The following is a 115,343-nucleotide window of genomic DNA, read 5'->3' as shown; positions in this document are numbered from 1 at the left end:
CAGCATAGCACCAAGGCAGCACATATGGAGGCAGCTTGGCCAATATGTGAGACGTATTCATTCCATACCGGTTCAAGGATATGGGGAGAATTTGATCGATACGGAACAAGGCGAGTGGAGCTCACCTCCTCATCCAGGATCAGACGGAAGTTGGCTAGGATATGTACAGCATAACATCAACAAACTAACGGAAGATGACCCGTTAATTGCCCTTAGTGTACTAACACCTGCTGAATCGCAGCAAGTACGTAATCTCTTTATACAAATAAAGAACGAAACGTTCCAATTCGGCTTAGTCCATGGCGATCTTTCCTTAAAAAATACGATGACTAACCAGGATGGCCAAGTGACACTCATTGATTGGGGCAACGCAGCAGTAAACGCTGTACCTCATTGGAATTTGATCCATTTGATGCAGCATCAATGGATTGAAAATGGCTTAAACAATGAGGAATTCAAAGCCTTCATAGACGGTTACGGCATAAGGGAAGAAGAGCTGGTTATTTCCAGACAATTATTGCTATTAAAAGCTTTCGATAACCTCAGATGGGCGATTGATAAACGTCCAGACTTGATAGATACCTTCGCCGCTTACGCGAAACAAGCTGTACAGTTGAATCGAGATCACGGGCTGTTTTCTTGAACTTATTCTTTTATAATAGGATCACTGGTTAATAAGTTTCTAGGAGCGTTGTAACGAAATGAATGCTAGAAGTCATAATAGAATCATCGAGTGGACCGAGCAGGAGCTGCTGCCGCAGCTAGCTATTCGAAGCGAACACCCGGGTGAGCCCATCCGAGTCGATCGTTATCCACAACATTCGAAGCTGCTCGGCGCCGGCAACTATGCCGCTGTATTCGTCCCATCTTCAGACGATATGGATCAATATGCTGTGAAGGTATATGCCCCAGGCCGGGAAGGCTGGGAGGAAGAGGTTGAAGTTTATCGCCGAATAGGCGATCATCCCGCTTACTCGTGCTGTTTCCACGCGGCAGAGACGAATGGGGTGAAGTATTTGGTGCTGCGCCGTCTCAGCGGCAAGACGCTGTACAATTGCATATTAGAGGGCGAGCTCATACCAGAGCGCGCGATAAGCGATATCGACGAGGCGCTGGATTACGCAAGATCACGCGGCCTGCATCCGCATGACGTTCATGGCAAAAACGTGATGGTGTCGGGCGGACGTGGACTCGTCGTGGATATATCCGATTTTCTGAAAGTAGAGCCGTGCATGATGTGGGATGACTTGAAGCGTGCGTATACCCGAATTTATAAGCCGTTTCTATCCAAACGTCCCGTCGCGATCCCGGAGTGGGTCATGAACAGCGTGCGCCGCGGCTATCGGTTTATTCGTAGTTCTTCCAAAAGCTAGTTGAAAGAAGTGAAGCAGGCTGCCGCTGGCAGGCTGCTTTTTTTCTTCAATTCCTATGGCCTGTTTATGCAGAAGCGCCGCTGGCAATAAAGGTATGAGAAAACCTCATCGGAGCTTTCGAAGAGGAGCGTCAGCTTCAGAGCAGGTATTAATGCCATATGGTAAGAAAAACGAGCATAGGGGAGTTATGCAGAAGATGGCCCTGACGAATACCCAGCAAGATCAAATACAAACGAAAGCCTCGCAAAATCTGTGGTCAGGCATTTTATTCGGAGTCGGCTTTGTGGGCTTTATCGACGAAGCCGTTTTTCATCAACTGCTTCATTGGCATCACTTTTACGACAAATCGACAACCGCTGCAGGGCTGGTCTCGGATGGCTTGTTCCATGCGCTCAGCTTCTTCGCCACGATCGCCTCATCCTTCATGATGGCCGCACTCAAACAAGCGCAAGCTTTCCGGTTCCGTCGTTGGCTCGGCGGCATATTCCTCGGCGCTGGTATTTTTCAACTTTACGATGGCATCGTTCAGCACAAAATGATGAGGCTGCACCAAATTCGTTACAACGTGGACATTATGCCTTACGATGTAGGTTGGAACGTTTTGGCAGCCCTTCTGATCATCATCGGCATTGGTCTCGCGCGCGTAAATCAAAAACAACGAAGCAGTAAAGCCAGGGCCTGAACCAATGGAGTTGTTGATTAATTCAATACTCGTCGTATGTTGTGCCGCCTTTACTTTTATCTATATCGCTGCTGCCGCTCGGTCCAATCGCCGCTACAGGAAGTGGCCGGTATCCCGTACATTATGTTGGTGTGGAGGCATATGGATTGTGGCATTGACGATTCAAGGGTCAGTGGTAGAAAGGGCCCATGCAAGCTTCACAACCCATATGGTACAGCACTTATTGTTCGGCATGCTTGCGCCGCTGCTCATTGTGATCGCATCACCGTTCACGCTGGCCTTAAGGGCAATGTCCGTACATCATGCACGGCGTTGTGTTCGTCTGACTAAACATCCGTATATGCATGTTGTCATGCATCCGTTGACAGCGGTAACGCTCAACATCGGAGGACTATGGGCATTGTACGCTACCCGTCTATATTCGATGATGCATGAAAGCGCTGCGATTTATGTCTTGGTTCATCTGCATCTATTTGCCGCCGGTTATTTATTTACAGCGTCAATCCTTTCACTCGATCTGGTTTATCGCCGGTTCGGCTTTGCATACAGGGCCATTATGCTAATTGTCGCGATAGCTGGCCATAGTATATTGTCCAAATATATATATGGTTCGCCTCCGGGACATGTACCGAGTCAGCAGGCGGAGGCAGGGGCGATGCTCATGTATTACGGAGGGGACGCCATTGAACTGATCGTCATCGTCCTCCTATGTTTTCAATGGTACAAAACGAGACTCATTAAAGATCAATCAAGCGTCTTATGATAATATAAATACGGAATCTAATAGAATCGAAGGGGCAGTTCATATGGAACAAAGACTTAACTGGGCTGGCAACTACCGCTACGGTTCGTCGGAGCTGCTGGAGCCTGCAAGCATGGAAGAGGTCAGAGACATGGTCGTTAGCAGCCAACGCATTCGCGTTCTTGGTTCGCGCCATTCTTTTAATGGCATTGCCGACACGCAAGGCAGCCAACTCTCGCTTCGAAAGCTGGATCGGGTAATCGAGCTCGACAGGGAGCAGGGAACAGTAACCGTTGAAGGCGGCATCCGGTACGGCGAACTGGGTCACTATCTGAATACGGAAGGCTTTGCGCTGCACAATCTGGCTTCACTGCCGCATATCAGCGTGGCCGGTGCCGTATCGACAGCTACCCATGGCTCGGGCGACAGGAACGAAGGTTTGGCATCTGCTGTTCGCTCCATCGAGCTGGTGAAAGCGGATGGAGAAGTTTCGGTGCTCAGACGGGGGAAGGATGCCGAATTTGAAGGAGCGGTCGTTGGCCTCGGCGGGCTAGGCGTCGTCACGAAACTTCAACTGGACGTGGTACCTGCGTTTCAGGTGAGTCAGACGATATATGACCAGCTTCCCTTAACGGCATTGGCAGAAGGCGGCTTTAACGAGATTATGTCTGCAGCGTACAGCGTCAGTCTGTTCACGAATTGGGAAGGACCTGCGTTCAATCAAGTGTGGGTGAAGCGGAAGTGGACAGGCGAAGACGAGACTGCTTCCGCGCAAGCTGATTCCAATTTCTTCGGGGCTGCGTCGGCGCCGGCTAAACGGCATCCCGTACCGGGACAATCCGAAGTGAACTGCAGCGAACAGTTAGGCGTTCCGGGGCCATGGCACGAGCGGCTTCCTCATTTCCGCATGGATTTTACGCCGAGTGCGGGTAACGAGCTGCAGAGCGAATATTTTGTTCCGAGAAAGCATGCGTTCGAGGCGCTGCGCTCCATTGAAGGGCTGCGTGAGCAAATTGCGCCGCTGCTCTATGTTTCCGAGGTTCGCACGATTGCGGCAGACAGGTTCTGGATGAGCCCTTGCTACCGACAGGACAGCGTAGGGCTGCATTTTACATGGAAACCGGAATGGGAGTCCGTCCGTCAGCTACTGCCGCTTATCGAACAGGCGCTTGCACCATTCGAAGCACGCCCGCATTGGGCGAAGCTGTTCACAATGGAACCGGACAAGGTACAGTCGCTGTATGGACAGCGGTTATCTGATTTCCGTCATTTGCTGCTTCAGTACGATCCGACAGGGAAGTTCCGAAATGCATTCTTAGATACTTATATTTTCGAATAACGAGAAGCAACGTTGCAAAAATATCGAGGCAGTCGACACAGTCCGTGTTGACTGTCTTTTTCTATACTCTTATTAGAAAATCAAAAAAGAACCTAGCAGGTCGGCCAGATTCTTCGGAATTGCATATAAGAAGACGCAATGATACAATCAATTTGCGACTCGCGAGTTAAAATTAATCATAGTTAGGCGATATTATAATTTAATTGTACCATGCAGTTGAAATCGTGTCAAATGCATTTTAAATGGTTAGGAGCGAGGTAGAATGAGTAGCTTGGTTCTCGATTTTCAGCAAATCGACCGCACGCAGCTGTCGCTCGTTGGCGGCAAAGGCTTCAATCTTGGGGATCTATCCCGGATTCAAGGCATTCACGTACCTAAGGGATTTTGTGTCACTACCGAAGCCTATCGACAAATCATTGGACACAACACATCGTATCACGTTCTATTGGACCGATTAACCACGCTAAGCGCAGAAGATCGAGATCAAATTGGAGAAGTCAGCAAACAGATTCGACAGCTCATTATAGAATCCGAAATCCCGTCCGATGTAGTGAAAGCGGTTGTTCGTGGCATCGCCAGGCTTGGGGAGGAGCATGCTTATGCCGTGCGTTCCAGCGCGACTGCCGAAGATCTGCCGCATGCATCATTCGCCGGTCAACAGGACAGTTATCTGAATATCATCGGAACAGAAGCCATTCTGCAGCATATCAGCAAGTGCTGGGCGTCCTTGTACACAGATCGTGCAGTCATCTATCGGATGCAAAATGGATTCGATCACCGTCAAGTCCATCTAGCCGTGATCGTCCAAAGGATGGTATTTCCGCAAGCATCGGGAATTATGTTCACCGCCGATCCCATTACGATGAACCGCAAGCTGCTGTCCATCGATGCCAGTTATGGACTTGGCGAAGCGCTGGTCTCCGGCTTAGTATCTGCCGACAATTATCAAGTGCGAGATGGACAAATCGTCAACAAGCGGATTGCGGTCAAACAATTGGCTATTCACGGACGAACAGAAGGCGGAACCGAAACTCGCCAGATCGATTCGGACGAGCAGCAGGCTCAAACCCTTACGGATGAACAAATCTTGGAATTAGCACACATCGGCCGGCGGATCGAAGCTCATTACGGCAGCCCTCAGGATATCGAATGGTGCTTGGCTGATGAGACCATCCATATCGTCCAGAGTCGGCCGATCACGACGTTATTCCCGATTCCCGAAGCGAATGACCAAGCGAATCGCGTGTATCTATCTGTCGGCCATCAACAAATGATGACCGATCCCATGAAACCGCTGGGATTGTCTTTCTACCTGCTAACGACTCCCGCTCCAATGCGCAGAGCAGGGGGAAGACTGTTCGTCGACGCTACGCCGATGCTCGCCTCGCCTGCAGGCAGAGATACGCTGCTCAATACGCTGGGACCATCCGATCCGCTCATCCTGGACGCGCTTTTGACCATAATAGAGCGAGATTTTATAACAATGTCACCTGATGTTGATCAAAAACCGGCACTCGTCAGCAGTCGTGAAGAGCTGCTGTCTGCAGACTTTCAAGCCCAAATCGAGAATGACCCGTCAATCGCTACTAATTTGATTGAAGAAAATCGGTCATCGATCGAAGCGATGAAACAAGTCATCCCGACGAAGTCAGGCCCCGCTTTGTTTGATTTTATCGTAGAAGACATGCAGCAGTTCAAGCAGATCTTATTCAACCCGCAAAGCTGGCGCGTCATTAGGACGGCTATGGATGCTTCAACATGGATCAACGTCAATATGAAGGAATGGCTGGGCGAAACAAACGCGGCAGATACGTTATCGCAATCCGTGCCAAACAATATTACTTCGGAGATGGGCTTGGCACTCATGGATGTTGCGGATGTCATCCGACCTTATCCGGAAGTCATTCATTATTTGCAGCGCGTGAAAGAGGATCGCTTCTTAGAGGATCTGGTGAAGCTCGATGGCGGGCAAGAGGCCCAAGAAGCGATTCAGGCTTATCTGGACCAGTACGGAATGCGCTGTACCGGCGAAATCGATATGACAAGAACGCGTTGGAGCGAGAAACCAAGCACGCTTGTCCCGTTGATCCTGAGTAATATCAAGAACTTCAAGCCTCATGAGAGCAGGCGTAAATTCGAACAGGGGCGGCAGGAAGCATGGGACAAAGAACAATCGATATTGGCTCGGTTGAGACAATTGCCGGATGGCGAACATAAAGCCGAGGAAACGAAGCGTGCAATCGACTTCATCCGGAATTTCATCGGTTATCGGGAATATCCCAAATACGGCATGGTCAGCCGGTATTTCGTCTACAAGCAGGCTTTGCTGCGAGAGGCCGAACAACTCGTACGCGCAGGCGTCATTCAAGAGAAAGAAGATATTTACTACCTTACATTTGAAGAACTTCGCGAAGTCGTTCATACGCAGACACTGGATTACCAGATCATCACTAAACGTAAAGACGAATATAAACGATATGACAAACTCACGCCGCCGCGCGTAATCACGTCCGATGGCGAAATCATTACAGGCAAATACAAACGAGACCATCTCCCAGCCGACGCGATTGCAGGGCTGCCTGTTTCGACTGGCGTTATAGAGGGACGGGCACGCGTCATCCTTCACATGGAGGACGCCGATCTGGAAGAAGGCGATATATTAGTCACTGTCTTTACAGATCCGAGCTGGACACCCTTGTTTGTCTCCATCAAAGGCTTGGTCACCGAAGTTGGCGGACTCATGACCCATGGGGCCGTAATCGCGCGTGAATACGGGCTGCCGGCCGTCGTCGGCGTGGAGAATGCGACCAAGCTGATCCAAGACGGGCAGCGAATTCGCGTGAACGGAACAGAAGGTTATATCGAAATTTTGAAAGTCGAGGCGTATAATTGAACAAGAGCATGACCGAAGAGCTGCCTGTTTGGCAGCTTTTTCTACATCGTATCTTTCCGAATTATACATTAGAAAATTTACTCTCCGTCATCTGATAGATCGAAGCTCCCATTGGCATCTACTAAATATGTGCGGAAGGAGGGTCAGGAATTGCTCAGTATGAATCTAGACCGGCAGGAAATAGAACGAGAACTTGTAGAACGCGCTCGGAGCGGCGATGAGGAGGCGTTCAGCGAATTGGTTCGCACGCATAGGGCGAAGGTCTATGGCTGGGCAAATACGATCGCTCGCGATGCATTCCTTGCAGAAGATATCGTGCAGGATGCGTTCATTCGAGCCTTTCTGCACCTTGGCACCTTATCGGATGCCAGCCGATTTGTCCCGTGGCTGCAAACCATCGTCCGCAATCAGGCGTATATGAAACTTCGCCGCGGAGGGCCATTTGCCAAGGAGCTGCCGTTTGCCGGTATCAACTCGGACAGTGGCTATTCCACAGCGGGATACGACGGGGATCATGATGCTATGGATTGGGGGAATATCGACCGGATCCTGTTCCGAATGTCGCATTCCGCTGCAGAGGAAGCGCAGCACGGCAATGACCCTGTCAAAGGCATGCTGCGCAAGGAGTTAATGGAACAGCTTCATTCCTTGCTGCATTGCCTCAGTAAGCGCGAACGGCAAATTTTCGAAGCCCATTTCTTTGGCGAACTCCCTCCGGAAGAGATTGCGCAGCTGTTCGATACCACACGGGCCAATGTTTATAATCTGCTTTCTCGTTCAAGGACGAAGGTGCAAAAGGAGCGAATCCGCGTCACGATCCGGCAATATGTTAGGCAGCGCGCTGAGATGGGGCAGAGACGGGTTCATATTTTGCAGAGCCCCCAGATTTAAGAAAGGAGCATTGGAATGAGCGAAATCAGCAGCCTATTGCAGAAAGATTGGACAAAGACGAAGACGAGCGCCGCAGCCGCGATTCATGCCGCAGTGGCCTATACCGACAAGAAGCATTATTCATTAGTGGATGTCATGGGGTTCACCGGCCATGCATTCCGGATCAACATCGATCCTGATCATATCGATGTCGCAGGTCCCACGATGTTTCCGGGCGGGTTTCTGATCAGACGGAACCTATGCAATTTAGGCTTTATCAGCAGCCTCTCGGACACGGAAAAGCCGTACTCGCCGGATAAGGTAGAGAAGGTTTTCGCGATGATTCAGCAGTCCATTGACAGAGGAAGGCCTGCCATTTGCTTCGACCTGTTCATTCCGGAATTCGGCCTTATTCACGGTTACGACGACGAACAGCATCTGTTCCATGCCAAGGACGTATCCAAAGAGGGGACCCTATCGTATTCCGATTTCGTAGAGAAACGAGATATGCTCTGGGTTACAACCATCAGTGAAAGTCTTCCGCATTCCAAATATGAAACGCTTCGAATGGCGCTTGATATGATCGTCGAGCATGCGCGAGGAAGAGAATGGCAGCACGTATTCGAAGGGAAATATGTGATTGGTCTCGCTGGCTATGATGCCTGGATCAACTGTATGCAGCTCAGAAAGGCTGACCCCTTCGGCAATGCGTACAATACCGCGGTTATTAGCGATGCCCGCGAGTTTGCGGCACAGTTTCTTCGTGAATTGGTCGTTCGTTGGAACGGCGAGAATGTCGTCGAGCGCACCGTGCGCAGATTGGCTGCAGAGGCAGCGGCGCATTACGCCAAGACGGCGGCCGCATGGGTTGAAATGCGTGAGTTGTTCCCTTTTCCAAATGGCGGACATCCTGAGGAGCCCGCGGTTGCAGACCGGACGATAGCACTTCTGCAGGCAGCCAAGGAAGCCGAGGTTCACGGTGTACAAGTATTGGAACAGCTGTTGGATTTCATGAAGGGCTATTGGTCCGAAACTTGGATTAATTAATCGCGTTAGAATGGGGAGAAGGTACAAGATGTTGAACCAGGGTGCAGACGTGATCGGTTACTGCAGCTTGAGACTTCCAGTCTCAAATTTGAGAATATCGGTTGAATTTTATTGCCATGCACTGGGCTATGAACTGATTTCGGCTGACTATTCATTCGGAGAGGCGCATGTTGGATTGAAGAATGGAAACGGCCCGGGAATTTTCTTGATGGAAACCAAACCGGAAGATGTCACGCCAATGAAATTTACATTCCCCCGATCATTTTTTATTACAAGTCGTACAGGACAAGTAACGGTGATCGAGCTATTAACGAATGATTTACTTGCATTGCGTGAACGGCTTCAACAAGCTGGAGCCCAAGTGGATAAAGAACCTGAATTTATGAATGATTTTGGTTATTTCACCTTCTACGATCCTGACGGGCACTATTTTCGAGCTGTCGAAATGAGGGCGGTGCAAGAAAGCTAGTTTGGATCAGCGGAAGCTTCTGATTTCCATCCTCTCGGAAAATCGTCAAACGTCTTGCATTTTCCCGGTCAAAGACGGGGATACAATAGATGTTCGGTTAAATATTTCCAGCTGATGGAAAGGGGACTTTCGCGATGAACCAACGATTGGATGACGAAGCGCGAAGAGATGCGCATTCAGAAGATCATCTATTAGCCGGTAAAACGGCGCTGGTAACGGGGGCCGGCTCGGGCATCGGCAGAGCTTCCGCTCTGAAGCTTGCACGCGCCGGGGCGAATGTATGCCTGCTCGACTTGATCGACGAGCGGACGGAGGACGTCGAGAAGGAGATTCGCGGCATGGGCAGGGAAGCCGAGTTCTATGACGTTAACGTGTCCGATCCTGTCCGAATGGAACGCGCCATCCGCGCCGCGGCAGAGCGTTTCGGCCGCCTTGATGTCGTATTCGCCAACGCGGGAATCAACGGCACGCTCGCCCCGATCGAAGACTTGACGCCGGAGTCATGGGACGAAACGCTTGGTATCAACCTGAGGGGAACGTTCCTAACCGTCAAATACGCCGTACCTCATATGAAAGGGAAGGGCGGCAGCATCGTCGTGACGAGCTCGATCAACGGCAACCGGAAATTCTCAGGTTTCGGCATGGCCGCATACAGCTCCTCTAAGGCCGCTCAAGTTGCTTTTACCAAGATGGCCGCATTGGAGCTGGCCCGTTACCGCATTCGCGTCAATGCCATCTGCCCGGGCGGAATCGAGACGAATATCGGAGACAGTACCAAGAGCACGAAAGAATTGGACAAAATTCGCATTCCGGTCAAGTACCCGGAAGGTTCGCAACCGCTTGAGCACGGTCCGGGGAAGCCGGAGCAGGTGGCCGATCTGGTGCTGTTCCTCGCTTCCGACCGGTCCAACCACATTACCGGCACGGAGGTTTACATTGACGGAGCCGAGACGCTCTTGTAAACCGGAATAGATAGGAGCTTGCGCTTAGATGCGCAAAGCTCCTTTTTAATTTTTCCAAATGAACCATTCCATGATCAACCATTTCTCACGCTGACAAAGCATTATTCCAATGTAGCCCTCCAAATATAAGGGTCATTATTGCTGGTGTATATGCCTTTGATCACGCGATATGCAAGTTTCGGTGTGCGGTATTCGTTACCCCATACGTATATCAAGATCGTTCCCTTCCGATGCAACGGCTATTCGCTATAATTTACATTAATTGTCTGTATTAGCGCGCCGTCGAAAAGCGAATCATGAAACGCAAAGACACTACTAAAAGGAGATGCGTATTCGGATGGACAAGCAATTAAATGCGGCTGAGCAAGGGAAGCTCTGGGCAACCTATATGGGGAATACGATGTCCATATGCGTGTTGAACTACTTTCTCCATCATGTCGAGGATCAAGATATCAAGAAAATCATTGAATACGCATTGGGCATGTCAAAACAATTCGTTCAAACGATAACCGATATCTTCAATCAAGAAGGCTATCCGATTCCGACCGGCTTTTCCGAAGACGATGTGAATCTTCAAGCGCCAAGGCTGTTTAACGACGACTTCTATCTCCATTACTTGAAATACACGGGTAAAGCAGGCATTAACCTTTATGGCATTGCGATCCCCTATATGGTAAGAGCGGACACACGGAATCTGATCACGCAATGCGTCGATTTGACTACGAAATTGTTGAATCAGGTGAATGAGACGTTAATCGCCAAAGGGCTGATTCTTGAGGCGCCGATTATTCCCTACCCGGAGCAGGTGGATTTCGTCAAGAAACAAAAATATTTGACTGGTTTCTTCGGGGATGTAAGACCGCTCAATGCTTTGGAAATTGCGCATCTGCATGATAACGCCTTAAATAATGCAACAAGTAAAGTCGTTCTTATCGGTTTCCATCAGACGTCTCAATCCGAACAAACCAAAGCTTATTTTGCCAGAGGAATCGCTCTCGCCGACAAACATTTGGATATATGCACCAAAATGCTGGAGGATGAAAATTTATCATCCGTTCCACTTCTAGATCCTCTGGTGACAACGTCGACGACGGCTCCTTTCTCGGACAAATTGATGATGTTTCATAAGGTAGACATGTTCATCATGCGATTAAGAACGTATGGCAATGCGTTAGCTTTCGCTAGTCGGCATGATATTGCAGCGAAATACGGAAAGTTTATGCTGGAAGTCGGAAATTACGTTGAAGATGGCGCTAATATTTTGATCGACAACGGTTGGCTGGAACAAATCCCGCAGGCTGCCGATCGAGAGGCATTAGCATCCATTCGCTAAGTCAAAATGATCTGGAATGAAAAGGGTTGGAGCGGGGGTACCCCCGCTCCAACCCTTTTCTCATACGGATGGCGACTGATTGGACCGTTCCTTATCGACTATCCTTACGGCTCAATACCCCATTGAAGGGAGCCGTTCACGTAACCGGTCATTTTCGTCCAATCTACATAGCTGGAGCCCGTTGAGCTGAACGAATAGTCGTTCGATTGCGTGTAGTTCGTCCAGTCCGTACGGGCAATGCGGATCTGGATCTCGGTCGACGCACCTGCTGCAAGCGAGCCCGCACCGCTCGTGAAACCAATCTCAAAATACGTATCAGCGCCTGTCTTCGCTGAAGCCATCGTCACGAACGTGCCTGTTACGTTCGAGCTGCCGATACCCGCCCAGTCGCACCAGAACGCTTGTGTTTTGTTCGTTGCGTCGACCGTATAGTAGTAACGCAGCTTGACTGTCGTAAGATCCAACGCGGTCGTACCCGTATTAACGAGTTTAATTCTCGGAGCAATCGTATTGCTGGAATCGGTCGTATTGCCGCTGTACATTTGGATTTTCAAGCTGCCTGTGGACGTCGTGCTTGCTGGTGTCAGCGAGATCACATTGGAGGTCGTCGATCCTCCTGAGTTAGAAGCAACGACACGGTAGTTGTACAACGTACCGTTAACAGCTGTCGAATCCGTATAGGTCAATGCAGTCAAGCCTGAAGCGATTGCTGCGTATGTGCCGCTTCCCGTTGCGCGCTCAACTTTATAAGACGTTGCGCCTGAGGAAGCCGTCCACGTCAGCGCTGCTTGCGCGTTGCCAGCCGTACCTGATAACGTAAGCGCACCCGGTAACGCGACGGTCGTGTCAACTACCGATACCGCGAGCACCGGATCGGTGCCAGCACTGAAGTCGAACGTCAAGTTCGTCGTGCCAACAGCCTGTGCCGCAAGATAGCTTTTCTTAATCGTGACCGCTGTGCCCGATACCGTGTAGTCCGTACCGGATACGAGGGAGGTAGAGCCGTTCTTAATGCCGCTGAGTGTGTTGCCGTTCAATGTCAGTGTAACCGCGATATCCGCTTGGTTGGCTGTATTCTTGTCGAACGAAGCACTTGTCGGCGTGATCGTCGAGCTTGGCGTCGTATCAACAACCGATACTGCGAGCACCGGATCCGTACCGGCGTTGAAGTCGAACGTTAAGTTCGTCGTGCCAACCGCTTGTGCCGCAAGATAGCTTTTCTTAATCGTAACCGTCGTGCCCGTTACCGTGTAGTCCGTACCGGATACGAGGGAGGTAGAGCCGTTCTTGATGCCGCTAAGCGTGTTGCCATTCAGCGTCATCGTAACTGTGATATCCGCTTGGTTTGCCGTTTTCTTGTCGAACGAAGCGCTCGTAGGTGTAATGGACGAGCTTGGGACGCTAACCTTTAAATTAGGCAATTCATCCAACGTAATGACATAATCACTTTGATACAGCGTTGTCAGAGTCGTTGGATTATTGTTGGCGGAACTCGTAATAAATTCGCCATACCAAGGGCAGAAGTAGAGCCATCCTGCTTTCTCCTCAGTCAAATTCTGTAGGCTTGGGATCGTATCGTTCTCCGTCATGGCAACCATTTTCTTGCCGCTAGTCAAATTAACCAGCTGATAGAAAATCGAGCTTATCGCATCCTCATTCGGTACACCGGACAAGCCGTCAGTACGGTTATAGACCGTATTGTATTTGTCGTAGCCGACAATATCTACCTTATCGTCGCCAGGGTACCATTGAGGAGAAGTGCTATAGGTGTAGCTGTTGTAGATCCAGATAATGTTGTGCAAGCCGTAAGTTTGCGTCAGCTCGGTGTAGAGCATATTCCACATCTGCTTGTACACAACTGCGCCTGCTTTTGCCCACCAGAACCATGCGCCTTCGCCATTCGCTCCTCCATTACCCTCAGCCTCATGGAAAGGACGGAGCATGATTGGTACGTCGTTATTTTGCAGAATCTGCAGCTGTTCCGCCAAATCCTGAATCGCCAGCTGCAGGTATTGATATTCTTTCGTACCAGGGACTACAGCGTTAGCTGTATTAAAATCGGTTTCCGTTGGCTTGTAGGTTGCGTCTTTCCAATCCACAGCTTGTCCAAGCGTGTAGGACGTGAAATTCTTCGGTACATTGATGTGCCAGCTAGCCGTTGCGATACCGCCACGGTTATTGACCCAATCGATTACCCGATTGGTCGTACCATCTTCCCAACCGTATAACGGGTTATAGTTCATGAAATCAAAGCCGCGAATAGCCGGATATTTGCCCGTCAAATTGTGGATCCAGTCGAACTCCAGCTCGTAATTGCCATTATTGCCACCGCCGTAGATTTCTTGCTGACCCGAGACAATATGGTCGCCGTACACGCCTGTCAAATAATTCATCAGAAGCTGTGTTTGCGGTGTTGCTTGCGAATCGGTGAGGGTAGCCGGTGGGTTTAGTGGATCAAGATTGGCATAATCAACCGTGAAAGAGTCAAAATACGCAAATCCCCAACCCGCCTGGAGTTGAATCGTGTTGGTTCCTGCAGTCAGCTTCTGATAGCCGAAATCGAAATTGGACCATGTCGTGGTGTAAGGCAGCATGAACGAACCCTTGCTAACGCCATTAATCGTCAAGTACTGCAATCTGCCGTCCGTGCTCAACTCCTGCATATAACGAGTCGTGATCGAGTACAAGCCGGTTGTCGGCACCGTCACTGTGAAGGAGATGGTACCGGAGCTTTGCATCCAGACGAATCCAGTTCCTGTGTAGCCAGGCTTAGCCGTCCCGTAAATCGAAGTCGCTACTTGAAGATCGGAGGTGAGTGTAGCGTTCTCGGCTTCAATCGTGAATAGAGGAGTGGTGGCCGCATGTGCGGGCACGGTTATCAAGCCAATCAGCAGCGAAAGCGTTAGAAGCATCGAGCTTGCTTTTTTGAACCAGTTTTTCATTACCACAATTCCTTTCCATTTGGAATATGTAATCGCTTACTAGATGAACATATCGTGAATCTCGTTACGGAGATATGCATTTTAATGACTTTATATTGGTAATTTCGGCACTAGTTTTAATGGTGAATTGGGATTATTGCATACGAAAAAGGAGCTCTTATGAGAACAGAGCTCCTCGGACGGTTGTTGCACAACTAGCTTAAAGCTTGTTCAAGATCTGCAATAATGTCCACGATATCTTCGATTCCGATCGATAGACGGATCAAATTCGGCTTGATCCCGCCAATTGTTCGATAGGGTTCTGGAACGCTGTAGTGCACGGCTGCAACAGGTTGAGTAATCAAAGATTCTACTGACCCTAAGCTAACTGCGCGAGTAAACAACGCGACGCGATTGAGAAAACGATTAACCTCCAGCTGTCCACCTTTCAGCTCCACACTTAGAACCCCACCAAAGCCCGTCATTTGATCAACTGCCAGCTTATGTTGAGGATGACTTGGCAATCCCGGGTAATGCACCGTCTCTATGCTTGGATGCTGCTGCAAGTACTCCGCGACTTGTTGTGCGTTCTCGTTATGACGCTGCATACGTAAACCTAATGTTTTCATTCCCCGAATAAGCAGCCACGCATCGAAACCATTGAGGTTGCCGCCTAACTTACGGTAAACCTCTGAGCACTCCTTAATGAATGCTTGTGTGCCCACAATGGCGCCAGCCATGACATCACTATGACCATTCATATATTTGGTACAGCTGTGAACAACAATATCAGCTCCGAGTTCCAACGGCTTCTGATTCAAAACCGAGAACGTATTATCTACTATCAGTTGAATATTATGTTCGTGAGCCAGATTCGCCACTTGACGAATATCATGGATACGCAGCGTTGGGTTACTCGGTGATTCTAACAAAATGATCTTGGTATTCGGACGGATAGCTTCTTTAATCACTTCGATGTTGGTAGCATCGATAAAGCTCGTTTCTATGCCGAAGTTAGGGAATAACGAATGCAGGAGGCCAAAGCTGCCACCATAAATATCTGCATGGCTAATCATATGATCGCCAGCCCGCGCAAGCGTCAATATCGAAGTAGAGGTTGCTGCCATCCCAGAGGCAAGCAGTAGCGCGGCTTCAGAGCCTTCTATTTGCGAGATTTTGGATTCTGCTATTCCAAAATTGGGATTACTAAACCGGGTATAGATATGACCGCTTGATCTACCCTCCATTAGATCAAGCATGCTCTCATTTGACGGAAATGCAAACGTAGTTGTTTGATAAATAGGTGGAACTACCGCTCCAGTAGCAGGGTCTGGTTGTTCTCCGGTATGGATCAGCCTTGAATTTATACCTTGATATATTTTGCTCAATCTGATCACCCTTTACCACAGTATTGAGGCCGTTTCAGTTAAAAAAGGGGCATACGTTATCTATACATTGGTGAGCTCAGATCTAGAAGGCTTTTAATTTGAATAGAGGTGGCATCCGAAGGAAACCGCGAAAAACCCGCGTTTTCTAATAAACGTCGGGTTTCTTTTGCGTCAAGCTTTGTCCAATTATACAGGACTTATCTTAGCAGCAATTCGATCCAATGCTTCTTGAACGGTTGTCGGAGGTGGCCCAGACCAATCAGCTGGATTTCCAGGTGTATACGCTAAACCGAATGCGTCATCCACTCTGATTAAAGTGGTGTTTGTTCCAACGAGCGTTACACGTGAACGGATCGGTATCGAATCCTCGGTTGCCCTAACCCTTGTAATTACATTATTAACACCGTTAATAATCAATCTCCCGGAGTTTGGGAATGGATTGAAAATATTTTCTGTAATAGCAAAACTGGTTAGATTCATTGGATCGATCGGAATATGACCGGATTGAACGTTGATGATCACATTGCCGTTGATTCCGCCGCCGACGAGATTCACCTGCGTATCGGTCGCGGCTTGCGAATTGATCGTAATGTTTCCGCTGGGAACGAATGATGCGAACATAAACATGTTAATCCCATTTTGCGTATATCCGCCTGATAGCATCGAGTCGCGAATGTTAACCTGATTGACAGAGGTTGTTAGCGCAGTAAAAACCGGGGTAGGCGTTAAATTGACGCTGACGAAAAATAATTTACCGCTGAAACTGCTGGCTGTCACAAAGTTAAAATCAAGCGGGCCCGTCAGCAACGTCAGATCAACGAATCCGGACCGATTGTCGTTAACAAATCCGGTTTCAAACCATGAGGGATCATTAATATCGAAAGGTATTGATAAGCGGGTTAGCAGGGTACTCGTTCCGACGAGTTGCACATTCGCCTTTAAATGGACTAATGGCTCTGTATAGTTACCGGGCCCGATTGAAATTGCATACCGCTTGGCTGGCGTTGCATCCATAATGGAGGACATTGCCGCGGTGATCGTCAGGAAAGGATGACACTCGCTGCCGTCAGCGGTCTCATCGTTTCCAGCTTTGTTGACAATGATGATCTGAGTGGCCACTGGCAAAGGCTCGATGCACCCAGGCCCAGGTGGTCCCGGTGGGCCGGCAGGCCCTTGCGTTCCGGGAAGTCCAGGAGGGCCGGGAGGACCAGGCATTCCGGGCGCGCCTGGCTGTAGCAAGATGGTAATGATCACATTAACAACATTCTGAATCTCATTCATGAGATTGTTTATAACCGTTTGATTGTTCTGTAGGACTTGAACTGTGACGGCGAGCTGCGTGAGTACTAATTCGATCTGCGTAAACACTTGGAGGGTGGCTATCGGAAACGTCTTTAATATCGTCACGAATTGGTTGATGATGGTCGTCATCTCTGTTTTGACATTGAAACAGAGTTTTGACTTGCGCAATAACCGAGACATGCGCTGCATCTGGATCCTTAGATCCTTAAGCATAGCTTCATCTTGATGAAGGATGGCTGGCGGTAAACATTCGGCTACTTCCTTCAAAATATGCTTCAGCCTTAGAACTTCCTGGTCTGTGAGCATATTGATGCAAGGTCTTTTCTTGCAGCATTTGCACAGCCGGATGCATTTCCTGAATCCTGACTTTTTCCGACCTACAGTCGAAGCGTTAATGCGCGAGAGCTTCTTAAGGCGCAACCTCATATCACCTTCCCCTTCGATATCCTTGGGAACATAGTATGTAGATTGGTCTATCTGGTATAAGCGAGTAACCCGATATAAGCGCAAAGATAGACATTAACCCCAGGGTAAACGAACAGTCTGTCCTAATAGACTAGAGCGCAACGTTCGCCGTAGTTATCGACTACTACCCAATAAGGTCCCAACTTGTTTAGCCATAAGCTTTATAGCGCTAAAAATAACGAATGACCGCAGCAGATTAATTCCTGCTCGGTCATTTTGGGGTTTATCACCAGAATAAAAAGGGGAGGGACCTGCCCCGAACTCGCAATGGTATGTTGTAATTAATAGTTGACAACCGGCCATTTGACCTTGCGAAGCGATTTCATCAGCTCCGGCGATGCGTTCAAGTTGGATTGCACAAGCTGGTGCGGCGTAAGCGCCATCCATTGGTTGAGCGATATATCCTCGAAGCGCGGCGCCTTGAACATCTCAAGAAACCAGACTGTATCTTTACCCGTGTTCTGCACGTAGTGTCCCATTGCAAACGGTACGTATCCGACGTCACCGGCACGATAATCGAACGTCCGAGCGACGCCGTTGCCGCCAAATACGGTCATGCGGGCTTGCCCGGATAGGTAATACTGCCATTCGTCATTGTTCGGGTGCCAGTGCAGCTCACGCATCGCGCCGGGTTTGATCTCAACAAGTGCTGCTGCGATGGTTCTGGCAATCGGGAAGTTGCTGGAATCCGCAATGCGGACAGTACCTCCGGGCGAGACAATCGGCTCCTGCGCCATTAAGGAGTGCTTGAACGAGAGCGGAATCGTGCCAAATGGGGATTGGATCTTCTCACTCTCAATCGAGCCCGGTACCTGATCTTGATAAATATACACCTGCTCTTGCGGGATGCCATTAAACGATTCGACCGGGATGCCGAAGTTAGCGGCGAGAACATCCTTCGGCGTATGAGCGAACCAATCGGAAATCGAGAGGGTATTCAGATCCGAGAAGCTGCCGTCATCGAAGACGAGCAGAAACTCGCAGCCTCCTTCCAGAGCTTGAATCGAGTGCGGCAGTCCCGCAGGAAAATACCATAGATCGCCCTGACCAACGTCTGCGATAAAATTACGTCCATGCCAATCCACTGCTGTAATGCGAGCACAGCCCCAAATCATAAAAGCCCATTCCGCCTGCTGGTGCCAATGCAGCTCACGCACGCCTCCTGGGCGAAGGCTCATGTTGACGCCGGCCAACGTCGTGGCGATGGGGAGGTCTCGTACCGTTATTTCACGTGACCATCCGCCTTTGTTCAGCTGCATATGCGTATCTGAAAACGACATTTTCAAATTCGGCAGCAACCCGTTATCTGTAGGAGGAGGGACGAGCATGTTCGGATTTTCCTTGTCTCGCATCATATCGCGCGGGCCAAGATCAAGCCCTCCGAAACCGTCACTAACACGGTAAGGCTGCGGGATGAACGCCTTTGGATTGTTATTGCTGATAGGCTGATCTTGGGACATGCTGATCCTCCTTAAGATCTCTTCTATTCGTATCATCTATATGACTTAGAGAAACGATGGATTCCCGCGTCATGAGCGGTTTTTTTGTGTTTGGGATGCACGTTTTATCCTCATCAGAGTATTATGTTTACGAAAGTACCTTGACTGTCATAGTAATATGCCTTATCATGCAGATATGGAGGTGATGGTATGAGTGAGAACAAGATCACATCCGACCTGCTGCGCGGACATACAGACACGATGATATTAAGGTTATTGTCTGAAGCTGATCGTTACGGATACGAGATCGTCAAGCTGATTGCCGAACGTTCGGAAGGCGAGTATGAGCTTAAGGAAGCAACGATGTACTCCAGCTTCCGGCGGCTTGAAGCGGACGGCGACATCGAGTGGTATTGGGGCGATGAATCACAGGGCGGACGGCGCAAATATTTTCGAATAACGAACAAAGGCAAAGAAACGTACGACCGCAACAAAAGCAACTGGGAGTATGCCAAGCGCGTACTCGAAAACCTATTATAAGGAGATGGCTATTATGAACCAAAAATTGACGGATTACTTGAACAGTGTTTTTATGCCATACGAAGGGGTGAAGAGCGTCACCGAATTAAAAGCGGACCTGCACGCCGACTTGCAGGAGCGATACCAAGAACTCGTAGCTGAGGGAAGGGACGAAGAGACTGCGTTCAAGATGACGGTTGAAAGCATCGGCGACATCGAGCAAACGATTCTGGAGGTTGCCAATCTCTCCCGTTCACTGGAACGGCAAGTGAAGATCAACCTCAAAGCAAAGGATCTGCAAGAGAGTGACTTCGCCGGCGTTACATTACGCAACGGTAAATTCAAAGCGAGCGCATTACGCGGAGCTGACTTTACTGGCGCAGACTTGACCGGCAGCACGTTTGCGACAAGCGATGCAACGAATGCTAATTTTGACCGCACCAATCTGACCGACTGCAGCCTTTCCGTCAGTACCCTGACAAATGCCAGCTTCAATCAATCAATCCTTGTTCGCACCCACTTCAACACGTCTGGCCTGGACGGCGCACAATTCAAAGACGTGAAATTGACCGACGTCACGATATCGAAGACCGACCTTAGAAAGACGCTATTTGACAACTGTTTCTTTAACGGCGTGAACTTCAACTATTGCGACTTACGAGGAATAAGCTTCGAAGGGATGAGCCTCAACGGCGTTACGTTTGACAGGTCGGCGCTGAACAACGCTTCGTTCCAAGGAGCGACGCTCAAGAACGTATCATTCCGTCTACCATTCTCCTTGACAAACAGGTCATACAAAGACTTCAAAACCGTCAGCTTCGACGGTGCGACGATGGATAAGTTAACTTATACTGCCTTGAAAAGCCTGTGGGTCGTCGATTTGTCAAAAGTAACGGTCGTTTAATGAAAAAGGGAGGGATTCCGATGCAAACCGCACAGGCGATGCCTATCCAAGTCAGAGGACTGCATAAATCCTACAAGCAGCTGCAAGTGCTTAAAGGTGTGGACCTCGAAGTCGAGAAGGGCAGTATATTCGCTCTCCTCGGCTCCAATGGGGCAGGTAAAACAACGCTCGTCAAAATCCTCACCACGCTGCTCAAACCAGACGGAGGCACCGCAGCCATCAACGGGTTCGATGTTGCTTCTAGTCCTGATCACGTGCGGCAGGCCATTAGCCTGACCGGCCAGTTTGCCGCCGTGGATGAAATTCTAACAGGTCGCGAGAATCTAATCATGATCGCAAAACTTAGATATCTCAAAAACCCGCGTCAGGTTGCGGAAGAGATGTTACAACGCTTCGGTCTATCTGATGCTGCAGACCGCAGGGTGTCCACGTACTCAGGGGGGATGCGGCGTAGGCTGGACATCGCCTTAAGCATCGTAGGCAAACCGCAGATTCTATTCCTCGATGAACCGACCACAGGCCTGGATCCTGAAGCTCGTATCGAGGTATGGAAGGTCGTCAAGCAGCTTGCCGACACAGGGATGACCGTGTTGTTAACGACGCAATATCTCGAAGAGGCCGAGCAGCTTGCTGATCGAATTGCTATTCTTCATGAAGGCAGGATTATCGCGAACGGCACGCTCTCGGAGCTGAAGAAGAGGTTCCCTACTTCAAAGGTAGAGTATATCGAGAAACAACCAACGTTAGAGGAAATCTTCCTTGCAATTATCGGTAAGAAGGAGGCGGAGTAAATGGAAACAACAAAGAAGCATTTCTTCATCGACATTAGCGTTATGCTCGGACGTTCCATGCGTCATATATCCCGCAGTATGGATACGATTATTACCGTTACCATCATGCCGATCGCAATGATGCTGCTATTCGTGTATGTACTCGGCGGCGCTATCCAAACCGGTACCAATAACTATGTGAATTACCTGCTGCCTGGCATTCTGTTAATGGCAATCGCAAGCGGTATATCATACACGGCATTTCGTTTGTTCACTGATGTGCAGCGAGGCATATTCGAACGATTCAACACCATGCCGATTTCGCGTTCCGCCTTGCTGTGGGGCCATGTGCTGACTTCATTAGTATCCAATGCTATCTCTGTGGTTGTTATTCTTCTTGTAGCGTTAATCATGGGCTTCCGTTCGTCCGCAGGCATTCTGCCATGGCTTGCTGTAGCCGGTATACTTGCGCTGTTCACACTCGCCTTGACGTGGGTTGCAGCAATTGCCGGTTTATCCGCCAAAACAGTCGATGGTGCCAGCGCCTTTTCCTATCCGCTAATCTTCCTGCCCTTTATCAGTTCCGCATTCGTTCCAACCGCTTCCATGCCGACTGTCGTTCGCGTCTTCGCCGAGAATCAACCGGTAACCTCCATTGTAGAATCCATTCGTGCATTGCTCTCAGGCCAACCGCTCCACAACGATATCTGGATTGCACTTGCTTGGTGCCTAGGCATTGTGGTTGTCGCATACTTCTTTGCGATGAGAGCACATCAAAGGAGGGTGTAGGGAAGAGTAAGCGAACATAAAAAAGATAAGCCATCGGGGGATGATGAAGACGGACATCAAGACAATTTGGATATAAAATGAGCACTTCCAAATCGGAGGTGCTTTTTGTTTTGTCCAATGCTGACAAAATGTCAAAATTGATTTCCCGTAAATAAGTAGTGGCTTTAGTGGAAATAGTTTAGTTTAGACGAATATTGAGGGAGCTGCATTCACACATGTCATACCACAATCCTACCTTCGATGAGATCAAGAAAGTGGATCACGAGCTTTCTGAATTGAGAAAGCAGTACTTCTATCACCATGATCTCTTTTCGTTCCAGTGGTGGCTTTTATTAGTCATTGCGGTTATACCGTGGATCATTTGGTGCAGACTCGTTGATAAATCGAAGCTAAGGGAGATTTTACTGTTTGGTTCGATAATCTCCATCATCGTTGTACTTCTTGATGATACTGGCGGCGAGCTTGGATTATGGTCTTACCCTTATCAGCTCATAAGGTTAATGCCACGCCTGCACCCGGTCGATTTTGCAGTATTACCCGTATGTCACATGTTAATTTATCAATACTTTAGAAGCTGGAAATCTTTTGTCATTGCAAATGTGATGATGTCTGCCGTCTTTTCTTTCGTTGCAGAGCCCCTCTTGGTCTGGCTGCATATCTATGACCTGGATAAATGGAAATATATCTACTCGTTCCCAGTCTATATAGCGAAGGCTCTACTCGTTAAATGGATCGTTGAAATGATTATTCGCAAAAGCAAACAATCTGCATAACATCAGCAAATGGCAGCCGAAAGGGAGGGGACTTCATGGAAAATTTCAGAAACCAATTTCGTAACAGACGCTACATGGCGCATGTTAGCATCTTAGGTACAACGCAGCTGCACAAGCGTAATCCGATAACAATTGCCTGCTGGTCTATGGCTTTTCCAGGGTTTGGGCATTTGCTCTTAAACAAATATTTGCGCGGATATGCGCTGATTCTGTGGGAGATGTTCATTAACCAAAAAATCCATTTGAATTTGGCTATCGTACATACATTTAACGGTCAATTCGAGGCAGCTCGAGATGTGATGGACCCTAAATTTATGTCCCTTTACATTCCCGTCTACTTATTTGCCATTTACGACAGTTATCGAACAGCTGTTGATTTAAACAAAATTTACCTGCTGGCGCAAAGGGAAAACGGACGCTTCAACGAGTTCAGCATCGGCGCATTGGAGATCAATTACCTTGATAAACGCAGTCCGTGGGTCGCTGTGATTTGGTCTATGGGAATCCCTAGCCTTGGCCAACTGTACCTGCATCGTATTGTATTGGCCACCTTTATACTGACAAGTACGCTAATCATGATATGGCACTCTAATCTAATCTTAGCGTTGCATGATTTAATATTAGGGGATATAGCCGCTTCTACTTCGGTTCTAGATAAACAATGGTTATTGTATTACCCTTCGTTTTATTTCTTCACCTTATATGATGCCTATACGAATACCGTAGAAAATAACAAGCTGTTTAATGATGTTCAAAAACATTACCTTATCGAAAATTACCAGCCGGCTGGACATCATATCACAATTGGAGATCAATGACGATGCAAATTTTGGCCACATTCGAATATTCGACCTTTGTTGAAATCGCCATTACAGAGCTTGAGCAGAAAGGAATAACGACCATCTACGCCGTACCGCTTGATCTGCGCAAGAAAGAGCCGAGGCTTCTTGATAGTATCCACCGTGCGGACGGCATGTCCTTTATCGATAAAGGGATGATCTTCGCCTTTATGCTTGGAACCATCGGTGCCAGCAAAGGCTTCGTATGGCCAGGAGGACCTATCATTTGGGGAATTGGCGGAGCATTTGTTGGCTTTCTTATCGGAACTGCGATGAGCTGGGTCATATATCGGTTGAAACGCAACAAAAATCAACTTCAGCTCAAAAAAGGGAAGACAAGCGAGGTCATCCTAATTGTAACGTGCGAGGACCATCAGGTATCCGTTGCAGAAGATATACTTTGGGACCACAAAGCGCTTGGCTTGGCTATAACCAAATAAGAAGAGCAGAGGCCTCCTATCGACGGGAGCCTCTTTGCTAGGTTAAGTGGGATATATTAGATTTCTGTATCGATGAACAATTTCAATAACGAAGCTGTCCTTTCTAAAGTACGCACCAATCACCAAAGAATAGGGAGGAGATCAGCCTTGGAATTGTTATCGAACCTTCTGGAACATTACGGATATTGGATCATCCTTCTGTTCCTGCTCTTCGAAATGTTAGCATTGCCGCTGCCCGGCGAAATGATGATGGGATACATTGGCCTATTTGTATACGAACATAAATTGAACTGGTTTGCCAGCATTGCATCTGCAAGCTTGGGCGTTGTACTTGGTGTGACGTTATCCTATTGGATAGGCTATCGATTAGGAAGGCCTTTCATCATACGTCATGGGAAAATGATCCACTTCTCGGAAGAGCGACTGAACAGGATGACCGTCTGGTTTGAGAAGTACGGTGATAAGCTGCTGTTCGTGGCTTATTTTATACCTGGCGTACGGCATATTACCGGTTATTTCTGTGGAGTTACTCGTGTGTCTTTCCAACGATATGCGCTATATGCTTATTCCGGCGCCATCTTCTGGGCTAGCTTGTTTATCTCCATGGGGAAGCTGCTTGGTCCCCAATGGGAGCAGTACCATTCGACTGTAAACCGGTATATGATCATGTTCGGCATCGCCTCGGCTATGGTCGCCGTCCTTATCTATATATACCGCAAATACGGCTCGCAAGTGGTTGAACGGATGAAGAAGCTGTTTTGGAGCTTGACAAGAACCGTCGTTGAACGTAAGATAAGAAAACATATTCGCTACTTACTTTTTTATCGTGCGTGTGATTATCATCATAGTCGCAGAACAGGATGAAAGATATAGTGGCTTTATCATATTCAAATCAAATTTTAGCATACTGATCTTCGGGGCAGGTGAAATTCCTGACCGGCGGTGACGCTGCACAGCGAAGCCCGCGACTCTCTGAGCCGTCTAACGGCAAGGGGACTGACTTGGTGAGAATCCAAGGCCGACGGTAAAGTCCGGATGGGAGAAGATCGCCATTTCAAAACATGCTTTTACGCATGTTTTATTTGGCCAGCCCCGTTTCGTGTTTTCACTAGCGAAACGGGGCTTTTCTTTAGCAACTCCATAAAGAATCATTTCAACCCTGAAGGTTGGATGCACGAGAAGGAGCATTCAACCATGAGTAACTTGACTTCACTATCTTTGTTTAAGAATCAAGCTGTCAAACCTGCGTTTTGGTTTGTCGTGCTGGGCTCCGCCTTGTGGGGAGTCGATCCGCTATTCCGCGTGTTATTGCTCGATTATCTCAGCTCGACCCAGATCGCGCTGCTGGAGCATGTTATTCTGGTGCTGTTCATGGCCCCTGTGCTGTGGAAGCATCGACAGCAGCTTCGTAAGTTCAAGCTTCGCCACATTGGCGCGCTATTGTTCGTGTCGTGGGGCGGTTCTGCGCTCGCAACGGTGCTGTTCACGAAAGGCCTTGCATCAGGCGATTTGAACTCGGTGCTGCTGCTGCAGAAGCTTCAGCCGCTGTTCGCCATTCTGATGGCGAGATGGATGCTGAAGGAGCGATTGCCAAGATCGTTCGGCATGCTGTTCCTCATTGCGATCTTCGGTACGTATTTACTAACGTTCGGTGTTAAGCCGCCATTCTCCAATATCCACGAGATGCTGAAGGCAGGCAGCCTAATGTCGATCGGAGCAGCACTGCTGTGGGGTGGCTCTACCGTTATGGGACGCTACCTGCTGAGAGCCGTCAACTACGAGACCGTGACGTCGCTGCGCTTTATTCTTGCGCTCCCGCTTCTGCTGGCGATGACCCTTGGCGAGCACCAGCTATGGACGCTCCCAAGCGAAGCGAGCGGCACGGCTATGATCGGCCTCAACCTGCTGCTCCAAGCGTTGCTGCCAGGACTGCTGAGCTTGCTGCTGTACTATAAAGGCTTAAGTGCGATCAAAGCTTCCTATGCTACACTAGCGGAGCTAAGCTTCCCGATGGTCGGCGTTCTGATCAATTATGCGGTATTCCATCAGGCGACCACCTTCACGCAGATCATGGGCTTTATCTTAATCTGGGCAACGCTGCTTGTCCTATCACGCCAGCAAGAACGCTCTGTTCAATCGGAAGGGGTCATCAGGCCCGCGACGATCTAACTGTTGGAACGATAATCGATAGGTTCGTGATCCACATAATAATAAAAGAAGGCGAACATTGAAGTTCGCCTTCTCTCGAAGCCGCGATTGCTCGCGGCTTTTTTATTTGTCAGGCTTTAGGCACCAGATCATCTGCCTCTGGACTCGATTCATACAAGCCGGAACGGGATTTGAACCATCTGAACAGATGCGTGACAATAACCTTCAGAATGGCATATCCCGGAACCGCAAGAATGATGCCGAGAATGCCGAATAGCTTGCCAGCCGTAAGGATGACGAAGATGATCGTAATCGGATGAATCCGCATGGCCTTACCCATGATTTGAGGCGTAATGACTTTACCTTCAAATAGCTGAATAACCGTCCAGACTACGACCATTTTCAGCAGCATGACCGGTGAAGTCACCATCGCAACAACTAATGCCGGGGCAATGGCAATCGCAGGCCCTAGATAAGGAACGACGCTCGTGCAGGCGGCCACGACGGCAAGAACGAGCGAATAATCCAAACCGATAATTAAATAACCAATGTACAAGAGCAAGCCTACGCAAAGACTATCAAGGATTTGCCCGCGAATATAAGAGCTGATCTGGTGGTTCATCTCCAGCATGACCGTGAATGATCGATTGCGTAATTTGGTCGGCAGAAAACCTAGCACATATGGAGCCAATTTACGCCGATCTTTCAATAGGTAGAACAAAATAAATGGAACAACGATAATCGACAGCACCGTTTCGGTTAACGCGCCGACAAATCCTCCAATGCTGCTCCAAGCATTGTTCAGAATATTGGTTGCATAACTCGAGAAGGTTTCTGTTATGCTTGCGGCATCAAATCCAGTCGCTTGCTGGAATTGATTGAAATATTCACTGCCGATAAGATCTTCAAATCGAAGCTGTGCTTCTCGACTGAAATCTGGAAATTGATCGATCAAGCCTTTGATTTGTTCTCTTAGAGGTGGAATCACGGCAGTGACAATAAGTGTAATGATACCTGCTACGATCAGATATAGGGCTAGAATCGAATAGACTCTTTTGACACGATATTTCTCGAGCAGCTCCACGATCGGATTAAGCAAATAATAGGCAACGCCGGTTAGCAGAATAGGCAGAAATACTGTTTCAATCAAAATTTTAAGGGGATGAAAGACAAAGGTTATTTTACTGATAATGAAAATATTCAGCCCAATCATCAGCAATATAAGAAGGAAGGTGAATAACTTTTGATTCAAAAGCATGAATTTCAATCTTTCGGTCAACTGGCGAGAACTAGGCAAACGGAAGCACATCCTTTCGTATGTAAGCAGAGCGACTAACCACATATATACATCATAATGGTGAGACGAGCTTTGATCAAATCACGATTCGCTTTTTTAACACGGAGATTACATATCCCGCATCTTTGTCCGATATAATCCGGGTATAATGCCATTCCAATCATTGAACTGGAGGTCATTCCATTGAACACTGTTCTGAACTTTGCTCATCGAGGAGCATCTGCTTATTGTCCGGAGAATACGATGGCCGCGTTCCAACGCGCATTGGAGCTCGGAGCCACAGGAATTGAGACAGACGTTCAAATGACATCAGACGGACACCTGGTCCTGATCCATGACGAATCTCTGCAAAGAACGGCCGGTTCACCTAAACTGGTGAAGGATGTTACGTTGGAAGAGCTGAAGCTGTTGGACGCCGGCTCGTGGTTCGGTCCGCAATTCGCGGACGAGCGCATTCCGACACTTCGCGAATTGCTTGAACTGGTAAAGCCACATGAAGGCGTACAAATCAACATCGAATTGAAAAATGGGATTGCTCTTTATCCCGGCCTTGAGAATGCCGTCATTGAAGAGATTCGTCTCCAAGGTTTGAGCGAGAGGATCATCATCTCCAGCTTCAATCACTATTCGCTTGCGCTGTGCAAGCAGCTTGCCCCTGAGGTTCGGACCGGCGTGCTGTATGCGGAAGGTCTCTACGAGCCGTGGGAGTACGCCGCGCGACTCGGAGCGAGTGCGCTTCATGCCTACCATTACGCGGTGCTGCCGGAGTGGGCGGCACAAGCAGCAGAACAGGGCATCGTGTACCATCCATGGACAGTGAACGAACCGGCTGAAATGATGCGGCTGTTGAAGGCGGGCGTGGCGGGCATCATCACCGACTATCCGGATCGTCTCGGTGAATTGATCAAGGAATACGAAGCGTAAGGCGCATCGCAAGAGGAAGAGGAATAGTCCTTGGGGAGGAAGAGCTTAATCCCAAGGTCTATTTTTTATATAGAAGAAATGCATTCGGGCATCGGGTATGGTAAACTCTTGTATGGGAACATCAGTTTGCATGCAGGAGGACTAATTCAATTATGGCAGAGCCTTTAAAAAATATGTACCACGAAACATTTCTACGGGAATTCGGCATGAAGGTTCAAGGTGCCTATCGTCCATTCCAAACCGAGCGCTTCGTTTCAGACGTGCTCGATGAAGGATGGGAAGCGCTGGAGCTGAAAGGGCGCATTCGCCAGATTGCGTCCGTATTGGGGAAACATTTGCCTGATCTTTATGCCGACGCGATCGACGTTCTGTTCCAGATTGATGAGCAATGTGTCGGGTTTCCTTATTTGTTTTTCCCAGATTTCGTTGAGGTGTACGGCGCAGCGGAAGACGATTGGGAGCTGTCCATGCGGGCGCTTGAACGGTTTACGGCGCGTTCGTCAGCTGAATTCGCAATACGTTCCTTCATTGTGAGTGATCCAGCGAGAGCAATGAAGCAAATGCTCGAATGGTCGCTGCATCCGAACGAGCATGTGAGACGTCTGGCCAGCGAGGGCTGCAGACCACGGCTGCCGTGGGGGCAATCGCTTCCGGCGTTCAAGCGCGAGCCAGCACCTGTGCTGGAAGTATTAGAGCTGCTGAAAGCTGATCCGTCGCTTTACGTGCGTAAAAGTGTAGCCAACAATCTGAATGACATCGCCAAAGATCATCCACAGCTCGTGCTCGAAACAGCCAAGAGCTGGATCGGCATTCATCCAGACACCAACTGGATCGTTCGCCATGCGTGCAGGACACTAATCCGACAAGCCGATCCGGCAGCGTTAGCGCTGTTCGGCTACGCCGAAGAAGCAGAAGGAGCACCGCTTGCTGTATCGGCAGCAATTGAGATGAAGCCGTCTGCGCTCATAATCGGCGACAGCTGCGAGCTGCAATACGAGTTACGAGTACGAGATGGTGATCCCGCCCGTATTCGGGTCGAATACGGCATCGATTTCGTGAAGGCCAAGGGACAAACGTCACGAAAGCTGTTTCTGCTGTCGGACAAGACCGTGCCAGGCGGCAGTATCGTCTCAGGTAAACGGATGCATCATTTTGCCGACTTGACGACCCGTAAGCATTATCCGGGCGAACACCGGGTTGTCCTTCTCGTGAACGGTGTGGAAGCGGCAGCAGCTTCGATCATGTTGAACGGCTCGGCAATGGAGCAGCATAGTTGAGATAACCAAATGCCAATGAACGGCAGCTGATTCTGAGAATCGGCTGCCGTTTTCTTTTCAAACCGAGGAAGCATATCTGCTGCCAGTATATTTCATTAGGTAATACGTACTGAAAAACGATCGCACTTACGAAATAGTATCCAAGACAAAAGCACGAGGCTTAGGCTTGGAGGAAATAGTATGAAATCATTCAATCATCAAAACAATAAAAAGCGAAAGGCAGCATGGAAAAAGATTATTGTTACCGTCATGTTGGGTGCAGTCCTGCTTGCCATCGCATGCATCGTTAGCTTCAACGTACTGGTCGGCCGGCAAAATGTATCGCTTCTGGAGCAGCCATTGCCTGCGGCAACTATCGTGTATGATCAGAACATGGAGGAAGTTCTCCGTCTATCGCCAAGCAAGTCCGAGGCTGTCAGCTACGACAGCTTGCCGGAACAGTTAATAGAAGCTGTTGTAGCAGTAGAGGATAAGCGGTTTTTCGAACATAGCGGTACAGATCTCCAAGGTATCGGCCGCGCCCTAATGACCAATCTGTCGAGCGGCAAAACGGTCCAAGGGGCGAGTACGATAACGCAGCAGCTAGCGAAAAATGTTTTTCTATCGCAAGAACGGACTTGGACGAGAAAGTGGAAGGAGCTGCTGCTTGCACAGAAAATCGAAAGAAATTACAACAAGCAGCAAATTATAACCTTTTATCTGAATCAAATCTACTTCGGCGAAGGTGCTTGGGGGATTAAGAAGGCTGCCGAAGTCTATTTTGGCGTACCGGTGAATGAGTTGACTCTATCGGAATCTGCGCTGCTTGCGGGCATCATTAAAGCGCCGTCTGCTCTGACACCCTATAGACACCCCGATGAAGCCAAAGCCCGAAGAAATGTTGTCCTGCAGCTCATGAAGGATCAAGGAAAGATCGATCAAGCCACTTATGCTGCTTCTATAGCCGAGCCGCTTCATATACTCAGCTCTAAGCCAGCAAGCAGTAATGTGATGAAGTATCCCTATTACATCGATCAGATGATTCGTGAAGCCGGGGAGAAATACGGACTTACACAAAATGAGGTTCTCCAAGGGGGACTTCGCTTCTATACGACGCTGGATAGTCAAATGCAAGAAGCCGTCGAAGATGTTTACGCGCAGGATAGCAACTTCCCGACAAGCAGCTCCGATCAGCTTATTCAGAGCGGTGCCGTGCTGGTTGACCCTCGAGACGGAGGCATTAGAGCACTTGTTGGAGGGCGTGGCGACCAGCCTTTCCGTTCGTTCAACCGCGCCGTTCAGTTGAAACGTCAACCTGGTTCTACAATGAAGCCTATCTCGGTGTATACTCCGGCTCTAGAGCACGGCTATTCACCTGATGATACGCTCATAGACGAACCGGTCAACTTTAATGGTTATCAGCCCGGAAACGCGGGCGACAGCTACCATGGGGAGGTGACGATCTACGAGTCCATCATTCATTCCTATAACGTACCTGCTGTCAAGCTGCTGAATGAGTTAGGGATTGACGCAGGGATGGAATCGTCCAAGCGATTTGGCTTGGAGCTTACAGATGCAGATCGAAACCTTGGACTTGCACTTGGGGGTCTCTCGGAAGGGGTGTCTCCACTTGAGATGGCCGAAGCCTTCAGCGTATTTGCTAATGATGGGACACGTATTCCTACCCACACCATTACTCGTATCGAAACAGCCGATGGCGAGATCGTGGCGGAGAACAACGCTGATGACAAGATAACCGTAACCGAACCTGCGATAGCCAGAACGATGACTGCTATGCTAGAAGGTGTTGTAACAGACGGAACGGGTGTCGCAGCGGCAGTAGAAGGGCGACAAATAGCCGGCAAGTCAGGAACGACCGAAATGCCTGGAACGGGCGGAGAAGGGATGAAGGACAACTGGTTTGTCGGCTACACGCCTCAACTCGTCGGTGCGGTATGGCTTGGTTATGACCATACGGATGCCACTCATTACTTGACGACAACCTCCAAGGCTGCTGCGGCGGTATTCCAGAAGCTGATGAGCGAAGCCCTTCAAGATGAACCGGTAATGAACTTTCCTGCAGTGCCTGGCATCAAGAAAGAATCGAAAGATAAGGACGAAGAGAAAGAAACGTCAAAAAAAGACGAGAAAGAAAAGAAGAACGAAAAGAAAAAAGAAAAGAAAAGTGATACGTCTAAATCCAATAAAGAAGAGAAGAAAAACAAAAAAAGCAAGAATGAGGAACAGGGAAAAGGAAATGGTAAAGATAAGGACTGAGACGTTAACGTTCCAACTTCACTGAGTTGAGGAGAGATTGCGCATATGCTTAATGAAGAAGCACAGAAACTAATGGGTGAACATAGGGACGTGGGCAAATTCGTGAAACATATAGCTGACAGAATTAACGACAAAGAACAAGAGCATTATGTCGAGGTTGCACAAGGGCGTATTGGCGGAGACAAAGAAATATCTGGCGAATATGAAGCTGGTGTGCGAAAGGGAATCGAAATCGCTCGGATGGCGATTGTGGAGGTGCTTGAGGAGACCGTTGATGACCAGAACCACAAAGGTGATAAGCACCACAAGCCGCATTTTAAAGACGGGATCGATTAACAATAGCTCGACAAATAAACCATCATTCGAATTTGAATGATGGTTTATTTGCAACGAACATAGATAGGAGTTCGTCTGGCGGTATTCCCTTCAATCGTTGAACGGCGGTATTTCAATCCCATCTTCGAATTGTTCCGTAAGCACGTCGATCGGTACGGTCTGCTCCTCGTCTGGATTGTCCACCGGATGAATTCTCGCCGTGTCAGCTCCTATATTAACATGCTCGATAAACACAGGTACGCCGAAGTACGACACGATAATCATATCTGGAGAGTCGGCGATCTCCTTCGCTCTATGCGCTTCCACGATGTCATCACCTCTCGTAAAGTATTTACAGCGCCCCTGTGGTTTATCCGACATTCGAACATAAGTTGCCAAGCATATTACATTATTCCTCCGCTCATACTGTAATGAGATTGAAACGAGGGAGGATTATGCGATGGATATTAATCGAGCTAGGGAGATTGCCGATTCTCCGGTCATGCAGGACGTAAGGTATAACGGGAGCCCCATCTATATTCAGCATGTGGATGAAACGAAGGAAACTGCCCGTATTTATCCCCTTGACGATCCCGATCAGGAATTCGAAGTGCCGGTGCGCAGCTTAACCGAACCTTCATCAAGCATGGCTATGGAAGTAGAACAAATGGCTTGTCGGGTGTCAGACAGCAGAATAGAAGAATAGGACATGAATGAGCGAGAAAAAGCATGGCGGATGACCGCGATGCTTTTTCGTTTTGACAGGCCTTATTGCTGAAGCAGCCACCTGTGGGCCGCGGGGAACAATAGGCTCCAGGTGGATTCGTGATGCGTTCCGTCCGGAACGTAATCGAATCGAATACGGTTCTCCGGGACCCCGGCTTCTATTAAAGTTTCACGGGCTAATTCAATGTGCTCGTAAGCAACCTTATTGAATTCTGCGTTATCGGTCTCTTGTCCTCCGATGCTCAAATAGATGCGAAGAGCAGGGGAAAGGACCGACTGCTGAATCATCTGGATGATCGCACCGTTGTCATGCCACATGACGAAGGAAATCCCGCCCACACGGCCAAACAGCTCCGGATAGCGTATGGCCATATACAGCGAGACATAGGCGCCGAACGAGCTTCCGACAAGCATTGTATGCTCCGGTCCGGGAAGCGTCCGGTAGTGACTGTCGATATATGGTTTAAGCGTCTCCGCCAGGAATTCAGCGTACGCCTCGCCTTTGCCCCCGAAGCCATACTCCGCGTTTATCGTGAAGTTATACTCATTGTTGCGTTGTTTGCCCCCATGATCAATAGCAACCACGATAGCCTCTAGCGCAGGATCCTCTTGTGCCATCTGCTCCAACGTCTCGTCGACGCCCCATTCGCTTCCCCAGGACGTCGCTTGATTGAACACATTTTGTCCATCGTGCATGTAGACGACCGGGTAGCTGCGACCGCCTGTGTTATAGCTCCTCGGCAAATAAATCCACACTCTTCGTTCCGTCTGCAGCTGCGGAATCGGGAATGCGTCGATAATCCTGACATCGCCAGTAATCGTGTGGGTGGCTTCATCTGTAAGAACTTCTCTCCAAGGCAAAGCAGCGTTAATCGTCATGATGTGAATCTCCTAGTCATGTTTTTGCTAGAATCGTAACGCGTAGTTCATTGGGATGCAATGGACACAACAATGAATCACCAACATTTTTCGCAACGACGCTTCTATAACATCGATAATTCAATCCCTATAATGGAATGCTCACAATTATTGATTAGTTGCATCTTGTTTTATACATCCGAGAAACCTCATAATAAGAAACTTAATACATACATGAGAAAATGGTGGGATAGAGACGTAATTGCTTCCTCGGTATCCATTTCTCTCCACTTGTTACTTTTTCCCCGTCCGGCACATCTAATCTATGTCGACAGCATTGAAACACGAGAAGGCCCGGGCCTTCTGGGAGGAGAGGTACATATCACGCATGGCAATCAATTGGTCAGCCAGCTTCGATTCGTCGGATAAAATGAGGCTGACGAAGCTCGCACGTTCAGCCCAACAAGGAGATACCGAAGCCTTTCTTGAGCTGATCGAAAATATAAAAGGGACGCTGTACAGAACCGCTAGAACGATTCTAAAAGACGACGAGGATTGTGCAGATGCGCTCCAAGAAACCATCATCAAAGCCTATCAAGCGATCAGCTCGCTTAGAGAACCGGAACATTTCAGAACATGGATATACAGAATCCTTATAAATGAATGCAACACGATAAGTAGAAAAAAAACACGCCACTCTCTGCCCGGCACGTTGCCAGAGCCAGCAGTAGAGAATTTAGCATACCAAGACGTCGAGTTGAGGGAAGCTATCGATCGGCTGGAGGAACCGCTTCGCTTGGTTGTACTACTCGTCTATTTAGAGGATATGAAAATTGCCGATGCCGCAACCGTTCTAGGCATCAGTGAAGGAGCAGTCAAAATGCGGTTGCAACGGAGCAAGACTCAGCTGAGAGCTTGGCTGGAGCCGACATGGGAAAGGAGAGGGAATCTATGAAGGAAGACTCTATCGATGAACGATTAGAACGACTTCGGTTAGAAAAAGAGGTAACAGTGGATATGCCCGAAGCTGTGGAGCATCGGCTGAAAGAAACGCTCAGGAGAATACGAGCCGAAGCAGCGGTCTCATTGTCGACGAGCAATCCTAGCCGCAGGCTCAATCTGGTTACACCTCCCATCGACACGCACATTCAGTCGGTGGATGTCGAAGCCAAGCGCTCACACTCCAACCCTCCTAAAAAGCAATATCTGCTGCGACGATTGGCTGTTGTTACCGTGGCAGGTGCGCTCCTGTTAGGAGTAGGCTTAGCCGGTCTCGGTTACGTTTCTCCGGCATTTGCCGATACAATGCGTTCAGTTCCGTTGCTTGGGAACTTATTGTCCATATATGGAGACAAGGGAATACAAGCCGCGTCGGAAAATAACTTGGTACAACCAGTTGCTGCAACTGAAACTCGTGGAGACTCCACAATTAGCGTGCGTAATGTTATCTACGATGGAACAAGAATTGTTTTGGAAGTTCACCGTACGGGTGAAGGGAAATTCTATAGCACCAATTTGAGTGCACCTGAACGTGGCGAGTTAACCTCCGTCGAGACCTATTTGCAAGAGCAGCAACTACTGCCGTCTTGGAGACCAGCAGGAGAAAACACTGTACTCGTAAGCATTAATCTTCATACGGAGCTGCCAAGTCGGTTCACTCTAAGGCTTAGGATGACGCTATCCGGTGTTGAACAGCCATTTGAATTTGATGTGCCCGTGGAAATCAATACCGATCCGGTTGTAATCGAGAATCCCAAGATGCCTGATTCACTTGCGCAGCACGGATTTGTTGTGGACAAGGTAGTTGTAACCCCTGTGACGACACAGGTCTTCTTCCATCTTCGACCCAAAGCCGAGGATACAAATAACAATTTTGTGCATCCAGATGATTTCGATATGTCAGATGCTAGAGATGAGCAGGGACACATCTATGAGACTCTTGGTGGTCAAGGCGATCCGGAGACGGAGTCGGGCAGTAAGCAATATTATATATTCGAACCTGTTGATCCGGAAGCGAGAACTCTCAACCTTACCTTTAACGTTGCAGGCGGTCCAGACGGCAAACCGTACTCGATTGAAATGGAGGTGCCACTGCCGGATCGACCAGCTGACTCCAAAAGCTAGAGAGCAGACAATAACCGAATTCCTTTAATCTATAACAGCAGCCTTAGTCACGCTTCCAGAGGACTAGGGCTGATTTTTTATCCTTTTTATATTATGATGTATGAATGATGTTTAATTGAAACATTTATTTTAGGCTGCTTTACAGCCTAATTACCTAGTCACAAGGAGTGCTACCTTATGGAAGATCAGAAACCGTTCCGCATTTTACTTTATTATAAATATGTCGCAATTGAAGATTACGAAGCCTTTGCGGCTGAGCACCTCGAATTTTGCAAGGAGCTCGGGGTGAAAGGCAGAATACTGATTGCAGCTGAAGGGATCAACGGGACGCTCTCAGGTACTTGGGAACAAACGGAAGCCTACATGGCTTATATGCATAAGCATCCCTTGTTCACAGACCTTCTCTTTAAAATCGATGAAGTAGAGAAGCATGCGTTCACGAAGCTGTTCGTCAGACCGAAGAAGGAACTCGTTACTTTACGATATGACACGCCTTTGGATCCGAATACGATGAGCGGCAAACGTCTTTCGCCGGAGGAATTCTACGAGCATCTGCAGCGTGAAGATGTTATCGTTCTTGACGGCCGGAATGGATATGAGTACGATATGGGGCATTTTCGCAATGCTATACGTCCGGATATCGATTCTTTCAAGGAATTTCCGGAATGGATTCGCGAGAATCTGTCAGATGCTAAGGATAAGAAGGTTATTACTTATTGCACAGGAGGCATCCGGTGCGAGACACTAACTGGCGTCCTGCTCAATGAAGGATTTACCGATGTCGCACAGCTCGATGGAGGCATTGTTACTTATGGGAAGGACCCTGTTGTTCAAGGTCGATTATTTGATGGCAAAATGTATGTATTCGATGAACGTATAAGCGTACGCGTCAATCAAACCGAAGAAGATGTTACAATAGGCAAGTGTCATCACTGTGGGGAGCCTACGGACACGATGTTGAACTGTACAGAGGACACTTGTCACGCCAAGCATTTCTGCTGCGATGACTGTCTAGACGTACACGAGGGATATTGCTCTGACTCATGTAAACCAATCGATTAATACGACAAACTAAAAATATAAGAAGATGACCCAGCCTTATGAAACTGCCGGAGTAACACTTCCGCTTCGCCTACAATATGATAAGTACAGAAACCTAAAGAGGTGAGCCAATGGCAGTCGTAAAAGCCAGGCAGCAGGATATTGATATGCTGGCAAGGTTGCTTCGAGCTGAAGCGGAGACAGAAGGCGAAATGGGTATGCTTCTTGTTGGGAATGTGGGCATTAACCGAATAAGGGCGAATTGCTCTGATTTTAAAAATCTCCGGACAATTCCCCAAATGATCAACCAGCCGCATGCGTTCGAAGCGCTGCAGCATGGGATGTACTATCAAAGCGCTAGAGATAGGGAACGCCGTCTAGCGCAACGAGTGGTGAATGGGGAGCGGAATTGGCCAGCCAGATTCTCCTTATGGTATTTCCGTCCAGGCTCGTTCGACAATCCCGGACCTTGTCCGCCAACTTGGTATGATCAGCCGCTCGTAGGACGTTGGAAGAAGCACTGTTTCTATGAACCGACCGCAGAAGAATGTGAAAATGTATATAATACGCTTTAATTGTTAACCCAATAGACATAGCAACATTAAATGTCGCATCCCATGCGGCATTTTTTGTTTTATCTAAAATCAAAATCATAGTATAATTTTCAATTACTACATAAAATTTCGAAGGTATGCCCATGGCTGATATCACATTGGACAATATGAAAATGACTAAGGATATTAATTTATTTAAAAGATGAATCAGGTACAGTCGTAGAGAAGCTCGCAGAGCATCATGTGGAATTACTAGTTGTATCGGAGGAAGAGCCTTATGATAAAATTGATTGTTTGTGACTTGGACGGAACATTACTGGATCATGAGAAACGGATTAACAACCGAGATCTCCGTGCTGTAACGAAAGCTTATGACCACGGGTTCGAGCTATGCATCGCTTCTGGACGCATGAACGCAGAAATTCAAATTCTTTTACAGCCCTTTGCGAATCCCTATTATGCTGTCGGCCAGAATGGGGCGACCATTCATCTGAACGACCAGCGATTGCTTGCATCAGCTGAATTCCCGCCAGAGCTGTCGACGCAGCTGCTTCAAGTCACGGAACGTAATGAATTTATTAATTTCATTCATTGTAACGATGATTCGTACTATGTGCGCGAGTGGAGTGAGGCTGTTCCACCTTATGAAGCACGGATTATAACCGAGATCTCCACGCATACCGACTTGGAGGGAGCCATTGCTGCAGACCATATGCGATGCAGCAAGATATCTTACTTCGGAGAGCTGGATAAACTCGTCCAGCTGGAAGCGAAGTTCAATGATAGGTTCCCTGGTCAGATCGAAACCTTTATCAGCGATAAAGATTGTCTGGATGTGATGCCATGCAGCGTCTCCAAAGGTGATGCTTTAAGACTGCTAATCCAGGAGCTCAGGATCGCACCGGACGAGATCGCTTGTATTGGAGACTCGTTCAACGATCTTTCGATGTTCGCCTTAACACCGCATAGCTTCGCAATGAGCGAGAGCCGTGCCGAAATCCGCAGCCAAGCGAACACAGTCGTTCATTCTGTTGCAGAAGCCATTGACCACATTATCGCCTACAACTATATGTCTAGTACGAAATAGTAGGAAGATGCGTACATAAGACGTATCGTTTGGTTAGGCTGCTTCGGCTATTTCATGGTCGGGCTAAAAAAAGGGGATACTATGAATAAACGCGAGCGAATAGAAACCGTCTTTTTATACGGCGTTTTCATCTGTTTCATCCTATTGTTAATGAAAATATTTTTCTTATCGAGAGTTTCGATTTCGGAGCTATTGCATAGCCAACGGACTTTCATTCGGTCAATCAATCTCATTCCTTTTCATAGCATAGGTGAATACTTAGCGGGCAGCTCTTCTAATTTACGAAGATTCGCTTTTGGTAATGTGATTGGCAATATACTTGTTTTCGTTCCTCTTGGTGTGTATATCTCGGTATTTAAGAACAATACAAGAGTCCTAATCAATCTGTTGTTTATATGTATTGCGAGTTTAGTTGTTGAATTCATTCAGGGGCTATTAGGTATTGGCACAGCAGACGTCGATGATATCATTCTTAATGGTCTAGGTGGATGGATAGGAATTGTAGTGTATAAGTCTTTATTATTCGTATTACGGAATGAGAAGCGGGTACAAACTACAATTACCGTACTATCTATTATCATAGGATTACCCGTTATATACTATTATTTATTCATGATAAAAATGAGATTCTGAAGGGGCATTTGAAGATGATTAGAGTTGCTTATTTAGGTCCAAAAGGAACTTTTTCCGAAGAAGCCGCGCATCAATATTTTGCTAACAATACAACTTGGGTTATGTACGAATCGATATTGGATGTCCTGGAAGCCGTTCATAACGGAGAAGTCGATAAATGTATTGTCCCGATTGAAAATTCAATTGCAGGCAACATTCACATGACGGTTGATGGTTTGTTGATGTACGACCTTCGCATTGAAGCCGATCTTATCTTTAAAGTTTCTCTTCACTTGATTGGCAACCAAGATAGCAGCATCAATACGATTAATACAGTCTATTCGATCAGCCCTGCAATCAATCAGTGCAGAGAGTTTATTAAAAAACATCAGTACAAATGTGATTATACAGATAGCACCGCAAAGGCTGCCCAATTCGTCAAAGAGTCAAATTTGAACCATATTGCCGCAATTGCCTCTAGATCGGTTGCAGATGAACATGGTCTTCAAATACTCGAGAGCGAGATTCAAGACAATTCCATGAATCATACCCGCTTCATCATCGTGGGGAAAGACATCAAGAAACCTGCAGAGCAAAAGAAAACCATGATCTTAATTAACCCAAACAATGAATACCCTGGGGTACTGTCCTCGATTCTGAACGTATTCTCCGCACTGGGGATTAACCTGACGTGGATCGAATCACGACCTACAGGAAAGAAGTTGGGGACTTATCGTTTCCTTATTGAATCTGAAGCCGCTCAAAATGACCTACGGATGATAAAAGCCGTTAAAATTCTAGAAACGTTTGAACATGAGGTGCAAATCGTAGGTAGTTACTCGACGACTGTTCTTTAGAAAATATCGCGGATATCTAGACGTGGTGGGGAGGGCTCGCATCTTCCGCCACGGTCGGTAAAAAAAACGCCGGTAACCTTAAACAGGTGGCCGGCGTTTCCATATTAGCGTTTCGACATTTTGCTCTCATCCATGTACAGCAGGTTCCAGCGATGTCCGTCTAGATCGGCAAAGGCTGCGCCGTACATCCAGCCATCCGTTTCACTCGGCTTGCCGAATAGGCTTCCTCCGGCAAACTCTACTTTTTGAATAAAAGCATCTACTTCTTCTCTGCTTTGAGCACCAATGGAGAATATGATTTCTGCTACATCTGGCAGCAGAAGCGAATCTTATACCGAAGATTATTTCACAGATTCATTAACCCACTCAATAAAGTTGTCCGTATTGTTACCGGTACGTTCAGCTGTTGTATGACCTTGACCCCATACGGTTTCGAAGTCGACATCCTTAACGTCGCTAGCGTTTTTCAAAGCGAGTGCCAGATTCGTCTCAACCGTGAGTGCAGTATCGCCTTGCTCGATTCCAGTGCGGATTCTCCAGTGAGCGGCAACAGTCGAGCTTTGGTAGCCTGTGTAGTAATCGTCAAGGAAGTACATCGGATTGTACATATTCTGGCGGACCTCAGAGCTGTTACCCAGCTTGTCGAGAGCTTGAAGGTCTTTGGCGTAAGTTGCCACGAGAGAAGAATCCCAGTCAGAGAATGCTGCGTATTTGTTTTGATTAGCCTCGAGAAGCTTCGCCAATACAGAGTCAAAGTGGAGTGCATCACTCTCGTCATTGCCGAATACCATGTTCTCTGCTTGACCACGTTCCAGGTCGTCAAATGCAGCTACGCTCTTGGAGGCATTCTTCATATGCTGTACGAATGCAGCAATGCTGGTGATCTTAGCTGAATTGGTTGCAGCATCGTAGGTAACCCATTCCGTATCCGAATTTAGTGAAGCGATATAATCTTTAGCTGTCTTGTATGTCGTTGATTCTCCAGAATCGGCTTGACCGCCGCCATCAGGCATACCCTCAGGCATTCCGCCTTCCGGCATTGCGCCATCAGGCATACCTTCAGGCATTTCGCCGCTTGGAGCACCACCGCCTGAGAAGCCGCCATCTCCCATAAAGCCTCCGGCAGATTTGGTGTAAGGGAAGGTCGTATCGCTTAAGAAGTTATTGAGCGAGCCTTCAATTTCAGCGAGAAGGTAATCATAATAGGTTCCCGCTGTGTAAATGCCGTCTGTCGTTTGTTCCAAAGTCAGAACATTGCCATCCTCATCCTTTAATCCAAGCTCATTCAGATAGGAAGCGAACGCTCCAGCCAGATCATCCGATAAAGCCGAAGTCCAGGTGCTGTCTGCACGGGTTCCCGCAGTGATATATTGCCCCATGTTCCATTCGTAGGCTTCATCTGCGTAGTCAAGGCTCGTAATCGGGCACCACGCCATAACGCCATTAATGGCATCACTGATATAATTGCCGTCCGCATCGTACATGGCAGCACCAATCGATTTGAGGTAGTCATAATAAAGACTGCTGTCGCCGCTAGCTCCCATTACGCTGCTCTGTGCGCCGCCGCCGCTATGTCCGAATACAAAGATGGAGTCCGTATTACCGGGAAGGGAAGCTTCATTAAACCGAAGATAACGGACTGCCGCTTTCAGATCGGTCACGCCCCAAGGAGCGCCGCCGCTGTACGTCAGATTTCCGCTGTCGTCATAGCCGTTGTTACGGCCTCTCATTCCGGAATAAACGTAGATGAATCCGGCATCCATGTAACTAGATAGTCCGTTGTAGCTATATTGAGTAGCAGCCTTTTGAGCCGAATAACCCGCTGTATTCACAGGGAACACGATAGGCGCTGTACTTGCTGTATAACCATTGATTGTTGCGCTCTCATTAATCGAGCATGTATAGGTTCCGTCACCGTTCGCCGTGGCATTCATATAAGCGCCGGGAACGTAAATCGCCATTGTTTCATAATCCTTCGTTTCAGTTGTGGAACCATAGGAAATGCCGATCTGCCAATAAACGTCGTTCTCAGCGTCGTAATTCCAAGTTTTATCGTTAAACGTCAAGCTTGCGTTATCTTGCGTATATTCGCCGATCAAACTCGCTTTCGAATTGTCGGTGCTTACAACTGTTGTTGCAGCAGTGTTCGTTGTTGAACTGGAGTTCGAAGAACTGGAACTTGAAGAATTAGAATCGCAGGCAGTAAGGGCTGCGGTTAAGGTAACAGCAATCAAACAAGGTATCGCTTTTTGTCTCATATTCATTGGTTTTTCTCCTTTTATTTGCGGTATAGACAAGAGTGTAACAGAACAATGTGGCGGAAATAGGGCGGAACAAGGATTGGCCGCTTATGTTACGATAGGAGAAAAACAAGCTAAACGAAGGAAGGATAGAAATGTCCAAGCGGATTCATATTCTGATCTGTGATGATAACCAGGCTGTACACGACACAATCGGTACATATTTGAAGGCGGACGGTATGACGTATTGTTCGGCATACACCGGTAAGGAAGCGCTGCTGCTCGCCCGTGAGGAGCACCCAGACTTAATTGTATTGGACATCATGATGCCGGAGTTATTCGGAACAGACGTATGTAAAGAGATAAGAAAGGAAAGTCAGGTACCGATTATTCTGCTTACGGCCAAAGGGGAAGAGCATGACCGAATCGACGGTCTAGAGATCGGCGCGGATGACTATATCGTTAAGCCTTTCTCACCAAGGGAGGTTGTCGTTCGGATTAAGACGATTTTACGCAGAGCTGCTCCGCAGGAAGTGACAATGTCCCCTCAACTCGTCTACGAAATCGATCAATTGCGTATCAATCGAGATGGTTATGAGTTGTCCGTGGATGGGCAGGTGGTGCCGGCAACGCCTAAGGAGATTGAGATTTTGTACTTGCTCGCAACGAATGCAGGAAGAGTACTGAGTCGGGAACATATTCTGACTTCCATATGGGGATTCGATTATCTTGGTGACACACGTGCTGTTGATACCCATATCAAGCGGCTGAGGAGCAAGCTGCCCATTGATCCAGTCGGCTGGAGCCTCAAATCGATCTATGGGGTAGGCTATAAATTCGAGGTGCACGAATGAAACGATCGCTCCTGCGAAAGCTGTTTCTAAATATATCGCTTGTACTGATTCTAGCGTTCATCGTCTGTACGTTGATCGGTAAATATGTGCTTCAATCTTATTTTCTACAGAGTAAGCTAAATGAACTGCAGCCTCAGATGGAATCGATTGCGGAGACGATAGGGGCTGCGGGACAAGCCTCGACCTATCTGCTGAAGAAAGGCTTCATCATCAAGGCCTATGACTTGAACGCCCGTGAGATGGAGGTGTTCGGCTCCTCGACTCCATCAGAAAACGACTTGCCTGCTGGACTGCCACGAATCGAGGATGATATCCGTACAGCGATTGAGCCTTATGTCAGTGAAATTATTGGAGGCGGACAAGTCGCGACGATTACGAAGCTGGACGGGATGGATGACCAATCGATCCTTATCGGGCAGCCCATACGGCAAGGCGAAACGCTGATCGGCGGACTTTTCCTCATCAAGCCAATTTCGGAGCTGACTAGTGCAATGCGGGGCTTTATGGTCACGTTCATGCTGGCTGCATTGCTTGCGCTCGCCCTGACATTGTACATTTTGTATCGGGTCATCAAGCCCATGATTCAGCCGATCAAATTGATGACATCTTCTTCAGAAGCGATGGCCAAAGGAAATTATGATGTAAGGGTTCCGGCAAACGGATACGGGGAGCTGGGAGAGCTGGCTTCTTCATTCAACATTTTGGCTTCACGGCTTGAGCAGAACCACAATGCGGCTGTTAAGCTGGAGCAGGTCAGAAGAGATTATGTCGCAAACGTAACGCATGAGCTGCGAACGCCGCTCGCTTCAATTCGGGCTATGAGTGAGACGTTAGGCGACCGGATGGTCCACGATGAGGAAGAGAAGCAGCGTTATTATTATTCCATTCAGCTCGAATCACACCGTCTGCACCGCCTCATTGATGATATGCTTGAGCTGTCCCGCCTCCAATCAGGCTCGACCGCATTTAAGAAGTCCCTAACAAGCGCTAGACCGATTATCGAGAAAATAAACAGTCGGTTTTCCATACTTGCAGAGGATTTGGATATTAAGCTGAGTTTGACGGATCAAGCTTGGCGCATACCCGATTTCTTCGGTCACGGGGATCGCGTCGAACAAGTGCTGACCATTCTGCTTGATAATGCTCTGAAATACACAGAATCCGAAGGCACCGTTAAGTTGGACGCGAGTTGGGATGATGAGATTATCACCGTCTCGGTAAGTGATACCGGACAAGGCATTAGTGAAGAAGAGCTGCCGTTCGTCTTCGATCGATTCTACAAGTCAGACAAATCACACGCAGGACAAGGTACAGGTCTCGGATTATCCCTGGCCAAAGAAATCCTTACGCTGCTAAACGAGACGATCGGCGTACATTCAAGTGAGCAGGGGACCTGCTTCTACTTCACTTTGCATCGGAATTAACTTGACGCTGCATGGTATTATTTAGGTATATGAAAGGAATGAGAACCATGTAGTCACAATAATTATAGATCCTTGTGCAAGATCTCCGCCTTCTCTTGTTAAGAAGGATAGAGAGTGAAACCATTAAATCGGAGGGTCTATATGAATAACAATATTTGGTCCGGTAACAACGTACGGTTACGTGCAATATTGCCTACAGATTGGGACAAGTTCCATAACAACGATTTTGATTCGGAAAGCGCTAGACTTTGCGACGTCATCCATTTCCCAAGATCGGAAGAAGGCACGAAGCATTGGGCTGGGAATCAAGCGTCCAAAGGTCCAGACGGCGATAACTTCAGTCTCGCGATCGAGACACTTGATGGCGAACTCGTTGGCAGCATTGTTGCTCATAGTTGCGATTCACGACATGGAACGTTCAAGTATGGCGTAGGTATTTTTCGAGAGCATTGGCGTAACGGCTTCGCTTCAGAAGCCGTTCGAATCCTATTACGCTATTATTTCGAGGAATTACGATACCAGAAAGTAACCGCACATGTGTATGCTTTTAACGAAGGTTCGATTGCACTTCAGGAGCGGCTAGGTTTCGTTCAAGAGGGAAGATTGCGGAATATGATTTATACGAAAGGGCAGCATTTCGATGAATTTGTATATGGATTGACGAAGAGTGAATACGAAATGCTGAATAATTAAGGATTGAATAGAATGGCTGCAATCTAATTGGCAGCCATTTGTTTAATCTTAGGAGAATGTGCAGCAGCTGATCGCAATGATCGGCTGCTTTTTGATGTTCACGAGTAGGTGAAGGCGATGGGATATTTCAGTTCATTTTTTATGAAGCAAGCGTTCATCTTTTTCAATTTTACAAGGGACTAAAGGTCGATTATGATTTGATTATTCCGATGAGGTAACTATGAAAAAGGCAAAGGGGTAATGAAGATGAGCAATAAGAAGCTGGTTTTATGGAATCGTGCAGGCTGTGAATCCTGCCAACAATTGAAGGCACAGCTGGCGAACAACGGCATTGATTATGTCAGTATTGATGTAGAAGGCAAGAATGAATTGCGTGATGTGCTGGAAGCCAAATATGGCATTCGCCATGTGCCAGTTGCCGAGATCGGTGACGGCGAGAGCTATGCAGCAGTGACAGACGGAAGCTTCGAGAAGATTCAAGCGCTCCTTCAAGCGTAACGAACGATTAGAGCCAGACGAGAGGAGGGAGAAGGGATGTTCGAGTACTTACTGAAGAGACTGAGTGTATCCCTGTTGGTCGTGCTAGGCTCGATGACCATTGTTTTCATTATTGTAAATGTACTTCCGGGTGACATCGCCCAAATGCTGCTCGGTGACACGATCTCCACGGAGAAGGCGAATGAGCTTAGCAGCAACCTAGGGCTGGATCGGCCGCTTGCAGTCCAATATTGGGATTACATAACCGATGTGCTTCAAGGCAATCTTGGCAGCTCGTATGTGAATCAGAGTTCCGTGCAGCATACCTTGCTAATCAATCTGCCCTCGACAATTGAGTTGACACTAACGAGCAGCTTAATCGCTGTCATTGTCGGTATTCTAATGGGAATCGCAGCAGCCGTCTATCGAGACAGCTGGATTGATTCCGTCATTCGTATCATCAGTTTATTCGGCGTATGTACGCCAACGTTCTGGATTGGACTGCTGCTCATCTTCGTATTCTCAGTCCACTTGCATTGGTTCCCTGCCATTGGCAGCGGCGGTCTCTCGCATCTCGTTCTTCCTTCTGTCGGCCTGGGCTTATCTGGAGCAGGGATGCTCGCTAGACTCGTACGCAACAGCATGCTAGAGGTGCTGCATAAGCCTTTCGTCCGCACACTACGAGCGAAGGGCATTCGGGAGAGCACCATTATTTTCAAACATATGCTTCGGAATGCAGTCATTCCCGCTGTTACGATGGCGGGGATGATAATCGGGGAGATGCTTGCTGGCTCAGTCGTGACCGAGACGGTGTTCTCTAGACAAGGGATAGGGAAGATCATCGTCGATGCAATTAATGCCAAGGATATTCCAATGATTCAAGGCGCGGTCTTACTGACGTCGGTGTTCTATATTCTGATTAACCTGCTCGCGGATATTTCCTATATGTATATCGATCCACGTATTCGTAAAATGCTTCGGCCATCGACTCAGTAAGGGGGAGAATGTATGTCTGTCAAATCCATCGCGACACCGGTGCAGCCTCTTCGAATCAAAAGAAGGGCTGAAAGGAGATTTAGGAGTGTCAAGTCACGTCATGTTCTCCTTGCACTCTCCGTGTCGGTGCTGCTGTTCATTTTATTCTCGGCTGTCGCGCCTGGTTGGATGGCATCTCATTCTCCTACGGAGATGAGCGAATCGATTCTAGCTTCTCCGAGCGCTGGGCATTTGCTGGGAACCGATCAATATGGTCGAGACATCTATTCCTTGCTCGTATACGGCAGCAGACAGTCTCTGCTTATCGGCGTCGGATCAGTCCTGATTGGCGGCTTATTAGGCTCCGTCCTCGGGTTGACTGCAGGCTATCGGGGCGGATGGCTGGACTCACTGATCATGCGATTCGTAGACATGATGATGACCATTCCGGGTATCTTATTCGCCATTCTGATCTCGGCTACGTTAGGACCAAGTCTGAAAAATATGATATTGGCTGTTGGGCTATCGACATTCCCAGGCTACGCGCGTATGATGCGAAGCCAAGTGTTGTCGATCAAGAGCGCCCCGTTCATCGATGCAGCCTCAACAATCGGGGCGAGTCACTTCATGATCTTGCGTCGACACATCGTTCCGAATTGCTTGCCGCCTCTTATCGTCATGGCGACGATCGGGACAGGGACGGCCGTCCTAATCTCTACAGGACTTAGCTTCCTAGGTCTTGGTGTTATTCGGGAGATTCCCGATTGGGGATATCTCTTATCCTTAGGCCGCAGTTATATTTCGGTCGCGTGGTGGATTAGTCTATTTCCGGGTATTTTTATAAGTTTTTTAGTAATATCAATTAACCTTCTCGGTGATGAGCTGCGCAACCTGCTTGAGCCGAGATCCAGAAGATAACGATAGAAGGGAAGTGCAGCGGAGTGGGGACATTATTGAAGCTCAATCAAGTGTCAATCGATTTCAACACGAGGCAGGGGCCGCTCCGGGCGGTCCATCATATCAATCTGGAGATCGGTACTGGCGAGATCGTCTGTCTGGTCGGGGAGTCTGGCAGCGGCAAGACGATCACCTCTTTGTCGATTATGCGGCTAACCGATTACGAAGGTGCTGTGATCTCCTCTGGCGAGCTGATGTTCGACGGACACAATCTCGCATCCCTATCGCAGAAGGAGATGCAGGAGCTGCGCGGCAAACGGATCGGAATGATTTTTCAAAATCCGATGAATGCGCTTGATCCGCTCTTCACCATTGAAAGCCAGCTAGTCGACAGCATTCTAACGCACAGACGAGTAACGAAACCCGAAGCACGCAAGCTAGCGCTTGAATTGCTGCAGAAGGTAGGGATTACGGAGCCGGAAATGCGGCTGAAGCAGTATCCCTTCGAATTGTCTGGAGGAATGCTGCAGCGCGTAATGATCGCCATTGCGTTATCTTGCGACCCGGAGCTGTTAATTGCAGATGAACCAACAACGGCGCTGGATGTCACGATTCAAATGCAGATTTTACAGCTCATTCGTGAGCTGAAGGATACGCTCGGAATGTCCGTGCTGCTCATCACACATGATTTCGGCGTAGCGATTGAAATGGCTGATCGCATCGCAGTTATGTATGCGGGTGCGATAGTAGAGCAGGGACCAGCACGTAAGCTCATTACTGCTCCTGAGCATCCGTATACACAAGGGCTTATCCGATCGGTGCAAAGCTATCACAGTCACAGCGAAGGTCTCTATACCATTCCAGGCTCTATTCCACCACTACAAGAACTGCCCACAGGCTGCCGATTCCACCCGCGCTGTGCGTTCGCAAGCGAGAGATGCAGGCAGGAGGAGCCCGTCTTGGCCCTTACCCGGGAGCAGCATCAAGTCGCTTGTTGGAATACCGCTGAAGCAGGGCAGGCATTCGCCGAGTATGCCACGCATAAGGAGACCGCTGCTCCAATCAACAATCTGGCGGCGCTACCTGCAGAAGACGATCTGCTGGTCGATATTCAGCAGGTTACGAAAACTTTTCCGCTGCGCGGCTCGCTATTCCGACGAAGCAAGAAAGCCGTTCACGCCGTGGACAACGTAAGCTTACGAATCTATCGGCGTGAGACGCTTGGGCTGGTAGGCGAGTCAGGCTGCGGGAAGACAACGCTTGGTCGGCTGCTCGTGCAGCTGGAGAAGCCCACAGCAGGAACAATCACATTCGACGGTCAGGACGTATCATCGCTGTCCGATCGTGAATGGAAGGAGCTGCGCCGCCGGATGCAGGTCGTATTCCAAGATCCGGCCGGCTCGATGAACGAACGATGGAGAATTAGCGAAGTCATCGCCGAACCGCTTCATGTACACATCGATCTGAACGAACAGGACAGAATGGCCCGCGTGAAGGAGACGATGAAGCTCGTTGGTCTCAATCCGGATTGGCACACCAAATATCCGCATGAATTGTCCGGTGGGCAATTGCAGCGCGTCTGTATTGCACGAGCCATCATTCTGAAGCCGAGCTTCATTCTCCTCGATGAGGCGGTGTCTGCCCTCGATATCTCGATTCAATCGCAAATCGTAAATTTGCTGAAGGATCTGCAGCGCGAGTTGGGTCTAACCTATCTGTTCATCACACACGGATTGGACGTTGTCCGGTACATCTCAGACCGCATAGGTGTGATGTACCTTGGCAAGCTGATGGAGCTTGCGCCTGCTGAGGAATTGTTCACGCGGCCGGCACATCACTACACTAGGGCGCTGCTGGATGCGAATCCGAGCATGGACCCGGACCATCACGCGCAGTCATCGATCAGCGATATTGAACTGCCTTCTCCTATTCATCTCCCAACAGGCTGCCGCTTCCATACCCGCTGCCCAGCGGCGACGGAACGCTGTCGTACCGAGCAGCCGGAACTGCGAGAAATTAGAGATCGGCATTGGGCCGCTTGCCATCATCCGCTGTAACCATAAATAGATAGATCAAATCGGAGGGAACTAACCATGACTAAGAAAAGGATTGTATTCGGAGCTATGCTGCACGGGGTAGGAACGGGCTGGGACAATTGGAAGCATCCGCAGGCTGTTGCTGACGCAGGTACGAGTCTGCCGTTCTATGTGAAGCAGATTCAGAAGGCGGAAGCCGCCAAATTCGACTTCGCATTCGTGGCAGATAGTGTGTACATTACGCCGAAGTCGACACCACACTATTTAAACCGCTTCGAGCCATTGTCGCTGCTAGGCGCACTGGCTGCTGTCAGTTCAAAGATCGGATTGGTCGGGACGTTCACGGTCGCGTACAACCAGCCATTCTCCATCGCCAGACAGCTGCAGTCGCTGGATCATATTAGCAGCGGTCGCGCAGGCTGGAATGTGGTGACCTCATTCCTCGAAGGTACGGCGAGCAACTATAGCAGCGATGGTCATTATGCGCATGATGTGCGTTATCGACTAGCGGATGAGTTCCTGGATGTTACGAAGGGACTGTGGGACTCGTGGGATGATGACGCCTTTATTCGCGATAAGGAGAAGGGGATCTTCTACGATCCTGAGAAGCTCCATCTGCTGCATCATAAAGGCGAGTTCTTCTCCGTGAAAGGTCCGCTAAATATCGCACGGGGTCCGCAAGGCCATCCCGTCATCTTCCAAGCGGGCATGTCCGAGGACGGCAAGGAGTTCGCAGCCAAGCATGCGGAAGCGATCTTCTGCGGTGCCGAGAGCATCGCCGCATCGAAGCAGTATTACGATGACGTGAAAGCAAGAGCAGCGAAATATGGTCGCTCTCCTGACGAAATCTTTATTTTGCCAGGGATCAGTCCGATTATTGGGGATACGGCCGAGGAAGCTGAAGCGAAATATCAGGAGCGGCTGAGTCTGATTACGATTGAGAACGCGCTGACAGCACTGGGTCGTCCGTTCGATTACTACGACTTCACGAAGCATGATCTCGACGCACCGTTCCCGGACCTTGGCAACACTGGAATCGAGTCTATGCAAAGCGCCGTAACGAAGATTACGAAGTTTGCGAAGGAAAATAATCTGACGCTCCGACAAGTGGCGTTGGGCCTCGCTTCTCCACGCGGGGCATTCATCGGTACGCCGGAACGGGTTGCGGATCTCATTCAGGAGTGGGTAGAAGCAGGGGCGGCCGACGGGTTTATTCTTAGCCCAGAGAATTTGCCGACTGCGATCGAGGACTTCACCGAGAAGGTTATTCCGATCTTGCAGGAACGCGGTCTTGCCCGTATCGAGTATGAGCATGACACGCTTCGCGGTCATCTTGGCTTAACGAAGCCGGCTTCGCGTTACACGAAGGAAGCTGCACTAAGCATCCGAGAGAAGAAGGGGAGCTAGACATGAAATCGATCAAATTATCTATTGGCCTTATTCTAATAACAGCCCTTATTGTCATGACAGGATGCTCTGACAACAGCAAGAGCAATGGGGAAAAGGCTGCGGCAGGCAGCGAAGTGACAGAACAAGATCGTTACGGCGGAACCGTTGCTGTCGGAATCGGCGTGCCGATCGTTAGCGATCTGCTCGATCCTCACCGCTCTGCAAGTCCGGGCAACTCGCGCGTTCAGCGCTCCTTGTTCGATAGTCTGGTCGTGGAATTGCCGGATAATCAATTCGGACCCTGGCTGGCCACGAAGTGGGACATCTCTGCGGACAACTTGACCTACACATTCTATCTGCGGGACGATGTCACCTTCACGGACGGGACGAAGCTGGATGCTGCGGCTGTCAAATTCAATTTCGATCGGATCAAGACGCTTGAAAGTCCAGGTCTGGCGTTGAATTATATCGGTTCCCTTGAAAACACGGAAGTAGTGGACGATTATACGGTTCGTTTCCATTTCGCCAAACCGTTCGCACCGTTCCTGCGGTACTTGGCAACCGAGAACCTGGGCATTGTATCTCCGAAAGCAGTCGCCGATCGCGGGGAAGAGTTCACGGTCAATCCTGTCGGCAGCGGTCCCTTCTACATCGATAGCTATAAGCTGGGCAATGAGTATGTCCTCAAGCGCAATCCGAACTACAACTGGGGCCCGTCGAATGCGAAGCATACAGGCAAGGCGTATCTAGATACGCTGCATTTCAAAATCATCACAGAAGAAGCGTCTCGCGTCAGCGCGCTGCAAAGCGGCGACGTACAGGTCATCGATACGATTCCGCCGCAGAGTTTGGAGCAAATCAAGCAAAGCTACCAGCTGCAGCAGGTCGAATTGCTGAACTACAATGCCTCGATTCATTTCAATGCGACCAAAGGGGTTCTTCAGGATAAGCGGCTTCGGGAAGCGCTGCGCTTGTCCGTAGATTGGGATCGGATTGTGAAGACGATTTATCTGGGCACTTATGATCGGGCGTACTCGGTGCTGTCACCTTCACTGTTCGGATATGACACTAGTCTGAAGGACAAATGGGAGAAGCCGGATACGGCCAAGGCGGAAGCGCTGCTCGATGAGGCGGGCTGGGTCAAGGGCGCGGATGGCATTCGCGTGAAAGATGGCAACCGTCTGACGCTTCAAATGATTGACTTCTATGCGAACCGCGAGAAACGCATGGACGTCATGACGATGGTGCAGAATATTTGGAAAACGATTGGCGTTGAGCTCAATATCAGCACTACCGCGGTCGGTGACTATACAGAGAAATCAAAAAGCGGCGACTTCGATCTATGGATCGGCTCGCAATATGGTCCAGATCCGGATGGCGTACTTAGACCGTATCTGCTGACTCGTACAGGTTATCATGATCGGATTCAGAATCCGAAGATCGGGGAGCTTCTCGATCAAGCGACGGTTGAGATGGACGTGGAGAAACGGGCTCAGCTGTATAAAGAAGTGCAAAATATCGTGCAAGACGAAGTCTATGCGATTCCGGTCTATGTCCTGCCGTATACGGTCGCAAGCGCGAAGCAAGTTCAAGACATCGGCTTCGATTCGAAGGGCGCACCACAATTTTATGATACGTGGATTCAGAAGTAATATTGGATATGAAGGAATTACGAGCCTGTTGAGAATACTCAGCAGGCTTCTTTCTCTCTATCAGGCAAACGTTCAAAGGTGTGAATCCATCTTCTATGGATTTGCAGAATCGGCCTCCCTGTACAATAATGAAAGGAAGACCTTTAGTAAAGGATGAGGAAGTATGGATTTCACACCGCTGTCCCAGTTCATCGATCGCATCACCGCTTGGCGCATTCCGTGGGCGGAAGTGCTTGTTATACATCGCAATGAGATTGTTTTCCAATATCGGGCCGGATACGCCGATCTGGAAGCTAAGACCCCGATTGAAGAGAACACCATGATCTATCTCTATTCGCTTACGAAAATACTAACTTGCACGGCTGCGCTTCAGTTGGTCGAAAAGGGAGCGATTCTGCTTGGCGATCCAATCTCCGACTATCTCCCAGCATACGCCGAAATGAAGGTGAAAAAGAAGCAGTCGGACGACGGCAATACAACATCGGAGCCGACAGAACGTCCGATTACGATCCGCGACCTGTTCACGATGACGGCCGGCTTCTCCTACGATCTGGCTTCGCCTTCCATACAAGAGGCTGTGGAACGCACGAACGGCAAGCTGCCAACCCGTGAATTCGCTACAGCTCTTGCAAAGGAGCCGCTGCAGTTCGAGCCAGGGACTAGGTGGAACTACAGTCTATGCCATGACGTTCTTGCAGCGCTTGTCGAAGTGGTCGACGGAAGACGTTTCAGTACATACGTGCGCGAAGAGATTACGGAGCCGCTAGGCATGCTTGACACCAGCTTCTTCCTATCAGAAGCCCAGTACAGCCGTCTTGTCCCCGTATATGTATACGATGATGAGCTACGGAAGGCCGTTCTTATGGACGGAGACTGGTACCGCCTCGGCACGGAATTCGAGAGCGGCGGAGCCGGATTGCTATCAACCGTAAGCGATTATTCGCTATTCTTGAACATGCTGACCAATCGTGGCACAAGCCCAGACGGCGTGCGCATCTTGTCGGCGGCAAGCGTCGATCTGATGCGGACCGACCATCTGACTGCGCACACGCGCAGCGACTACAACTGGCCACATCAATCCGGTTACGGTTATGGACTTGGCGTCAGGACCCATATCTCTCAAGCAGGCAGCGGCTCTCTGTCCCCGCTAGGAGAATTCGGTTGGAGCGGCGCCGCCGGCAGCTACGCGATCATCGATCCCGAGTCGCAGTTGACGGTCATGTATGCACAGCATTTGGTAAACAATCCAGAGCCTTACGTACATCCACGACTAAAGAACATCGTGTATAGTGTGCTTAATCTATAAACATAAATGAAGTCGATTCTCGGCAGGATATTCGTTCTTCCCCTGGATATATTAAATGTGTTCTCGGCCGCAATCCGGGCACGACATCTATCTTAGAAGGAGCGATCTCAGCATGGGCGTTTTAAGTGGAAACCCAAAAGATGAACCCTTGCATTATGGCGAGATTTTCGCAATTTGGCAGGGATCGACAACGGCAAAAGGCTGCGTGTCAGCTTACAGCGCACTCAAATTCCATACGGGGGATAAGGATCTACGCGCAATCGTGGAAGATGGTATTCGCCAGGCACAGTTGGAAATCAACGAGCTGGACGAGATTCTGATCGCTAACGGCATTGCACCGGCTCCGAAGCTGCCTGAACGCCCGGAGGCCAAACTTGAGGAGATACCGGTTGGAGCAAGATTCGCCGATCAAGAGATTGCAGCGATGGTATCGGCAGACTTGGCAGCTGGCCTAGTGGCCGCTAGTACAGCTATGGGGCTGTCGATTCGCGAGGATGTTGGCGCCTTATTCGGCAAATATCATACGACCAAAGCAGCTCTTGGTGTGCAAATTCTGCGTCTGAGCAAGGAGAAAGGTTGGCTATTACCTCCACCTCTTCAAATTAAGCGTCCGGAAGCCATAGGTGCAGGCGTCTAATAGGCGGCACACAAATATAAGGCAGTCCGTAGCTAACGGACTGTTCTTATTTATTATTCGTATCGCACAGGCCTAGTGTTCCGGTCTACGTATTTGAAGTGGCGGGGGAACAAGCCAGCCCTTATCTTTACTTAGCGATAACGCGGTTGCAGTCGATGCAAGAATAAGGGCATAGTATTTGGAGAACAGCAAGCCGACGTCGACACGAATCGAACTCCCTGTAATTTGACTGCAAGCTATCAGACCAGCTGATAGACTTACGCCAATGGCGACTGCTATTTCTACATCCGAGAAACGGGCGCCAGGTGGAATCTCTTCAAGTTCAACTAAAGGGCGTTCCGGCAGAAAAGGCGGAGGTAATATGCCATTATGGACAAGCAGCTCATCGCATTCGACTGAAGCTTGACGAGCTTGCTTAACGAGATTGTTCAATAATCGCTTCAAATCGTTATCGCCAGCGTGCGACAAGTAGAGCTGATAGGTGGAAATGGCTGTTTTCTCCTTCGCTGAATAGGACCATATGTGATAAATTTCCCCGTAATGCAATGGCTCATCTTTCGGATTCCCACTCAGAACTCCCATTTTGTTGCTCCTTATTGGTCATATAATAACTCCAGTATAGCCGTGTACGGCCATTTCTAGACTCCTCTTTGAGATACCACCACCATCAGTCAAAAAGTCAACTGTACATAGGGATAAACCAAAATGACGCATAGTTCATAAATGATAGCTCTGATACAATTAATATTCGGTACTTAACGTTTTAATAAGTTTATGGAGGCATTCAAATGATTAAAGCATCTGAAGACAACGAATATTACATCCTTACAAGTCCTACGATCCTACCTAAGGCTTCGGGATTTTTGTGGAACGAGAAGATGATGATTCAGTTGAATTGCCGCGGCTACGCGACGTCACAGTTCATGCAGCCGGAGCCGGCAAAATATTCACATGCGCCGAATTTGGAAGCAAAGTCGTTTATGCAGCCGGAGCAGCCGTACTACGCTCATCATCCGGGTCGGTTCGTTTATGTAAAAGACGAAACAAACGGCCGAATTTTCTCGGCGCCTTATGAACCGGTGCGTGCGCATGCGGATCGATATACGTTTGCGGTAGGCAAGCATCGGATCGTTTGGAACACGGAGAGCGACGGGGTAGCTGTTGAAATGAGCTTGAGCCTGCCCACAGAGGATGCGATTGAGCTGTGGCGGATCAAGGTAAAGAACGTTTCGACGAGCAAGCGGAACATTAGCGTCTATCCGTATTTCACCGTCGGCTACATGTCGTGGATGAACCAATCCGCCGAGTACAACGAGGACTTGCAGGCAATGGTTTGCTCTTCGATTACGCCTTATCAGAAGTACAAAGAGTACGACAAGATCAAATTGTTGAAGGACAAAACGTATCTACTGGCGGAGCAAAAGCCATATGCCTGGGAAGCGAGCCAGGAAGCTTTTGAAGGAGAAGGCGGACTTGCGCGGCCGAGCGCAATCGAGAACGAAGCGCTTAGCAACGGGGACGCTCGGTACGAAATGCCGCTTGCGGTGCTGCAATACCGTATGGAATTAGAGGCTGGCGAGGAGCGCGAATATCGCTTCCTATTCGGACCAGCTAAGGACGAAGACGAGATCGCACAGATCCGCCAGACTTATTTCACGGCAACCTATGCAAATTCCGAAAACGGTTTCGATAAAGCGGAGCGCGAATATGCCGAATATGTAAGCGAAGGGCAAGGATGCCTTGAGATTCGCACGCCAGATGCTGATTTCGATAATATCATCAATCACTGGCTGCCGCGCCAAATGTATTATCACGGCAAAACGAACCGGCTCACGACGGATCCCCAGACGCGCAACTATTTGCAAGACCACATGGGCATGAGCTATATCAAACCTTTGATCGCCAGAGGGTCTTTCCTTACGGCACTAAGCCAGCAGAACGCGGACGGAGGAATGCCGGACGGCATTCTACTTCATGAGGAAGCCGAACTGAAGTATATCAACCAAGTGCCGCATGCGGATCATAACGTCTGGCTGCCTATTTGCATAAACGCTTATTTGGACGAGACGAACGACTATTCGCTGCTGGACGAGAAGGTTCCTTTTGCAGACAGCGAGGAATTGGTGACCGTATCGGAGCATATCGACCGCGCGATGCAATATCTGATGAAAGACCGCGATGAGCGCGGACTTAACTATATTCATCAGGGCGACTGGTGCGATCCTATGAATATGGTCGGCGTTCGAGGAAAAGGCGTATCCGGCTGGCTGACGATCGCGACTGCATACGCGTTCAACGTTTGGGCGGGTATTAGCGAGGCTAGCGGCCGCTTGGAAGCAGGCAAAGCGTTCCGCTTGGCGGCTGAGGAGACGAATGCTGTGGTTAATCGCTATCTGTGGGATGGCGATTGGTATATTCGTGGCATTACGGACGACAACGTGGCGTTCGGGGTTAAGGAAGACAAGGAAGGCCGCATCTTTATCAATCCGCAAGGCTGGGCGCTGTTAAGCGGTGCTGCGGATGAGGAGAAGAAAGAGAAGCTTATCCGCTCCGTAGAGGAGCAGTTGGAAACTCCTTATGGCGTGGAGAAGCTGGCGCCTTCCTACACGGCCATGCGCGAGGATGTGGGACGGGTTACCCAGAAGCATCCGGGTTCGGCGGAGAACGGAGCGGTATATAACCACGCGGCAGCCTTTTATATTTTCGGACTTTATGCCGTGGGAGAGAAGGACAATGCTTATCGGCTGCTCCGCAAAATGATTCCTGGGCCGAATCACGAAGATATCGTTCGGAGGGGCCAACTGCCCGTATATATCCCGAACTACTATCGTGGGGCTTATCATCAATTCCCGCGTACCGCTGGGCGTTCCAGTCATCTGTTCAATACAGGGACGGTCGCTTGGGTATATCGCTGCTTGATCGACGGCCTATTCGGCTTGCAGGGAAGCCCGGCCGGACTGCAAATCAAGCCTCAGCTTCCTACGCATTGGCAAGAAGCTGCCGTGAAGCGCGAGTTTAGAGGAGCGCGGCTCACTATTGAGATGAAGCGCGATGCAAGTGTGCAGGCGACGGAAGTATACCTTAACGGCGAGCTTGTTGAATCGGGCGTTCTTGAGCGTCTACAGTCAGGCGCTGAATACGAGGTTCTGGTCAAATTGCCGCAGCAATAGCGGGTCATGATCTATGTAGAGAACAAAACCATCATTCACATGAATGATGGTTTTGTTGTAAGTCAAGCTCCATAAGCGATGCAAAATACACCTAAATTTTACATGGTATTTTATGTATATAATATTTTGTAGATACGATATACTGTTCTCAGCTTTATATCATTTGAAGTGGGGGCGTAAGCAATGTGCGATTCATCCGATGATTCATTCATTTGCTATATCAAAGAACTACCTCCCGAATTACAAGCAGAAGCCGCTGCCAAAGCGATCGAGATTAACCCGGAGAATGCGCCACAAGCTCGCCATGTTCAGCAATTATCCGCACAAGAGCAACCCAACAACCTCAAATTGACTTTATTGTACTTAAAACGCTGGCCTAAAACTGGAGTGAACCTGACTGTCGGATTTTTCGGAGATCCTCCCGCCGAACTGAGAGCGCGTATTCTAAGCCACATGAACGCATGGAATGTGTCCGCCAATGTCGTGTTTACGGAAACGGAATTAACAAACAATCCTCAGGTCAGAATCAGCTTCGATAATTCAGGATATTGGTCCGCTATCGGTACTACTATTACATCGGTACCTCAAGACCAGGCTACGATGAATCTAGGCGGACTTACAGTTGATACGCCGGAAAGTGAGTTCAGACGTGTTGTTCGTCACGAAACGGGCCATACGCTTGGCTTTCTGCACGAGCATCAACGTCCTGAGATTGCAAATCGCATTGATCCGGACAAGGCCATTGCCCATTATAAAGCCATTTACAACTGGTCTGAAGCGATGACGAGAGCGACTATACTCAATGCTATAAATCCAGATTCTGCGACCCAAACGATATTGGCTGACCCTAACTCCGTCATGTGTTATCCCTTGCCGGCATCCATCATGAAGGATGGTATTGCAATAGAAGCTGGAAGGGACATTAGTGCGTCAGATATGGCGTTTGCCGCGACCTTATACCCTAAACCGAATACAAGCAGGCGACTTATGCATACGATACGCAACTCTGATGGAAGCTGGCAACCAATGGAGGATCTGAACGTCTCACTGTACATTCCAGGTCCAATTACGGCGATTGCAGGTGCAAGCGGCGACAACGGTGATACGCATTTTGTATTCGTCGTGATCTGGGGGGATTCAGGGATCCCAGGTGAACTGTGGCACTTGATTCGCTACGCCGATGGCAGCTGGTCACAGATGGACAGCCTTTCTCGGCTATTTAACCTGACTAGTGGCGTTTCAGCAGTCACAGCGGCTAGCGGAGCGAATGGAGCTGTTCATTTTGCTTTTACAACTAGCGAAGGACTTCTGAAGTACACCGTCCGCGAATCATCCGGGCGATGGCAGCCGATGAGCGATCTGCATACCGAGCTTAATATACATGGGATGGTAGTAGCACTCAGCGGAACGAACGGTGCCGAAGGAGCCGTTCAATTCGCATTCACGACATCGGACGGAAAGCTATGGCATGCCATAAGAAATTCTGATGGGAACTGGCGGCCATTACTTAACCTATCAGCAGCGCTTTCACCTATATGGACAGGTGACGTCGCCACGATTGCAGGTGCTGCAGGTGAGTACATTGGAGATACCGTGTTTGTTTTTGCTACACGACGGGCACGATTATGGTATTCCGTTCGTCATCGCAATGGCGGGAAGTGGACAGGGTTGAACGATCTAGGTGAAGCATTGAACTTGAAGAAACGTGTTGTAGCTGTAGGAGGATGTGAAGGCGCTGACCGACAATCGCAGTTCGTCCTTGTAACCGAAGATGGGCATGTGTGGCATACGATACGTTATTTCGAGGGCAGCTGGCAGCAGCCTGTACCACTGGACTGGGTACTACCGATTTCAGGCGCTGTGCCGACAGTGGCAGGTGTGCATGGCGACAACGGAGAGACGCACTTTATCTTTACCACGTACCAATAACTAGCGTTAGTGCCTAAATCATCAGATCAATTAGAACTCATACGAAACCGGATCGCTTCTCTAATGGAGAACGATCCGGTTTTTTCAATTTCCGATTACATCATATTGTTGTAGGACTCGAGGAATTTCAGGTACTTCCTTACTGCAAGGGACAAGTATCGCTTGTCGTTCCAAGCAATGGAGAATTCGCGTTCACAGACCTGTGATTGAATGCTCAGCAGCTTCACATTAGGATCTTCATTCGTATTGCGAGGCACAAATGCGACGCCAAGTCCCGCTTGGACAAGACTCCATAACGCAGAGGGTTCATCTACCTCGCATATAATATTTCGGGAGATACCTGCCGCTTCGCAATAAGCTTCATTAATCAGCCGGAATGGATGCCCCGCATGATATTCGATATAAGGCTCATTCTCTGTCTCGATCAACGTAATCGTGTCTCTGCTTGCGAATGGGTGGGTGATTGGCACGGCGAGACAAACTTCTGTCTTCAGTACGATTTGTTCCTTGATCCAGGATTGATTCAGCGGTGCAGCAATGAAGCAGAGGTCGACATCGCCCCGTTCCAGCAGCCCGATCATATCGCTCGACGAGGCTGGAGGAATCTGAGTCACGCGAAATACGATTTCCGGGTTCTCCTTACGAAATTCGCTTATGGTGGAGGAGAGACGACTAAGCGTTGGGGTAGCAAGTCTTATCGTAACTTGCTCCGTGCCTAGCATATCCGCCAATTCCCGCCGTCCTTCGTCCAGCGCTCCCAGCGCGATTTCAACCTTCTGCAGGAATACGCTGCCGAAACGATTTAAACGAATTTGCCGGTTATTGCGATCAAACAGAGGGACGCCAACGTCCTCCTCGAGACGTGATATCGTCTTGCTAAGCGCAGGCTGAGCAATCCGAAGCACCTCGGCAGCTTTAGTCATATGCTCGTATTTCGCAACCGTACGAAAATAATGAAGCTGCAGCAGTTCCACTAGGTTAACCTCCCAGTCTTATGTTTTAACGCTTCCATATACCTGAGTATATAATAACATGCATTAATATATATTATCATTTATTGATCGACAGGGGTATATTGGTAAGTATAAAGAGAAGGAGGAGGGAACACACCATGCCAGCACAACAACCAGATGTCCTACAACCAGCGATAGGAAACGTACTTATTAAGCTTCTTGCGTTCACCCTGATTATATCTTCTATGAGCGCAACGATGTTCAATATTGTTCTTCCCGAGATTCGGACCGACTTTAACCTGTCCGTCGCTCAAGTTAGTTGGGTGTCGACGTCCTATTTACTGATCTATGCGGTTGGTTCCGTTATTTACGGAAAGCTGCTTGATCGTTATCAGGCCAAGAATCTAATTACGTTTGGACTTCTCGTATTTGCTTCAGGCTCATTGTTAGGGCTGCTCGCGGGATCGTTCCCCTTCGTATTGATGGCCAGAATTCTGCAAGCGGTTGGCGCATCCGTTATTCCGGCATTAGCGATGTTAATTCCTGTCCGTTATTTTCCGCCGGAAAGAAGGGGGCATGCATTAGGAATTTCGGCAACCGGCTTAGCGCTTGGCAATGCGATTGGACCCATTATTTCATCACTTCTGGTGTCATTCGTCCATTGGAGATGGTTGTTTGCAATCCCACTGCTGATTCTGATTACCATGCCGTTCTATCGTAAGCATCTGAGCTCGGATATTCGAGAAGGCGGGCATATTGATTGGCTTGGTGGAGGACTTCTTATCGGGACGGTAGCCCTGTTGCTGCTGGCCATTACGCAAGGGAACTTATGGCTTGGTGCCGGAAGTGCGTTGATGGTTATCGGTTTCTTATGGCGGATTCGTACAGCGGCTGATCCTTTTATCTCCAGGACACTATTACGGGATCGCATTTATTTAACGGGACTAATGATCGCGGCAGTTGTGATGAGTATCAGCTATGCACTGCCGTTTCTAACGCCTCAATTGCTGTCGGATATCAATCAGCTCGCGCCAGGTGTAATTGGATTTGTCATGGTGCCCGGCGCATGCTTGTCCGCTTATTTGGGTCGTAAAGTGGGGAAATTGGCGGATTCCAAAGGCAATTCCTTCGTATATCACACGGCATCGTTATTATTATTCAGCTGTTTCCTCCTGTTATCGATATTTGTTGGCAGTCCTGCTGCTCTGATTGGATTGATCTTCACCCTTGGGAATGCTGGCCAGATGTTTATGCAAATCGTACTTTCCAATACGATCTCGCGCAGTATTCCTAAGGATCAGATTGGAGTAGGAATGGGCATGTTAACGCTTTGCAATTTCCTTTCTGGTGCGATTGCTACAGGGATATACGGCAAAGTGATGGATCATGGGGCAAGTTCGAGCTGGATACCGTGGCATACCAATGAAGCATCCTTTGTATTCAGCAATCTCTATCTTGTCCTTGCTCTTATTCATATTGGCTTGTTAATTGTTTATCGCAGTGTATATGTCAACAGGAGAAAGACGACAACGGCAGGGCAAATGTTGAGCAATTAAGGATTAAGAATAACGGATCGGTCTCTAATGAGACTGGTCTGTTTTTTTATAGAAAGTAGCTCTGTGAAGGTAAAATTAACCATATGACGAATACAGAAGAGGTGCAATTCATCGAATAGGAGGCTATTAACATGGCAGAAACCATTATAAACAGCGTCTCATTCCTACAAGTTCCAGTTAACAATCTTGAGGAATCACTGGAGTGGTACATAAGTAATCTAGGGTTCGAGCTGCATTTTAAACGACCGGACAATAAAATGGCAATCGTTGCTCTCCCTTCGGGTCCATCGATTTTTCTCGGCGAAAGGGAACTGCAGCAAGGAACGATGTCGGTCGTTATCGGTTTTGAAGCAGCGGATATCGTAAAGTTGCTTTCCGACCTACAGCGTAAAGGGGTACACATTGGCGAGATAAGGAAAGAAAGAGGGGCTATTACGACCGAATCCGGAGAAACGGAGATCCTTGGGATGGACTTCGATTTCTATGACCCTAGCGGAAATAAGTTAGTGGCTCATGGTAAATCAAATTTCGTAGAGTAGTCGGTCAGCATATTTGAATCGCGTACGCGACGAGCAATGCCTGTTCCATTATAATGATAGGACGCTTGGTCACCTTGGCTAGGCATTATATAAACATTCATCATGAAAGTCAGGTGTCACCGTATGAAATTAAGAACAAGCTTATCGATCGGATTGTGTCTTGCAGCGTTCACGCTGGCAGCATGTCAGGCGGAGGAGAGGGAGGTCGCCCCGGCGGAAGGAGCCGGCTATTTCGTAGCGCCTGGCGGCAGCGACGCCAATGCAGGAACCATCACCTCCCCGTGGAAAACGCTGCAGCATGCAGCCGATGTGGTTGCTCCAGGCAGTACCGTCTACGTACGCGACGGTGTCTACAACCAGAAATTGAAGATTACCCGTTCCGGCTCCGCATCGGCGGGGGCGATTACGTTTATGAACTATGGCAGCGAACAAGCCGTTATTGACGGTACCGGGCTGTCTGTCGACGGAAGCGAAGGGCTGATCGAGCTGGACAACGTCGATCAGGTGACAATTAAAGGCTTTGAAGTGCGCAATTATACGACAAGCAATAGCGACGAGGTGCCTATCGGTATCTACGTCCATGGCGCTGGCAGCGATATTCGTCTTGCGAACAATAACGTCCATGCGATCAAGAACACGTCTGCGCCGCAAGGTGAGGATTTGGAGGGAAGGGATGCACACGGCATCGCAATCTATGGAACGGAGGCGCCAGCGTCGATACATAACCTGACGATTACCGGCAATGAACTATACGATCTCGTCCTTGGATCGAGTGAGGCGTTGGTGCTGAACGGTAACGTGGATACGTTCGAGGTGACGAATAATACGGTCCACGACAGCGACAATATTGGAATTGACGTAATCGGCTTCGAGGGGACAGCGCCCAAGGCAGCCTATGACCAGGCCCGCAACGGTCTGATCAAGGGCAACCGGATTTATAATATTTCGACCAATCATAATCCTTCTTATGGCACTTCGGTCCCGAATGACTCGTATTCGGCTGGCGGCATTTATATCGATGGCGGCAAGGACACGGTTGTGGAACAGAACTACAGCTATAAGAATGACATCGGCATTGAGATCGCTTCGGAGCATCAAGGGAAGTCGACGAGCAACATTACGGTTAGCAGCAATATGATCTACGACAATCGACTGACCGGAATCGCGATAGGCGGCTATGACGAGGATAGAGGTTCTACCGTGAGCAGTAAGATCGTGAATAATACGCTGTACAACAACGATTCACTGGGCTGGGGCAGCGGTCAGCTGTACGTCCAGTACAACACGAAGAACAACGTGATAGAATCGAATATTTTTGCCGCGGCGGATTCGGATGTGATGATCTACAACGCGTACACAGCCAACTCAGGGAACGTGGTGGACTACAACCTGTACTTCACGTCAGCGGGTGCATCGGATGCCACTTGGACATGGAAAAATAAAACGTACGCCGGCTTTGCCGCATACAAAGCTGGTACGAATAATGATACGCATTCGCTGTTCGCCGATCCCAATTTCGTCGATGCGACTGGCAGCGATTTTCATCTGAAGGCAGGTTCTCCTGCCATCGATGCAGGGCCGAAGAAGCCATCTTACGTCGCGACGTCTGATATCGACGGGGAGGCGAGAGTCAGCGGTGCCGCCGTGAATATTGGGGCGGACGAGTAGACGGAGTGACGCCTCTGTTCATAGGCAAGAAAGAAAGCCGCGCAGCTGCGGCTTTTTTTTATTTACACGAAAGAGGGAAGAGACCGATTGGCCTGTTCTACCCAACCGAATAGATCGAAGATACAGCGCATATGAGTCACATATAGCGATCATATCGGAAGGGTCGGTAAGCGAATGCGCGATAGATTTATCAATACGCCGGCAGCTTATGCGCTTGGCATGTTCGCCATGATGGTGCCGAGTCAGGCTTTCCTGTCCTACTTCAACTATTATTACGTGGAGAAGCTCGGCCTAGGCCTCGCGCTAGCGACAATTGCACGTACGATCTATCTGTTCTGGGATGCGGTTAACAATCCGATGGCCGGCTATCTGTCTGATCGGACCAAGACTCGATTCGGACGCAGGCGGCCATGGATCATGGGCTCGATTCCCGTGTTTATGCTCGTATTCATCATGGTATTTTCGGTTCCACGGGGACTTGAAGACACCGGGCTATTCGTTTGGCTGGTCCTCTCCATCGTTTTATTCGAGGGTGTTGCGACACTGCTGTGGGTCAATTATGGCGCGCTGTTCCCAGAGCTGTTCCAAGGGGAGCGGCTTCGTGCGAAGGCGTCCGCGGTACAGCAGATCTACCAAATCGTCGCGCTCTTGATCGGCACGTCACTAACGCCTATCATATACGGAGCGATCGGCTTCGGCTGGATGTCGGTGTCGTATTCGCTGCTCTTCGGGGTATGTATGATTGGGTTCGTATTATCGATTCGAGAACGGGAGGACATCCCGCAGGCGGCTCCGATGCCGATGCTGGAAGCGTTTCGCGTGACGTTGAAAAACAAGCCGTTCTGGACGTTCAACATTGCCAACTCGTTCGCACAGACGGTCAACGGATTGCTAGGCGCGCTGATGCCGTTCTATGCGAAGTACGCGCTGCACATATCGGAGCGATACGTGTCGGTCCTAATGGCCGCCGTGTTCGTCTCGGTTATACCGCTTGTAGCGGCATGGTATTATATCTCGCGCAAGCTCGGCGGCCTCTCGAGCTGGCGACTCGCATTCGCCGTATATGGGCTCGCGGCAGTTCCGCTCTGGTTCGCAAACAATTTGGGCGAAGGCATCGTGGCTGGCATTATCGCAGGCTTCGGCATGGCGGGCTTCCTCGTCACACCTGCGCTGCTAAGCAGCCGCATCATTGATCTGGACGCCGAGCGTACTGGCCACAGAAGAGAAGGCATATATACGGCAGTTGCCGGGTTTATTACACGGTCAAGCGGGCTCATCGCCGCGCTGGCCTTCTGGATCGTCGGCCTATTATATGGCTATGAGAGCGGGGATAAGCCGGGACCTCATCCGGAAACGGTGTTTCGCGTGCTAATCAGCGCCGTACCCTTCATTTTGCTTGCCGTATCGTTCGTCGTATCACTGTTCGTGAAGTTGTCGGAGAAACGCATAAGCGGAGAGGAGGAAGGAAGTGTAGGAGAATAAACCGTTGACGCGATGCCGTTAACCGTTTTTGTGAAGTGATGGCATTTGGTCAGGATAATAAGCGTAAAGACGACAAAGCCGCGAAGCTAATCGGCTACTCACGGCTTTTTGTCACTTGCCCAACAGGCTCCTCGATGTCTTGCTTAACACTGCTCGTTATTGCTCATTATCAAATTACGTATCACGGTCGGATGTGCGCCTTCAAACTTCGCGGTACGAATCTCATAATGCTCATGCGAATAAGTAAAATCCGGCTCCCCGATGCTATCCAACACACCTAAATCCATTCGCCGATTATCGCCGAATTTTATACGTTTTCCAAGTGCATAGTGGTAATGGTATAAAGGTACAGAAACACTTCTGCGAGGTTCTTTCCATATGGAGCTCCCGCCAGCGGCTTGCAGCGTACAATGATGCTTCTCATCTCGATATCGGATTCCGATCCCGTTACGCCACATACGCAAAATGTCATTCGACCAACGAGCATCACCTTGGGCATTAATACGAATCGTCTTTAAGTCACGCCAGAAGTTAACAAAAGGAAACTGATATACGTTCATTTCCTTATCTTCCATCAACACAGGCAGTACTTCTGCAAACCGATCGTCAAATATTTCATCTACGTCCAGATTGGCTATCCAGTCGGATGTCGCTTTGGCAACCATGAAATTGCGCACCTCGGATTCATTCCAATCATCAGAGTAGGGCATACCCGTCTGCTTGTGAGTATACAGTCGAATATTCGCCTTATCGCGATAACTCTCGATCCATTCGACGGTTCTATCCACACTGCCACCATCAACGATAATGATCTCATCTGCAAACATGGTGACACTTTCTAAAAATATAGGAATGAATGTTTCCTCGTTCAACACAGGCGTTATGACGGTTAGTGACATCGTTAGTCCCCTCGCCTTATAAATAAATCATTTTCTTCTTCTCCGCTTCTAAGATGACCGGCAACGTATGAAGAAAAAGATTTCGTCTAATTGAATCCGCTGCCACTTCTGCACGCTCTGCTATAGTGACAAACCAATGTGGAAATCGGCAGACCCCGCGATATAAGGCTTCGTGTGAACGAGCCTCCGGATGAATAAGGAAATATTCATTTAATACATCTCCAATGCGATCCGGGGATAATGACATCTTATCTTGCATATCTGATATGACCTGATGCAGGTCGCATACTTGCAGTGAAATTTGAGAACTATCGAAATCCACAATCCGCGCTTCAGATCCCCAGCAAATGACATTTCCTCTGTGCAGATCGAAGTGGGTAATCGTTCCGCGGCGTACCGATTCATTAATATACAACTCTGAATTAAGACTTTGTAACTGTACGAGTGCAGTATTGGCAAGTTCCAATGCATGTTGAAACGTTCTTCCAAGTTCAAGAGCAGGTGGATTGCTTGCCCATCTTCTCAATTTCATTAGCTTTCGTTCGTAGATAGCGAACCATTGTTTAGGTGTCGACGGACCATATGCTTCTTGAGTAGGGGTTTCATATGTCCATCTTGCTGCTTGATGAAACCTGGCAACGGAACGTATATAACAATAAGGATCAAGAGTAACCGTGCCCTGTATCCATCTTGCCAAATACCCATATTGATTACTGTTTGCAATGTGGAAATGCAGCATGTCGGATCTCGTTCGAATGACTTCCGGGGCCACACGCATTGAGCCGAGATTGTGTTGCAATAAGATTGGGAATGTGCCATTCAAAATCTTAAGTGCAAATGTATCTCGTCCATCGTGTAGTTTCCATACGCCACGATTGCTCCTCCTTACAATACAAGCCGCACACCAATCACCTGAATGATAATTCGTATTGACCCATTCAATGACCTGTTCATTATCCGTTCCATACACCCCCAGTGACATCTTACACCTAAGTTCATCTTATTCATCCTTGCCGCACCAGACCTAGCCTCGGCACCCAATGTAATAAAAAGGGCTCATTTTTAAAATCCTCGAAACAACCTTTTTTTCTACCCAGAGTAAGCTAGCAGCAATACGTTCAAAGGTGGTGCAGCTATGAACAAGTTGAATGTCTTGTTTATCACGGAAGATTTCAGTCGATATGTCCAACGCAGTATCGTGTATTTATGTCATGCGCTTGCTGATTTGGTCAACCTGACGGTATGGCATGAGGCGGGACCTATTACAGATATCCTTCAGCAGCTTCGTGAGCGACCTGACTATATCCTTTTGAATGATTTGAGAAAAGAACATACGCCATTGATTGACGGGCTAGCGAATATTGATATCCCATTGGGAGCGATCCTGCATGACCCGCACTTTATGAAGGATAAGCGCAAGGAGTTTTACAACCTCAATCATGTGAAGCATATCTTCACAATCTATCGTGATCCTTTTTTAAAGTGGTATCCAGAGTTTGTCGATCAAATGCATTGGTTCCCGCACTTTGCAGAAACAGCCATCTTCCGTGACTATAAGCTGGAGAGAGACATCGACTTCATGCTGCTTGGCTGTACGGTACCCAAATATTACCCGCTAAGAAAATCAATGCTGGAGCATATGCGCCATAGAGAAGGCTTCTTCCATCGAGAGCATCCTGGGTATCGTAATTTCACAACGGAAGAAGATGTTGAGCTCCTTGTCGACCGATCTTACGCATTGGCCATTAATCGCGCTAAAATTTTTCTTTCCTGCGACTCCATCTTTCATTATCCATTGCGCAAATATTTTGAAGTGTTAGCCTGCCGGACCTTACTGCTTGCGCCTGCCTCACAGGAACTGTTTGATTTAGGGTTTGTACCAGGAATTCATTTTGTAGATGTTACTGAACAAGATTACGAGGAGAAAGCAGATTATTACTTGATGAACGAAGCTGAACGCCGTCGAATTGCTGATGCTGGCTTTGAGCTCATTCATGGACGACATTCCGTTAAGCAGCGCGCAAAGCAATTCTTTGATTTTATTCAACAATCTATGCAGGAATAGAAACTTTTAGGTGAATATTTGGGGGTTATTCAACCACACGTGATAACAGGGGGGTGACATATAGTATTAAACAAACGCGGAAGTGTCTGCAGAAAAGGAGTGTCGTCATGGTCAAAAAGAGACGAATGCAGGGGCATAAGAAAAATAAACCGGCAGCGTCTGCACTCCCTCGCACGCCTAAGACAAAAACGAGGTTAAAGGAAAGTGCAATACCACGCGTTAAAAAACGTAAAGAACTCGTCCCAGAGGCTATCTCCTTGCCGTCTATGTCCCTGCCTACAGACACTCCAAGGCTTGAATCTGTTCACTTTGATACCAATAACCGAGCAATGGACTTGCCTCATCATGAAAAGGCGGGAAAATATCCTCTTGACGTGTTCCGCTTTCCCATCATCGATTGGCATTATCGGTTTCAGCGGCCGCAGCAATTTTGTTTGAAATTTGCAAACGATGGTTATCGTGTGTTCTATTTCCATGTGGATACCAAAGCCATAGATGACACATACGCCACGTTCGAAGACATCTGCAGGAATATAGAAGTGATACCCGTTCAAGAACGCATATGGACGGTACGGTTATGTTCATATAATCCGCTCAATGCATATCGAAGCACTATTCAGCATGAACTGGACATTCATTATTTACTTATGTCGCTAGAAGCGATTAAGCAAAGGTTTGCTATTACAAACCTCTTATCCATAGTAGATCTTCCGTTCTGGTCTACCCTTGTATTCCGTCTAGCCAATAATACAATTATTTATGATTGTATGGACGAACATCATGGTTTTAACAATGTATCGGCAGACAATCTGGCATTAGAGGAACCTTTACTTAAACAAGCCGATCTCGTCATTGCTTCTTCGGAACAGTTGTTATCCAAAGCAAGCGAAATGACTTCTAACGTCTTATTATTAAGGAACGCCGCCGATTTCGAGCATTTCAACAAACCACCTGAGCTTCTCGCCCCTCAACTCCGAGAGAATCAGAAGCCCGTGATCGGCTATCATGGGGCGATAGCTCAATGGTTTGACAGTGAGCTCATTTCGTTCTTGGCCAGTCGTCATCCAGATTGGGAATTCGTATTGATTGGTCATAATTATTCGCTTGATCAGCGCCAGTACGATGATCATGTCCACTTCGTAGGCGAACTTCCTTACTCTGAATTGCCGAGCTATTTACATGGGTTTGACGTATGTGTTATTCCATTCCTGCTCAATCCTCTAACATTAGCCACCAATCCTGTAAAGGTGTATGAATATTTGGCGGCAGGTAAGCCGGTTATTGCGACTCGATTACCTGAACTTGAGGCAATGGATGGGTTGGTTGTTATAGCCGACACTTATTTGCAGTTTGAAGAAGCAATCCAAATGGCGTTGGAAGATCAATCGAACGAAAAGCATGCTTTGCTCCGATCGCAATACGCCAGCAAGCATACATGGTTATCCCGTTATCAACAGCTTATGAAGCATCTGACGACAGCGTATTTTCCAAAGGTCAGTATCGTAATTGCTGCATATAACAACTTTATTTTTACAGAGCGCTGTGTGGAGAGTATATTCGCGCACAACCGAAACCCTAATCTAGAGGTAATTATTGTCGATAATGGCTCCAGTGATGAAACGAGAAATTGGGGAGGTTCTCATTCGCAATTGAAGCTCGTGCGGCTTTCTCATAACTTGGGCTACGCAGCGGCGAACAATCTCGGCTGTCGATTGTCAGTAGGCGATTATATCCTATTGCTCAATAACGATACCATTGTATCGGAGGGCTGGATGGAGGGACTGATCGAACCGCTTCGCAACAACCTGGAACTAGGAATGGTTGGTCCAGTATCCAACAGCGTCGGCAATGATCAGATGCTCGAATTTGCTGTAAGTAACGATGTACATGGCGCAGAGCCTGCATTTCTAAACAAATTCAAGCAGCTGTACAAAGGCCGGAGACGAATGACAGATAACTTAGGATTTTTTTGCGTGGCGATGAAACGAGAAGTATATGAAGCGGTCGGAGGCTTGGATGAAAATTTCGGAATCGGTATGTTCGAAGACGATGATTATTGTCTGCGAGTAAGAAATTCCGGATATCAGCTCGCCATTATTGAAGATGTGTTCGTCCATCATAGTGGCAGCGCCACACTAAGACAGCTCCCGAATACCCAATACCAAAGCTTGTTCGATCAGAATAAACGACTGTTCGAGTCGAAATGGAATATGCGATGGAAGCCTCACCCAAGGCCCATCTCCGCACTCGCAGAGTGGGATTCCTTCCAAGAGGTCTCAGCTACGTTAGGAAAGCATCGGGTATAAGATCAGGAGGGGGATTACTTTGCTCGCAAATAATCAGGAAGAAGCGAAAATAACCGTCCTCATGCCTGTATATAATCGTGCCGACTATATCCCCTTTGCTATTCAAAGTGTATTGGCACAAAGTTATGCAGGCTGGAGACTTATTATATTAGACGATGCCTCCACAGATCATACTTATGAAGCTGCTAATCCTTTTCTCACCGATTCAAAGATTCAATATATGCGCTTTACAACAAACCGCGGAACCGGCGCTGTGTTAGCCGACGCACTATCATTCATTCAAACCCCTTACTTTGTCATCTTAGATTCTGACGACTGGTTAGACATGAGAGCTTTAGAGGTATTGCTGCGTGAAATGGAAAATCAAGACGAATCTATTGGGCTGGTTTTTGGCAATAGCGTCAGTTGGAGAGAGAATGAAGGGCGTATACAAATCAGAAGTGTAGAGAAGCACCGATCCTTCGCAAACAAATATGATTTTATGCTCTATCATCCAATGATTCAGCCAAGATTTTTCCGTACAGCGGCAGTACGTGAGGTAGGAGGCTTTGAATTGGATGATCCTCATCAGGGACGTTACATGGAGGATCGTTACATTTTGCTTAAACTAATAGGCAAGTATCAATTCCATTACGTCAACGCTAACCTCTATCATCTGCGATTACATGCTTCCAATATCTCAAATAAGAAAAACAGTACCAAATTTGAAGAAACCCGATTATATGTATATCCGAAAATACTAAAGCAGTGGGGTGACGAATATGAACCCATATTCGAAGCATCATCCGGATCCGGATGGCTGCATTTGAGTACCTTATTGCCGAGAACAACGGACTTACCTGTGCTGAAGGCTGATAGGACGGCGAAGAACGACAATCTATCGAATTTCTCGGAAGACAAAGTGACGGTTGTCCTGCCGACGTACAATAGGGCCTCGTATATAAGTGAAGCGATTCAAAGCGTGCTGGATCAAACGTTGCAGGATTGGCAATTGCTCATCATTGATGATGCTTCTACGGATCAGACGGAAGAGATTGTAGCTGCGTATATGAATGATTGCAGGATATCTTATGTCAAACGTCCGGTTAACGGAGGAATCGGCAGTGTGCTGAATGACGCGCTGAAGCTGGTGTCTACTCCTTATTTCATGCAGTTAGATGCAGACGATTGGATCGAGAAGGACACCATAAGCACCTTGCTGCAGGCGATGGAAGACGCTGGCGACAGTACCGCATTGGCCTATGGGAATTCGGTACACCATAAGATAAAAAAAGATGGTATCAAAACGGAGATCCTTCAACATCGTACCTTTCGGGATAAATATGAAGTGCTCTTGTACAGGTGGATGATCACTCCCCGTTTCTACCGAACGAATTCGGTTCGTGCTGTTGGCGGTTGGGACATGGATGTGCCTTTTCATGCGCGTTACGCCGAGGACCGGCAGATGTTCTATAAATTGGCGGAGCATTTCAAGTTCCTGCACATGGATCGGGAATTATACCATTCTCGTATACACGGCACCAATCAATCACTCTCGAATAGAGAGAAATACGCTGAAATACGAATATACCTGGTACAGTATTTCTTCCATAAGTGGAGAGGTGCTGAGCAAACAAATCACAGGATGGAATGGCATATGAATGAGCAGGGATGGCCACAGTTCCGCCTCGTTCCGATTGAACAGCGGAAACAGAAGTATTTGTATATTCTTGTTGCCGCGGAAAGGAATGGCCTTGCCGAACAGGAGAAGAGAAAAATGACCTCGTTCTTCAAACAGATATCGGGTACTCATTATACGGTATTTGTTTTCACTTTAGATCGTGTAAATAATAAGGGAAGATATCTTAGAGGCATTGCACTGGAGGATTGGAACAACGAGCCTATAAAAGAGGAATTCCTTCCTTTTCCAGATAGAATTTATACACATGATGTCTTGCTATACAATAAAGCCAAAGCATGGGGCAGTACGGTCGGTTGTAGCGTTGTGTTCTACTCCTATTAGCCGACAGAGGAATTAACGCATACAGGGAGCGACCCACAGCGACGTTACTCCCTGTTCCATTGCAAGGAATTGGAATAATGGGATTTGTAAAATCAGTTATATCTAACATGAATTGCTGTTATAATTCCTTATTGAGGTTAATCAATCATTTAACTGCTTTCAGTGGAGGATCAGATGTTATCTTACTTCTATGACCATAATCTCTTTTTACGTACATGTGAGAAGTCCCCAATTGGAATAGCGTTGTTATCTATTAATGGAAGCATCTTAAAGATTAATCCGTCTTTATGCAAAATGTTAGGATATACGGAAAGCGAATTAATACACCTCGGTATTTCATCTGCCACCCATCCTCAAGATTTAGAAACAGATCTGACATTATGGCATCAATTGATACGTGGCGAGGTGGATGGTTATCAAATCGAAAAAAGGTATTATCATAAATCTGGTTCCATAAAGTGGGGACTTCTAAATGTTACAGCAGAAAGAAACCTTCAAGGAATCAGTGGGAATGACGTTTGCATTGCCCAAATTGTAGATATAACGGAACAAAAAAAGAAGGAAGAAGAGTTTAAGAAGATTGAAGAACTGCACAACCTTATTGCTGAACACTCGCAAGACGCGATTATTCGGTTAACGCCGGACGCAATGGTCACCTATGTCTCGCCAGCGATTCGCAATCAAATCGGCTATGAGCCAGATGAGCTTATTGGGCGATATGTCTATGATTTTTGGCATCCAGAGGATTTGAAATGTGCTTGGTTAAGTCAGGATAATACTGATCCTTCGGATAGCAGAATATTTGTTAATCGTCTTCGACATAAGAACGGTCATTATATATGGCATGAAGCACACTCTAAGAAAATTAGAAATGCTGCAGGAGAGATTCAACACGTGATCAGTATGGGACGTGATATAACCGAACGAATACAATCCGAAGAGTTAATTCGCAGATCAGAGAAACTATCCTTAGTTGGCGAACTTGCAGCTGGGATCGCCCATGAAATCAGAAATCCATTGACTAGTCTACGAGGATTTATGCAATTGTATATGAAAGAGGATATTGATGGCACAAAGAAATTGCGCAATGATGTCATGCTATCAGAGATTGATCGAATCAATGAAATTGTCAGCGAGCTGTTAGTGCTGGCTAAACCTTCAAATGAAGGCTCTGAGTTAAGGGACTTGGTACAACTATTAAATCACGTTACCCGATTATTTGAAGGACAAGCCAATCTGTATAACGTTCAAATCATGACAGAGTTTGATGCCAATTTACCGTTAATCCAGTGTCAAAGCAGTATTAATCAAGTCTTTATCAATGTTTTGAAGAATGCCATTGAGTCCATGCCTAAAGGCGGAGATTTGATCATTCAAGCCAAGAAATTGAACGATAACCTCTACATTCGAATTAAAGATGCTGGGAATGGAATCCCGCAAGAAGAAATGGACAAGATCGGAAACCCGTTTTTTACTACAAAAGAAACGGGAACAGGGTTAGGTTTAATGGTTTCCATGAGGATCATTCAAAATCATAAGGGGACTATGCGCATTGAAAGCGAAGTTGGGAAGGGGACTACAGTGGAAGTTATTTTGCCAATCGTTAAATAGGGGATATTGCAGCAGGATCTGCGGTAAGCCTTACAGTTGCGTTACTTGATTCTAACGAAGGAGCAGTTTGCCGCTGGCAATTGCTCCTTCGTTATGTTTATAGGCTACATTTTTATTCTTAAACATAATTCCGCCATCATTGCCTCAGCTTGCTGTGGATCTTCGTTCAAGCTGCTCGCTGAAAACCTGTCCAACGCGGACGTCTCGCAGATCTGAAGCAATTTGTAAAATCAGTTATAATTAACGCAAATTGCTGTTATAATGCCTTATTGAGGTCAATCATTCTTGTAACTGCTTTAAATGGGGGAACAAATGTTATCACATTTCAATGACCATAGTCTTTTTATTCGTGCATTTGAGAAATCTCCAATCGGAATGGCTTTGTTATCTTGTAATGGAAGTTTCCTGAAGGCTAATCCATCCTTATGCAGGATGTTAGGATATAGTGAAAGCGAATTAATTAATTTCGGCATTTCATTTGATACCCATCCTGAAGATTTAGAGACAACTCAGAAATTATGGCGTAAGTTGGAGCAGGGTGAAATGGATGGTTTTCAAATCGAAAAAAGGTATTCTCATAAATCCGGGACCATTATGTGGGGTCTTTTGAACGTTACAGTTGAAAGGAATCTTCAAGGAATTGATGGAAACGACCTGTTCATTGCCCAAGTTATAGATATAACCGAACAAAAAAAGAAAGAAGAAGAGTTCAAGAAGATTGAAGAACTACATAACCTTATTGCCGAACATTCCCAAGACGTAATTTTGCGGTTGACGCCAGACGGAATGATCGTATTTGTCTCGCCAGCAATCATCAAGCAACTTGGATACGAACCAGAAGAACTTATCGGGAAATATGCTTATGAATATTGGCATCCAGACGATTTGAACAATGCCTGGTTAAGGAAGGGCAATTCTGATCAATCGGACAGCAGAATAACGGTTTATCGTATTCGACATAAGAACGGTCATTATATATGGCAAGAAGCACACTCTAAGAAAATTAGAAATACGGCCGGAGATATTCAACACGTGATCAGTATGGGACGCGATATAACAGAGCGTATACATTCCGAAGAATTAATCCGACGATCAGAGAAGCTTTCCTTAGTTGGGGAACTTGCCGCCGGAATCGCACACGAAATTAGAAACCCATTGACCAGCTTACGAGGATTCATGCAATTGTATGTGAAAGAAGATATTAATGGTACAAAGAAAATACGTAATGATGTCATGATATCCGAAATCGATCGAATCAATGAAATTGTAAGTGAACTGCTCGTGCTAGCTAAACCTTCAAATGAAAGATATGAGTTAAGGGACGTGGCACAACTATTAAATCACGTTACCAGATTATTTGAAGGACAAGCAAACCTATTTAACGTTCAAATCAAGAAAGAGTTAGAAGCCAACTTACCGTTCATTCAGTGTCAAAGCAGTATCAATCAAGTATTCATCAATATTATTAAGAATGCCATTGAATCCATGCCTAAAGGCGGAGAGTTAATCATACAAGCCAGACAAATGAACGATAAACTACACATTCGAATTAACGACACAGGGCATGGTATTCGGCAAGAAGAAATGACCAAGATCGGCAATCCTTTTTATACGACAAAAGAAACCGGAACAGGGTTAGGATTAATGGTTTCAATGAGAATCATTCAAAACCATAAGGGGACTATCGGCATTGAAAGTGAGGTTGGGAAGGGAACGATGGTGGAAGTTATTTTGCCGATCGTAAATAGTAGGATTCTATAGCAGGACCAGCGTTAAGCTAACAGGTGCGATAAGAAGGAGCAGATTGCCGATGGCAACTGCTCCTTCTTTTCGTTGGCGGGAAAACCCAAACGAACGGTGTCGTCATCATTCTGTATCTCATCTGTTATATAAAATAGTAATATCTGTTTTATTACAGTTCCACAGTTAAAACAAAGAATAACACTACAAATTTTCATCCTGTTATATACATATTATCTTCTGTATCATATTGTTAAGGGGGAATATATAGGAATCAAAGAGGATTCACAACACTGCCGTGGCGGAAAGGATGATACGGATTGACTTCAATTAATCTGAATGATGTTTTTATTGCAAATACGGTTGAATCTCTTGGTGCCCTGCTGCTCGATTATTACATTTTCCCAAACACCGCCGAAATCATGAAGAACTCGCTGCTTGAAAAGCTATCTAGAGGGGATTATGACAAGGACGAATCCGGCTTTACTTTAGCGAAGAAGATTACAGAGGATCTGCAAGAGATAAGTAATGACAAACATTTGGCTTTTTCCTTTAGCGAAGCCATTCTACCTCTTCAACAGCACGATCCGATCAATAATGAAGACTTATTATTGCGTCAAAAACGAAATAATTATGGATTTGAACGAGTAGAGAGACTGCCAGGCAATATAGGATACCTTATCATTAACGAGTTTGCGTATCCGGAACATGCAGGCAGTACTGCAACACACGCGATGAGTTTTATTGCAGGTACAGACGGCCTGATCATCGATCTCAGAAATAATTACGGCGGTTCTTCATTTATGAGTGCATTTATCGCAAGTTACTTGTTAGATGGCTCCCCGCCCGTACATTTAAATGATATTTATTGGCGGCAATACGATACAACGCAGTCATTTTGGAGTTTGCCTCATGTACCTGGGGAAAGATTTGGTGCTGACAAGCCTGTTTATATCCTAACGAGTCAGCATACGGGTTCCTGCGCTGAAGAGTTCGCATACAGTCTACAAGCCATTCAAAGAGTAACCATTATCGGCGAAAAAACAGGTGGCAAAGCAAATGCTGGCAGTGTTCATCGCGTAAACGACCATTTTCAAGCTTTTATACCTAATGCTTATCCAATTAACCCCATCACAAAAGGTAGTTGGAATAATATAGGCGTCTTACCCGATATCGCGTGTAACAGTCGTGAATCATTTGATAAGGCCTATCATTTGCTTCTCGAACAGCTATTGCAGCAGTTTAGCGAGTCCATGGAGCCTGGTCGAGAGCAAATAATTGCGGAGATTAGGAAAATGTTGGAACTGTAATTCAACATGAAAAGTGAAGCTCTCTCCCAATTTACGTTGGGAGAGGGCTTTTTACATAGATGCTGCATGGTGGCTATTACAAAAGTTTCGTCTTTATCTAGTCAGATAGAAGTAGGATAAACAGGGGAAGGCATTGTACGCAGTCCTAGTGGCGGAGTTATGCGAGGGCAATTGCGGGTATTCATGTAAACGCTTACCGATAGACACAGACTCAAATACAATATCTTTCCATTCCGTTAACTAAGGTAGGCACTTCGCTCCAACCCGCAATCGTTTATGCGGTATCCCGCAATCTGTAATGCGATGCAGCAGCATTATTCTAGTGCTATACTGGGACAAGATGCTCAATATACATTTTATTCAAAAGGTGGTAATGACGGTGCTTAAAGAAGTGATCGCACAATTGAAGCAGAACCCTGGAATGATGGCTCAGTTTGTACAAGGCAATGTTGCATTAGCGGGTATTAATCCAAATCAGCAGCAGGCTATGCTGGACATCTTCAAAGGTCAGGAGACGGCTAAAGAGCAAGTTCGTAAGCTACTCTGGCTTTAAGATTGCAAGAATAAACCGTCCACGTTCATTTGTAGCTGTTTTATTAAGGAGAAAATGTCTTATGGTTAACACTAGATATAAAAATTGGGCCTTTTTATTGTTTACACTTGTTATTGCTGGGTGGAGCATCGTGCTGTATTTTAGAATACCGTACATGGGTGTTGATTTGCACAAATCGAATGGTGAGTGGATTGTAGCTGATGTGGACCCAAAAGCATGGGCCGTACAGGAAGGAATTGCGCCAGGGGATATTGTAACACATGTTGATCATCAGCCCGTTGAAGGGAAAAATCTCTGGGATGGCTACGGAATCAATACTTCGACAAGCATTACGGTCATGAGATCCGGACACCCGATCGAATTGGATTTCTCGGATAGGTCCGAGAGACCGATTCAGTGGAACGTATATTTTATTCCAATGTCTTTATTCGTAGTGATGTTAACTATCTCTTTGTTTATTGCCTACAAGAAGCCGGAAGATCGTTCGGCTTCTTTATTAATCTTGTTTTTAATGTCAGTAGCACTTGGTTACTTGGCAGGGTACGGAAATACAGTCGGTAATATGATCTTTGCTATCGTTTTCATGCTCGCACTGACCTTTGCTCCGATATTGTTTCTTCATTTTGTAGTAAGTTACTTTAACAATAAAGGGATTGTTTCGGTACATAAACAGGTTGTTACGATTGGATATGGGGCGGTTGTGGCGTGGAATATCTTATATTTGTTTTTCATTCCGATTAGCAATAGTGATCAACAAACATGGCTTTTAATGAAAGCCTTTGGTTTTATTGTATTTATCATAGGGACGCTAATCGCATTGCTCGTTCAAGTTCGAATGTATGTCAGGTATCGAAATACAACCCGCCAGGCTTTAATGATCTATATGATGGTTGGAAACATAGCATCTTTTTTCCCTTTTATCTGTCTTACACTATTACCGATACTCTTAGTAGGAACATCTATTGTGGACGGCAGCATAGCGGGATTGTCTTTTTTGTTTTTGCCAATAACGTACTTGTATCTTATTGTCTCTAATCAGTTATTTGATATCGAGTTTATTATAAGCAGGCTGCGGTATTATTTGATAATGGCCTTACTACCGAGCCTAATATTCCTGGCCGGTTTGGAACTTGTTTTTATCGATACATCAATTCAGCTCATCGTGTGGGGCAGACTGTGTCTTGTGATTTACGGTTTAAGTATACTCTTCTTATATGTGAGAGAAGTATTGGATCGCAAGCTACGCAACAAGGTCATTAAAGGTGCCCACGAATTCGAGCAAAGCTTGGAAAGCTTCTCGAATAGGGTCTCCGAAGTTAAGAAGGTAAGCGAGCTAGAACAATGTGTACAGAAGGAACTGCTCGACTTGCTGCCGATTGATTCGGTCGGATTTATTGAATGCAGCAATGAGGATCAAGAGATCAAGTTAAAACGAACGCACGGAAACGTCCCCTTCGAAGAGTTGTATTCGCAGCTTCATCATAATTGGTCGAGTTTAAGAGTCGGGAAAGAGTTGAAACTAACGAAAGGGATCTGTTATAAGATCGGGCAGGGCAGTGAAACACACCATTTGGTATGGATCAGCGACAAAGTCAATCATACGGAATTTAATCATGATGAGAAGATGTGGCTTCGCACGCTTATCACCCATGTTGGGTTTGTGTACCAGAACCTTCAGCTTATCGAGGGGCTTGTACAGGATCTGGATCTGAAGAGAGAGGAAGCACCGCCATGGGTACTACGTCTGCTGTTCCGACTATCAGAGCAAGAAAGACGTAAGCTTGCCAGTGACCTTCATGATTCTGCCCTTCAGGATCAGCTTGTATGGTATCGTAAGTTGGAGATGATCGTAAGTGATGAAGCAGAGCTGCCAACGAATACCCGATCACAATTGAATGAAATAAGTGAAGGATTGCTCGATGTCATCCACCAGATCCGTGAAACCTGTAATGAGCTTAGGCCGCCATTCCTGCAGGAAATGGGGGCAATTCAGGCCATTGAAAATTTATGTTCCCATGCGCAGTTGAATGCGAACTTTACGATTACGTTCGACCATCAAGATTTTCGCGTGGAGCTGGGCGATGAATATGTGCTGGCGATCTATCGAATTACGCAAGAACTGCTGCGCAACGGGATGAAGCATTCGAAGGCGACGCACGTCAATTTGCAGCTCTACTATGAAGGGCGGAACATTCATTATTGCTACAAGGATAATGGAGTCGGTATCGAGATGGATCGACTGCAGTTGTCTTTTGACCACATGGGGTTGGCAGGAATTCGAGAGAGGGTGTCTGGACTAGAAGGTGAGACCGTCTTGCGTACGGCGCCAGGCAAAGGATTAGAAATCGATATCCTATTGCCACTGCCGGTTGAAGATAAGGATAATGTGAGGAGGACTACTGATAATCGTACGCGGCCGATAATGATCTTCCCTCATTCCGCAGAATTATAGAACAATTGAAGCACCTCTCTATAGAGGTGTTTTTTGTATTGAAGGAAAAAACATGTTATATTAGGCACTACCTAATAATATATGTTACTGGCTAAACTTATCGGAGGTATAAAAATGCTTGTATGGATGCTACGAAAAGTGATGGCAGAAAGAGAAATATGGACAGGTGCAGCATTAGCAAGGTTATTGAAAGAAAAGTCTAATTACAATTTAACTCCCGCATCCATAAGTGCTTTGTTGACCAATCAACCGCGGCAAATGAAATCCGAGACACTTGACGCTCTCTGTACTGCACTTGAGTGTACGCCTAATGACTTATGGGTTCATACACCGCCTCAAAAAGTAAAGGGGGCATAACTATGGCTGTTAAACACATATTGCCTTTTGGAGATCCTATACTAAGAAAATCAGCCAAAGCAGTTGAATTAAATGAGAAGACATTAAAACTCCTCGATGATTTGGGCGAGACTTTATATGCTGTTGAAGGGCGTGCTGGTCTCGCAGCTCCGCAAGTCGGAATACTGCGAAGACTGATTGTCATGGACTGTGGAGAAGGATTAATCGAGCTGATTAACCCTGAAATTATACAAATGAGCGGTGAGCAAACAGGAAGAGAAGCCTGCTTATCTTTCCCAGGTTATATGGGCGTTGTTAAAAGAGCTAATTATATAAAGGTGAAGAGCTTAAACAGATCAGGCGAAACCATCATCCTCGAAGCCGAAGGCTATCTTGCTCGTTGTATTCAGCATGAAATTGATCATTTAAATGGCGTGCTGTTCATAGACCATGTCAAAGATAGATGGCTCTACCATGAAGAAAAAAATCAAAAAATTGAATTATTGGACGTTATAAAACTATCCAAAGCAGAACTGAGAGTTTAATTGAACTAAAAATGTGCAATTACGGAACGGATGAAAACGGACTAAAGGACGATTTGTACGACAATATTATTTTACAGCAGCAGGGAAATGGTATTTGGAAACAGAAGATAATTATGGTTATTTTAACATTTATGAAGGAGGTAATGGGTATGCCGCAAAATGACGAAACTATGGTAGAGAAAAGAGTGCGTGACATTACAGGGGTAACATGTCTATACGTCCCTGTAAGTAATGTCTACGAGTCCGTGAAATGGTATGAGAAAAATTTAGGATGCCAACCAACAAACATTCATCCTGTTGAACCTGGAATGGGCATGGCGATCATGAGGTTTTTCGAAGCGGACGGAAGCACTGCTGACCCAGCCACAGGAACAGTGCCTGCGTTATTTCTACACGAGTCGGGAGAAAAAGGCGGTCGGTTAGGATTCTCATGGACACTGGACGGAGGAAAACCTCATGCAGTGGGTTGTTTCGTCACACCTCATATCCAAGAACTTTTCGAACGTTTTAAGGAAAACGGAGTAAACATTCTCGGTGAGCGGGTAACTTGCGGTCCCAATGTAACATTCGCCGATCCTGACGGAAACGTATGGGAAATATGGCAGCCCTAATAGATCTACTAATATTGAAAGTCGATCGGATAACCGAAGGCAAAACGCGGGTGTTGCACCCTGTGTTTTGCCTTTTTTTGTTGTAGAGGGAGCGCAACTAAATAAGCACTTAAAGGAGGACGACAAATGAAGAGCAAGTTGACTATATTATCTGACTCCAAGCAATTGGCTGTCGCGAAGACGCATAGCGTAGTGTTAGATCGCGGGATTGATCAAGGCGGGGAAGATGCAGGGTTCCGAGCTGTCGAGTTATGGCTTATCGCACTGTCCGGGTGTGTCGGTGGTTCGCTTAATCACCGCGCACGCGGTTACGGTTATCCGCAAGCGGTAACGCGAGTAACCGCCGAAGAGGCAGTTAATAACGAAGGGCAAATTGTTAGTGTTGTGTTTACGCTAACCTTTGCCACCGAAGTGGACACCGAGGCGCGTGTGAAGCTGCTTCAAGAAACTCGGGAGACTTGTAAAATGCTGAATACGGTTGGCCCACACATCGACGTGAAGCTTCTGCAGCATAGCGAAGACGCGATCCCTGTTCCTCCAGACGCGGATGGCGTCGCCCTTACAGAAATTGCTGCTACAACAGCCACCGTCGAAGCAAAAGAGAACCAACAAGCGTGCCAGCTGGAGGACGGAAGCTGCTGCATTTAATAGCTCAAACAGCCGGGGAGGGGAAACCCTCATCCGGCTGTTTGTTTTTAAAGATAAGTAGAACAAGCAATGTGACAAATAATGGGACGCATAAATTGCGGTTTTTTACGTTATCGGATGACATATTTCTCAGTTACCTCTAAAATTCAACAGAATTCGCCAACGAAATAAAGGGATTATCTTCCTTTTACCGAATTATTGTTGCTGATGTGGTTTGTCTACCGTGAGTGTTCAAGAGGCAATTACTTGTTAAGGAGGTCTTCATGTCAAATAAAACAAGCAAGTCCAAAGATTCCTCGCTCTGGGTCATAATCCGCAACAATACTTACATGCTGCGGATTATTTATTCCATCACGCCTGGGCGCGTCTTCGCCAAGCTGCTGGATGCCTTTGCTGACTATTTCAGCTGGGTGTTCTTCAGCATTATCTTCGTGCGTTTTCTCTTAGATGCGCTGGAAAACCACCGAAGCTACAGCTCCGTAGTCGTATTCGTAATGGGATCCATGGCGGTTTTCGGCCTGCTTACCCTGTTCTCCAGTTGGTACAATCAGCGCTATGCCCGCTTCACCGAGCAGAAGCTGTATCATGCCATCAGCATGAAACTGTTCAAGAAGGCTAGTACGGTGGATGTTGGCTGTTATGAGTATCCGCAGTTTTACGACCAGTACACCCGCGCCGCTTCCGAGGCCAATGTCCGCGCCGTCCGAATTCTAGACGATATGGCAGGCTTAATTACGAACATCGGCGCTGCCATTTTTGTTATGGTCACCATGGCGCAAATAGACCCGTTTGTTGCGTTGTTCACCTTCTTTCCAGTGGTAGCCAATTTCATCATAGGAACCAAGACCAATAAGATCAGCTTCCAACACAGCCAGGACGACGTGCCTCACAATCGCAAGCTGGGCTACGTGAACCGTGTGGTCTTTCTTCAGAAGTACGCCAAGGAGATCCGTCTTTCACGCATCTTTGACGTTGTCAAAAACCTATATGACGATGGAGCCGCCGGGATCTTGGCCAATGTGAAGAAGTATATGCGCCGCTCAATCCTGCTGCAGTTTATTAAGGTTGTGCTCATTTACCCATTAGTTTTTGAAGGCGTGTGGCTCTACGTAGCTTGGCGGGCGATCATCGAGCGGGATCTGAGTATCGCCGACGCAGCCATGCTCGCTAACGCCATTGTGGTTGCCTCCAACTTGCTAACCTACATGATGGACGGCTTTGTCAAAGTGGCGGAGAACGGCCTTTACATTGCCAATCTGCGCGGCTTTCTCGCCTATAAGCCACAAATTGCTGAGGACCAGCCAGGCAGGGACATCACATCGCTTGACAGTATCGAGTTTCGGCATGTTAGCTTTGCCTATGAGGGTTCTGAGCCGGTGCTGCAGAATGTGAGCTTCACACTGCAACAAGGAAGAAAAGTAGCGCTTGTAGGCCACAACGGTGCAGGCAAGACCACCATCATCAAGCTGCTGCTGCGCTTATACGACGCCACGGAAGGGGAGATTTTGCTCAATGGCCGGAACATCCGAGAATACAGTGTCCAGCGTGTACGACGGCTGTTCGGTGTCGTCTTCCAGGATTTCCAGGTGTTCTCCTTGTCGGCAGTTGAGAATGTGGCAATGGTCGAGGAGATGAGCGATAAGTTGCGAGAGAAGAGCATCAGCGCCATGAAGACAAGTGGGATCTATGATAAGCTGGCTAATCTGCCACACGGTACCGATTCAACGCTAACCCGCGAATTTGACAGTGAAGGGGTGGTGTTGTCCAAGGGTCAAGTGCAGAAGCTGGCAATCGCACGGGCGTTAGTTAAGGATGCTCCAACTTTAATTCTGGATGAACCGTCCAGTGCATTGGATCCAGTGGCCGAGCATGAGATTTTCGAGGCGCTCGCTAGAACCTATGAGCATGACGCCAACAAAATCGTGTTTCTGATCTCTCATCGGCTCTCGGCGGCCATTATGGCGGATACGATCTATGTTTTGGATAACGGTTCGGTGGTGGAAAGGGGCTCTCATGAGGAATTGATGGGGTTGAACGGACTCTATCGAACGATGTATACCAAACAAGCTGAGAAGTACAGAGACCTAGATGAGTCGAGCACGGTGGCGAAGTGGGAGGTAAACGCGTGAATAAACAGATCTTAAGCAATAATTGGTTCATTGTGCGTTACTCCTTCCGGGCAGCCCCTCTGTACACGCTTATGACCTGCCTGCTAATGGCGGCTCATGCAGCCGTCCAATTTTTTGAATTCGTATATATGCCCAAATTTATGATTGATGCCATCCAGTACAATAAGCCGTTTAGCGTTGTCCTCTGGTATACGCTATTCGTGTTTAGTGTCGCCTCCCTGTGGCTGCTCGTTAATACCATTCATTACAATGTCATTATGCCTCGCGGTAAAGTGGCAGTGAACAAGCGGCTGCAGAAGGAAATTTATGATATTGCCTCCCGTATGGACTTGGCTTGTTACGATAACCCGGCATTTTATAATGACTTTGTGTGGGCGATCAGCGAATCGGACAAGCGAACCGCTGCCGCCTTAGATACCATTAGAGTGTTGTTAGGTACCGTTACACAGGTTATCCTTTCTGGCGCGTTCTTGATCGCACTCAACTGGGAAGGGATTTTCTTTGTTATGCTGTCCCTAGCAGGTTCCATGTTCTTCAACCTGCGACGGAACAAGAAGACGTTTGAGCTGGATCTGGCCATGAAGCCCCTACAGCGAAAACGCGACTATGTAAGCCGAGTGTTCTACCTGGCGGATTATGCGAAGGAGCTGCGACTCAATCCAATCGCCGGCCGGCTCCACCGTTTGTACGGGGAAACGAACGTACAGATCAATCGTGAGATCGACAGCCGCACCAAGCCTATGGTTGCCCAGGAGTTCGCAGCAGACTTCTTATTTAGTACCTTTGTAGTAAATGGTTTGTACATTTTGTATATCATGCGGAAAATCATGGTGGAGGCAGTCTTAAGCTACGGCTCGGCGGTGTCGCTCGTGAATGCCACTCGGCGGGTGAGCGGAGGGCTGTTAACCTTGTCTCGCACGATTCCACAGCTTCAGCAGAATAGTCTGTATATCGAGAAGATTCGCTCATTCCTAGCTTATCAGTCGGAACTGGCTGCCCAGAGCGCCCCGGCATCGGAGCAGCAACCGCTGCCATCGTATATAGCGCCGCTGGAATTTAAGAACGTAAGTTTCACCTACCCCGGTACGGGAGAGCCCTTACTGAAGAACATCAGCTTTACACTCGAGCCGAACAAGAGCGTGGCCATCGTTGGTTACAATGGCGCGGGCAAAACCACCCTGACCAAGCTGCTGATGCGCCTCTACGATGTTAACCAGGGAGAGATTCTCTACAACGGCGTCAATATCAAGCAGTATGATCTAATGGCTTACCGCGACCTGTTCGGCGCTACCTTCCAGGACTACGAGCTATTCGCTACCTCTCTAGCGGACAACGTTTCCATGGGTATGCCGACTCCTCAGCGGGAGGAGATCATCCGAGCACTGGAGAACAGCGGCTTTGGCGAGAAGCTAGCCAGCATGGCGAGGGGAATCGATACTACCATCACTAAGGAGTTTGACGACCAGGGAACGCTGTTGTCCGGCGGCGAGGCGCAGAAGGTGGCGATCGCTCGGGTGTTGTACAAGAATTGTCCAATCATCGTGCTGGACGAACCCTCCAGTGCTCTGGACCCTATCAGTGAGTACAACATGAACGAAGCTATCCTGAAGGAAGCCAGCAACAAGACTGTGGTCTTCATCTCCCACCGGCTGTCCACCACGCGCATGGCTGATATGATCTACATGATCGAGGAGGGGCGGATCATCGAGCAGGGCAGCCACAAGGAGTTAATGGATCTAAACGGAAAGTATGCGTATATGTTCAATTTGCAAGCGGAACGGTACCGAATCCATGAGACAGCGCAAACAGGGACTTGATGCGTTCTCTCAAACTAGAATATCTCTAAGGAGTGACTTAGCATGATTTTAACATGAGGGAACATCCCAATACCGATTTTGCTGTCTTATTGGATGAAGCGTTACGTAACCTGGAGAATGGGCTGCTGCTGTAAACCGTACACCGAAGAGAGCTCTATCTATTGCGATCGGAGCTTAATGTTATACTAGACAGGTTGACTCGTTACATATTTCCTCCTATCTGTCCGATATAAGTTAGGTATGACGTTAATTCGATCACGAGAGGAGTACAGGTTATGGATATTGCAGCATTATCAATGGCAATGAGCCAGAGTTCTGTCGCGCAGCAGGCGAGCTTACAAGTCATGTCTATGTCGAAGGATATGGCCGAGCAGCAAGGACAGCAATTGACGGAAATGTTAAAGTCGGTTCCGGCTCCTCATCCCTATCTGGGCGGCAATCTGGATATTTCGGTATAGAAAAAAGACGTAGCTCCCGATCTAGACGGCAGCTACGTCTTTTTCCATTTCATTTGAATACACTCTCGGATTTTTAGATTGGATTCTTGTAATCTTCCATATGTTGGTTGTATGATTTGATATGGGCGACCGTGGGTGATGTGGTATTTAATGTTCAAACATACTGCAGCTATCCATACTCCATTAAGGCAAATCCAATGGTAAGAGGAAAGGGGGAATAATAGAGTCGGGTCTCATTGATATCGTTTCATTCAGATTAATAAGAAGAAGCGGAGGTTAAATGTTATGGCGTTTAAAGCAAAATCTCTCAGGACTTATTTGTTAGCAGCGGTTGTAGCGATTACAACCGCCATTTCCGGTTGGAGTTCGACAGCGTCGGCCGCGCTTACGGACGATTTCATTCAATTGAACGCTTCGCAGATCGTAGCTCAAATGGGGGCTGGCTGGAATCTCGGAAACCAGCTCGAAGCGAACAGCAACGGCACGCCAAGCGAAACGGCATGGGGTAATCCAATTATTACGCAAGCACTCATCCAATCGGTAAAGGCAGCAGGATTCAAAACGATCCGTATCCCGGTTTCGTATTTGAATTTGATCGGAAGCGCACCGAATTATACGATTGACTCCACGTGGATGAACAGAGTAAAGACAGTCGTCGACTATGCCTACAACGAGGGATTGACTGTCATCATCAACATTCATGGAGACGGTTACAATTCGGTCACTGGCTCTTGGCTATTAGTCAATTCAAGCGATCAATCGACGATTAAAGCCAAATATCAAAAGGTGTGGCAGCAGATCGCGAATACGTTCGTTAACTATGACGAGCGTTTGATTTTCGAATCGATGAACGAAGAATTCGACGGCACTTACGGTACGCCTAACACCAGTTACTATGCTAATCTCAATGCCTATAATCAGATTTTCGTGGATACCGTTAGACAAACCGGCGGCAACAATAGCGCAAGGTGGCTTCTCATTCCAGGCTGGAATACGAACATCGATTATACGGTCGGCAATTACGGATTCGCGATGCCAACGGATCAATATCGTTCTTCTACGATTCCGAGCACAGAGAAGAGAATCATGCTCTCGGTTCATTATTATTCGCCTTGGGACTTCGCCGGAGAGGAATCGGGCACCATTACCCAATGGGGTGCAACGGCGACCAACTCATCCAAAAAATCAACCTGGGGACAGGAAGATTATTTGGAATCGCAGCTGAAGTCCGTTTACGATAATTTCGTCACGCAAGGGTATCCTGCCGTCATCGGCGAATTCGGTTCCATCGATAAAACCGCCTATGATTCGACGAATAATACGTACCGCGCTGCGTTCGCCAAAGCAATAGCCGCAACAGCTAAGAAATACAGCTCTGTACCCGTATATTGGGATAACGGATATAACGGACAACATGGCTTCGGATTGTTCAATAGGTCAACCTATGCGGTCACTCAGCAAGGCATTATCGATGCGATCATGAGTGGGATGGGAACTACGGCAGCGAACAACTCGACGATTACACCTTCGAGCGCTTCGTTCGACAAGAAGACGGCTAATCAAGCCGACATCGCTGTTACAATGACACTGAACGGAAACACGCTTAGCAGTATTAAGAATGGCTCTGCCGCTCTCGTATCCGGAACGGACTACACTGTATCGGGCAATACGGTCACGATTAAGAAAAGCTACCTCGCCGCGCAGGCTGTTGGCACGACGAGCCTGACGTTCGACTTCAGCGCAGGCACCGATCCAGTACTGGCGGTAACGGTCGTTGATACGTCGGCCGCCTTGCCAGGCGCCTTTACAGCTTCCGGCACTTCCGGAAATGCAAGCGCTTCACTAACGTGGACAGCTTCTTCAGGAGCAACTTCGTACCAAGTTGAGCGCGCGACGGGAAGCGGTGCCTATACGGCGCTCGCTTCGAACCTGACCAGCTTGACGTACACAGATACGACGGCTGTGAACGGTACGCTGTACAATTACCGCGTCGTTGCATCCAATACGGCGGGCTCGACATACTCCAACGTCGTCGCGCTAACGCCGGTGGGAACCACAACTACGGGCAGCTTCAAAATTCAAATGTACAGCGGCAATACGGCCGCATCCAGCAACACGATCGCTCCACGCATCAAGATCGTCAACACAGGTACGACGGCGCTGAATCTCTCAACGGTCAAGCTTCGCTACTATTACACGATTGACGCAAACATAACGCAAGCGTTCTGGTGCGACTGGGCGAGCGTCGGCAGCAGCAACGTTACGGGCGCATTCGTTACGATGGCAACGCCGAAATCGGGGGCCGACACGTACTTCGAGATTGGCTTCGCAAGCGCTGCAGGCTCGCTGACGCCAGGTGCGGAGTCCGAGATCCAGATCCGCATCTCCCGAACGGATTGGAGCAATTATACGCAAACAGGCGACTACTCGTTCAGCCCGACCGGCTCCAGCTACGTCGATTGGACGAAGATGACCGGGTACATGAACGGCGCACTGCAATGGGGCGTCGAACCGTAAAGCTAGATTCTATTGAAATGTTCTAATCTGCTTGCAACATTAAATAAGGAGCTCGCCAGAATTCTGGCGAGCTCCTTATTTAATGAGAGTTTTATGGAATAAGGTTACGTCTGAATAAATTCTTACACTCCAAAAACATTGTCTAAATATGTCGTTAATACTATGCTTCTATAATGTAAAAAAACAGCCAAGGGAGCACAATTAACGATGATTACACCGAAGCAACAAGAACCAGCAAGAATGCCCGCATTCCGAATCAGCGACAGTGAGACCATGCAGAACAAGCTGATGTACCAGATTCGTTCAGGAAATTTGAACGAAGACGCAATGAACCGTCTTCAAACGCAATGCACGGAAGAGCTCCATCAATTGCGCTCCGAGCTTGATGTTATGCTGCAAGAGCTGCGCGAGATCGCGGACCGGTTAAATGGCCGTACCATACAGGAAAGCATCGCTGCCTAAGAAAGGTGGAGATGCTTTTTTTCATGGTTTAGATGAGCTGCGGACAATATTGCGCAATAAATTTTAGTTGAACAATTCGAAATTATCTGTTAAAAATGATTCAGGAAGTATTTGGTATGTGCGACTGGCGTAAACGTGGATGTAACCACGAGGAAGCACATATTTCATATGCCGTACGCCTGGGCAAAGTGTTTGATCTATTGATCAAATGCTTTTTTTATTTTCCAACAGACGAAAGGTATGGTGGCGGCGATGAGAATGGCGTTTGTATTATTCGACGGTATGACCAGCATGGACTTTGTTGGATTTTATGAAGCGATAACCTGGATGGCTATCCTGAAAGCGAAAGAAAACGTTTCGTGGAAGTTTTGTGCAGACAAGGAGGAAGTGACGGATGACCGTGGGCTTAAAATGAAAGCAGACATGGTGCTGCCGAATCTAGGAGAATTCGATCTTGTATTTATTCCTGGCGGCCTCTCAACAAGACAACTTCGGTTTGACGATGCTTTCACGGGTTGGATCCAGACTGCAGAATCTGCACGCTATAAGGCGTCCGTCTGCACAGGGGCACTTCTATGGGGAGCGGCCGGATTCCTTAAGGGTAAAAAAGCGACTACGAACTCCGCCGCATACGAGTTGTTAGCGCCATATTGTGCAGAAGTTATTAAGGCTCGTGTGGTACGGGACGGAAATATCGTCACTGGAGGTGGCGTGACCGCCTCTATCGACTTGGGGCTCTACATGATCGAATGGCTTGTAAATACAGACACTGCACGACAGGTGAAACAGAAGCTCGAGTATCCTTATTATCAGGCAGGTAATCTGAGCGATGTCTACTTAGGATAGCTTAACCTAAAGAGGCTGAACGAAGGAGAAGGAACCTATGAAAAAGTACATCCTGTTCGATCATGATGGTGTGCTCGTTGATACTGAATTCTGGTACTACAAAGCAGGAGAACGCGCGCTGGCTGATATTGGATTTACCTTGGATAAAGATCAATACCTCCGCGACATGACTCAGTCCTTCGGCACTTGGTCCCAAGCTAGGGCGGCAGGTATGGATGAACAGACCATCAGCAAGCAGCGTGAGGTCCGTGACGTCTATTATCAGCAATATCTAAGAACAGAAGCCATAAAAATTGAAGGCGTAGTTGAAACGCTAGCCGAATTGTCAAAGTACGTCCGCATGGCCATCGTGACGACTGCAAAACGCGCGGATTTTCAACTTATTCACGAAAACCGCCAGATTACACAATTCATGGATTTCATCCTTGTTCGCGAAGACTACGAGCGCGCCAAGCCGCACCCGGAACCATACTTGACCGGCCTAAAGCGCTTCGGAGCTGCCAAAGAAGAGACTTTGGTTGTAGAGGATTCCAACAGAGGGTTGAACGCGGCCGTGGCAGCTGGTATCGAATGTGCTATTGTCCATAACGACTTCACACAAACACATGACTTCTCACAAGCCAGCTATCGAATCAAGACTTTGATAGAATTAAAGGACATTATTCTGAATGTAACCTAGTAACATTGAAATCCGCGAAAGCCGCATAAATTGCGGCTTTTTCTTTGTTGTGATCAAGAAGCGATAGAGAAGGGGCACGGCATCTTCAGTTACGCTTTCCACGCCGTAATTACGATACTGCCCATCACATTAGCGAAGCTGCTCATCAGGCGCTCATTTTTCATCATCATGGCAACTGCATCTGGTTTCGTGAATAGTTCGTGATCGATTACCCGCAAAGGGTCGTTGTCGCTCACCGGTTGTTTTATCTGTACAAAATGAGACGCCGAGTAATGATGAAAGCTTGATTTGCTGAGCAGCTTCAGCCACTCCGGTACGGTTCGCATATGATGAAGTCCGTAATACGCCTGGAGTTTTTTCTTTTGCACCGCGGTTAATGTTCGAGCGAATGCCAGCTCACGATCGTAAAGAACGCCTTGTGGTTTCAGCACTCGCCAGTATTCGCGTATAGCGGTGCTTCCTTGGGTAAAAGCCGTAACCGACTCCGTAAACACGACATCAAACGTCTCATGCGGAAAAGGCAAGGAACTGGCATCTGCCTGGACGATGCGGACGGGAAGTCCGCTTATTGTCGCACGGTGGGTTGCTTTGCGAATCATATCCTTGTTCCGGTCTATCGCTGTCACGTCGCAGCCCAAACTAGCTAAATAACACGCAGTCCGGCCCGTTCCGCATCCTACCTCCAGCACTCTCGTACCGCGAGGAAAGCCGATTTGTCCGATTAATTCTTTCGTCGCTTGGAAACCACCTGGATGGGCGCTTCCTTCGCCGAGCCGGGCTAATAATGTATGGTAATCCATCGCCTTTTCACCTCTTCCTCTTCCGATATCCTATGCATAACTACCACCATGACTACACCGCTCGCGCCTTCATCTTTCAAACTTTTGTCATTGCTAGAGAGTAGGGGAGCAACTCTCGATTTTTCCTAATTAGAAGACAATCGTACAATCCTTATTGCAGATAGTTTCATAGTCTAGGATAAACAGCTGCAGGTTAGGAGGAGTAAAGTTATGCAGGAAGTTTATCCGATTTCCCATCATACGGTCTATCCGTACATCGGGCGCAGGGTCAGTGCGGTTACGCAAGACGGAAGGCATTTTATCGGAACGATAAAGGGAGTAGCAGACGGTAAATTAATGCTGGAGGACTGCACGTTAGACAGCAAGCCTTTATTGATGTCATCCGTTCATTCTAAAAAACAAACGCGCACCATGCATAAAGCCAGACTGTCCGGTTATTACGACGGTTACGGCGGCGGTTACGGTGGAGGCTGTGGCGGTTTCGACGGCGGTTGCTTCTTTTTTCCGTTTGCCATTCTTGCTTCGCTTTTCATTTTGCCTTTCTTTTGTATTTGATTGCGGTTGACACGACTTCTAATTGAGAAGAGAGGTAACAGGATGGCATCCAGGAAAGCTCCTAAAAAAAGTGAAGCTGAAGGTAGAGTTCTTGCGGTCAAAAAAGCTTACCGTTGTATCGGGCAGCCCGTTTGCGTGTTGTTAAATGACGGCAACTGTTATGTCGGCACGGTTCAAGCCATTCATAACCATCAGCTAATCCTTTCCGAAACCAGAAGTTGTGGAAGAGTGAAACCTTCAGATCGTTCCAAGACACCGGAAGTCCAAGTATCGGGACTGCTGGATTCCTTGATAGGGGGAATCGGTGCGCTCAATTCTTTCGGGGGCTTATTTAAGCCGATGTTATCCGGCCCGTCGGGTTTATCAGGAGCAGGCGTTCAAAAGCAAGAGGAATTGCAAGGCCCTTCAGGGCTAGGTGGAGGGCAGCAGAGCGGTTTTAACGGTTCTTTTAAGCAAATGCTGCCGACTTTCCAAATCGGACTTAATGTAGTGAAGTCGATTATGCCTTTAATGGGCATGTTCAAAATTTAATGCTTTATTCCGTTGTGTTCAGCCTGCCGGGAATTCCCGGTGGGCTGTCTTTTTTTTCAAGGGGTCTTGGTACTGGTTCAAAAATATGATATGTGTAATATATTGCTCCAAAACAGGAGGTAACATATGAGTTCCATTCTACAAGTTATAGAAAAACTAAAGTTGAACGTCTTGAATATTGAAGATGTTCCAGAGTCATTTAGTTCTGAAGTATACAAACTTACGCTGGTCAGTGGTCAAAACGTTTTTGTAAAAATTCCATTTAACAAACATAAACTATTCCGCGAGTTTCAAATGCTTGAAACATTAAAGGGCATCATACCTGTTCCTAAGGTATTGGACATTTGGTACGGGGATGAAAGCACTACAGGAGCATTGCTTCTTTCAGCAATGCAAGGTATGCCTTGTACAGGAGACATTGACGAGAAACTCTCCTATCAAATTGGCGTGTATCATGCTATGCTCCATGAGGTCAAAACTCCTGGGTATGGTTACCATGTCACCGATGGTTTTAAGTTGCTTGATCAAAATAATTGGAGATTACATATCAAAAGTAATTTTGAAAAGTGGAAAGAGCCATGCAAAGAGATTCTCGATTCAAACTTGTATGAACGATGTATGCTTCATTTTGATGAAGTTTTCGCTGCTTTACCGGATCCTGACGGACCATGCATTGTTCACATGGATTTCAGACCGGGTAATATATTGGTGAATGGCAATGAGGTTGCTGGCATTATCGATTTCGAGAGTGCCCGTGGTGGATCGTCGGAAATTGATTTCACCAAAGTCAATCGATATATTTGGGAAACCAATCCGAGTACAAAGAAACCGTTCATTGAAGGTTATCAATCGATTCGACCTATGTTGACTCTGGATAACGTGCTGCCATTTTATGATTTTTACGATGCTTTCAGCGCCGTTGTTTGGTGTAAAACCAGAGGAATCGAAAGAAATCAAACGTTCCTTCAGGAAAATATTATTACTTTAAAGAATGCGGTGGGTTGTTGAGTCCTAGAATGAGCTTGTCACCGAAAGAAAACCATCATTCGATTTTTGAATGATGGTTTTTTGATTTGTTGACCACGACTTAACGGTTTATGTCCTTGTCGTCCGACAGCAGCAGATCGTTCCGACGCTTAACGGGACACACCTCACCGTACCTATAGTTTTTTGGCAAAATTCTAAATATTCCTAACTACTTATTCTTATACGGTCCTCTTATAATAAAATGTGCAAGCGCTATCAAATATTGGAAGGAGTGATTGCGAGAGGCTGTGCGACTTGATGACGGCATCTTGTGCGCCCACAGGTCAGGCATAATTTCGTGTCAACATATTAAACCATTAATAGGAGGCGACAATTAATGTTATCGGCAAAATCAAAGTCTTTAAATTTGATGCTTGCGCTCACGATGGTAGTATCCTCATTCCTGTTTGTGACATCCGCACAGAAAGCTCATGCGAGCCTCGTGTCCGGCTCTAAGTTCCTTGGGAACGTCATCGGAAGCAGTGTGCCATCTAATTTCAGCACTTATTGGAATCAGATCACGCCGGAGAACGCGACGAAATGGGGCTCCGTCGAAGGTACGCGTAACACGATGAACTGGACGCAGGGGGACACGGCTTATAATTATGCGAAAACAAACGGCATGCCGTTCAAATTCCATACGCTCGTCTGGGGAAGCCAAGAGCCAAGCTGGATTTCAAGCTTGTCGGCTGCCGATCAGAAAGCGGAAGTGACCGAGTGGATTAAAGCGGCAGGAACGCATTACAGCGGTGCGGATTTCGTCGACGTCGTGAATGAACCACTTCATGCGAAGCCCAGCTATCGTAACGCAATCGGCGGTGATGGAACGACGGGCTGGGACTGGGTCATTTGGTCCTTTGAGCAAGCGCGGACGGCATTTCCGAATTCGAAGCTGTTGATTAACGAATACGGCATCCTTAACGATCCGACCCAGGCTGCTAATTATGTCACTATCATTAATTTACTTAAAGCCCGCGGCTTGATTGACGGAATCGGACTTCAAGGCCATTATTTCAATTTGAATGACGTGTCGGTCAGCACGATGAACAGCGTACTGACCACGCTGACTGCGACGGGTCTGCCGATCTACATTTCCGAGCTGGATCTCACCGGGGACGACGCGACACAGCTGGCGCGCTATAAAGAGAAATTCCCTGTTCTATGGGAAAATTCGAACATAAAAGGGATTACGCTGTGGGGATATACGGAAGGCCAAACTTGGACGTCGGATTCGTATCTGGTTCACTCCGACGGCACTGAACGTCCAGCCCTGACTTGGCTGAAGCAATACCTAAGTGGCAGTACGACGACGCCTACGGCACCGGCAGCTCCTACGGGCTTGACGGCAACGGCGGGTAACGCGCAGGTAGCGCTTAGCTGGACCGCTTCGAGCGGCGCTACTAGCTACACGGTCAAACGGGCAATAACGAGCGGCGGTACTTACACGGACGTGGCGACGAACGTCACTTCGACGAGCTATACGAACACAGGCTTGACGAACGGCACAACGTACTACTACGTCGTCAGCGCTGCGAATAGCACGGGCACGAGTGCCAACTCGGCACAGGTGAGCGCGACGCCTACGGCTGGCAGCACAGGCGGTGGAACAGGCACGACCGGCACGCTCATTGCACAGTACAAAGTGAATAACAGCAACGCGACGGACAATCAAATCTACGCCACGTTCAACATTAAGAATACGGGCACGAGCGCTGTCAACTTGAGCGACTTAAAACTTCGGTACTATTTTACGAAGGATAGCAGCGCATCGCTCAATTTCTACGCCGATTACGCGCAAATCGGCACTTCCAACGTGAGCGGTACGTTTGCGAGCACGGCCGGTACGAACGCTGATACGTATTTGGAGATTTCATTCGGTGCAAACGCTGGCTCGATCGCAGCTGGTGGACAGACGGGCGACATTCAGATCCGCGTCGCGAAGTCTGACTGGTCGAACTTCAATGAATCGAACGACTACTCATTCGACGGAACGAAAACAGCTTATGCTGACTGGAGCAAAGTTACGATTCTTCAGAGCGGCACGGTCGTCTGGGGTACGACGCCATAAGTAAACTGAATACGACAGGAGCCATAAACAAAACAGGCAGAGAGTAACATCTCCGCCTGTTTTGTATGTATTGAGGTTTTCTGTTGTTGATAAGAACGGTCAGACTAACAAGCGTCACAAAGATGGTAGCTCCCATATCAGAAAGGATAGGATGACAAACCCATTTCGACTGAATGTAAAATATAAACAAAAAAGTATTGGAATTAATATACTCCTCTGATATTATTAAATTGCATTAAAATATGTGTGACTGGCGTAACGTAGGATAACTACGGGGGAGCACATATTTCATAAGCCGTACGCCTGGGCAAAGTATTTGATCTTAGATCAGATGCTTTTTTTTATTTCAATTATTGAAAGGTCAGGTGCATATGCATAAGGAGGCTTCCATGATAACCAAAGAAACGATTCAGAAAAACCTAATGAACTGTCTCGATGACACCTCATTTCTGAATGTCCCCGGATTCAGGAGAGATAAAGTTCGCGACACCTATGACCTGGGTGATTCTCTAATCCTTATCACCACAGACCGCCAAAGTGCATTTGACAGGATTCTTGCCAACATTCCGTTTAAAGGCCAAGTATTAAACCAGCTTAGCGCTTTTTGGTTTGAAAATACCTCAGATATAATAAGTAACCACGTTATAAAAATCCCCGACCCGAATGTTACGATAGGAAAAAAATGCAAAGTATTTCCGGTCGAATTCGTAATGCGCGCCTATCTTACGGGTTCGACAGATACCTCGGCATGGGTCCAATACTCACAAGGTATCCGAGACCTATCTGGCCATATTCTACCCGATGGAATGAAGAGAAATCAGAAGTTCGAGCAACCGATCCTGACTCCGGCAATGAAATCATCCGTACATGACGAATCGATTTCGGCTGCCCAAATCGTTAACGATGGCATAATCGACAAAGATACCTGGGAGTATTTGCAAAAAATCGCATTCTCGCTTTTTGCCAGAGGCACAGAAATCGCGGCTAGAAACGGATTAATCCTTGTAGATACCAAGTATGAATTCGGTATTGATGACAAAGGAGAGATTCTTCTCATCGACGAGATACATACACCCGATTCTTCCCGCTATTGGATGAAAGATACATACGAATCGAGGTTAGCCGAGGGCAAGGAACCTGAGAATATCGACAAAGAATTTCTACGACTTTGGTTCAGGGAGCATTGCGATCCTTATAAAGATAAAATCCTGCCTGCCGCACCCGATGACCTTGTCATCGAACTGTCGCATCGCTATATTCGCCTCTTCGAAATGATCACCGGCAAGCAATTTTCCGTCGACGGTACGCATGCTGTAAAAGATCGGCTTAAAAAGAATTTAAATGCTTATCTTATCTAAGCGAAAGCTCGCTTATTTTTGCTAATTTAGTTTGACCGAAACGCTTTGCAATCGATTTCGAATCGGTTATGGTAGAGTTATCTAAGAGGTAAAGGGGAATTAATCATGGCGGAACAACGCATCGTGAAATGGGGCATCATGGGACCGGGAGGCATCTCGGACAACTTCGCTACGGAACTACCGCACGCGCCGGGCGCAGAGCTCGTCGCTGTCGCGGGACGCTCGCTCGACAAGGCGCAGGCATTCGCCGAGAAATTCGGCATCCCGCGAGCGTATGGCAGCTGCGAAGAGCTTGCTGCCGATCCGGACGTTGAGATCGTCTATGTCGGCACGCTGCACCCGATCCACAAAGAGAACGCGCTGACGCTGCTGCGCGGCGGCAAATCCGTTCTCTGTGAGAAGCCGTTCACGATCAATGCTGCGGAGGCTAAGGAGATTGCAGACCTGGCCCGTCAGAAGGGCCTATTCCTGATGGAAGCGATGTGGACGCGGTACCTACCTGCGATCGTCAAGGTGCGGGAGTGGCTGGATAGCGGCGCGATCGGCGACGTGCGCATCGTGAAGGCCGAGTTCGGCTTCGACGCGGGCTGGAATCCCGAAGGCCGGTTGCTGAACAAGGAAAAGGGTGGCGGCACACTGCTCGACGCCGGTATCTACCCGGTGTCGTTCGCTTCGATGGTGTACGGCGGTGAGCAGCCTTCCACGATCAAGAGCTCCGTCCTAATCGGCGAGACAGGCGTGGATGAGCAATTCTCGCTGCTGTTCGAGTACGGCGGCGGCCGCACGGCCTCCCTGCACAGCTCGATACGATTGTCTATGACCAACGAGGCGGTCATCTACGGCACTAAGGGGCGGATCGAAATTCCGGGATTCCTGTTCGCCAAGTCTGCGACGCTGCATGTGAACGGGGAGGAGCCGGTCGTCTTCAAGCACGAGCTCGAGCCATCCGGCCACTTCTACCAGGCGATTGAGGCGATGGAGTGCCTGCGCGAGGGTCGCAAGGAGAGCCCGGTCATGACCGTCGACGAGACGGTTCGTATCATGGAAACGCTAGACCGGATCCGGGAGCCATGGGGACTTAAGTATCCGAGCGAAGCGTGATCGGGAGACTATCGTTTCGGTATAATTCAACACAACAAGGCGGATTGCGGACACGCAATCCGCCTCTCTTATTCCAGAAGTGGTCACAATGCTGGAATTAAGGGCTTGTCTATTTTATGGTTTAAAATGATTCAATTTATTCATCAACTTTTGTCGGTGCAGTGGTAAGACCTATTATATCTTTCGAACCAAATACAAATAATGAGATTAGAATAATAATAATCAGAGATTCCGCAAACCCTTCTCCATCAAAACGATTCATTAATTGGCCTTCTTTCTGTATTGCTTTCATTTATATTATGACTTATTTATTTGTTCAATGATTTCATTTATTGTCATATTTCCGTTCTTATTAAAGAGCTCCGAAATTCTAATTAAATCATTATTATTCAGGTCAACTAATGTTTCATATTTACCGACAAGGCTGACAACCAGTGCTGCTTCGCGGAATAATTGTATCGAATCGAATCGTAATTTACCTGATAATAATAGCGCGGCAATAATGATTTCTATTTTTCTTTCTTTTACACAATCACTAACTGAAGTTTCATCGTTAACTTTCTTCTCACTACGAGTCCTACGCGTCATATTTTTTTTATTTTTTTTAAGAGAAGTCATTTCTTTCTCCTCCCACCGTTCACTTTATCATCTGTGATTTGTTATTAGTGGTGATGAAAGGGGTAGGGGGTAAACATTTATGATTGCTACACCTTCTTAATTTATGTTCTCTTATGGGCAAAGGTACCTTGTCCTATTCGTACTGAAAAGCGCCAAGAACTAAGGTAACATTAGAAGCCGCATATAATGCGTTTTTTTGTGTATACAGCTAGATGTTAATTCTAAGACGTAATTCCTCCATCATAACCTCGGCTTGCTGTGGATCTTCGTTCAGCAGCTTCCTGTACGTCAGCATCCAATTCAGCGTTACAAGCATATGATCGTATTCGTCCTTCTTACGCTCGATCTCATTAATCTTCTGAAGAATCCATTCTATTACTTCTTGGTTCGTGCGCGCGTTCGTATCGTGATCCTGCAAAATCGTTTTCAGTTCAGCTATCGAGCAGCCGATGCCTTGAAATTTCTTAATTAGCTTTAACCGGCCAATCGCTTCCTCTGAGTAGTTGCGATAATTATTTTTCTCTCGCTGAATATGCCTGCTGTCAAGCAAGCCTTCCTTCTCATAAAAACGAATGGTGTGGGGTGTTAGACCCATCAAGTCTGCTAATTCTTGAATTTTCATATGAATTCATACCTCCAAACGCTTGCCTTAGAGTTTACTTTATAGTTTAGACTGGAGTCATATCTTCGTCAAATGCTTAAGGAGGCGTTAAAAATGATGCGTATATTCGTTACAGGTGCAGCAGGTTATATTGGTACGGCTGTTGTCCGCGAACTCATTGATGCGGGCCATCAGGTAGTTGGTCTGACCCGTTCAGAGAGTGGTGCTCAGGTATTAGAAAGCTTGGGAGCCGAGGCGGCTCGCGGTGTTTTAGAGGATTTGGATTTATTGCGCAGCTGTGCAGCCAATTCAGACGGTGTTATTCATCTGGCATTTAACCATGATTTTTCTAATTTCGCGACATCCCTAGCAACCGATCTTCGTGCTATCCAAGCAATGGGAGAGGGCCTTGCAGGCTCCGGTAAACCGCTTGTTATCACTGCTCATGCGAATGGCCAAGCATCGGAGGAAGCCGCACTTTCGTTTATTGAACAAGGCGTGAGAGCATTGATCGTCTCGCTTGCACCTTCCGTTCATGGAGAAGGAGATAAAGGCTTCGTACCGCATTTAATTCGGATCGCCCAGGAAAGAGGCTCTTCGGCTTACGTTGAAGACGGCACCAACCGTTGGCCCGCGATTCATCGCTTGGATGCGGCAGTTTTATTCCGTCTCGCTGTAGAATCTGCGCCTGCAGGTTCACGACTGGATGGCGTGGACGACGAAGGGATTCCGTTCAGCGACATTGCCAGCGTCATCGGTCGTCACTTGGATGTGCCGGTAGTCAGCATCCCGCGTGAAGAGGCACAAGCGGTCTTCGGTTTTCTAGGCATGGTCGCATCACTGGACTTAGCAAGATCAAGCGAAGGGACGAAGGAGCTGCTCGACTGGAAGCCTGTCCAACTTGGACTTCTCGCAGACTTGGAGCAAGGACATTATTTCACAAAATAGCTTTAATTAAATAAAGGTCGGAGTCGGAGTTCATGTCAGCTACTGTCTATGACCAACGAGGGCGATGGAGTGCCTGCGCGAGGGGCGCAAGGCGAGCCAAGTGATGTCCATCGATGAGACGGTTCGTATCATGGAGACGCTAGACCGGATCCGGGAGCCATGGGGACTTAAGTATCCGAACGAAGCGTGATTGGTCAAGCCGAACAAATATGTAGGATAACAAGAACTCATATCGAATGAATGCCGCATAATTGCGGCATTTTTTTGTTGTAACGATATAAATTCTTGTCAGAAGCAATTGATAAAAACTTACATCAATTTGAGTCGTTCTTTTTATTTAAGATTCATTAAAGGCAAGACCCTTATAGTCGGAGATGTAATTAATAACCACTAAGTTACCGGAGGGTTCCATGAAGAAGAACATTACATTTACTTTAACTTGCATGACGCTCGTTCTCGGCCTTGTGCTGGGAGCGTGTAGCAACAACAGCAATTCCAGTGACACGGCGGCAACAGCGAGCTCGTCGGATATGCAGACGGGCGGAGCTCAAGGCGGAACGCCGCCAGATGGAACGCCGCCGGGCGGCGGCAATGGCGGCGGTCCTGGCGGTGGAGCCGACATTCCGGAGAGCGTGACGGACGTAGCAGCAATCATCGAAGAGGTCGACGCCACGGCGGATACGTCCGCTTGCAGCTCGGATGACACGACGGTCCAGATCGCATGTTTGGCGAATGCGTTCAAGGAAACGCTGACGGACGAGCAGGCCGAAGAAGTGCAGTACGAACTAACGGAAGAGAACGCCGAAGTCTGGTCCAACCTTCCGGTCAACGCGGTCGAGCGGAACGGGGTGATGTTGGGCAGTCTGAGCGAGGATAGCCTTAAGGCATTCTTCGCACTGGCGCAAACGGCTCTGGGAGAATCCGGATACGAGACGTTTAAAGAGGTCGTCTTGGCGGACAACAACCTGAACTCGGTTAACAGCGGCATGTGGAGCTCCGACTATTACTTCGTCGCGTTCCTGGGCGAGCCGTCCGACACCTCGGCCTGGATTCTGCAGATCGGCGGACATCATTATGCGAGCAATCTCTCTTATAATACTCAAGTGACGAGCGCGACGCCGACTTTCACCGGAACCGAGCCGCTCACATATACGTCGGATGGCGGTGTTACGTACGCGCCTCTGCAAGGCCGCCGCGATGCGATGTACGGCATGATCAACTCCCTTACCGACACGCAGCTTGAGGAAGCGCAGTTGTCCAAGTCATTCGACGATGTGCTTGTCGGACCGGGAGAGGACGGAGCGTTCCCGACGAGCGAAGGGATCACCGTCTCCGAGCTTACCGACGAGCAGCAGGAATTGGTTAAGGCAGCTATTGAGGCTTGGGTGAAGGACACGAACGATGAGGTGTCAGAAGAGCTTCTGAGCTCCTACTTGTCCGCCGAAGCTCTCAGCCAGACGAAGATCTCCTGGTCCGGCTCGACGAGTCTTGACGAGCATGGTTCTTATGTACGGATCGACGGCCCGCGCGTATGGATCGAATTTATCTGCCAGACGGGAGTCGCTTACCAAGATCAAATCCATTACCACACCGTATGGCGCGATAAAGAAGCCGATTACGGCGGCAGCTTCAGCAGCTAACCGAGGTCGTCATGCGTAAGCTTATCGGAGTATTCGCCGTCATGTTACTTCTATGCTTGAATTTAGTCCAGACAGCCTCGGCGCACGAAATGCCCAGCTCGGCGGTCTCGCTCGATTTTGAAGAAAACCGTGTGACGGCGGAGCTCGTTCTTCCAATCGATCGGCTCGAGATCGCGTTCGGACAGACCTTGACCGATTCGCCGTCCGAGGTGATCGCTACCTATGGAGACGAACTGGAAGCTTATATTATTGAACACGTCAATCCGGTTAGTCCTGACGGAGAGGATTGGAGCGTCTCCGTCACCGATATGTCGCTTCAACTGGACGAACAGCCTTATGATTTGATTGTGCAGTTGGAGATGGAGCCTCCTAGCGGAGCGCCATTAGATCAATTCACCTTCAACTATGACGTTATCATTAACCAATTGATTACGCACAAGGCGCTCATTTCTGTCACCAGCGACTGGAACAATGGCGTTACCACCAGTGATCCAGTGCTACTCGGAACGCTTCGGGCGGATGTGACCTCGATCGAGGTGGATCGGAGCGGAGGCAGTTGGTGGCACGGGTTTACTAACCTTGTTCAGCTTGGCATCTCACATATCGCGGAAGGAACGGACCATCTCATGTTCCTGCTTGTGCTTCTTCTTCCAGCGCCGATTCTAGCCCGCGGCAAGCGTTGGACCAAGTTCGGCGGAGTGCGGCACAGCATCGCCCAGCTGCTTAAGGTGGCGACGGCCTTCACCGTCGGGCACTCGCTGACCCTTATCGCGGGTGCGCTGGGATGGATTCCGGGTTCGAGTCAGTGGGTGGAGACGCTCATTGCCGTCTCGATTCTCGTGTCCGCCATTCATGCGATCAGACCGATCTTCCCCGGCCGTGAGGCTCTCGTCGCTTTCGGCTTCGGGCTCATCCACGGCATGGCTTTCGCTTCCTTAATAGAGGAGATCGGGCTCAGCCCGTGGCGGATGGCTTCCAGTCTTCTCGGATTTAATGTCGGCATCGAGCTTATGCAGCTTACCGTCATCGCCGCGACGATGCCTTGGCTGCTGCTCCTTAGCGTAACACGACTCTATCGTTTCATTCGGTTGGCCGGGGCCGGCATCGCGATTGTCGCGTCAGTCGCCTGGATCGTCGAGCGGGTAACCCAGGCGTCCAATCCGGTCGCTTCCGCGGTGAACGCCTCAGCTCCCTATGCGGGGTGGTTGATCGTGGCTATCGCCGTAATTGCCATCACAGTTGCTCTATGGCGAAAGTTAATATTAGTGCATAAAAGTAAACCCGCTTAGCTGGATCAAAGCTCCCTCACTAACGGCCAGGATAGGACAGGACAGACCAAGGTCTTGTGTTTAAAGTCAAGAACTTAATTTGTATAACCTCAATAAAACGGTTTAAGGGTCTCTGCCACGAACCGATAAATCCTGATTACAAAAATTCTATTTCATTTTTGTAATCAGGTTTTTTTGTTGTTCAATCCAACTCTGTACATAATGGAAAATATATTTCAGCGAGATTGGGGTTTTGTGAATTGGCGATGTATGGACTCATGGAGGAGTAAATGTTTTGCCGGGGGTGACAATTGGGGATAATTCGGTTATTGGGTCCGGAAGTGTGGTGACCAAGAACATTCCTTCAGGAGTTGTTGCTGCAGGAAATCCATGTCGAGTGATCAGAGAAATTACAGAGGCAGACAAGGACAAATATTCAAGGCATCAATGAAAAATGATGAGAGCTTCCGATTAGCAACATACAGTAATACATAACTCCCGCGGCTGAAAAGGACGACGGTTGTTTTCCAAAAGAAAATGGGCAATATATGTTCTGGGACCTAACGCAGGAAAAGTGCCGCGCTTCCCTATAACAAACAAGGGAGTGATCCAGTTGACGGAAAATAACAAGCGAGAACATAATGAAGAACACACCAACACTGCCGGTGTGCTCTCTGGCGAAGCTGTAGGAACCCTCGGCGGTGCTGCTGCAGGAGCTGCCGTTGGTTCTCTTTTGGGACCACTCGGCATGATTGCAGGTGCCGTCGCCGGTGGCGCGTTAGGTAATAAGATTGGAGAAGGTGCTGGGGATTCCGATAGTGATAACGTCGACACGGTGAACCGCATTGAATCGAAGGAGTAGCGCAGTACCAACTATTAGTGAAAAAGCAACAAGCCAGCTATCGCTTCCGATAGCTGGCTTGTTTAATTACGCAATTTCATCCAATACTGACTAGCTGCACATCAGAAGAAGCCATGACTTATAATGAGTGGTGAAGTCGATTCGCTAAATAGGAAACGATTCTTGATAACCGGGAGTAAACGGATTATGGATATGGACTACATGCTGGATGACGGCGCGTGGTGGCGGCTGCTGGAGAGCGTCGCCGCGTGTTTTGACGAACTGACGATCATACGTGGTTTTCAATATTATAAACAGGGACGGGTAGAGGAACTGGCGCTCCGCGATGACGGCGTACATGTGGACGCGCGCGTCAAGGATAACCGGATGTACGACGTCGCCGTCGATCTGAACGATCTTGCGGCAAGCGAATGCGCCTGCTCCGCGAACCGCGCCTGCACGCACATGGCTGCAAGCCTGATGCGTTACGCAGAGCTATGCGGACGGCCGATTCAGGCACTAGCCAACGCGCGCAGCACCTTGAAAAGCGCATCTTCCGGCGGCAAGCTGGGTGTGAAGTCGGATGGCGGACGCGGCGAAGACCGCACAGGTACCCAAGGAGCTGCAGCGGACGCGCCATCCCGCGCTGGCTATGGCGGCGAAGGCATGAACCGCAGCGCGCCGACGGCCTTTCGGTCCGGCCGGCCGACCGTGACGGAGGTGGAGCTGACTGAGTCTCCCGTAGCCAAGTGGCACGAGCGCTTCCAAGAGTGCAGCGGACCGATGCACCTGCACATTCGCACGGCGCAGGAGGCCGGCGAGCTGCTCGTCGAGCTGCAGGCGATGCGCCCCGTGCTGCCTTGGGCGCTGGAGCAATTGTACACGCTCCATGCTGTGCTGTTCGTGCTGGAGCGGATGGTCAAGCCAGCCCAGTCGAACCGGGCGCAATCCGGTCTTTTTATGGGCTATCATACGCAGCATGCAATCGACGGGTTGCGTGGGCAAGCGAGAAGCTTGCTTGAGGATAAGCTGGCGCTGGCTGACAACAGCTCAGCCTATTGGGAGCGGTTGATGGAGACGGCAGATTTCCTCCGGAAGAACATGATGATCGAAGACAAGACGATCGGCTGCTTCTCGACGCTCTATTCCTCGCTATGGCTCGGTTGGCTCGGTCCCGGATCGGCCGGGAATGCGCCGTTGTACGAAGAGGAGCTTCGCCAGCTGCAAGCGGCGGAGGCGGAACTTGGTCCGTCGTTATCGCGGCTGCCCTGGATACTCTCGCAGTGTCTGCTCCTGATCTACCTGTCTCGCGACACGGAAGCTCAGGCGATGATTGCCCGGGACGGAAGCAAGCTAATGCTGAAGCCGGAACATCTTGCGCCGCTGCTTGGCGTCCTCGAACGCGCGGGGCAATGGGCTCGACTACGAGACTGGCTCGCGGAGACGGGACCGCTGCTCGTCGGATTCCGCGGGGACCTGGCACCGTATGGAGACTACTGGGCCGTTGTCGTAACGCAGATGCCTGAGGCGGAGCCGGTAATGTGGCGCACGCTCCAGGAGATGCTGCCGTTCTCGCGAACCGTCTACGAGGATGCGCTGGCGGCGCATGGCCGGTGGGACCGGTGGATCGACCTGCAAATGTGCATGGGTCAGGACCCGCTGTCGTTTCTCGTGACCAAGCTGAAGCCGATCGAGAAGGAGGCGCCGGAGCTGCTGCTGCCCTTCTACCATCAGGCTGTGGAACGGTACGTGCTGCAAAAAAATCGCGACGGTTACAAGGCCGCCGCGAAGCTGCTGAAGCGGCTCTCCAAGCTGTACGCTCGGCTGAAGAAGGGCGAACGCTGGGAGCTGTTCATCGCCGCATTCGCGAACCGGAACAGCCGGCTGCGGGCACTGCAGGAAGAACTGCGCAAAGGAGGATTGCTGTCATGAACGCATATGCCGATACGCTTACGATTCAAGCGAACCTGACCGAACAGGGGGACGCATTAATATTCGGCGCAGACGCATCCGGCTATGCGCCGGCGCTGTTAGTCAAGCAGCGTCTGTTCGCATGGCATGAGCCGTCTTTTTATGGCACGGAGCTCGAGATCGAAAAGCTGAGTGAAGAGCTGGAGCTCGTCGTGCTGCCTGCGGAAATGGTCCTGCCTTTCTTCGCAAACCCTGCATTACTGCCGGTACATATGAATTGGCAGCTCGAAGGCGATGCTGCGCGAATCGCCGCGCTTGCGCCGGCGCTGGAGCAAAGCGTCGCGGAGCTGAAATTCGTCCCGAGCTTCGAAGCTTACAAAGCCGGCAAGCTGCAGTGGACGTGGGATTCGGAGGCACTCGACGCGAAATCCCGCCGATCGCTGCGCGCGCTCGCGGACATCGGCATGGAAGAGCCCGACGGTTTGAATGAAGAAGACAGGGATGCCGCCTTCCTGGCCGGTCTCGGCGCCGCTTTCTCCGCGGCAGTGTTTCATCGCCATTACGGCACGAAGGAAGCCTCCGACGACCTACGCCGCGAGTTTCCGCTGCTGTTCGCTCGCGACCGCGCCGCAGCGGCCGCGGGCCTCGACGAGCGCGGATGGCTCGTCGCCGCCGGTTGGAAGGCCGACATGCTGCCGTTTCGGCCGCTCCTACAGCTGCAGGAGCCGGAGAATGTTGAAGCCAGCAGCGGCTGGCGTCTCGTGCTCCTGATGCAGGACAAGCTCGAACCGGCGAAGCTAGCGCAGGTCCGGCTGGCCGTGAACGGCGAAGCCTCGGGGACGTGGCCCAACGGGTGGACGCCGCATGTGCACGAGCGTTCTGCGGCTTGGCTCGCGCATCTTCGCGCGAGTCTGCCGGCGGACCGGCTGGCCGGCAGCCCATTAGACGTGCTAAACGCACCGCTGTCGGATGATGAAGCATGGCGGTTCCTGACTACGGATAGCCAGCGACTTTTGAGCGCAGGCTGGCAGGTGCTGCTGCCCGCTTGGTGGGAGGAGGCGAGCCGCACTAAGCCTCGCCTGCGCGCGAAAGTTCGCTCCGGCGAAGGAGAAGGGGAACGCGCGGGTGGCAGCCGATCGTTCTTCGGCCTAGACGCGCTGATCGAATTCGACTGGCGCGTATCCATTGGGGATACGGACCTCAGCGAGGCCGAGTTCCGTGAGTTGGTCGCACGCGGCGAACGACTCGTGCAGTTTCGCGGCCAATGGGTGCCGCTTGATCCCGCCTTGCTCGCGCAGATCCGCAAGGCGATGGCAGGCGTTGACCCACGCCGTGGCTTGTCCTTCCAAGACGTGCTGCAGCTGCATCTACGTCGTAATCGCGGCGGCTTCATGGCGGCGAACCCAGGTAAGAATGAAGAAAGTGGCGGCGAGCAGGACGACGATAACGAAGGCGAACTGGAGATGGACATCGAGCTGAACGCTCATCTGACTTCCGTCATGGCGCAGCTGACGCAGCAGGCGGACTGGCCGTCGGTCCCCGTACCAACGAAGCTCCAAGCAGAACTGCGCAGCTACCAGCAGGGAGGCTTCTCGTGGCTTGCTTTTCTGCGACGGTTCGGGCTTGGCGCCGTTCTGGCCGACGACATGGGTCTCGGCAAGACGATCCAGTTCATCACGTATCTGCTGCACGTCGCCGAGGAAGCCGATGCACATGGAGAACGACGCCCCGCTCTGCTGATTTGCCCGACCTCTGTGCTCGGCAACTGGCAGAAGGAAGTGCGCCGCTTCGCGCCGTCGCTTCGCATCCTGCTTCATTACGGAAGCAAGCGGCTGGGCGGTGACGCATTCTACGAGGAAGCGGCGAAGGCCGACCTCGTGCTTACCTCATACGCGACGTCGACGCTGGACCAAGAGCTGCTCGGCGCTTATACGTGGTCGGCAATCTGCTTGGACGAAGCGCAGAACATTAAGAATGCCGGCACGAAGCAGGCCATAGCGGTCAAGAGCTTTCCCGCGCAGCACCGCATCGCGCTCACGGGCACGCCGATTGAGAACCGACTCGCGGAGCTGTGGTCGATCTACGATTTTACCAATCCAGGCTATCTCGGCACCGCCCGCACTTTCGCCGAGCAATTCGGCCAAGCGATTGAGCGCGAACGCGACGAGAAGCGAACGCAGGAGCTTCAGCGGCTCGTGAAGCCGTTCATGCTTCGGCGCAAGAAGAAGGATCCGAACATTATGCTGGACCTGCCAGAGAAAAACGAGATGAAGACGTATATCCATCTCACCGGCGAGCAGAGCGCGCTCTACGAGCAGACCGTTAAGGAGCTGATGGACGAGGTCAAGAAGACGGAAGGCATTAAGCGTAAAGGCGCGATTCTCTCAGCCCTGACGCGTCTGAAGCAGCTGTGCGATCACCCCGTGCTGTTCACGAAGGAAGTCGTGCCGATACCGACGGACGAGCGCGATGAAGCGGCCGAATCGGCGATGCTCATCGGACGCTCCGCCAAGCTCGAACGGCTGCTCGATCTCGTGAAGGAATTGCGACAGGAGGGTGAGCGGTGCCTGATCTTCACGCAGTACATCGGGATGGGCGAAATGCTGCAGCGGGTGCTGGGCCGGGAGCTCGGGGAACCTGTTCTGTACCTGCACGGCGGCTCGTCAAAGACAGCGCGCGACCGGATGATCGAACAGTTCCAATCCCGGGAGCTGCCGGACGCGGAGCAGCCTAACGTATTCATCCTGTCGATTAAGGCCGGCGGCGTCGGGCTCAACCTGACCGCAGCGAACCACGTGTTCCATTTCGACCGCTGGTGGAACCCCGCCGTCGAGAACCAAGCAACGGACCGCGCCTACCGGATGGGTCAGACCCGCGACGTGCAGGTGCATAAGTTCATCTCCCTAGGCACGCTAGAGGAGCGGATCGACGAGATGCTCGAGAGCAAACAACAGCTGAGCGACGACGTTATCACGAGCTCGGAAAACTGGATTACAGAGCTGTCAACGGACGCTCTGCGCGACTTGTTCACGCTGCGGCGCGATTGGTCGGAATAGCGGGCTTTGCACGAAAGCGACCCTCGTAGTTGTTGATGTCGATCGTGTGCTTGTTGGCCTGCTCAGGATGCCTAATGGCCCGCTACTACTATAGTGTAGCGGGCCATTGGCGTTCTCGTTTTACAGTTAATGCGATTGATGCTAAAAAGATAGCGTCGAATCCCTCAACCCCCTAGATAAACGCTCACCCTCGCTGGTAATAACTGAGGGCATTTAACTACCGTCAGCAACATTATATTGAACGTGATCGTCTAATGGATTGTTAAACTTAACCAGTACTGGGGTGAACTGATCTTTGACTATTAAAAAATGGAATAAAGCGATGGCTGTTATTTTGAGTGTGTCCATGCTATTGCCGGTGGGCGCGCATATGACCTATGCGGCTTCCAAATATGTCGTTCTGGAAGCGCAATGGGAGGATGGTCATATCGATCATGTGCAGACACTTCTGAAGGACGGAGTGACCTACGGAAGTTTTTTCTCACTTGGGAGTGAGGCAAGCTTGCATTGGAGTATGGAGGATAAAGATACGGCAGTGTTGAGCGGGAGTAAAAAGCGCATAGTAGTATATATGGGAAGCAGCATTGCCGAAGTGGATGGTCAAAAGGTAGACATGGGAAGAGCACCCGTGTGGTATATCAGTCATCTCTACGTTCCAATTAAATTTCTCGCTGCCGCTTTGGACGGCGAAGTGACCGGATGGGACCCGAAATCAGGAAAGGTAACTATAACGGGACTTCATAATTATAACGATACTTTCTCCAGAAGCTTGTGGGGATACACGTACAGGATTCAATCTGAAGTAGGTGATTTGGAGATTACTAATGTGAAGACGGGGAAACTGGTTACAATTCCATTGGGGATAAAAGATATCGATGTAAATACACATAATCTCACATTCGACTTCGAGGTGACATCTAAAAATTTATTGATCGCCTCCATACTCTATTCCGATCGAAAGACCGGCGTATATGACTTGTATACTTTAGTTTTTAAGAATCAAGGTTTGATACGCAAATCTATCGCTCACGGGTTAACAGAGCAGATTGAGAGTATACGGTCGGATGGCAATATTCAACTTATCAATGACGAAAATATTCGTGTGATAGAAGACGGAACAGGCCATGTACTTGAGGTGAACGCACGGTAAAGCACTGTCTAAACACTATAGTGATTATACCAGAAGGCGAACATGCTCGCGGGATCCGTCCAAATAGAAGGACTCTCCGGTTATCTGGTACATTTGGAGAAGAACATTTGCTAAAATGTCCTAGATAAGCTGATTCATTTATGAAGGAGAATTAGGTCATGAATTTTCAAGATAAAGTTTGTGTTATAACCGGCGGAGCAAACGGGATTGGCCGTTGTATTGTGGAGGAATTTTTAAAAGCAGGTGCTTATGTTGCCTTTAATGATATTGACAGTGAATCTGCCGAAAAATTAATCCTTACATACGGTCATGAAAAATTATTATTTGTCTCTGGAGATATTGCAGAGGAAGAAACAATTATACATTTTGCAGAAGAGGTAAAAAAACGTTTTGATCATATTGATTTCTTAATAAACAATGCTTGTATGAGTAAAGGGGGGATTCTTTCAGATTGTAGTTTTGACGACTTTAATTACACTTTAAGGGTTGGAGTTACAGCGCCGTATATGCTTAGTAAATTGTTAATGGATTACTTTTCACTTGATGGCGCTATTATTAATATCGCTTCTACGAGAGCTTTCATGTCACAACCAGATACAGAAAGCTATTCTGCTGCGAAAGGGGGAATAATTGCTTTAACTCATGCTCTTAGCTCTAGCCTAGCCGGGAAAGTGAGAGTAAATGCTATTAGCCCTGGTTGGATAGATACTGGAGCTTATCAGAAAGAGAAACATTATACACCTAAATACACGAGCGCGGATATGTTGCAGCATCCTGCTGGAAGAGTAGGGGAGCCGCTTGACATTGCCAAAATGGTTCTGTTCCTTTGCAGTAATGCAGGCAGTTTCATCGCGGGAGAGAATATTACAATAGATGGCGGAATGAGTAAGCAGATGATTTATCATGACGATCAAGGCTGGACATTTAATCCCCATAAGGCTCGATAAGAACATTTGACCTACGGAAAGACATCTACACGACGAATTACTCAAACAATACAACAGCTGCCGAGGCAATCGGCAGCTGTTTTCGTGAATTAAACCCCGTGTTTGCAACCAATGGTACATTTGCTTCGTCAATTGGATAGAAGAATTTGTATTTGAAGAGGAGAGAAAGAATTGAAGAAACATTTTATTGCAGGTGTTTTGTGTGGCGCCTTCTTAATGGTAACAACTTCTGTATTTGCTTCGAGTGTAATTGAAGCAACAATCTTTCCAAGTAAAGTTACTTTTTTTCTAGCTAACGGACTCTCCAAAGAAGTACAGCTACAGGAAGGTGAAGAGGTTCTTAACTATAATAATAAGGCATATATACCTCTTCGTTTATTTGCAGAGAGCAGTGGTGCTCTTGTAAAATACACACAAGCCTCTCCTGAGACGGATAACAAACAAAAAATAGATGTTCACTATGCTGCTGAAGAGGCTATCTCAGAGCAGACTTCAAATGCAGTAGGTAATATGTCACTTAAGGACTCAAGGGAACTGCAGCTTCAAGATATGCTTGTCATAAGTCTACTTCCGCATATGCAAAACAAGCTTGCCGATGTATACGCAGATGTAATTACAGTAACACCAATTATTCATCCAGATTCTGTGAATGTGAAGAGTATTGAAAGGGTATCTGCTTTCCGTGGTTTTGATTTCTTAATCACAATAGATGCTCAACCAATAGTCGGTCCTCATATACCTGTCGGCGAAGATGTACTTACTTATCGGATTTCATCGGCTGGGGTTGAGCTTACAAATTTTGAACATCTTAGAGGACCCAATAAGGATGACTTCCTCCCCAATTACCAAAATCTTTTGAAGTAACGGAGACTGTAGCTCGACGATCCAGAGAACCCGCAGGTGACGCCGATTCCCGTCTCGTTCGTGCTTTCTACCGAGCCGATATCGTGACAGGAGGTGCCGCAGCGCGTCAAGAGCATGATTGTAAAAAAATTAAAGATCGGTTTTCGTCTAAATAAACGAAGGCATCGCATTGGCCTTCGAAAGCCGAGAAAAGGTGGATGAAATCGTGAACACTGCGGTCTCCTTGGGCGGGAAATCGTACGAAGAACCTGAGGATTATGGATTCATGTATCATTGGGCCTTCGAGGACTTGGACGGCCATATGTGGGCAATTAACCACATGAACACGGATACAGCTCAAGGTTAAGGATAACGGAGATTGGAGCACAGTATTCAACAGAAAAAGCAATTCGGATTTAATCCGAATTGCTTTTTCTCAAGAAAGAATACGTGAGCATTTAAGAGTAAATCATTTCTCCATAGAGGGGATGAATGTCTAGGGAGGTTTTTGCCATTGAAAAAAAAGAGGGAATATTAAAAAAAATTCTAAATAGAAAAGATATCATTTCTTTGGTCTTAGGGGTTCTATCAATTGCTTTTTATTTTAGTGTTGGATTAATTTTGGGTGTTATTGGTTTAATAATTGGTATCGTAGCTCTAAAGGAAATAAGGGTTAACGAACAACGCGGAATAAAAACAACAATCACAGGGATCGTTTGTAGTTGTTTAGGAATTATTATCCCCATTCTTTTGATGACAATTCTATATCTAAGTAGATAGTACTGATGCTGTAGTGAAGATGACTCTACCTGATATGAAATGTAGCGGATTGGTGTGAAATCATATGAATAAAAAAGTACGGATCATAATATTCATTGTTGCTTTAATTGTATGTCTATTACCGTTGTCCTTGTTAATAGCAGGTGTGGGGAAAGTAGGGGAAACTAAATACTGGATTCAAGTACACCTCGATGGCGAATCACAGCAATGGCGTATTAGCGATTTCTTGTATTATCACAAGGGTCAGGAAGAAGATCGGGGATATGGGAAGTTGTATGCCAAATTTGATCGAGTAAGCGACTTGGAAAAGGTGACGCTCGAGTTTTATGATAACGAAGCGGCAAAATCTCCATTCCTTATCGTGAATCCCGATATCAAAGGATTTAAGGAGGAAGGATTTGTGAGATTAGGAGCCGGAGGAGGAATATCGATAACAAACGAAGAGCGATTTAATGGAACCATATTCACGAAGATCTCGTGGGAAATAGACGAAATAGCGTACACGGATCATTTTTATTTGAAGGTGGATACAGAAGTAACAAAGCCGAGCCTCGTCCTTAAGTGACGGGTTCGGCTTTGTTTTATTCCCCTTGATCTACGAAAAGTTGGATTCTGTCTTTGATCGCGTCTCGAACACCTCGGAATTGCGCCATGATTTCTTCTTCTGTTCCGGTAGCTTTAGCAGGGTCATCAAAACCCCAGTGCCATTTGAACACGTTAGGATTGCTAATGACAGGGCAGTGTTCATCCGCATGTCCGCATAACGTGATTCGTGCCGAACAGGGAATTTGTGACCAGTTGTTTCTTGTTGCCTTTGGACCGTCTTAGTAACAAATAGGATGAAACTTGAATGAATCTAAAGGATCTAAGCGGACTGTGTTTGCTTGACTCCTTGGTTTTGTTGGCGTCCACTGCAGAATGCTCGTTTGATAAAACGGATTAGACTTGCTATCAGTTGTGCTATAGTTCTACTGTAAATTCGTGGTGGACTGCTTTACTATGGAATGATGGAGTTGTCAAAAAAAGTGCAGTTTGAAAACACACTCATACAGAAACCCCGTTACTAAGCTGCCTGTGACAGCATTCTTTCGCGATAAATAGCA

The 115,343-nt window shown here is 48.2% G+C and carries 100 protein-coding genes, 6 pseudogenes and 4 riboswitches (1 of these 110 running past the window's edge); of the genes and pseudogenes, 88 read left to right on the top strand and 18 right to left on the bottom strand.

Going from position 1 to position 115,343, the window contains the following annotated elements; all coding sequences use genetic code 11:
* The 11 genes from DFQ01_RS12950 to DFQ01_RS12900 form a co-directional block, all read left to right on the top strand.
* Nucleotides 1–643, top strand: partial view of a phosphotransferase family protein gene (locus DFQ01_RS12950; RefSeq protein WP_110044314.1) — the 3' portion only. 308 nt of this gene lie to the left of the window's left edge; only the last 643 of its 951 coding nucleotides appear in the window; the start codon falls outside the window, past its left edge; it ends in the stop codon at nt 641–643.
* Nucleotides 644–701: 58 nt separating this feature from the next.
* Nucleotides 702–1,373, top strand: a complete 672-nt coding sequence (locus DFQ01_RS12945; RefSeq protein ID WP_110044313.1) for a serine/threonine-protein kinase — start codon at nt 702–704, stop codon at nt 1,371–1,373.
* A 196-nt stretch (nt 1,374–1,569) separates the two neighbouring features.
* Nucleotides 1,570–2,055 (top strand): DUF2243 domain-containing protein, encoded by a 486-nt coding sequence (locus DFQ01_RS12940; RefSeq protein ID WP_110044312.1) that lies wholly within the window; start codon nt 1,570–1,572, stop codon nt 2,053–2,055.
* 4 nt (nt 2,056–2,059) lie between these two features.
* On the top strand, nt 2,060–2,818 hold the full coding sequence (locus DFQ01_RS12935) for a cytochrome c oxidase assembly protein (protein ID WP_110044311.1): 759 nt from the start codon (nt 2,060–2,062) through the stop codon (nt 2,816–2,818).
* A gap of 43 nt (nt 2,819–2,861) precedes the next feature.
* Nucleotides 2,862–4,136, top strand: coding sequence for an FAD-binding protein (locus DFQ01_RS12930; protein WP_110044310.1), 1,275 nt, complete (start codon nt 2,862–2,864; stop codon nt 4,134–4,136).
* Nucleotides 4,137–4,398: 262 nt separating this feature from the next.
* On the top strand, nt 4,399–7,029 hold the full coding sequence (ppsA, locus tag DFQ01_RS12925) for a phosphoenolpyruvate synthase (protein ID WP_110044309.1): 2,631 nt from the start codon (nt 4,399–4,401) through the stop codon (nt 7,027–7,029).
* Between the two features lie 159 nt (nt 7,030–7,188).
* Nucleotides 7,189–7,920 (top strand): RNA polymerase sigma factor, encoded by a 732-nt coding sequence (locus DFQ01_RS12920; RefSeq protein WP_245946666.1) that lies wholly within the window; start codon nt 7,189–7,191, stop codon nt 7,918–7,920.
* A gap of 15 nt (nt 7,921–7,935) precedes the next feature.
* Nucleotides 7,936–8,946 carry a hypothetical protein gene (locus DFQ01_RS12915; RefSeq protein ID WP_245946657.1) on the top strand — a complete coding sequence of 337 codons (1,011 nt, stop codon included), beginning with the start codon at nt 7,936–7,938 and terminating at the stop codon, nt 8,944–8,946.
* A gap of 28 nt (nt 8,947–8,974) precedes the next feature.
* The gene (locus DFQ01_RS12910) at nt 8,975–9,415 is read left to right on the top strand and encodes a VOC family protein (protein WP_174812675.1); all 441 of its coding nucleotides are present in this window, start codon (nt 8,975–8,977) and stop codon (nt 9,413–9,415) included.
* 134 nt (nt 9,416–9,549) lie between these two features.
* Entirely contained in the window at nt 9,550–10,377 is an 828-nt protein-coding gene (locus tag DFQ01_RS12905) for an SDR family oxidoreductase (RefSeq protein WP_110044306.1), read from the top strand.
* A 337-nt stretch (nt 10,378–10,714) separates the two neighbouring features.
* Complete coding sequence (locus DFQ01_RS12900; protein ID WP_245946656.1) at nt 10,715–11,710, top strand: DUF3231 family protein; 996 nt, start codon at nt 10,715–10,717, stop codon at nt 11,708–11,710.
* A gap of 104 nt (nt 11,711–11,814) precedes the next feature.
* Here DFQ01_RS12900 and DFQ01_RS12895 read toward each other — a convergent pair whose 3' ends face one another.
* The 4 genes from DFQ01_RS12895 to DFQ01_RS12880 all read right to left on the bottom strand — a co-directional run bounded on the left by DFQ01_RS12895 (nt 11,815) and on the right by DFQ01_RS12880 (nt 19,246).
* Nucleotides 11,815–14,652, bottom strand: a complete 2,838-nt coding sequence (locus DFQ01_RS12895; protein WP_110044304.1) for a X2-like carbohydrate binding domain-containing protein — start codon at nt 14,650–14,652, stop codon at nt 11,815–11,817.
* A 194-nt stretch (nt 14,653–14,846) separates the two neighbouring features.
* Nucleotides 14,847–16,019, bottom strand: coding sequence for a trans-sulfuration enzyme family protein (locus DFQ01_RS12890; RefSeq protein ID WP_110044303.1), 1,173 nt, complete (start codon nt 16,017–16,019; stop codon nt 14,847–14,849).
* A gap of 186 nt (nt 16,020–16,205) precedes the next feature.
* Nucleotides 16,206–17,300: an exosporium leader peptide gene (locus DFQ01_RS12885; protein WP_245946665.1), complete on the bottom strand. Its 1,095-nt coding sequence runs from the start codon at nt 17,298–17,300 to the stop codon at nt 16,206–16,208.
* Between the two features lie 767 nt (nt 17,301–18,067).
* Nucleotides 18,068–19,246, bottom strand: coding sequence for an oxalate decarboxylase family bicupin (locus tag DFQ01_RS12880; protein WP_110044302.1), 1,179 nt, complete (start codon nt 19,244–19,246; stop codon nt 18,068–18,070).
* A 189-nt stretch (nt 19,247–19,435) separates the two neighbouring features.
* On the opposite strand from DFQ01_RS12880, the gene DFQ01_RS12875 reads away from it, so the two are divergent.
* The 9 genes from DFQ01_RS12875 (at nt 19,436) to DFQ01_RS12835 (ending at nt 26,428) form a co-directional block, all read left to right on the top strand.
* The gene (locus DFQ01_RS12875) at nt 19,436–19,765 is read left to right on the top strand and encodes a PadR family transcriptional regulator (RefSeq protein WP_110044301.1); all 330 of its coding nucleotides are present in this window, start codon (nt 19,436–19,438) and stop codon (nt 19,763–19,765) included.
* Between the two features lie 13 nt (nt 19,766–19,778).
* The gene (locus DFQ01_RS12870; RefSeq protein ID WP_110044300.1) at nt 19,779–20,648 is read left to right on the top strand and encodes a pentapeptide repeat-containing protein; all 870 of its coding nucleotides are present in this window, start codon (nt 19,779–19,781) and stop codon (nt 20,646–20,648) included.
* A 20-nt stretch (nt 20,649–20,668) separates the two neighbouring features.
* Nucleotides 20,669–21,439, top strand: a complete 771-nt coding sequence (locus DFQ01_RS12865; protein WP_110044299.1) for an ABC transporter ATP-binding protein — start codon at nt 20,669–20,671, stop codon at nt 21,437–21,439.
* Nucleotides 21,440–22,207 (top strand): ABC transporter permease, encoded by a 768-nt coding sequence (locus DFQ01_RS12860; protein ID WP_110044298.1) that lies wholly within the window; start codon nt 21,440–21,442, stop codon nt 22,205–22,207.
* 215 nt (nt 22,208–22,422) lie between these two features.
* Nucleotides 22,423–22,980: a CBO0543 family protein gene (locus DFQ01_RS12855; RefSeq protein ID WP_110044297.1), complete on the top strand. Its 558-nt coding sequence runs from the start codon at nt 22,423–22,425 to the stop codon at nt 22,978–22,980.
* A 35-nt stretch (nt 22,981–23,015) separates the two neighbouring features.
* Complete coding sequence (locus DFQ01_RS12850; protein WP_110044296.1) at nt 23,016–23,798, top strand: hypothetical protein; 783 nt, start codon at nt 23,016–23,018, stop codon at nt 23,796–23,798.
* A gap of 2 nt (nt 23,799–23,800) precedes the next feature.
* The gene (locus tag DFQ01_RS12845; RefSeq protein WP_110044295.1) at nt 23,801–24,259 is read left to right on the top strand and encodes a hypothetical protein; all 459 of its coding nucleotides are present in this window, start codon (nt 23,801–23,803) and stop codon (nt 24,257–24,259) included.
* 147 nt (nt 24,260–24,406) lie between these two features.
* On the top strand, nt 24,407–25,123 hold the full coding sequence (locus tag DFQ01_RS12840) for a DedA family protein (RefSeq protein ID WP_174812674.1): 717 nt from the start codon (nt 24,407–24,409) through the stop codon (nt 25,121–25,123).
* 42 nt (nt 25,124–25,165) lie between these two features.
* Nucleotides 25,166–25,310, top strand: a riboswitch (FMN riboswitch).
* Nucleotides 25,311–25,453: 143 nt separating this feature from the next.
* On the top strand, nt 25,454–26,428 hold the full coding sequence (locus tag DFQ01_RS12835; RefSeq protein WP_110044293.1) for a DMT family transporter: 975 nt from the start codon (nt 25,454–25,456) through the stop codon (nt 26,426–26,428).
* A gap of 109 nt (nt 26,429–26,537) precedes the next feature.
* Here the strand turns inward: DFQ01_RS12835 and DFQ01_RS12830 are convergent, their stop codons facing one another.
* Entirely contained in the window at nt 26,538–27,665 is a 1,128-nt protein-coding gene (locus DFQ01_RS12830) for an AI-2E family transporter (RefSeq protein WP_110044292.1), read from the bottom strand.
* Nucleotides 27,666–27,887: 222 nt separating this feature from the next.
* Here DFQ01_RS12830 and DFQ01_RS12825 point away from each other — a divergent pair, with 222 nt between their 5' ends.
* From DFQ01_RS12825 to DFQ01_RS12810, 4 genes are all read left to right on the top strand, one after another.
* The gene (locus tag DFQ01_RS12825; RefSeq protein WP_110044291.1) at nt 27,888–28,628 is read left to right on the top strand and encodes a glycerophosphodiester phosphodiesterase; all 741 of its coding nucleotides are present in this window, start codon (nt 27,888–27,890) and stop codon (nt 28,626–28,628) included.
* Nucleotides 28,629–28,780: 152 nt separating this feature from the next.
* Nucleotides 28,781–29,905, top strand: a complete 1,125-nt coding sequence (locus DFQ01_RS12820; RefSeq protein ID WP_110044290.1) for a DNA alkylation repair protein — start codon at nt 28,781–28,783, stop codon at nt 29,903–29,905.
* A gap of 180 nt (nt 29,906–30,085) precedes the next feature.
* Nucleotides 30,086–32,161: a transglycosylase domain-containing protein gene (locus tag DFQ01_RS12815; RefSeq protein WP_110044289.1), complete on the top strand. Its 2,076-nt coding sequence runs from the start codon at nt 30,086–30,088 to the stop codon at nt 32,159–32,161.
* 45 nt (nt 32,162–32,206) lie between these two features.
* On the top strand, nt 32,207–32,497 hold the full coding sequence (locus DFQ01_RS12810; RefSeq protein WP_110044288.1) for a hypothetical protein: 291 nt from the start codon (nt 32,207–32,209) through the stop codon (nt 32,495–32,497).
* A gap of 90 nt (nt 32,498–32,587) precedes the next feature.
* Here the strand turns inward: DFQ01_RS12810 and DFQ01_RS12805 are convergent, their stop codons facing one another.
* Nucleotides 32,588–32,803: an H-type small acid-soluble spore protein gene (locus DFQ01_RS12805; RefSeq protein WP_110044287.1), complete on the bottom strand. Its 216-nt coding sequence runs from the start codon at nt 32,801–32,803 to the stop codon at nt 32,588–32,590.
* Between the two features lie 133 nt (nt 32,804–32,936).
* Here DFQ01_RS12805 and DFQ01_RS12800 point away from each other — a divergent pair.
* Nucleotides 32,937–33,110: pseudogene (locus DFQ01_RS12800) on the top strand (small acid-soluble spore protein H); the annotation flags it as partial.
* A gap of 134 nt (nt 33,111–33,244) precedes the next feature.
* Here DFQ01_RS12800 and DFQ01_RS12795 read toward each other — a convergent pair.
* On the bottom strand, nt 33,245–34,081 hold the full coding sequence (locus tag DFQ01_RS12795; RefSeq protein WP_110044285.1) for an alpha/beta hydrolase: 837 nt from the start codon (nt 34,079–34,081) through the stop codon (nt 33,245–33,247).
* A 367-nt stretch (nt 34,082–34,448) separates the two neighbouring features.
* On the opposite strand from DFQ01_RS12795, the gene DFQ01_RS12790 reads away from it, so the two are divergent.
* The 7 genes from DFQ01_RS12790 to pheA all read left to right on the top strand — a co-directional run bounded on the left by DFQ01_RS12790 (nt 34,449) and on the right by pheA (nt 40,335).
* Nucleotides 34,449–35,015: an RNA polymerase sigma factor gene (locus DFQ01_RS12790; protein ID WP_174812673.1), complete on the top strand. Its 567-nt coding sequence runs from the start codon at nt 34,449–34,451 to the stop codon at nt 35,013–35,015.
* Nucleotides 35,012–36,184 (top strand): DUF4179 domain-containing protein, encoded by a 1,173-nt coding sequence (locus DFQ01_RS12785; protein WP_174812672.1) that lies wholly within the window; start codon nt 35,012–35,014, stop codon nt 36,182–36,184. The genes DFQ01_RS12790 and DFQ01_RS12785 overlap by 4 nt, the downstream gene beginning before the upstream one ends.
* Nucleotides 36,185–36,361: 177 nt before the next feature.
* Nucleotides 36,362–37,246, top strand: a complete 885-nt coding sequence (trhO, locus tag DFQ01_RS12780) for an oxygen-dependent tRNA uridine(34) hydroxylase TrhO (RefSeq protein WP_110044282.1) — start codon at nt 36,362–36,364, stop codon at nt 37,244–37,246.
* Nucleotides 37,247–37,356: 110 nt separating this feature from the next.
* Nucleotides 37,357–37,800: a cell wall hydrolase gene (locus DFQ01_RS12775; protein WP_110044281.1), complete on the top strand. Its 444-nt coding sequence runs from the start codon at nt 37,357–37,359 to the stop codon at nt 37,798–37,800.
* 256 nt (nt 37,801–38,056) lie between these two features.
* Nucleotides 38,057–38,866, top strand: a complete 810-nt coding sequence (locus DFQ01_RS12770) for a Cof-type HAD-IIB family hydrolase (RefSeq protein WP_110044280.1) — start codon at nt 38,057–38,059, stop codon at nt 38,864–38,866.
* A gap of 54 nt (nt 38,867–38,920) precedes the next feature.
* Complete coding sequence (locus DFQ01_RS12765) at nt 38,921–39,499, top strand: VanZ family protein (RefSeq protein ID WP_342769988.1); 579 nt, start codon at nt 38,921–38,923, stop codon at nt 39,497–39,499.
* Between the two features lie 14 nt (nt 39,500–39,513).
* Nucleotides 39,514–40,335, top strand: a complete 822-nt coding sequence (gene pheA, locus DFQ01_RS12760) for a prephenate dehydratase (RefSeq protein WP_110044278.1) — start codon at nt 39,514–39,516, stop codon at nt 40,333–40,335.
* Nucleotides 40,336–40,439: 104 nt separating this feature from the next.
* Here pheA and DFQ01_RS32145 read toward each other — a convergent pair.
* Nucleotides 40,440–40,640 (bottom strand): annotated as a pseudogene (locus DFQ01_RS32145) (VOC family protein); the annotation flags it as partial.
* A 36-nt stretch (nt 40,641–40,676) separates the two neighbouring features.
* The gene (locus DFQ01_RS12750; protein ID WP_110044277.1) at nt 40,677–42,599 is read right to left on the bottom strand and encodes a subtype A tannase; all 1,923 of its coding nucleotides are present in this window, start codon (nt 42,597–42,599) and stop codon (nt 40,677–40,679) included.
* A gap of 131 nt (nt 42,600–42,730) precedes the next feature.
* Between DFQ01_RS12750 and DFQ01_RS12745 the strand changes: the two genes are divergently transcribed.
* The 11 genes from DFQ01_RS12745 (at nt 42,731) to DFQ01_RS12695 (ending at nt 54,915) form a co-directional block, all read left to right on the top strand.
* The gene (locus DFQ01_RS12745; protein ID WP_110044276.1) at nt 42,731–43,429 is read left to right on the top strand and encodes a response regulator transcription factor; all 699 of its coding nucleotides are present in this window, start codon (nt 42,731–42,733) and stop codon (nt 43,427–43,429) included.
* Nucleotides 43,426–44,853 (top strand): HAMP domain-containing sensor histidine kinase, encoded by a 1,428-nt coding sequence (locus DFQ01_RS12740; protein WP_110044275.1) that lies wholly within the window; start codon nt 43,426–43,428, stop codon nt 44,851–44,853. Before DFQ01_RS12745 ends, DFQ01_RS12740 begins: the two co-directional genes overlap by 4 nt.
* Nucleotides 44,854–44,994: 141 nt before the next feature.
* Nucleotides 44,995–45,546: a GNAT family N-acetyltransferase gene (locus tag DFQ01_RS12735; protein ID WP_110044274.1), complete on the top strand. Its 552-nt coding sequence runs from the start codon at nt 44,995–44,997 to the stop codon at nt 45,544–45,546.
* A gap of 246 nt (nt 45,547–45,792) precedes the next feature.
* The gene (locus DFQ01_RS12730) at nt 45,793–46,044 is read left to right on the top strand and encodes a glutaredoxin family protein (RefSeq protein ID WP_174812671.1); all 252 of its coding nucleotides are present in this window, start codon (nt 45,793–45,795) and stop codon (nt 46,042–46,044) included.
* Nucleotides 46,045–46,080: 36 nt separating this feature from the next.
* Nucleotides 46,081–47,019 carry an ABC transporter permease gene (locus tag DFQ01_RS12725; protein WP_110044272.1) on the top strand — a complete coding sequence of 313 codons (939 nt, stop codon included), beginning with the start codon at nt 46,081–46,083 and terminating at the stop codon, nt 47,017–47,019.
* Between the two features lie 12 nt (nt 47,020–47,031).
* The gene (locus DFQ01_RS12720) at nt 47,032–47,916 is read left to right on the top strand and encodes an ABC transporter permease (RefSeq protein WP_110044271.1); all 885 of its coding nucleotides are present in this window, start codon (nt 47,032–47,034) and stop codon (nt 47,914–47,916) included.
* A 23-nt stretch (nt 47,917–47,939) separates the two neighbouring features.
* On the top strand, nt 47,940–49,952 hold the full coding sequence (locus DFQ01_RS12715; RefSeq protein WP_110044270.1) for an ABC transporter ATP-binding protein: 2,013 nt from the start codon (nt 47,940–47,942) through the stop codon (nt 49,950–49,952).
* 36 nt (nt 49,953–49,988) lie between these two features.
* Nucleotides 49,989–51,338: an LLM class flavin-dependent oxidoreductase gene (locus DFQ01_RS12710; RefSeq protein WP_110044269.1), complete on the top strand. Its 1,350-nt coding sequence runs from the start codon at nt 49,989–49,991 to the stop codon at nt 51,336–51,338.
* A 2-nt stretch (nt 51,339–51,340) separates the two neighbouring features.
* Nucleotides 51,341–52,972, top strand: coding sequence for an ABC transporter substrate-binding protein (locus tag DFQ01_RS12705; protein WP_110044268.1), 1,632 nt, complete (start codon nt 51,341–51,343; stop codon nt 52,970–52,972).
* 163 nt (nt 52,973–53,135) lie between these two features.
* The gene (locus DFQ01_RS12700; protein WP_110044267.1) at nt 53,136–54,278 is read left to right on the top strand and encodes a serine hydrolase domain-containing protein; all 1,143 of its coding nucleotides are present in this window, start codon (nt 53,136–53,138) and stop codon (nt 54,276–54,278) included.
* A gap of 112 nt (nt 54,279–54,390) precedes the next feature.
* Nucleotides 54,391–54,915 (top strand): DUF3231 family protein, encoded by a 525-nt coding sequence (locus DFQ01_RS12695; protein WP_110044266.1) that lies wholly within the window; start codon nt 54,391–54,393, stop codon nt 54,913–54,915.
* A gap of 72 nt (nt 54,916–54,987) precedes the next feature.
* On the opposite strand, the gene DFQ01_RS12690 is transcribed toward DFQ01_RS12695, so the two are convergent.
* Nucleotides 54,988–55,497, bottom strand: a complete 510-nt coding sequence (locus DFQ01_RS12690) for a DUF3231 family protein (RefSeq protein ID WP_110044265.1) — start codon at nt 55,495–55,497, stop codon at nt 54,988–54,990.
* A gap of 206 nt (nt 55,498–55,703) precedes the next feature.
* Here DFQ01_RS12690 and DFQ01_RS12685 point away from each other — a divergent pair, with 206 nt between their 5' ends.
* On the top strand, nt 55,704–58,085 hold the full coding sequence (locus DFQ01_RS12685) for a GH36-type glycosyl hydrolase domain-containing protein (RefSeq protein WP_110044264.1): 2,382 nt from the start codon (nt 55,704–55,706) through the stop codon (nt 58,083–58,085).
* Between the two features lie 183 nt (nt 58,086–58,268).
* Nucleotides 58,269–60,014, top strand: a complete 1,746-nt coding sequence (locus DFQ01_RS12680) for a M12 family metallopeptidase (protein WP_110044263.1) — start codon at nt 58,269–58,271, stop codon at nt 60,012–60,014.
* Between the two features lie 95 nt (nt 60,015–60,109).
* On the opposite strand, the gene DFQ01_RS12675 is transcribed toward DFQ01_RS12680, so the two are convergent.
* Complete coding sequence (locus DFQ01_RS12675) at nt 60,110–60,988, bottom strand: LysR family transcriptional regulator (RefSeq protein WP_110044262.1); 879 nt, start codon at nt 60,986–60,988, stop codon at nt 60,110–60,112.
* Nucleotides 60,989–61,125: 137 nt separating this feature from the next.
* On the opposite strand from DFQ01_RS12675, the gene DFQ01_RS12670 reads away from it, so the two are divergent.
* From DFQ01_RS12670 to DFQ01_RS12655, 4 genes are all read left to right on the top strand, one after another.
* Nucleotides 61,126–62,523 (top strand): MFS transporter, encoded by a 1,398-nt coding sequence (locus DFQ01_RS12670; RefSeq protein ID WP_110044261.1) that lies wholly within the window; start codon nt 61,126–61,128, stop codon nt 62,521–62,523.
* A gap of 131 nt (nt 62,524–62,654) precedes the next feature.
* Nucleotides 62,655–63,062, top strand: a complete 408-nt coding sequence (locus tag DFQ01_RS12665) for a VOC family protein (RefSeq protein WP_110044260.1) — start codon at nt 62,655–62,657, stop codon at nt 63,060–63,062.
* Nucleotides 63,063–63,185: 123 nt separating this feature from the next.
* Nucleotides 63,186–64,730: a choice-of-anchor Q domain-containing protein gene (locus DFQ01_RS12660; RefSeq protein ID WP_110044259.1), complete on the top strand. Its 1,545-nt coding sequence runs from the start codon at nt 63,186–63,188 to the stop codon at nt 64,728–64,730.
* Nucleotides 64,731–64,904: 174 nt separating this feature from the next.
* Nucleotides 64,905–66,212: an MFS transporter gene (locus DFQ01_RS12655; RefSeq protein WP_110044258.1), complete on the top strand. Its 1,308-nt coding sequence runs from the start codon at nt 64,905–64,907 to the stop codon at nt 66,210–66,212.
* Between the two features lie 143 nt (nt 66,213–66,355).
* On the opposite strand, the gene DFQ01_RS12650 is transcribed toward DFQ01_RS12655, so the two are convergent.
* Nucleotides 66,356–67,111: a glycosyltransferase gene (locus DFQ01_RS12650; RefSeq protein ID WP_110044257.1), complete on the bottom strand. Its 756-nt coding sequence runs from the start codon at nt 67,109–67,111 to the stop codon at nt 66,356–66,358.
* Between the two features lie 16 nt (nt 67,112–67,127).
* On the bottom strand, nt 67,128–68,081 hold the full coding sequence (locus DFQ01_RS12645) for a protein kinase family protein (protein ID WP_174812670.1): 954 nt from the start codon (nt 68,079–68,081) through the stop codon (nt 67,128–67,130).
* 165 nt (nt 68,082–68,246) lie between these two features.
* Between DFQ01_RS12645 and DFQ01_RS12640 the strand changes: the two genes are divergently transcribed.
* From DFQ01_RS12640 to DFQ01_RS12550, 19 genes are all read left to right on the top strand, one after another.
* Nucleotides 68,247–69,176: a glycosyltransferase gene (locus DFQ01_RS12640; protein ID WP_110044255.1), complete on the top strand. Its 930-nt coding sequence runs from the start codon at nt 68,247–68,249 to the stop codon at nt 69,174–69,176.
* Nucleotides 69,177–69,283: 107 nt separating this feature from the next.
* Nucleotides 69,284–71,482, top strand: a complete 2,199-nt coding sequence (locus tag DFQ01_RS12635) for a glycosyltransferase (protein WP_110044254.1) — start codon at nt 69,284–69,286, stop codon at nt 71,480–71,482.
* A 19-nt stretch (nt 71,483–71,501) separates the two neighbouring features.
* Nucleotides 71,502–73,484 (top strand): glycosyltransferase family 2 protein, encoded by a 1,983-nt coding sequence (locus DFQ01_RS12630; RefSeq protein ID WP_110044253.1) that lies wholly within the window; start codon nt 71,502–71,504, stop codon nt 73,482–73,484.
* A gap of 174 nt (nt 73,485–73,658) precedes the next feature.
* On the top strand, nt 73,659–75,095 hold the full coding sequence (locus tag DFQ01_RS12625) for a PAS domain S-box protein (protein ID WP_110044252.1): 1,437 nt from the start codon (nt 73,659–73,661) through the stop codon (nt 75,093–75,095).
* Between the two features lie 312 nt (nt 75,096–75,407).
* Nucleotides 75,408–76,856 carry a PAS domain S-box protein gene (locus tag DFQ01_RS12620; RefSeq protein WP_174812669.1) on the top strand — a complete coding sequence of 483 codons (1,449 nt, stop codon included), beginning with the start codon at nt 75,408–75,410 and terminating at the stop codon, nt 76,854–76,856.
* 299 nt (nt 76,857–77,155) lie between these two features.
* Entirely contained in the window at nt 77,156–78,145 is a 990-nt protein-coding gene (locus tag DFQ01_RS12615) for a S41 family peptidase (protein ID WP_110044250.1), read from the top strand.
* Between the two features lie 379 nt (nt 78,146–78,524).
* Entirely contained in the window at nt 78,525–78,698 is a 174-nt protein-coding gene (comX, locus tag DFQ01_RS31090; RefSeq protein WP_174812668.1) for a competence pheromone ComX, read from the top strand.
* Between the two features lie 61 nt (nt 78,699–78,759).
* On the top strand, nt 78,760–81,150 hold the full coding sequence (locus DFQ01_RS12605; RefSeq protein ID WP_110044248.1) for a sensor histidine kinase: 2,391 nt from the start codon (nt 78,760–78,762) through the stop codon (nt 81,148–81,150).
* A 114-nt stretch (nt 81,151–81,264) separates the two neighbouring features.
* Nucleotides 81,265–81,507: a helix-turn-helix domain-containing protein gene (locus tag DFQ01_RS12600; RefSeq protein WP_110044247.1), complete on the top strand. Its 243-nt coding sequence runs from the start codon at nt 81,265–81,267 to the stop codon at nt 81,505–81,507.
* Between the two features lie 2 nt (nt 81,508–81,509).
* A complete protein-coding gene (gene def / locus DFQ01_RS12595; RefSeq protein WP_110044246.1) occupies nt 81,510–82,031 on the top strand; it encodes a peptide deformylase in 522 nt (173 codons plus the stop codon).
* Between the two features lie 53 nt (nt 82,032–82,084).
* Nucleotides 82,085–82,642 (top strand): VOC family protein, encoded by a 558-nt coding sequence (locus tag DFQ01_RS12590; protein WP_174812667.1) that lies wholly within the window; start codon nt 82,085–82,087, stop codon nt 82,640–82,642.
* A 126-nt stretch (nt 82,643–82,768) separates the two neighbouring features.
* Nucleotides 82,769–83,290 carry an OsmC family protein gene (locus DFQ01_RS12585; protein ID WP_110044244.1) on the top strand — a complete coding sequence of 174 codons (522 nt, stop codon included), beginning with the start codon at nt 82,769–82,771 and terminating at the stop codon, nt 83,288–83,290.
* A 263-nt stretch (nt 83,291–83,553) separates the two neighbouring features.
* Nucleotides 83,554–85,419: an ABC transporter ATP-binding protein gene (locus DFQ01_RS12580; protein ID WP_110044243.1), complete on the top strand. Its 1,866-nt coding sequence runs from the start codon at nt 83,554–83,556 to the stop codon at nt 85,417–85,419.
* Nucleotides 85,416–87,236, top strand: coding sequence for an ABC transporter ATP-binding protein (locus DFQ01_RS12575; RefSeq protein ID WP_110044242.1), 1,821 nt, complete (start codon nt 85,416–85,418; stop codon nt 87,234–87,236). The genes DFQ01_RS12580 and DFQ01_RS12575 overlap by 4 nt, the downstream gene beginning before the upstream one ends.
* Nucleotides 87,237–87,511: 275 nt before the next feature.
* Complete coding sequence (locus tag DFQ01_RS12570) at nt 87,512–87,694, top strand: YjfB family protein (protein ID WP_110044241.1); 183 nt, start codon at nt 87,512–87,514, stop codon at nt 87,692–87,694.
* 285 nt (nt 87,695–87,979) lie between these two features.
* Nucleotides 87,980–90,211, top strand: coding sequence for a cellulase family glycosylhydrolase (locus DFQ01_RS31625; protein WP_110044240.1), 2,232 nt, complete (start codon nt 87,980–87,982; stop codon nt 90,209–90,211).
* Between the two features lie 207 nt (nt 90,212–90,418).
* Nucleotides 90,419–90,673 (top strand): hypothetical protein, encoded by a 255-nt coding sequence (locus DFQ01_RS12560; RefSeq protein ID WP_110044239.1) that lies wholly within the window; start codon nt 90,419–90,421, stop codon nt 90,671–90,673.
* Between the two features lie 110 nt (nt 90,674–90,783).
* Nucleotides 90,784–90,865: riboswitch (ZMP/ZTP riboswitch) on the top strand.
* Nucleotides 90,866–90,925: 60 nt separating this feature from the next.
* Nucleotides 90,926–91,519, top strand: coding sequence for a DJ-1/PfpI family protein (locus DFQ01_RS12555; protein WP_110044413.1), 594 nt, complete (start codon nt 90,926–90,928; stop codon nt 91,517–91,519).
* Between the two features lie 37 nt (nt 91,520–91,556).
* Nucleotides 91,557–92,198, top strand: a complete 642-nt coding sequence (locus DFQ01_RS12550; RefSeq protein WP_110044238.1) for an HAD family hydrolase — start codon at nt 91,557–91,559, stop codon at nt 92,196–92,198.
* An 89-nt stretch (nt 92,199–92,287) separates the two neighbouring features.
* Here DFQ01_RS12550 and DFQ01_RS12545 read toward each other — a convergent pair whose 3' ends face one another.
* A complete protein-coding gene (locus DFQ01_RS12545) occupies nt 92,288–92,998 on the bottom strand; it encodes a class I SAM-dependent methyltransferase (RefSeq protein WP_110044237.1) in 711 nt (236 codons plus the stop codon).
* Between the two features lie 210 nt (nt 92,999–93,208).
* Here DFQ01_RS12545 and DFQ01_RS12540 point away from each other — a divergent pair, with 210 nt between their 5' ends.
* The 7 genes and pseudogenes from DFQ01_RS12540 to DFQ01_RS12515 all read left to right on the top strand — a co-directional run bounded on the left by DFQ01_RS12540 (nt 93,209) and on the right by DFQ01_RS12515 (nt 99,637).
* On the top strand, nt 93,209–93,553 hold the full coding sequence (locus tag DFQ01_RS12540; RefSeq protein ID WP_110044236.1) for an LSm family protein: 345 nt from the start codon (nt 93,209–93,211) through the stop codon (nt 93,551–93,553).
* A gap of 42 nt (nt 93,554–93,595) precedes the next feature.
* Nucleotides 93,596–94,084 carry a hypothetical protein gene (locus DFQ01_RS12535; protein ID WP_110044235.1) on the top strand — a complete coding sequence of 163 codons (489 nt, stop codon included), beginning with the start codon at nt 93,596–93,598 and terminating at the stop codon, nt 94,082–94,084.
* 126 nt (nt 94,085–94,210) lie between these two features.
* Nucleotides 94,211–95,092 carry a phosphotransferase family protein gene (locus tag DFQ01_RS12530; RefSeq protein ID WP_110044234.1) on the top strand — a complete coding sequence of 294 codons (882 nt, stop codon included), beginning with the start codon at nt 94,211–94,213 and terminating at the stop codon, nt 95,090–95,092.
* Nucleotides 95,093–95,447: 355 nt separating this feature from the next.
* Nucleotides 95,448–96,404, top strand: a pseudogene (locus DFQ01_RS32140) (endo-1,4-beta-xylanase); the annotation flags it as partial.
* Nucleotides 96,405–96,449: 45 nt separating this feature from the next.
* Entirely contained in the window at nt 96,450–97,178 is a 729-nt protein-coding gene (locus DFQ01_RS32135) for a cellulose binding domain-containing protein (protein ID WP_425452392.1), read from the top strand.
* 236 nt (nt 97,179–97,414) lie between these two features.
* Nucleotides 97,415–97,494: riboswitch (ZMP/ZTP riboswitch) on the top strand.
* A 73-nt stretch (nt 97,495–97,567) separates the two neighbouring features.
* A complete protein-coding gene (locus DFQ01_RS12520) occupies nt 97,568–98,536 on the top strand; it encodes a phosphoribosylaminoimidazolesuccinocarboxamide synthase (protein WP_110044232.1) in 969 nt (322 codons plus the stop codon).
* Nucleotides 98,537–98,641: 105 nt separating this feature from the next.
* Entirely contained in the window at nt 98,642–99,637 is a 996-nt protein-coding gene (locus tag DFQ01_RS12515) for a Gfo/Idh/MocA family protein (RefSeq protein ID WP_110044231.1), read from the top strand.
* A gap of 136 nt (nt 99,638–99,773) precedes the next feature.
* Here DFQ01_RS12515 and DFQ01_RS31910 read toward each other — a convergent pair whose 3' ends face one another.
* From DFQ01_RS31910 to DFQ01_RS12505, 3 genes are all read right to left on the bottom strand, one after another.
* On the bottom strand, nt 99,774–99,899 hold the full coding sequence (locus tag DFQ01_RS31910) for a hypothetical protein (protein WP_281272004.1): 126 nt from the start codon (nt 99,897–99,899) through the stop codon (nt 99,774–99,776).
* Between the two features lie 35 nt (nt 99,900–99,934).
* A complete protein-coding gene (locus DFQ01_RS12510) occupies nt 99,935–100,255 on the bottom strand; it encodes a hypothetical protein (protein WP_110044230.1) in 321 nt (106 codons plus the stop codon).
* Between the two features lie 208 nt (nt 100,256–100,463).
* Nucleotides 100,464–100,877, bottom strand: coding sequence for a MerR family transcriptional regulator (locus DFQ01_RS12505; protein ID WP_110044229.1), 414 nt, complete (start codon nt 100,875–100,877; stop codon nt 100,464–100,466).
* 96 nt (nt 100,878–100,973) lie between these two features.
* Here DFQ01_RS12505 and DFQ01_RS12500 point away from each other — a divergent pair, with 96 nt between their 5' ends.
* From DFQ01_RS12500 to DFQ01_RS12440, 13 genes and pseudogenes are all read left to right on the top strand, one after another.
* Nucleotides 100,974–101,804, top strand: coding sequence for an SDR family oxidoreductase (locus DFQ01_RS12500; protein ID WP_110044412.1), 831 nt, complete (start codon nt 100,974–100,976; stop codon nt 101,802–101,804).
* A gap of 410 nt (nt 101,805–102,214) precedes the next feature.
* Nucleotides 102,215–103,444, top strand: a complete 1,230-nt coding sequence (locus tag DFQ01_RS12495; RefSeq protein ID WP_110044228.1) for a DUF3500 domain-containing protein — start codon at nt 102,215–102,217, stop codon at nt 103,442–103,444.
* Nucleotides 103,445–103,455: 11 nt separating this feature from the next.
* Nucleotides 103,456–104,733, top strand: a complete 1,278-nt coding sequence (locus DFQ01_RS12490; RefSeq protein ID WP_110044227.1) for a HupE/UreJ family protein — start codon at nt 103,456–103,458, stop codon at nt 104,731–104,733.
* 59 nt (nt 104,734–104,792) lie between these two features.
* Nucleotides 104,793–104,892, top strand: a riboswitch (purine riboswitch).
* Nucleotides 104,893–104,977: 85 nt separating this feature from the next.
* A pseudogene (locus DFQ01_RS12485) lies at nt 104,978–105,163 on the top strand (sugar O-acetyltransferase); the annotation flags it as partial.
* A gap of 153 nt (nt 105,164–105,316) precedes the next feature.
* Nucleotides 105,317–105,574 (top strand): hypothetical protein, encoded by a 258-nt coding sequence (locus DFQ01_RS12480; protein ID WP_425452391.1) that lies wholly within the window; start codon nt 105,317–105,319, stop codon nt 105,572–105,574.
* Nucleotides 105,575–105,736: 162 nt separating this feature from the next.
* Nucleotides 105,737–107,485: an SWIM zinc finger family protein gene (locus DFQ01_RS12475; protein WP_146216866.1), complete on the top strand. Its 1,749-nt coding sequence runs from the start codon at nt 105,737–105,739 to the stop codon at nt 107,483–107,485.
* Nucleotides 107,482–110,520 carry a DEAD/DEAH box helicase gene (locus DFQ01_RS12470; protein WP_110044224.1) on the top strand — a complete coding sequence of 1,013 codons (3,039 nt, stop codon included), beginning with the start codon at nt 107,482–107,484 and terminating at the stop codon, nt 110,518–110,520. The genes DFQ01_RS12475 and DFQ01_RS12470 overlap by 4 nt, the downstream gene beginning before the upstream one ends.
* A 295-nt stretch (nt 110,521–110,815) precedes the next feature.
* Nucleotides 110,816–111,670 (top strand): stalk domain-containing protein, encoded by an 855-nt coding sequence (locus DFQ01_RS12465; protein ID WP_110044223.1) that lies wholly within the window; start codon nt 110,816–110,818, stop codon nt 111,668–111,670.
* Between the two features lie 158 nt (nt 111,671–111,828).
* Nucleotides 111,829–112,617, top strand: a complete 789-nt coding sequence (locus DFQ01_RS12460; RefSeq protein ID WP_110044222.1) for an SDR family oxidoreductase — start codon at nt 111,829–111,831, stop codon at nt 112,615–112,617.
* Between the two features lie 171 nt (nt 112,618–112,788).
* Nucleotides 112,789–113,481 (top strand): DUF3888 domain-containing protein, encoded by a 693-nt coding sequence (locus DFQ01_RS12455; RefSeq protein ID WP_110044221.1) that lies wholly within the window; start codon nt 112,789–112,791, stop codon nt 113,479–113,481.
* Nucleotides 113,482–113,644: 163 nt separating this feature from the next.
* A pseudogene (locus DFQ01_RS12450) lies at nt 113,645–113,827 on the top strand (VOC family protein); the annotation flags it as partial.
* A gap of 125 nt (nt 113,828–113,952) precedes the next feature.
* Nucleotides 113,953–114,240, top strand: coding sequence for a DUF4190 domain-containing protein (locus tag DFQ01_RS12445; protein WP_110044220.1), 288 nt, complete (start codon nt 113,953–113,955; stop codon nt 114,238–114,240).
* A gap of 64 nt (nt 114,241–114,304) precedes the next feature.
* Nucleotides 114,305–114,805: a hypothetical protein gene (locus DFQ01_RS12440; RefSeq protein ID WP_110044219.1), complete on the top strand. Its 501-nt coding sequence runs from the start codon at nt 114,305–114,307 to the stop codon at nt 114,803–114,805.
* A gap of 16 nt (nt 114,806–114,821) precedes the next feature.
* On the opposite strand, the pseudogene DFQ01_RS31610 reads toward DFQ01_RS12440, so the two are convergent.
* Nucleotides 114,822–115,010: pseudogene (locus tag DFQ01_RS31610) on the bottom strand (low molecular weight phosphatase family protein); the annotation flags it as partial.
* Nucleotides 115,011–115,343 lie beyond the last annotated feature (333 nt).

The sequence above is a fragment of the Paenibacillus cellulosilyticus genome (assembly GCF_003182255.1).
Taxonomy (GTDB): Bacteria; Bacillota; Bacilli; order Paenibacillales; family Paenibacillaceae; genus Paenibacillus_T; species Paenibacillus_T cellulosilyticus.
The sequence above is the reverse complement of the archived record's forward strand: the minus strand, read 5'-3'. Positions and strand labels throughout refer to the sequence as shown.

What these genes read in the sequence shown, in the direction of transcription:
- DFQ01_RS12600 (WP_110044247.1), top strand. Translation starts at nt 81,265, where the DNA reads ATGCTTGTATGGATGCTACGAAAAGTGATGGCAGAAAGAGAAATATGG.
- DFQ01_RS12530 (WP_110044234.1), top strand. Translation starts at nt 94,211, where the DNA reads ATGAGTTCCATTCTACAAGTTATAGAAAAACTAAAGTTGAACGTCTTG.
- DFQ01_RS12940 (WP_110044312.1), top strand. Translation starts at nt 1,570, where the DNA reads ATGGCCCTGACGAATACCCAGCAAGATCAAATACAAACGAAAGCCTCG.
- DFQ01_RS12730 (WP_174812671.1), top strand. Translation starts at nt 45,793, where the DNA reads ATGAGCAATAAGAAGCTGGTTTTATGGAATCGTGCAGGCTGTGAATCC.
- ppsA (WP_110044309.1), top strand. Translation starts at nt 4,399, where the DNA reads ATGAGTAGCTTGGTTCTCGATTTTCAGCAAATCGACCGCACGCAGCTG.
- DFQ01_RS12685 (WP_110044264.1), top strand. Translation starts at nt 55,704, where the DNA reads ATGATTAAAGCATCTGAAGACAACGAATATTACATCCTTACAAGTCCT.
- DFQ01_RS12680 (WP_110044263.1), top strand. Translation starts at nt 58,269, where the DNA reads ATGTGCGATTCATCCGATGATTCATTCATTTGCTATATCAAAGAACTA.
- DFQ01_RS12625 (WP_110044252.1), top strand. Translation starts at nt 73,659, where the DNA reads ATGTTATCTTACTTCTATGACCATAATCTCTTTTTACGTACATGTGAG.
- DFQ01_RS12500 (WP_110044412.1), top strand. Translation starts at nt 100,974, where the DNA reads ATGCGTATATTCGTTACAGGTGCAGCAGGTTATATTGGTACGGCTGTT.
- DFQ01_RS12460 (WP_110044222.1), top strand. Translation starts at nt 111,829, where the DNA reads ATGAATTTTCAAGATAAAGTTTGTGTTATAACCGGCGGAGCAAACGGG.
- DFQ01_RS12700 (WP_110044267.1), top strand. Translation starts at nt 53,136, where the DNA reads ATGGATTTCACACCGCTGTCCCAGTTCATCGATCGCATCACCGCTTGG.
- pheA (WP_110044278.1), top strand. Translation starts at nt 39,514, where the DNA reads ATGATTAGAGTTGCTTATTTAGGTCCAAAAGGAACTTTTTCCGAAGAA.
- DFQ01_RS12835 (WP_110044293.1), top strand. Translation starts at nt 25,454, where the DNA reads ATGAGTAACTTGACTTCACTATCTTTGTTTAAGAATCAAGCTGTCAAA.
- DFQ01_RS12720 (WP_110044271.1), top strand. Translation starts at nt 47,032, where the DNA reads ATGTCTGTCAAATCCATCGCGACACCGGTGCAGCCTCTTCGAATCAAA.
- DFQ01_RS12445 (WP_110044220.1), top strand. Translation starts at nt 113,953, where the DNA reads ATGTCTAGGGAGGTTTTTGCCATTGAAAAAAAAGAGGGAATATTAAAA.
- DFQ01_RS12670 (WP_110044261.1), top strand. Translation starts at nt 61,126, where the DNA reads ATGCCAGCACAACAACCAGATGTCCTACAACCAGCGATAGGAAACGTA.
- DFQ01_RS12865 (WP_110044299.1), top strand. Translation starts at nt 20,669, where the DNA reads ATGCAAACCGCACAGGCGATGCCTATCCAAGTCAGAGGACTGCATAAA.
- DFQ01_RS12820 (WP_110044290.1), top strand. Translation starts at nt 28,781, where the DNA reads ATGGCAGAGCCTTTAAAAAATATGTACCACGAAACATTTCTACGGGAA.
- DFQ01_RS12655 (WP_110044258.1), top strand. Translation starts at nt 64,905, where the DNA reads ATGCGCGATAGATTTATCAATACGCCGGCAGCTTATGCGCTTGGCATG.
- DFQ01_RS12910 (WP_174812675.1), top strand. Translation starts at nt 8,975, where the DNA reads ATGTTGAACCAGGGTGCAGACGTGATCGGTTACTGCAGCTTGAGACTT.
- DFQ01_RS12795 (WP_110044285.1), bottom strand. Translation starts at nt 34,081, where the DNA reads ATGACGATTAACGCTGCTTTGCCTTGGAGAGAAGTTCTTACAGATGAA.
- DFQ01_RS12750 (WP_110044277.1), bottom strand. Translation starts at nt 42,599, where the DNA reads ATGAATATGAGACAAAAAGCGATACCTTGTTTGATTGCTGTTACCTTA.
- DFQ01_RS12510 (WP_110044230.1), bottom strand. Translation starts at nt 100,255, where the DNA reads ATGACTTCTCTTAAAAAAAATAAAAAAAATATGACGCGTAGGACTCGT.
- DFQ01_RS12660 (WP_110044259.1), top strand. Translation starts at nt 63,186, where the DNA reads ATGAAATTAAGAACAAGCTTATCGATCGGATTGTGTCTTGCAGCGTTC.
- DFQ01_RS12935 (WP_110044311.1), top strand. Translation starts at nt 2,060, where the DNA reads ATGGAGTTGTTGATTAATTCAATACTCGTCGTATGTTGTGCCGCCTTT.
- DFQ01_RS12885 (WP_245946665.1), bottom strand. Translation starts at nt 17,300, where the DNA reads ATGAATGAGATTCAGAATGTTGTTAATGTGATCATTACCATCTTGCTA.
- DFQ01_RS12570 (WP_110044241.1), top strand. Translation starts at nt 87,512, where the DNA reads ATGGATATTGCAGCATTATCAATGGCAATGAGCCAGAGTTCTGTCGCG.
- DFQ01_RS12705 (WP_110044268.1), top strand. Translation starts at nt 51,341, where the DNA reads ATGAAATCGATCAAATTATCTATTGGCCTTATTCTAATAACAGCCCTT.
- DFQ01_RS12880 (WP_110044302.1), bottom strand. Translation starts at nt 19,246, where the DNA reads ATGTCCCAAGATCAGCCTATCAGCAATAACAATCCAAAGGCGTTCATC.
- DFQ01_RS12735 (WP_110044274.1), top strand. Translation starts at nt 44,995, where the DNA reads ATGAATAACAATATTTGGTCCGGTAACAACGTACGGTTACGTGCAATA.
- DFQ01_RS12895 (WP_110044304.1), bottom strand. Translation starts at nt 14,652, where the DNA reads ATGAAAAACTGGTTCAAAAAAGCAAGCTCGATGCTTCTAACGCTTTCG.
- trhO (WP_110044282.1), top strand. Translation starts at nt 36,362, where the DNA reads ATGGAAGATCAGAAACCGTTCCGCATTTTACTTTATTATAAATATGTC.
- DFQ01_RS12515 (WP_110044231.1), top strand. Translation starts at nt 98,642, where the DNA reads ATGGCGGAACAACGCATCGTGAAATGGGGCATCATGGGACCGGGAGGC.
- DFQ01_RS12490 (WP_110044227.1), top strand. Translation starts at nt 103,456, where the DNA reads ATGCGTAAGCTTATCGGAGTATTCGCCGTCATGTTACTTCTATGCTTG.
- DFQ01_RS12875 (WP_110044301.1), top strand. Translation starts at nt 19,436, where the DNA reads ATGAGTGAGAACAAGATCACATCCGACCTGCTGCGCGGACATACAGAC.
- DFQ01_RS12620 (WP_174812669.1), top strand. Translation starts at nt 75,408, where the DNA reads ATGTTATCACATTTCAATGACCATAGTCTTTTTATTCGTGCATTTGAG.
- DFQ01_RS12830 (WP_110044292.1), bottom strand. Translation starts at nt 27,665, where the DNA reads ATGCTTTTGAATCAAAAGTTATTCACCTTCCTTCTTATATTGCTGATG.
- DFQ01_RS12745 (WP_110044276.1), top strand. Translation starts at nt 42,731, where the DNA reads ATGTCCAAGCGGATTCATATTCTGATCTGTGATGATAACCAGGCTGTA.
- DFQ01_RS12640 (WP_110044255.1), top strand. Translation starts at nt 68,247, where the DNA reads ATGAACAAGTTGAATGTCTTGTTTATCACGGAAGATTTCAGTCGATAT.
- DFQ01_RS12545 (WP_110044237.1), bottom strand. Translation starts at nt 92,998, where the DNA reads ATGGATTACCATACATTATTAGCCCGGCTCGGCGAAGGAAGCGCCCAT.
- DFQ01_RS12785 (WP_174812672.1), top strand. Translation starts at nt 35,012, where the DNA reads ATGAAGGAAGACTCTATCGATGAACGATTAGAACGACTTCGGTTAGAA.
- DFQ01_RS12710 (WP_110044269.1), top strand. Translation starts at nt 49,989, where the DNA reads ATGACTAAGAAAAGGATTGTATTCGGAGCTATGCTGCACGGGGTAGGA.
- DFQ01_RS12870 (WP_110044300.1), top strand. Translation starts at nt 19,779, where the DNA reads ATGAACCAAAAATTGACGGATTACTTGAACAGTGTTTTTATGCCATAC.
- DFQ01_RS12635 (WP_110044254.1), top strand. Translation starts at nt 69,284, where the DNA reads ATGGTCAAAAAGAGACGAATGCAGGGGCATAAGAAAAATAAACCGGCA.
- DFQ01_RS12605 (WP_110044248.1), top strand. Translation starts at nt 78,760, where the DNA reads ATGGTTAACACTAGATATAAAAATTGGGCCTTTTTATTGTTTACACTT.
- DFQ01_RS12860 (WP_110044298.1), top strand. Translation starts at nt 21,440, where the DNA reads ATGGAAACAACAAAGAAGCATTTCTTCATCGACATTAGCGTTATGCTC.
- DFQ01_RS12505 (WP_110044229.1), bottom strand. Translation starts at nt 100,877, where the DNA reads ATGAAAATTCAAGAATTAGCAGACTTGATGGGTCTAACACCCCACACC.
- DFQ01_RS12540 (WP_110044236.1), top strand. Translation starts at nt 93,209, where the DNA reads ATGCAGGAAGTTTATCCGATTTCCCATCATACGGTCTATCCGTACATC.
- DFQ01_RS12520 (WP_110044232.1), top strand. Translation starts at nt 97,568, where the DNA reads ATGATAACCAAAGAAACGATTCAGAAAAACCTAATGAACTGTCTCGAT.
- DFQ01_RS12550 (WP_110044238.1), top strand. Translation starts at nt 91,557, where the DNA reads ATGAAAAAGTACATCCTGTTCGATCATGATGGTGTGCTCGTTGATACT.
- DFQ01_RS12695 (WP_110044266.1), top strand. Translation starts at nt 54,391, where the DNA reads ATGGGCGTTTTAAGTGGAAACCCAAAAGATGAACCCTTGCATTATGGC.
- DFQ01_RS12740 (WP_110044275.1), top strand. Translation starts at nt 43,426, where the DNA reads ATGAAACGATCGCTCCTGCGAAAGCTGTTTCTAAATATATCGCTTGTA.
- DFQ01_RS31625 (WP_110044240.1), top strand. Translation starts at nt 87,980, where the DNA reads ATGGCGTTTAAAGCAAAATCTCTCAGGACTTATTTGTTAGCAGCGGTT.
- DFQ01_RS12810 (WP_110044288.1), top strand. Translation starts at nt 32,207, where the DNA reads ATGCTTAATGAAGAAGCACAGAAACTAATGGGTGAACATAGGGACGTG.
- DFQ01_RS12535 (WP_110044235.1), top strand. Translation starts at nt 93,596, where the DNA reads ATGGCATCCAGGAAAGCTCCTAAAAAAAGTGAAGCTGAAGGTAGAGTT.
- DFQ01_RS12945 (WP_110044313.1), top strand. Translation starts at nt 702, where the DNA reads ATGAATGCTAGAAGTCATAATAGAATCATCGAGTGGACCGAGCAGGAG.
- DFQ01_RS12555 (WP_110044413.1), top strand. Translation starts at nt 90,926, where the DNA reads ATGAGAATGGCGTTTGTATTATTCGACGGTATGACCAGCATGGACTTT.
- DFQ01_RS12930 (WP_110044310.1), top strand. Translation starts at nt 2,862, where the DNA reads ATGGAACAAAGACTTAACTGGGCTGGCAACTACCGCTACGGTTCGTCG.
- DFQ01_RS12915 (WP_245946657.1), top strand. Translation starts at nt 7,936, where the DNA reads ATGAGCGAAATCAGCAGCCTATTGCAGAAAGATTGGACAAAGACGAAG.
- DFQ01_RS12580 (WP_110044243.1), top strand. Translation starts at nt 83,554, where the DNA reads ATGTCAAATAAAACAAGCAAGTCCAAAGATTCCTCGCTCTGGGTCATA.
- DFQ01_RS12850 (WP_110044296.1), top strand. Translation starts at nt 23,016, where the DNA reads ATGGAAAATTTCAGAAACCAATTTCGTAACAGACGCTACATGGCGCAT.
- DFQ01_RS12765 (WP_342769988.1), top strand. Translation starts at nt 38,921, where the DNA reads ATGGTCGGGCTAAAAAAAGGGGATACTATGAATAAACGCGAGCGAATA.
- DFQ01_RS12905 (WP_110044306.1), top strand. Translation starts at nt 9,550, where the DNA reads ATGAACCAACGATTGGATGACGAAGCGCGAAGAGATGCGCATTCAGAA.
- DFQ01_RS12815 (WP_110044289.1), top strand. Translation starts at nt 30,086, where the DNA reads ATGAAATCATTCAATCATCAAAACAATAAAAAGCGAAAGGCAGCATGG.
- DFQ01_RS12920 (WP_245946666.1), top strand. Translation starts at nt 7,189, where the DNA reads ATGAATCTAGACCGGCAGGAAATAGAACGAGAACTTGTAGAACGCGCT.
- DFQ01_RS12690 (WP_110044265.1), bottom strand. Translation starts at nt 55,497, where the DNA reads ATGGGAGTTCTGAGTGGGAATCCGAAAGATGAGCCATTGCATTACGGG.
- DFQ01_RS12775 (WP_110044281.1), top strand. Translation starts at nt 37,357, where the DNA reads ATGGCAGTCGTAAAAGCCAGGCAGCAGGATATTGATATGCTGGCAAGG.
- DFQ01_RS12650 (WP_110044257.1), bottom strand. Translation starts at nt 67,111, where the DNA reads ATGTCACTAACCGTCATAACGCCTGTGTTGAACGAGGAAACATTCATT.
- DFQ01_RS12470 (WP_110044224.1), top strand. Translation starts at nt 107,482, where the DNA reads ATGAACGCATATGCCGATACGCTTACGATTCAAGCGAACCTGACCGAA.
- DFQ01_RS12440 (WP_110044219.1), top strand. Translation starts at nt 114,305, where the DNA reads ATGAATAAAAAAGTACGGATCATAATATTCATTGTTGCTTTAATTGTA.
- DFQ01_RS12665 (WP_110044260.1), top strand. Translation starts at nt 62,655, where the DNA reads ATGGCAGAAACCATTATAAACAGCGTCTCATTCCTACAAGTTCCAGTT.
- DFQ01_RS12725 (WP_110044272.1), top strand. Translation starts at nt 46,081, where the DNA reads ATGTTCGAGTACTTACTGAAGAGACTGAGTGTATCCCTGTTGGTCGTG.
- DFQ01_RS12900 (WP_245946656.1), top strand. Translation starts at nt 10,715, where the DNA reads ATGGACAAGCAATTAAATGCGGCTGAGCAAGGGAAGCTCTGGGCAACC.
- DFQ01_RS12495 (WP_110044228.1), top strand. Translation starts at nt 102,215, where the DNA reads ATGAAGAAGAACATTACATTTACTTTAACTTGCATGACGCTCGTTCTC.
- DFQ01_RS12845 (WP_110044295.1), top strand. Translation starts at nt 23,801, where the DNA reads ATGCAAATTTTGGCCACATTCGAATATTCGACCTTTGTTGAAATCGCC.
- DFQ01_RS12770 (WP_110044280.1), top strand. Translation starts at nt 38,057, where the DNA reads ATGATAAAATTGATTGTTTGTGACTTGGACGGAACATTACTGGATCAT.
- DFQ01_RS12560 (WP_110044239.1), top strand. Translation starts at nt 90,419, where the DNA reads ATGATTACACCGAAGCAACAAGAACCAGCAAGAATGCCCGCATTCCGA.
- DFQ01_RS12790 (WP_174812673.1), top strand. Translation starts at nt 34,449, where the DNA reads ATGGCAATCAATTGGTCAGCCAGCTTCGATTCGTCGGATAAAATGAGG.
- DFQ01_RS12855 (WP_110044297.1), top strand. Translation starts at nt 22,423, where the DNA reads ATGTCATACCACAATCCTACCTTCGATGAGATCAAGAAAGTGGATCAC.
- DFQ01_RS31910 (WP_281272004.1), bottom strand. Translation starts at nt 99,899, where the DNA reads ATGAATCGTTTTGATGGAGAAGGGTTTGCGGAATCTCTGATTATTATT.
- DFQ01_RS12585 (WP_110044244.1), top strand. Translation starts at nt 82,769, where the DNA reads ATGAAGAGCAAGTTGACTATATTATCTGACTCCAAGCAATTGGCTGTC.
- def (WP_110044246.1), top strand. Translation starts at nt 81,510, where the DNA reads ATGGCTGTTAAACACATATTGCCTTTTGGAGATCCTATACTAAGAAAA.